Origin of the sequence: Mycolicibacterium phocaicum (genome assembly GCF_010731115.1) — a bacterium.
GTDB classification, from domain to species: domain Bacteria; phylum Actinomycetota; class Actinomycetes; order Mycobacteriales; family Mycobacteriaceae; genus Mycobacterium; species Mycobacterium phocaicum.
The window spans coordinates 56419-171761 of the sequence record NZ_AP022616.1; the positions used below are offsets into that span (position 1 = coordinate 56419).

Here is a 115343-nt window from a genome sequence, read left to right on the forward strand (position 1 = left end):
GAGTTCGGTCAGGGTCTGGCTCAACTCGGTGGAGAGCACCTTCAGCATCGACGACGCTGCGCCCGGATGTCCGCCGCCGGCCAGCGCGGCCAGCACGCGGTATTCGAGAATCTCGAGCACTTCGGTGCGGATTCGCGCATCGGCGAGCTTGCGCGAGAACGCGGCATCGTCGAGCAGCACGCCGCCCTCGGGGCCCGGCGCGTGCGCCGCCGCCGTGGCGATCTCGTCGGCCAGCACCTGCAGGCCCGGGGCGGCCGCACCGCCGCCGCGTTCGAATTCGAGCAGGTACTTCGCGACGGTCCAGCCGTCGTCGATCTGCCCGATGACGTTGCTCTTGGGCACCCGGACCTCGTCGAAGAAGACCTGGTTCTGGACCTCTTCGCCCGACGTCATGACCAGTGGCCGGATTTCGATACCGGGTGTGCTCATGTCGATCAGGACGAAGGTGATGCCCTGCTGCTTCTTGGCGGTGCGGGTGGTGCGCACCAGTGCGAACATCCAGTTCGCCTCGGTGGCGTGGGTGGTCCAGATCTTGCTGCCGGTGCACACCAGGTCGTCGCCGTCGGAAGCGGCGGCCATGGTCAGGGCGGCCAGGTCGGACCCGGCCTCGGGTTCGGAGTAGCCCTGGCAGAAGAAGACCTCGCCGGTCAGGATGCGGGGCAGGAAGTAGTCCTTCTGTTCGGCAGTGCCGAACCGGATGATCGCGTGTGCCACCATCCGGATGCCCATCGGGGACAGCGACGGCGCCCCGGCCAGGATCGACTCCCGGCTGAAGATGTAGTGCTGGGTCAAGCTCCAATCGCAGCCGCCGTACTCCACCGGCCAGGCCGGCGCCGCCCAGCCGCGCTCGTGCAGGATGCGCTGCCAGTCCAGGCTCGCGTCGTGATCGCTGTACACGCTGGTCATCAGGCGACCGGCTTCTTGGATGTCCGGTGTCAGATTTTCCTGCAGAAACGTGCGTACTTCATCGCGGAATGCCAGATCACTGGCCGACCAATTGAGGTCCATGCAGACTCCTCTGTCGCTTGGGCTGATGGCAGCCTAGCAACAAAGAAGTGAACTTAGTTAGCGATGTGGGTTTCAGGTGGTGGTCTGCTCCACGGTGTTCGTCTGTCGCGTGGATGCGGCCGCCATGAAGGCAAGATGGCGGTCGAGCGAGTCCGCGGTCACGATCGCCGGCATCAGAACGCGCCACTGCCTGGCGAACCGCTCCCGGAGATCGTTGCCGTCGGACGCGGCGCTTGACATCAACTCCGCGCCGAGGATCCAGGCCACCAGCGTGTTGGCGACGTCGGCGGGGTCCGCGCCCGGGCGCAGGTCGCCGTCTGTTTCGGCGCGCTTGATGTCCGAGGTGAACTGGTCGACGAAGTTCACGTAACTGTGTCGCGCCGTCGGGTTGAAGCCGGCGAACGTGCGCAGCAGTTTGGTCCCCGCTTGGGCGGTCCGGTTGGTCGCCAACAGGTCGCTGGTGGTGAAGGTGCCGACGATCAGTGATTCCATGGCGCTGTGCTCGGAGTCCCGTGCGGACTGGAACACGTTGTGCAGCAGAACCATTGCCTCTTCGATGATGACAGTGGCCAGTGCTTCTTTGGAGTCGAAGTGATAGTAGAGCGCGCCCTTGGTCAGCTCGGCGCGTTCGATGATGTCAGCCAATCCCGCGGCGGGATAACCGATCTCGTTGATCAAATCGACAGCAGAGTCAATGATCTTGCGTCGGGTCACTTCGGATCGCGGCTGGCGCCCCATTCGTCGATCACCTTCCGTCAGCGCGCGTTCTGTGGCTAGCCCCCCGGAATCATCCTAAGGGTGCCATAACGTAGGCCGTTGTTGGTGTCGTTCATTCCGAGAGTATGTAAAGTAGCCGCACGGCGAAATCGATCCCTGGCTGTCGGATTGTTGCAATTCGCTGCCGCTTAACTCAGGGATTTCAGGTTGGATTGGGACGCAGAAGTTGACGTGCTGTGCGTCGGCGCCGGTATCGGTGGCCTGGCGACAGCCATTGCCGCGGTCGACGCCGCCGCAGATGTGATGGTTGCCGGAGCGCTGCACGCCGATGACGGGCGCTGGCTGCGCGGCGATGATGTGCATTGCGTCACTCTGGGCGCCACGCTCGACGCAAGGATCGACGAGTTCGGCGTACCGCGAGGGATTCCCGACGACGAGCCCGCCCCGGAAGCCGGCGGACCCGGCGAAGTCGAAGCGGCCGAGCCCGACCTCGGCGAGCAGCTCGACGCCACCGCCGTCTATTTCGCTGCGGTGACCGCCGAAGTCGATGACGCGGCCGAACCGCCGTCGGACGGCGCTTCGGTGCCGGCCCGTGTCGTGCGCGAGCTGACGGAGTCCGAGACGCACACGCGCACCATCGAGACGTTCTTCGGCGCGGGACTGCTCGACTGGGCCCGGGTGTGCCTGGATTCGGCCACCGGCGCGCTCTACAGCACGGTTCGCGGCTGGTCCTCGGAGACCCTGCGCGACTCGGCGGGCACGACGCTCCAGCTGTCTTCGCTCGGCGCCATCGAATGGAGCACGGGCGACGGACCGGGCCAATTGTTCGACTGGCTGGCGGCGGCGGCCGCCGAACGCGATATCGCGGTGAGCGCGGCCAGCACGCTGCAGGCGCTGCTGTTCGAAGACCGCCGGATCATCGGAGCCGAACTGAACACACCCGACGGGCCGTACTTCGTACGTGCGCGCCACGGCGTCGTGATCTCGCCCGATTTCACCGGCAAGGGCGCATCCGTCGAGACTGCCGCGGCGCCGGCCGGCGCCCTCGAGGTCTGTATCGTGGGCCTGCCCGCCAGCAGATTCGCCCGCGTGGAACTGGTTGCGCGCTAGCGCGGTTCGGATCACATCTCGCTGGTGAACCGGACCGGTACCCGTCCCTTGCGGTACAGCGTCGCCATCTGGTCGCTCGGCAGCGGCCGCGACAACAGGAAGCCCTGCGCACGGTGACAGCCGAGGCGCAGCAGTGTGGTTGCGGCAGCTGTGGTTTCGACACCCTCGGCGACGATCTGGAGACCGAACGAGTCGGCCAGTGCGATGATCGCCCGGACGATCGCGAGGTCGCCGGGGTTGGAACCCAGATCGGTGACGAAGCTGCGGTCGATCTTGAGGATGTCGACCGGTAGCGACTTGAGATGGGACAGCACGCTGTAGCCGGTGCCGAAGTCGTCGATCGCCAGCCGGACCCCGGTTCTGCGGAGGTCCGCCAGGGTGGCGCGGGAGGACTCGCTGTCCTGGACGACGACGTTCTCGGTGATCTCCAGGCACACCGATCCGCGGTCGAGACCGAATTCGTCGAGGATGTCGGCCACCGACTCGGCGAAGCCGTCGGTCACCAGCTGGACCGGGGAGACGTTGACGCGTAGTTCGAAATCGTCGCGGTCATCGGCATCATCGCTGCCGGATTTCGAAGCCAGGAAGTCCTCGCGCCACCGGGCGAATTCGCGACACGCCGTCCGTAGCACCCAACGGCCCAATTCGCCTGCCAGGTTGATCGATTCGGCGATGCCGATGAATGCGGCCGGCGGGAGCAGCCCGCGCGTGGGATGGTCCCAGCGTACGAGCGCTTCGGTCGCGAGCAGCTTCCCGGTGCGCATGTCGATTTCCGGTAGGTAATTGAGCAGCAGTGCGCCATTCTCGATGACGTCCTGCAGATGTAGCTCGATATCGTTGCGGTAGGCCGTTTCCAGGGACATCGCGGTGGTGAACACCGCGACGCGGTCCCCGCCCGCCGACTTCGCGCTCAATACGGCCTGGTCGGCCCGGCGCAACAGGTCGGAGGAGGTGTCGGAGCCCGGAATACCCGAAGCGACGCCGACACTCACTGCCCGCGTGAGCCGTTCACCGTCGATCCAGACGCGGCGCCGCAGTGAGTCCTGAAGCTGGTAGGCGAGGGCTTCGGCCTTGCTCGCGGATATCGGCTCGGCCGGGACGACGACGAACTCGTCACCGCCGAGCCGGGCGATCACGGTCTTGCTGTCGACCCCTTCGGTGAGGCGCTGGGCGAAGACGCGGATGAACGAATCTCCCGCGCTGTGCCCCAGGTAGTCATTGATGGCCTTGAGCCGATCGAGGTCGAAGAAGAGCGCGGTCACCGGGCCGGGTTGTCCCGGCTGCAACCGGGCATCGAGGTGGGCGATGAGGGCGCGCCGGTTGTTCAGACCGGTCAGATCGTCGTGTTCGGCCAGGTACCGGAGCTGCTCTTCGGCGAGTACCCGAGATTGGGCCTGGGTCAACAGCGAAGCGATGGCCTGCAGCGCGTTGATCTCCTCGGTGACCCACTCCCGGTTGCCGTACTTGACGAAGCCCAGCGCGCCGGTGGTTCGTTCGCCGGACACCAAAGGTGTTGCTGCCAGTGATATCTGGGGGACGTTGCGGTCCGCCTCGATGCGGCGCTGGTAGTCGTCCGGTTCCGGGTCGGGGCGCACGATCAGCGGCGTCTTGCGGTGCTCGGTCTCTGCGAAGACCGGGTCGGCGTCGGCGAAGTACACCACGCGCAGGGGGTCGGGGTCCGGAATCTCCGGCCGCAGTGGCCATTCCGCGACGAGGATCGAAGCACCGATCTCATGGTCGTTGCGACGCAGGAAGCTGACGTCGACCTCGAAGTAGTTGACGAGGATTTCCAGAACGTCTGTGTACACCTTGGTGGAGTTGCCGGAATCGGCGGCCATCAACCGCGTCGCAACCTCTGTGACCACGCGATCCAGTGAAGGGGGAGACTCGTCGATGGACATGAGACGCTCAGCTTAACCTGCGCTGACCTCAAAGGCGGTGCTCCTGCGGCTGGGTACCGAAGCTGGTGGCGCATCGGATATTCGGAGCGCGAGGACCACCGTCTCGTCCGGCCCTTTGCTGGTCAACGCGTGGAATGTGTCCTGTAGTCGGCGGAGTTCGTCGGCGTACTTGCCGGACAGTTCGCCGAGCTCGGTTCCGGTGTGGGCGTAGAGAAACGGCGGCGACATCGGCTGCACGGTCAGGCCCGCGTCCTGCGCCGCCATCCACACGGCGACCACGGCGGCACCGCCACGGGCGAAGTCGCTCAGCGCCGCGCCTCGGACCAGAACGGTGACGATCGCACTGCTGGAACGCATGCGATCTCTTGTGTCGTCCCCGAGGACGGAGCCGGCATCCCAGTCGTCGAGTGCGGCGACGACGTCGGCCCGGCGCAGCAGGGGCAGTACGGCCAGATCGCCGGAAGCGAGCCCCAGGGAACGGACGTCGATGCCGAAGTCCGAGTCGTCGTCGCCGGGCCAGCGCAGTTCCGAGATCATCTCGCGGTGCAGGGTGGGGGTGAGGTAGCGGATCCGGTCGGCGTCGGCGAAGACCGTTGCTGCGCGTGCGATCTCGTCATGGTCGACCATGGCGTGCACACGTGCGTCGTGTTGCTGTGCCACCCGTGACAATGTCTCGGTCACCTCGGGTGGCAACGGTGCTCCCGTACCGCGGTGGCGGTTGGTCTCACGCACGAAGATCCCTGGGTACCACGCTGCGAGCTCAGGGTCGGCGCCAGGCCGCAGCCGGAGGGCGATCTGCAGCGGGGCTTCGCCGTCGGGTTCGGTGTATGCCACGTCGGCGGCAAAACCGTTGGCGGCGGCAGCAACTCGGGCGTTGAATGCCGCGGCTCCGATGGCGACCGCGCTGCCCCGGAAGCCGACGTCCATGGTCGACGTGCGCGCGGGATCGATGCCTATGACGACGCTGTCGGCGGTCGCCGCAATGTGCCAGGGCTGGGAATTGCCGCCTGACGGGGCGCGGATCGCGGCGGCGACCGCGGCGTCGACGACCTGGCCGAGACCGGTGGCGACCGCAGGGGACGGCGGCAGGGCGCCGTCGGCAGGTGGGTCCGCGCGGGTGGGTTCGGCCAATTCGCCGAGCAGACCGCCGATGTCGACCTGGGTGCGCCCCGACGCCAGCGGTTCGTCCAGCCCGATCCGGCGGATGGCTTCCAAAACTGTTGCCGCTCCGACGGTTACGTCGCCGACGAGCTGTGGCCAGGCCGACAGCGTGCGGCCCACCTCGAGTAGGGACGCACCCATTCGCGGCGAAACTCTGGCCGGGTCGAAGACCTGCATGAGGTACGGCAACTTCTGGGCGATCGGCAGGCCCGCCATCGCGTCGGGGTCGATGTCGCCGAGCAGTCCGTGGAAGACCGGGCGGGTGGGATCGATGTCGAAGCGTTCGACGTCGATCAGCCCGCGGTCGCTGGTGGCCATCAGCACCGGGATCCCGCGGGCGCGGGCGCCGTGCCGGAGGTGCAGTTTCATCTCCAACGAGTCACATTGCTCGACCAGTACGTCGAGCCCGTCGAGGAACGGCGCGAGGGCGTCGGCACTCAGTCCGGCGGACGAATGCCGGACGAGGAGGTAGGGATCGAGTTCGGCGATCCGGCGCATGGCGGCGGTCGCCTTGTTGAGGCCGATGTCGAAAACCGTTGCGGGAATGCGGTTGAGATTGGACACGCCCAGCGTGTCGAAATCGGTGAGCCGCAGCTCGCCGCAGAACCCCGCTACGGCGAGCGAGTGAGCGATGAGGTGGCCCGAGCTGAGTCCGACGATGCCGATGCGGAGGCGGCCCAGCCGGTCCTGTTCGCCGCTGGTGGCCAGATGCCGGTTGCGGTCCAGACGCAGTCGGCGATACGACCGCGGTCCCAGCAGCTTCAGCACCGTCGCGCGCCACGGGTAGTAGACCCAGCGGGCGGGCTCGTCGAGGAGATCGGACGTCGGTGCCGGCCGGAGTTCGGCCAGCGCGGCGAACTGGTCGGCCCAGGTGTCCACGGTGTTCACCGTCGGGTCGCGCAGCAGCGCTTCGAGGGATTCCGCGTCGGCGGGGTTCTGCGGGTCGAGGATCGAGATGTGGTTAGCGTCCACAGCTGGCATCAACCGGCGACCAGCCTGGTTGATATCGCGTCGATCTCGTGCAGCGCCTTCGTAATCTGCTCCGGCTGAGAATGATTGACCATGGTCCGTCGATCCCACCACATCATCTTGGTGCGGTAGCGCTCGTCCGGGTACGGCGTGGCCGGAATGGGCGCCACCACGCCGCCACCGGATTTCCACAATTCCAGGACGTGCTGGGCTGCCGTGGCCATCACGAACTGCACGCCCATGACGCTGGTGGCGTGATAGGCGGTGCGGGCCAGGAGATTCGTGATGGCGTGCTGGCTGGTCCGGTTGTCGGAGACCCACGCCGTTTTCATCTCCATGACGCCAAAGGGCACCCGGTCGTTGATCATCTTGCGCACCATGGCCAGTCCGGGCCGGCCGGCCCACTCGACCACGGCATGAGAATCATCGGCGCCGCCGAGCGGGGCTTTGGCACGCAAGCCGCCGACCATGTTGCCGCCGCGGTCCAGGACCGTCCAGAATAGCGCGGTGTCGGCACCGCCGCGGATCGCGGCAGCGTCGACGACCGCTTCGACGCCGTGCCGGCGATAGCTTTGCTCCGCCGCATCCACGTAGCGGTTCCAGAGTTCCGGGTCGGTGTGGGGTTGCGACAGCACCACGCTGCAATCGGTATCGGTGTCGAGCCAGGCGATGTTTTCGGGAAAGCGAATATCGACGTTGGATTCGTATTCGACATACTCCACCGACATCGTTGCCCCATTCGTTTCGAGCAGTCACTGCAACGTCAGTTGGCAGTCGGTTGCGGTAAACGCATCTCGCGCGGACTGCATTCCCTAATTCAGTATCGGGGTTGTTGGGGGGCCTTGCCCCCATGTAGTGGACACGGGATTTGTGGTTACGCGGCTACTGGCAGCGTAGCCGGTGTTAGGGTCCTAATCGTTTAGTAGGGATGGATTACCGGTCCTGATGACCGGGGTTTGTTCCTGACGGGGTCTGTTGCCAGGTGATGCCTGATGTGTCCCGTCGTTCGACGACTTACGAAAGAACGGCGCGCCTGGCAGCAGACCCTGTTCGGTGGTGGTGGGATTCCGTTGCCCGAGCCTGCCGCAGGGTTGACTTCCCGATGATGGTTCCCGAGCTTTGAGCTCTTCGATAGAACGAAGTCCTGCGGTGCGCTGGAGTCACGGACGGCTAGTGAGATGACGGACCTTTGAGTCCCACGATTAGGGCGCCGCGTGAGTCCACCGGTAACGGCACGACCACAGATCGAAGGAGTGAGACAACATTGGGTTTGTATTGCGGAATCGATTGGGCCACAGCCCATCACGATGTCGCGGTGATCAACGATGAGGGCAAGGTGGTGGCCCGCGGCCGGGTCAACAACGACGCCGCCGGGTTCACCGCCCTGCTGGCCCTGCTGGCCGAGGTCGGTGACAGCGCTGAGCATCCGATCCCGGTCGGTATCGAAACCGACCGCGGCCTGTTCGTGGCAGCGCTGCGGGAAACCGGCCGGGTGATCTACCCGATCAACCCGCTGGCCGCGTCCCGCTACCGGGCCCGGTACTCGGTGTCGGGCGCCAAATCCGATGCCACCGACGCGGTGCTGCTGGCCAACATCATCCGCACCGATCCCACCGCGCATCGCGCGTTGCCGGCCGATACCGAACTGGCCCAAGCGATCCGGGTCCTGGCCCGCGCCCAGCAGGACGCGGTGTGGGCCCGCGGGCAGGTCGGCAACCAGATCCGTGATCTGCTCAAAGAGTTCTACCCCGCCGCGCTGGTGGCGTTCGACGGCCTCGACGGCGGGCTGGCCCGCCCCGATGCCCGGGCCATCCTGACCGCGGCGCCGACCCCGGCCCAGGCCGCCAAGCTGACCCCCGCCAGGTTGCGCCGGCTGCTGATCAAAGCTGGCCGCCAGCGCTACCTCGACCGCGACGTGACACGCCTGCGTGAGGTGTTCGGCGACACCTACCTGCACCAGCCGGCGGTGGTGGAAAACGCGATGGGCATTCACCTGACGGCGCTGCTGGGCCAGTTCGACGCGGCCTGCGCCGCGACCGATGCGTTGACCGAGGCGGCGACCGCCCATTTTGATCAGCACCCGGACGCCGCGATCATCACCAGCTTCCCCGGGCTGGGGATGCTCGCCGGTGCCCGGGTGCTCGCCGAGATCGGTGATGACCGCACCCGGTTCCCCGACGCCCGCGGCTTGAAAGCGTTCGCCGGATCGGCGCCGATCACACGAGCCAGCGGCAAGAAAACCGTTGTCCTGCACCGTCATATCAAAAACCGGCGACTCAACGCCGTCGGGCCGATCTGGGCCCTGGCCTCGCTGCGCGCCTCCCCAGGAGCCCGCCGGCACTTCGACGCCCGCCGCGCCGCCGGAGACTGGAACCACCAAGCCCAACGGCACCTGTTCAACAAATTCCTCGGCCAACTGCATCACTGCCTGCACACCGGCCAGCTCTACAACGAACATCAAGCGTTTCCACCTCCACTCCCGGCCGCGGCTTGACTTTTAACTTCGTGAGATGTCTTTCGTAGGTCGCAGTGCTGGAATAGCGGCACCGGGAGTGCCGTCGTTTGGTGTTGTAGCGAGCCAGCCAGCGGAACACTTCGCGGCGGCAGGTAGCAGCGTCGGGCCAGTGGCTGCGGTCCTGCAGGATCTCGCGTTTGAGGGCGGCGTTGAACGATTCGGCCAGCGCGTTATCGGCACTTGACCCGACGCCACCCATAGACTGGGTGACCTCCAAGTCACGGCAGAGGTTCGCGAAATCCCTTGAGGTGTACTGACTTCCGTGATCTGTGTGGAACACTGCACCGGTCAGGGAGCCGCGCAGCGCCGCAGCGGCTTTGAGGGCATCTTCGACCAGTTCGGTGCGCATGTGCTCGGCGATCGCCCACCCCGCCACCCGTCCGGAGAAGCAGTCGATCACGGTCGCCAGATACAGATTCGAACCGCTTGCCAATGGCAGGTAGGTGATGTCGCCGACGTACTTGACGTTGGGTGCCGCGGCGGTGAAGTCCCGGTTGAGCAGGTCCGGGACTTTCTGTTTGGCCGGATCCGGCGTGGTGGTCTTCACCCGTCGCCGGCGGCGGTAGCCGGCGATCCCGGCACTGCGCATGACCCGGGCCACCCGCTTGTGGTTGACCCGCTCACCGTCGGGTGCACCGTCGTTGAGTTCAGCGGTGATCCGCGGCGCCCCGTAGGTGTTGTCCTCATCGTGCACGGTGCGGATACGCGCGGCCAGCGCCTTGTCAGCGGCCTGGCGGGCGGCGCGTCCGTCGGCAGCGGCCAACCAGGCGTAGAACGATGAACGCGCAACCTCGACGACTGCGCACAGCCACTTCACCTCGAAGGTGTGCAGGTGGTCGGCGACGAACTGGAAGCGGCTCACCAGTTCGTCTCCCCGGCGAAATACTTGGCCGCCGACCGCAGAATGTCACGCTCGGTAGACAACCGAGCCTCCGTGGCGCGTAACGCCTTGTTCTCGGCCCGTAGCCGGGCCAGCTCCTGCTCTGGGGTCTCAACGCCGGGGCTCGGCTGTGCTGCTGCGGTGGGGTTGCGGTGCCTGATCGGCACCCCGGCGGCTTTGCACCACGCTGAGAGCGTCACACCGGAGATGCCGAGTTCGTCGGCGATCTGCGTGATCGTGGCGCCCTCGGTGTCTCGGTACAGCGCTACCGCGTCCCGTTTGAACTCGTCAGGGTAATTTTTCCTTGCCATCGTGGTGGATCATCTCGCTTCCCCCGCCAACCTTGCGGGATTCAGCGTGTCCAACACACGGGGTCAAGTCCCGGGGTCCTGCAGCCAGCTAGTGGTGAAACGTTGTCTGTCGACCTTCGGCGTGCCGAAGAATTGACCGAAACGAGTGTGCTGGCGTGAAGGACGTCGGCAATCCCGGAGATAGCTATTTCTGCAGGTTAGCCTAGACGATGCTCGAGGATGGCGAACTTTGAGTGGCTAAGTACGTGACATCGGCCCAAAATCTGAGCATTGTGCCGCCCTGACGGACGGGTTAGAAGTATTAGCGGTGCGGGCCGGGAAGCGGCCGCGCCCGAGAGGAGTGAGCGTGAAGGTCTTCGCCAATCTGTCCGAGTTCGTCGCAGCAGCAGGTAGTCAGCTTGGGCCGACGGAGTGGATGGAAATCACCCAGGACCGGGTGAATCTCTTCGCCGACGCCACCGACGATCACCAGTGGATTCACGTCGATCCGGAGCGCGCCGCCGCGGGCCCGTTCGGCGGCACAATTGCTCACGGTTTGCTGACGCTTTCACTGCTACCGCATTTCATGCACCAGCTCTATCGCGTCGACAACGTCGCATTGGCCGTCAATTACGGTTATAACAAGGTGCGATTCATCACACCGGTCAAGGTCGGAGCAAACGTTCGGGCGGGTGCGGTCATTTCGAAAGTCGACGAGCTGGACGGTGCCGTTCAGGCGACCGTGACAGTAACCGTCGAAATCGAGGGATCGGATAAGCCGGCGGCCGTGGTCGAGTCGATCGTGCGAATCATCGGATGATTGCTGGAGGCGGCCAGGTGAGAGCGCGGACCGCCAGGTCGCGCGGTCGCGTCAGCGGCCCGCAGCCGAGCGCTGTGCCGCCTTCACCAGGCCGCCACCGATGATCAAACGCTGAATCTCGCTGGTGCCCTCGTACAGCCGCAGCAGACGCACGTCGCGGTAGATCCGTTCGACGGGCACGTCGCGCATGTACCCGCTACCGCCGTGCACCTGCACGGCCAGGTCGGCGACCTTGCCGACCATCTCGGTGCAGAAGAGCTTCGCGGCGGACGGCGCGATGCGTCGGTCCGTGCCGCTGACCCACATTTGCGCGGCATCACGGACCAGGGCGCGACCGGCCATGACGCCGGTCTGCATGTCCGCCAACATCGCCTGGACCAGCTGGAATTCGCCGATTGCGGTGCCGCCCTGGGTGGCGGTCGCGGCGTATGCGACCGACTCGTCGAGCGCGCGTTGCGCCGCGCCCACCGCCACTGCGGCGATGTGCACCCGTCCCCGGGCCAGTGACGTCAGCGCGGCGCGGTAGCCGATGTCCTCATTGCCGCCGATGAGGGCATCCGGACCGACCCGCACATCGTCGAACGTGACGTCGGAGGTCCAGGCCCCTTCCTGGCCCATCTTCGCGTCTTTCGGTCCGACCACGACGCCGGGAGCGTCGGCGGGGACCAGGAACACCGCGATGCCGGGTCCGTCGGCGTCGGCCGGCCGGGTCCGGGCGAACACCACGAACAGATTCGCGGTGGGCGCGTTGGTGATGAATCGCTTGTGGCCGGTGATGATCCAGTCGTCCCCGTCGGCCACGGCCTTGGTGCGCAGGCCCGCCGGGTTGGAACCGGCGCCGGACTCGGTCAACGCGAACGATGCCACGCAGTCGCCACTGGCGATCGGTTCCAGCCAGCGCTGCTTCTGGGTGTCGGTGCCGAAGCCGACCAGCACCTGACCGGCGATGCCGTTGTTGGTGCCGAACATCGAGCGGACGGCCAGCGTGGTGTAGCCCAACTCCATCGCCATCTCGACGTCCTGGACGAGATCGAGCCCGAGGCCGCCCCATTCCTGGGGGATGGCATAGCCGAACAGGCCCATGTTCTTGGCCTGATCCCGGATGTCGTCGGGCACCCGGTTCTCGGTCATGATCTCCAGCTCCCGCGGCACCACCGCGGTACGGACGAACTGGCGGGTCGCGTCGAGAATGTCGCGGAAATCCTGATCGCTGACTTCTGCGACGGGGGAACCGGTGGGTCCGGCCATGTGGGGTCTCCTTGCGCAACACGACGGTGCTTCTGGTTTGATGCAAGAAATATCATATTTTATGTATGAAGCTGGTCGTCGGGTGCTGCGATGACCGGTTCAGTCGATCAGGAGGAGTGCACGACCATGCCGCTGCTGGACGGACGTATCGCGGTGATCACCGGCGGAGCCCAGGGGATCGGATACGCGATCGCGGAACGCTTCATCGCCGAAGGCGCCCGCGTCGTGATCGGCGACCTGAATCTCGAGGCGACCGAGGCGGCTGTCGCCAAGCTCGGCGGCACCGACGTGGCCAAGGCCGTCCGGTGCGACGTGACAGCTGCCGCCGACGTGCAGGCGCTGATCGACGCCGCCGTCGCATGGGGTGGCCTCGACATCATGGTCAACAACGCCGGCATCACCCGCGACGCCACCATGCGCAAGATGACCGAGGAGCAATTCGACCAGGTCATCGCCGTCCATCTGAAAGGCTGCTGGAACGGCACTCGGTTGGCGGCCAACGTGATGCGGGAGGCGAAAAGCGGTGCCATCATCAACATCTCGTCGATCTCGGGCAAGGTCGGCCTGATCGGCCAGACCAATTACTCCGCCGCGAAAGCCGGCATCGTCGGCCTGACCAAGGCGGCCGCCAAGGAAGTCGCCCACCTCGGGGTGCGGATCAACGCCGTGCAGCCGGGTTTGATCCGGTCCGCGATGACCGAGGCGATGCCGCAACGGATCTGGGACCAGAAGCTGGCAGAGATCCCCATGGGCCGGGCCGCCGAACCCAGTGAAGTGGCGTCGGTGGTCACATTCCTGGCATCGGACATGTCCTCGTACATGACCGGCTGCGTCCTGGAAATCACCGGGGGACGGCACATCTAGATGAAGCCCACCACCCCAGTCATCTGCGAACCGGTACGTACCCCGATCGGCCGCTACGGCGGCATGTTCAAGTCACTGACCGCGGTCGAGCTGGGCGTTGCGGCGCTGCGGGGCCTGTTGCAGCGCACCGGGATTCCGGCCGAGGCGGTGCAGGACGTCATTCTCGGGCACTGTTACCCGTCGAGTGAGGCGCCGGCCATCGGCCGCGTGGTGGCGCTCGACGCCGGGTTGCCGGTCACGGTTCCCGGCATGCAGGTCGACCGGCGCTGCGGGTCGGGACTGCAGGCCGTCATCCAGGCGTGCATGCAGGTCGCCAGTGGCGCAAACGATCTCGTGATCGCCGGTGGCGCCGAGTCGATGAGCAATGTCGCCTTTCACTCCACCGATATGCGCTGGGGCGGCTCGCGCGGCGGCATCACCGTCCATGACGGATTGGCGCGTGGCCGGACCACCGCCGGTGGCAAGAACTACCCGGTGCCCGGCGGGATGCTGGAGACCGCGGAGAATCTGCGCCGGCAGTGTGCGATCTCCCGCGTCGAACAGGACGCGCTGGCGGTGCGGTCGCATCAGAAAGCCGTTGCGGCACAGCGCAGTGGCGTGCTGACCGACGAGATCGTCCCCGTGATGGTGGCATCCCGCACGGGCGACCAGAAGATCGACACCGACGAGCATCCCCGCGCCGACACCACGGTCGAAGCGCTGGGCAAGCTCAAACCCGTTCTGGGCAAGAATGATCCGGATGCCACCGTGACGGCCGGAAACTCCAGTGGGCAGAACGACGCGGCGTCGATGTGCGTCGTGACCACTCCCGAGCGCGCGGCCGAACTGGGGCTGGCGCCGCTGGTGCGGCTGGTGTCGTGGGGTGTGGCCGGGGTGCCGCCGAACGTCATGGGCATCGGACCGGTGCCGGCCACCGAGGTCGCACTGGCCAAAGCCGGCCTGGCTCTTGCCGATATCGATCTGATCGAACTCAACGAGGCCTTCGCCGCGCAGGCGCTGGCGTGCACCCGGGAATGGAAGTTCACCGACGGGGACTGGGAACGCACGAACGTGCGCGGCTCGGGTATCTCGCTCGGCCATCCCGTCGGCGCGACGGGCGGCCGGATGCTCGCGACCCTGGCCCGCGAACTGCACCTGCGGGATGCCCGCTACGGCCTGGAAACCATGTGCATCGGAGGCGGCCAGGGGCTGGCCGCTGTCTTCGAAAGGGTGGCATCGTGACTCGTCTCGCCCAGACCGCCGGCCTCACCGAGGTGCAGCGCGAAATCGTCGCCACCGTGCGGCAATTCGTCGACCGGGAGATCATTCCCGCGGCCCAGGAGCTCGAGCACTCGGACTCCTACCCGCAGGCCATCGTCGATCAGATGAAAGACATGGGCCTGTTCGGCCTGATGATCCCGCAGGAGTACGGCGGGCTCGGTGAGTCGCTGCTTACGTACGCGCTGTGCGTCGAGGAACTGGCCCGCGGCTGGATGAGCATCTCGGGCGTCATCAACACCCACTTCATCGTCGCGTACATGATCCGCCAGCACGGCACCGACGAGCAGAAGCAGCGTTACCTGCCCCGCATGGCGACCGGCGAGGTGCGCGGCGCCTTCTCGATGTCCGAGCCGGAGCTGGGTTCCGATGTCGCGGCGATCCGCACCAGGGGTGTCCGGGATGCCGACGGTGGCTACACCATCACCGGGCAGAAGATGTGGCTGACCAACGGTGGCAGCTCGACTCTGGTTGCGGCGCTGGTGAAAACCGATGAGGGCGCGGACAAGCCGCACCGCAACCTGACCGCGTTCCTGGTCGAGAAGCCGACCGGCTTCGGCGAGGTCAAACCCGGCCTGACCATCCCGGGCAAGATCGACAAGCTGGGCTACAAGGGCATCGACACCACCGAGCTCATCTTCGACGGCTACCGCGCCGGCGCGGACGACGTACTCGGCGGCAAGCCGGGTGCGGGCTTCTTCCAGATGATGGACGGTATCGAGGTCGGCCGGGTCAACGTGTCGGCGCGGGCCTGTGGTGTCGGTATCCGCGCCTTCGAATTGGCGGTGCGGTACGCCCAGCAGCGGGAGACGTTCGGCAAGCCGATCGCCGACCACCAGGCCATCGCCTTCCAGCTCGCCGAGATGGCCACGAAAGTCGAGGCGGCGCATCTGATGATGGTCAATGCGGCGCGGCTCAAAGACTCGGGGGAGCGCAACGACGTCGCGGCAGGCATGGCGAAATACCTTGCCAGCGAGTTCTGTTCGGAGGTCACCCAGCAGAGCTTCCGGATCCATGGTGGCTACGGCTACTCGAAGGAGTACGAGATCGAACGGCTGATGCGGGACGCGCCGTTCCTGCTGATCGGCGAGGGCACCAGCGAAATCCAGAAGACCATCATCAGCAAGAGCCTGCTCAATGAATACCGCATCTGAACCCGAATTCGCCGCGCCCGCACAGCTTTCGCACGACGTGGCGCGTTACGTCCGCCGCCGGATCTTCAACGGCACCTTCCCGGCGGGGGAGTATCTGCGGCTCGACCAGCTGGCCACCGAGCTGGGTGTCAGCGTCACCCCGGTCCGGGAGGCGCTGCTGAACCTGCGGGCCGAGGGGCTGTTGGTGCAGCACCCGCGACGCGGCTTCATGGTCCTGGAGGTCACCGCCCGCGATGTCTCCGATGTGGCCATGGTGCAGGCGTTCGTCGGCGGGGAACTCGCGGCCCGCGCCGCCGAGAACATCACCGCGGCCCAGGTTTCGGAACTCACCCGGATTCAAGACGCGCTTGAGCAGGCCTACCAGCACACCGATGTCGACCGCATGGTGCAGCTCAACCACGAGTTCCATCGGCTGATCAACGTCGTCGCCGACTCACCCAAGCTGACCCAATTCATGTCCGGCATAACCCGTTACGCGCCTGAAGCCGTGTTCCCGACACTGGAGGGCTGGCCGGATCTGTCGATCCGGGACCACCGCCGGGTGATCGCCGCACTGCAGGCCGGCGACGGTGAAGCGGCCCGAACGGCGATGGCCGAACACTTCGAGGTCGGGGTGGCCCCGCTGACCGAGCACCTCTGCGCACGCGGGGTCATCCGCGAGGGCTGAAGTCCGGTGAGCCGGTGTCGCGCGGGGGTACGGTCTGTGTGAATCTGTGAATCGTGCAAGGAAAACGGCGCTGTGGCCAGATCCCGTTCCTTGGCGTCGGTTCGCCGCAATGATGTGCCCACACCCGTTCGTTGCCGACCGTTGGAGAGCAGCATGACCGCACTGACCGAGGACACGCCGACGCCGTCGGGCCGCGCCGCGACCCGGCGCGCCATCTGGAACACCATCCGGGGATCGTCGGGCAACCTCGTCGAGTGGTACGACGTCTACGTCTACACCGTCTTCGCCACGTACTTCGAAAACCAGTTCTTCGACAAGGCCGACCAGAATTCGACGATCTACGTGTACGCGATCTTCGCGGTCACGTTCGTCACCCGGCCCATCGGATCGTGGTTCTTCGGCCGCTTCGCCGACCGCCGGGGCCGCCGCGCCGCACTGATGGTCAGCGTTTCGCTGATGGCCGCCTGCTCGATGGTGATCGCCCTGGTTCCCTCGCGGGCGAGCATCGGCGTCGCCGCACCGATCATCCTGATCATCTGCCGGCTGGTGCAGGGGTTCGCCACCGGCGGTGAGTACGGCACGTCGGCGACCTACATGTCGGAGGCGGCGACCAGGGAACGCCGTGGGTTCTTCTCCTCGTTCCAGTACGTCACCCTGGTCGGTGGGCACGTGCTGGCCCAATTCACCTTGCTCATCATCCTCACGGCGCTGAGCACCGCGCAGGTGAGCGAATTCGGTTGGCGCATAGGCTTTGCGGTCGGCGGTGTCGCGGCGGTGGTGGTGTTCTGGCTGCGCCGCAGCATGGACGAGTCGCTGTCCAAGGAGACCCTCGAGGCGATTCAGGAGGGCAAGGAGCCCCATGCCGGTTCGATATGGGTGCTGTTCTCGCGCTATTGGAAGCCGTTGCTGCTGTGCTTCCTGATCACGCTCGGTGGCACCGTCGCGTTCTACACGTACAGTGTCAACGCGCCGGCGATGGTCAAGGCGACCTACAAGAACCAACCCATGACCGCGACCTGGATCAACCTGCTCGGACTGATCTTCCTGATGCTGATCCAGCCGATCGGCGGAATGATCAGCGACCGGATAGGCCGCAAGCCCCTACTGCTGTGGTTCGGCTTCGGCGGGCTGGTCTACACGTACGTCCTCATCACCTATCTGCCGCAGACGCACTCGCCGATCATGTCGTTCCTGCTGGTTGCCGTCGCATACGTCATCCTCACGGGATACACCTCGATCAATGCGCTGGTGAAGTCCGAACTGTTCCCGGCCCACGTGCGGGCCCTCGGCGTCGGCGTCGGCTACGCGCTGGCCAATTCGATTTTCGGCGGTACCGCACCGCTGATCTACCAGGCCCTCAAGGCCCGGGGCGACGTGCCGCTGTTCATCGCCTACGTCACCGTCTGTATCGCGGCGTCGCTGCTGGTGTACCTGTTCTTCTTGAAGAACAAGTCCGACACCTACCTCGACCGCGAGCAGGGCAGCGCCTACCGCTGAGAGTTCGACGGCTTGCGTGATCTCCGGATCAGCCCAGCGGATCGAACCGGAAGACCGCGAGTCTGCCTGCCAGCGAATCGAATTCATCGGGCGTGCCCTCGGTGACCATGCTGCGGGCTAGTCCTGGAGCGCCTGCTCCTTGGCCCAGCGGTAGTCGGCCTTGCCCGCGGGGCTGCGGACGATGGTCGGCCGGAAGACGACCGCCTTGGGCAGCTTGTAGCGGGCGATGGACTCCGAGGCGTGCTTGATGAGTTCGGCGGCGTCGGCCTCGGCGCCGTCGGCCAGCGCCACGACGGCGACGACCTCGTTGCCCCAGCGCTCGCTCGGGCGTCCGGCGACGACGACGTCGACCACGGAAGGGTGCGAGGCGATGGCGGATTCGACCTCTTCGGCGAAGATCTTCTCGCCGCCGGAGTTGATGGTCACCGAGTCGCGGCCGAGCAGCTCGACGGTGCCACCCTCCAGCAGCCGGGCCCGGTCGCCCGGCACCGCGTAGCGGATGCCGTCGATCACCGGGAACGTCTTGGCCGTCTTGGCCGCGTCGCCCTTGTATCCGAGCGGCACGTAACCCTCCTGGGCCAGCCAGCCGTTGCCCTCGTGGCCCGGAGCCAGCAGCGCGGAGAAGTCCTCCGAGACGATCCGGGTGGCCGGGCCGGCGGTGAAGGTGCCGCTGGACACGTTGGCCTTGGTCGACACGTGCGACATCTGCGCGCCGGTCTCCGACGAACCCACGCCGTCGATCACCATCGCGTTGGGCAGAGCGGCGACGAGCCGGCCCTTCACGGCCGGGGTGAACAGCGCGCCACCGTTGGCGACGATGACCAGCGAGGTCGGGTCGTGGCTGCCGTCGGCGATCGCCTCTTCGATCGCGGTGACCAGCGGCCGGGCCATGGCGTCACCGACGACCGTCGCGATGGCGATCTTCTCGCGCGCGATGGTCTCGACGATCTCCTTGGCGTTGAAGCCCTCGACATCCTTGGCGAACACGATGGTCTGGCCGTTGTTGATGCCGGTCATCACGCCCCACTGCGCGGCGCCGTGCATCAGCGGCGGCAGGATCATCATCCGCATCTCGCCGGCGGCCGAGGCCCGGTCGACGATCTCCTGGGCCGACTGCGCCGGCTCGCCCGTCATCGCGTTGCGGCCGCCGAACGAGGCCATGAAGATGTCGTGCTGGCGCCACAGCACGCCCTTGGGCATACCGGTGGTGCCCCCGGTGTACAGCACGTAGAGGTCGTCGGGCGACGGCGTCACCGGCGGCGGCGGGACATCGGTGGTCACGATGGTCTCGTAGTCGACGGCACCCGGCAGCAGCTCGTTGCCCGAGCTGTCGGCGATCTGGATCAGTACCTTGAGGTTCGGCAGCTCTGGCAGCACCTCGGCCAGCGTCGGAGCGAACGCGGCGTGGTAGATCAGGGCGGAGGCACCCGCGTCGTTCAGCAGGTACTGCAGCTCGGCCTTGACGTAGCGGTAGTTGACGTTGAACGGTGCCACCCGGGCCCGGAAGGCGCCGAGCAGCGATTCGACGAACTCGGGGCCGTTGTAGGCGTAGATGCCGACCAGGTCCTGCCCGACTTCGTGGCCGGCCAGCTGATCGCGCTCGGTGTGCACGCCCAGGCCCTGTGCGTGCAGGTAGGCGGCGAGCCGGTTGGCGCGGGTGACGACCTCGGCGTAGGTGAAGCGGCGATCGCCCTGAATGATCAGGGTCCGGTCCGGGATGGCTGCAGCGACGGCGTCGGTGACGTCGGAAACCGTGAACAGCACGTTTCTCCTAAAGCTGGTCGGGCAACAACTGGACATCTGTCCATACAGGAATTTAGTACCACGGAGTGAGGGGCGTCTCTTTTGGTACCACCCTGTGCGGTGCCGACAGCGGTGTGCGTCCACTGTGCGGACGGTTGTGTAGACGGTCGTTGCCCGCCGGCCCGACGGTCAGCTGTTCACCTGGCGTGCCCGCTCAGCAGCAGCGGCCCTGCGGGTTGCGATCCGCGGCGCGGTGCCGCGCCTTCCAGTACTCGCGCTCGGTCAGCGCCGGCTCGCCGGTGTGGCTGCGACGGTGGTGGTCCAGATACCGGGCGTAGTGGTTGTCGCCCATCAGTGATGACCAGTACCAACTGATCTGGCGTGCGAGTCGGGCAGCGCGTCCCATTGCTTCTGCACCTCCTTCTCGATGTCGGTGGCGAAGAGGCCGCGCGGGGCGAACCGCCGCGACGGCACCGCCTCGTCGTCGGTGAGGGGCCGGCCGCCGCCGCGGATGGCCTGGATGGCGACGACGATGCCGACGACCACGACGATCACCACCAGCAGCGCGAACACGATGGACAGCGTGCCCTGAATGAAGGTGTTCCGGATGACGGCGTCGATCTGGTCGGGGTTCTTCGCGGAGCCGAAGCTCGTCTTGCCGGCCGCCTCGGCCGCCACATACTGCGAATGCTGTTGCCAGTAACCGATTTTGGGGTCGTGGGAGAAGATCTTCTGCCACGACGCGGTGAGGGTGACCAGGGCGTCCCAGAACAGTGGCAGCCCGGGAATCCAGGCCCATTTCAGCAGGCCCTTCTTGATCACCACGACGGTGACGACCGTCAGTGCGATGGCGGCGAGCAGCTGGTTGGCGATACCGAACAACGGGAACAGCGTGTTGATGCCGCCGAGGGGATCGGTGACGCCCATCAGCAGGATGCTGCCCCAGCCCGCGACGACCAGGAGGCTGCAGCTCCACGCGCCGATCCGCCAGCTGGGATCGCGCAGCTTCCGCAGGGGCCCCCCGAGATTGCCCAGGGCATCGGACAGCATGAAGCGTGCGACGCGGGTGCCGGCATCGACGGTGGTCAGGATGAACAGGGCCTCGAACATGATCGCGAAGTGGTACCAGAAGGCCTTCATGCTCGACCCGCCGAACACCTGGTGCAGTACTTCCGACATGCCCAGCGCCAGCGTCGGTGCGCCGCCGGTACGCGAAACCACCGAGTGCTCACCGACATCGGTGGCGGCAGTGGTGATCTCTTGTGCGGTGATCGGGGCTCCCGAGAGGCCCAACCCGTTGGCGTAGGTCGCGGCGGTTGCCGCGGTGGGGCCGGTCGCCGCCCCGGGGGAGTTGATGACGAAGTACAGGTGCTGGTTGATGATCGCCGCGGTGATCAGCGCCATGATCGCGACGAACGACTCGGTCAGCATGCCGCCGTAGCCGATGAGCCGCGTCTGCCCTTCCTTCTCCAGCAGCTTCGGCGTCGTGCCCGAGGAGATCAGGGAGTGGAAGCCGGACAGCGCGCCGCACGCGATGGTGATGAACAGGAACGGGAACAGCGCGCCGGCGAACACCGGACCGTCGGCCCGGGTGGCGAACTGCGACACCGCGGGAGCCGACATGACCGGGTGGGCGATCAGGATGCCGACGGCCAGCAGCGAGATGGTGCCGACCTTCATGAACGTCGACAGGTAGTCGCGCGGCGCGAGCAGCAGCCACACCGGCAGCACCGACGCGGCCAGGCCGTAGACGATGATGCACCACGACAACGTCACCTTGGACAGCGTGAACCAGTCTGCACCCCAGGAGGTTTCGGCGACCCAACCGCCCGAGACCACCGCGAGCAGCAGCAGCGCGACGCCGATGAGTGTCACCTCGGACACCCGGCCGGGCCGCAGGTACCGCAGGTACAGCCCCATGAAGATCGCGATCGGAATGGTCATCGCGATGGAGAACACGCCCCACGGGCTTTCCGCGAGCGCGTTGACCACGACGAGAGCCAGCACAGCCAGCAGGATCACCATGATCACCAGCACCGCGACGATCGCGGCGATACCGCCGATGGGCCCGAGCTCGTCGCGCGCCATCTGGCCGAGCGAGCGGCCGCGCCGCCGCGTCGAGATGACCAGCACCAGGTAGTCCTGCACGCAACCGGCGACGACCGCGCCGATGATGATCCAGATGGTGCCCGGCAGGTAGCCCATCTGCATGGCCAGCACAGGGCCGACCAGGGGGCCGGCGCCGGCGATGGCCGCGAAATGGTGACCGAACAGCACCCGGCGGTCGGTCGGCATGTAGTCGGTGTCGTTCTCGAGGAGCTCGGCCGGGGTCGCGTGATCGTCGCGGGGTTTGACGATCTTCATCTCGATCAGCCGCGCGTAGAACCGGTATCCGATGACATACGTACAGATCGCGGCGATGACGAACCACACCGCGTTGACCGTCTCGCCACGCGCGAGGGCGATTACGGCCCACGCCACGGCGGCGACCACGGCGATGACGCCGAAGATCACCCGATGTCGGGTGGTGATGGGCGAGCGGTCGATGATCGCGACCGGTGGCAGGTCCGGGTCGGTACGCACATAGGTGACGTCCCCGACGGATTCGCCGGGGTGCGCGGTGGCTTGCGACATGCCCCACATCCTGTCATCGGTTGGCCCCGGATCGCGGGGTAACACTCAGCGTTCGTACAGCGACCGGACGGAGTCGATGGTGTCGGCTTCTTCCGGCCGCTTGTCGTCGCGGTAGCGCAGCACCCGGGCGAACCGCAGCGCCATCTTGCCGGGATAGCGGCTGGACCCCTGCACGCCGTCGAACGCGATCTCGACGACCTGCTCCGGGCGCAGCCGCACGACGTAACCGTCCATCGGGCCGTCGGCCAGTTCGGTGAATCGCGCGGTCTGCCAGTCCAGCATCGCGTCGGTCATTCCCTTGAAGGTCTTGCCCAGCATGACGTAACCACCGGTGGCCGGATCACGCGCTCCCAGATGGATGTTCGACAGCTTGCCCGTACGCCGTCCGGAACCCCACTCGACCGCGAGCACCACCAGATCGAGCGTGTGCACCGGCTTGGCCTTCAGCCAACCGGCCCCGCGCCGCCCCGCCTCGTAAGGCGATGCCGGGTGCTTGGCCATCACGCCTTCGTGGCCCGCGGCCAGCGTGTCGTCCAGGAACCGCTGGGCGACAGCCGAATCGGAGGTGACGCAGCGCCGGACCCGCAGCGGTTCGGGAACGACCTCGTCGAGCACGTGGCGGCGGCGCTCGGCCGGCTGGTCCAGCAGGTCCGTGCCGTCGCGGTGCAGGATGTCGAAGAAGTACACCGAAAGGGGTTGCGCCCCATCATCGGCGCGTTTGCCGATGCGGGAGGACGTGACCTGGAACCGGTGCGGGCGGCCGTCGGGGCGCATGGCCAGGGCCTCGGCATCGGCGATCAGGTCCGTCACGGGCAGGGCCAGTACCGCGGTCACCACATCGGGTACGCGCGCGGTGATGTCGTCGAGGCTGCGGGTGTAGACCGACACGTCGGTGCCGGACCGATGTATCTGCAGCCGGACGCCGTCGAGCTTCGTCTCGAATATCGCCGTGCCACCGAGCTTTTCGAGGGCATCGCCGACATCGGTGGCGGTCTGGGCCAGCATCGGGCTCACCGGGCGGCCCACGGTGAGGGTGAAGCGCTGCAGGCCCGCGGCGCCGTCGGACAGCACGGCGGCGGCGACCGTGGCCAGGTCGCCGCCGAGCATCGCGGCACGGCGCACTTCCGCGGCGGCGATGCCGGCGGCCTTCGCCACGGCGTCGGCCATGACCCCGGCCAGCGCGCCCTGACGCAGCCCGCCACTGAGCAGCCCACGCAGGAAGGTCTGCTCGACCTCGGTGGCCGCCCCGAACAAGCCACCGAGCAGCGCGGTGCGCGCGGCCCCCGAACCCGGGCCGGCGACCGCCTTGATGGCCGTCAGCGTGGCGTCGACCTCGATGACCGTCAGCGTCGAATCGCCTGCGGCCGGCGGCGGCAGCGCGCGCAGCGCCGCCCAGCCGACCCCGATCTGCCGCTGCGGCAGCTCACCGGACAGCCAATGCACCACCATGGCGACGGTGGCCGGATCATCGGCCGTGGTCCCGAGGAGAGCTGCGATGCGGGCGATCTTCGCGGACCGGGCAGACACCGCACCGACTTCGGCCGAGGCCGTGGCGACGTCGGAGAGCAGCATGACCCCAGCTTGGCATGGGGCACCGACAAAGTTCAGTCGCTGCCGAGTAGCGCACGCAGGACGGCGGCCTCCGCCTCGACCTGCGCGGCCCGGTCGTCGCGGCCGGCCGACCGTAGCTGTCCGGCCGCAGCTCGACGCTCGTCTGCCTCGGTGCCGATCAGTTCCCGGATCTGGTCCTCGGTGAGTCGTCGGCGGGCGACCTCGGCGGCGCCGAGACCGTGGGCGCTGTCGGCGATGGCGCCGGCCCGCGGCAGGGGTACGTCCGGGGTCTCGGCGTTGTCGATGGCGCTGAGTGCGCTGCGGAGCGCCGCGACCGCAACGTCGTCCTTGGCCTTGCGCGCCGCGATGAGCCGGGACCGGAGGCCGGCGCGCCACTGTTGGGCGGGTTCGGTCATCCGGTCACTGTAGTGAAGCGGATCCGGCTCGCCAACTGAACATTTCGGATGCCGGTCAGGCGACGGTGAAGGACACCGAGTGCCAACCCGTCGCGCCATCGGGAACGACGTCGGCGACGTCCGAGGTCTGCAACGCGCCGGTGCCATCGGTGGCGCGGACGGTGATGGTGTGCCGTCCGGGCCGGTCGGCCTGCCAGGTGTAACTCCACAGCCGCCAGGTGTCGTTCGAGTACGCGGCGCCCAGTGTGGCCGGCCGCCACGGGCCGTCGTCGATCCGGACCTCCACCGCACGGACCCCGCGGCCCTGCGCCCACGCGACGCCGCCGAACGTCGCCGTACCCATCGGCACGCCGGACCCGGCGCGGGGCACGTCAATGCGCGACTCGGTCTTGATGGGCCCGCGCGCGGACCAGCCCAACTTCGTCCAATAGGCCTCGGCCCGATCGAATCTGGTGAGTTCGAGGTCGACGAGCCACTTGGTCGCCGAGACGTAGCCGTACAGACCCGGCACCACCAGCCGCGCCGGGTAGCCGTGTTCGGTCGGCAGCGGTTCGCCGTTCATGGCGACGGCGAGCAACGCGTCGCGGTTGTCGGTCAGTGCCTCGACGGGGGTGCCCGCGGTGAACCCGTCGATGGACTTGGACAGCACCATGTCGGCATCGGGGTGCACACCGGCCCGGGCCAGCAGGTCGCGCACGCGGTAGCCGGTCCAGGTGGCGTTCGATATCAGGTTGCCGCCCACCGGGTTCGACACGCAGGTGAGCGTGACGACCTTGTCGACCGCCTCGAACTGGGCCAGCTCATCGAAATGAAAGCTGACTTCGCGATCGACCATCCCGTGGATCCGCAGCCGCCAGTCCTGGCGCTGCACCTGCGGGACGGACAGCGCGGTGTCGATGCGGTAGAAATCGGCCGTCGGAGTGATGAACGGTGCTAGGTCCACGCCCGCGGGCTGCACCTCGGGCGGTATCGGCGGGCCGGGCACCTTGGGCGCCGGCGGGGTGTAGGCGCTGCGGTCACCCGCGGCCGACGACGCGGCGCGGCCCAGCACCGTCCCGATGACGCCGGCGAGGGTACCGGCGGCGAGGAAGCCCAGCGCCGCCAGCGATCGGCGCCGGCCGGGATCGGTATCTGCTCCCGTTTCCGGGGCTGGGCGACTCACGCGATCGGCGACCAGCAGCCGCAGAACCGCGATGCCCGCCGCAGCACCCACGAGCGACGGGATGACGTCGACCGGGCGAGCGCCGCTGCGCGACAGCACCGCGGCGCCGCCCAGTACCCCGGCCAGCCCCAAGGCGATACTGCCGAGCTTCCGGTCCTCGAATTGTGCTGTCACCATGGCAATCACCGCGATGACCACGAGCACCGACACGGTCAGGAACAGCTTGTCGTTGGTGCCGAAGGTCTGGATCGCCCACTCCTTGACCGGCCCGGGCGTCAGGTCGATGACCACCGATCCGACCGCGGTGCGGGAATCGGCATGTGGCCCAAGCGGAATCGCCAGCAGCGCCGCCGCCCCGAGCGCAACGGCTGCGGCCGCGAGGCCGGCCAGCGAGCGGTGCGGATCCAGTCGATGTGCCACACCGCCACAGTACGGCGCGCCCCGGTGACGAGCCCCGAATGAAAACGGATCGTAAGAATTGGCTGCCTGTTCGGCTGATCGCGGGCCAGAATCACTGCATCATGCAGCCGACTCTGACCGACCGTGACCGAGACATCGTCCAGAACTGGATCCGCGCCGAGGGGCTGGGTGAGCACGTCACCTCCGTCGAGCCACTGACCGGCGGCACCCAGAACATCGTGGTGCGGTTGCACATCGACGGCCGCCCGGTGGTGCTGCGCCGACCACCCCTGCATCCCCGGCCGACCAGTGACAAGACCATGCAGCGCGAGATCGCGGTACTGCGGACCCTGGCCGGCACCTCGGTGCCGCATCCCGCCTTCATCGCCGGCTGCGAGGACCCGTCGGTGCTCGGCGTCGTCTTCTATCTGATGGCCGAGGTCGACGGCTTCAACCCTGGCGAGGAACTCTCGCCGGCCTACGCCGCCGACGCCGGGCTACGGCATGACGTCGGGCTGTCCTATGCGGCGAGCCTGGCGCAGCTGGGCAACGTCACCTGGGAAGGCAGCCCGTTGGCCGCCATCCGCAAGCCGGGATCGTTTGTGGCACGACAGGTTCCGCAGTTCGTCGGGCTGCTCCAGAGTTACCGGCATGAGCACTACGACCCCGAATCGCTCGACGGTGTCGCGCAGTTGGCGACCTGGCTGACCGACAACCGGCCGCCCGATGGCGAACCCGGCATCATGCACGGCGACTGCCACCTCAACAACGTCATGCTGCGCCACGACCGGCCGGAGCTGGCGGCGTTCGTCGACTGGGAGATGTGCACCATCGGCGACCCGCTGCTGGATGTGGGCTGGATGCTGGTGTGCTGGCCGACCGCGCCCAACGCGATCGTCGTCGGCGCCGCGCTGGCGGAGGCCGGTGGCCTGGCCGGGCGGGATGAACTGCTGGACGCCTACCTCGCCGCGGGCGGCCGCCGCACCGAGCATCTGGACTGGTACATCGCGATGGCCTGCTTCAAATTGGGCATCGTGATTGAGGGCACCTGGTCGCGGTTCCTGGCGGGGCTGGCCGACCGCGAGGCGGGGGAGAAGCTGCACGCGTCGGCCACCGAGCTGATCCACCTGGGTGTGCGAGTGGCCAAGGGCGACAACCCGTTCCCCTACCGGTAGGCGTCGTAGCCCAGCTTGACCGCCAGCGCCAGGCCGGCGACCGCGATGGCCAGTCGCAGTGGTGTCGCGGGAGCGTGGCGGACCACGATCGGGCCGAGCCGGGCACCGATCAGGCAACCCAGGCCGAGTGGCCAGACGGCAATCCAGTGCACCGGCGCCAGCGCGATGAAGCCGATGGCGGCAACAAAATTGGCGGCGCCGAGCACGACGTTCTTGGCGGCGTTGGCATGGGCGAGCGATTCACTGCCGCCGTGCAGGAACAGTGCCAGCAGCATCACGCCCGCCGCGGCGCCGAAATACCCGCCGTACAGACAGATCGCGAAGATGGCGACGGAGATCAGCACCGAACGCAGGCGGCCGGGCTCGTCGTCCGCGCCGCGTCGCTGCGGTATCGCGATGGTGAGACTCGACAGTGCCAGCAGGATCGGCACCACCTGCTCGAAACCCTCGGCGGGCAGCGACAGCAGCAGTGCGGCGCCGGCCGCGCCGCCGAGGATGGCCATCGGCATGACCCGACGCAGCCAATGGCCCATGCCCTCGAGTTCGGGGAGCGAACCCCACACCGATCCGATGGTGTTGAACGTCAGCGCGACGGTGTTGGTCACGTTGGCCGCCACCGGCGGCAGCCCTGCCATCAGCAGGGCCGGGTACGTCGCGACGGAGGCCAGCCCGGCGATACTCCCGGTCAGACCGCCCGCGACACCGGCGGCGAGCAGAAGTAACGCGTGCTGCCAGCTCATCGCGGCACACCCTACAACCTCGCGATTTGTGCACGACAATCCGCGCTGACCGCGGAAAACCGTGCACGAAACGCGGAGGTAACTGTCGTCCGATAGAAACATCTGCATGTCCTCCGCTGATTTCGGCGTCGACGCCGCCCTCGCTGCGATCCGCGCGGCAGACGGCGAGGACGCGCTGCGGTCGGGAATCGAACAGGCCCTGCAGGCGGTGCGGGCGGCGGCGCGCGCGTCGGCCCCGGCCGGTGAGGTCGCGGCTGCGTGGTCGCGGGCGCTCCGATCCGGTGTCGCCGCGGCCGTGCGGTTGACGCCCGGCCCGTCCTGGTCGTGGTTCGTGTCCGGCAGCGTCGCGCGGGGCGAGGCCGTGGCGGGCTCCGACGTCGAGACGCTGGTGGTGCTGGCGGACGACGCCGCGCGCGACGAAGCGCTGGCGGCAGCGGCGCAGGTGCATGCCGTCCTGGAACGGTGTGGCGTGCGTGCGGACGCCAACGGCGTGCTGGCCAGCCGGCCGCGGTTCTGCCGATCGGCGAGCGCCTGGTCCGACGGCATCGCGCACTGGACGTCCGACCCGCGGGTGGACCGCGGCGTCGTGATGACCGGTGTGCTGGCCGATTCCCGCGCCGTCCAGCTGGCCGACGACGATGTGGCCGAGGACCTCCTCCGGGCACAGGTGGTGCGTGCGGCCGTCGCCAACTACCCGGCCCGGCAGTACCTGCTACAGGATGCCACCACGTTGCGGGCGACATTCCCCTCCCGGCTGCGCATGCTGGCCAACCAGTCCGACGCCGTCGACCTCAAGCCGGCGGCGATCGATCCGCTGGTGAAGATCGCCCGGTGGGCGGGGGTGTCGGCAGGTGCCACCGCGCTGTCGACGCCAGGTCGGCTCGACGCCGGTGGCGCGGCGAATGTCCTTGACGCCGATGATGTTTCGACGCTGCGGGACTGTTTCGCCGCGTTGGCCAGATTCCGGTGGACGTCTCGTGTCGGCGCCGATCAGGTGGTGCTGTCGGAGTTGCCGCCACAGGAGCGGGCCATGCTGCGCAGTGTGGCCCGCGAGGTGGCCGGTGTCAGCCGCAAGCTGGCCTATCTCGCGTCGACGTCGGCGTTCCGCTGATGGTATCGGAGTCCACCGTGACCGCTCGCGCGGCACAGCACGCAGTGCACCAGACCCTGGCCGCCCAGCGCATCGAAGGTTGGGAGCCCCAGCCCGCTCACATCGTCGAGCTGGGTGCACTGGCGTCCGGCGCGCTGGCATTCGACGATTACCTGGCACGGTGCCGTGCGCAGTATCCGCCGACGCCGGTCCGGCGCCGGTTGCTCCGCCGCCGGGCGCCGTATCTGATTCCGGGAACATCGGTGCTGCGCAACAACTTCGGTATCGAGCACGGACCGGACCTGGCGGCCGTGGAGTTTCAGGTGACGGCGGGGCGAATGGTGTTGTGGCACTGTCGGCAATCCCCGGCGGAGGCGGAGATCGACATCCGGTCCCTGCACCGGGAGCTGTTCGGTGACGTCTACGAGTGGGCGGGGGAGTTGCGTACCGTCGACATCCGCCGCGGTGACTCGGCGTTCACCTGGCAGGTCGACGTCGCCGCCGGATTGGCGGAAATCCAGCTTGCCGCAACGGCATTGGCGGATACCGGTACCGCGCACGACGATCCGAGGCTGGCCTGGGAACTGGCCCGGCTGTACGCCCGCTACAACCAGATTCACCCGTTCCGGGAAGGCAACGGACGCACCGGGATGCTGTTGCTGCACGCGCTCGCCGGCCGGTGCGGGCGGGAACTGGACTTCACCGGTGTCAGCCGGGCCGCCTGGTATTCCGCATCGCGGGACAGCATGCCGCTGCACCGGGACGGGCGCCTCAGCCACCGGCCGTTCCTGTGGCTGCTCAATCCGGCGGTGAAATCGCCTTGACCCGGGGCGCGGTCGCGGACTAACCTCGGCGACCATGCTTCACATGCTCGTAGTAGCCAGTACCCACAGCGGGGTCTGATCCTGACCGACCCCTCGCTGTGGGTCGGACGCTACTACCAGTCGGTCACTCCTTTCGAGCAGAAAAGACCGACGCATGTTCACCTCCACCGCCATTTCCACCACGCGTTTCGCGGATCTGTTCGACCGTCCCGTGCCGCGTGACCTGCGCGAACACGCCGAAACGATGTGTCACGACACGTTCGTCGACCACTACGGCCACCAGGGTGGTCCGATCCGGCTGGGCAGCTGGGGCGCCGCCGGCGACGACGACCGTCGTCGCGGCATCACCGCTGCGCGCCGGTACCGCGCCAGCATCGCCGTCGGCGATCGCATCGCGACCTCGACGGCCGCCGCGACCGGCCCCGTCGCGGCCCTGACCGCGATGCTGCACGAGCGCGGCGTGGCCGTCGAGATGATCAAGTTCCATCAACTGCCCGCCGTCGGCGGCGGTATCGCGACCTTCATCCACGGCAGCGACGGCGTGCGCGCGGAGTGGGCCATGGGCTGGGCCCGCGACCCGGTCCAGTCGGCGCTGCGGGCCATGATCGCCTGCGCGAACCGGCTACACGCCTAGTCCCGGCGTGGAATCAGCGGCGGGAGATCAGCGAATGGGCCGCAACACTATCGGCATGCCGTCGACCGGAACGGCCATGCCGCCGTAGTCGTACCAGGGCTCGTAGCCGGGGTGCGGCAGCTCCAGGCGGTACCGGCGCAGCAACCGGTGCATCACGGTCTTGATCTCCAACTGCCCGAAGACCATGCCGATGCACTTGTGTGCACCACCGCCGAACGGGGCGAAGGCGTAGCGATGCGACTTGTGTTCGCTGCGCGGCTCGGCGAACCGTTCGGGGTCGAACCGCATGGGATCGGTCCACAGTTCCGAGAGCCGGTGGTTCATGCCGGGCCAGGTCACGACGTCGGTCCCGGCCGGGATGTAGTAGCCCAGCAGTTCGGTATCCCGAACGGCGCGGCGGAAATTGAAGCCCAACGGGGTCTGCAACCGCAGCGACTCGTTCATCACCAGGTCATAGGTTTCCAGCTTCTCCAGCGCCTCGATGTCGAGTGGGCCGTCACCGATGCGCTCGGATTCCTCGCGGAGTCTGTCCTGCCACTGCGGGTTGGCCGCCAGGTGGTAGGCCATGGTCGTCAGGGTCGACGTCGTGGTGTCGTGGGCGGCCATCATGAGGAAGATCATGTGCGCGACGATCTGGTCGTCGGTGAAGGTCTGCCCGTCTTCGTCCTGCGCATGACAGAGCACACTGAACATGTCGGTGCTCTCGGAGCGACGCTTCTCCGCGATCGAGCTCGAGAAGTAGTCCTCCAGCGTCTTGCGGGCCTGGACCCCGCGCCACCACGCGAAGGGACGCACCGGCTTACGGATGATCGCGTTGCCCGCCCGCGTCGTGGTGGTGAAGGCCTGGTTGATGGTGGTGACGAGCTTGCGGTCGGTGCCGGCGGGATGCCCCATGAACACCTCGGACGCGATGTCGAGCGTCAGCTCCTTGACCGCCGGGTGGAACAGGAAGCGGGGGTCGTTGGCCACCCAATCATTGGCGAGCACCTTGGTCGCCACGGAATCGATGTGGGACACATAGCCCGTGAGCCGCGAGCGGGTGAAGGCCTCCTGCATGATGCGGCGGTGGAACATGTGCTCGTCGAAGTCGAGCAGCATGAGACCACCCTCGAAGAACGGCCCGATGACGGGATCCCAGGCGCGCTGCGAGAAGTCCTTGTTGCGGTTGGAGAACACGGCCTGGGTCGCATCCGGACCGAGCGCCATGATCTGCGACAGTGCCGGCGTCTGCGCGAAGTACAGCGGACCGTGCTTGCGGTAGAGCTCCAGGACGTAATCAGGCCCGCCGCGGAACACCTCGATCAGGTGGCCGATGATCGGCAGTCCGGAGTCGCCCATGATCGGCTTGAGGCCGCTGCCCGGCGGCGGCTCGGCGAGGACGAACTGGTCCCACTCAGTGGCCCGCAGACGCTGCTCGATGATGCCCATGCCCGGCACCGTGACCGGCGTCGGCTTGAGTCGCCGCATGGCCTGATCGAGGAGGTAGTTCGGGGTGCTGATGGTCGCCATCCAGGGATTCCTGTCTGCTCTTGATGCTCTTTTGTGGTGAAAGTCACCACCTGTTGTCATCTTGGCTGCCATACTTGACGCGTGTCAAGTTTTGATTTGGCGTGTCGGCGATGACATCGTGAGCGCCATGAGTGCTGAAGTCGAGACGGCCGACAAGGGCCGTAGCCGCGGCGACAAGCAACGCGACGCCATCATCGAGGCGGTTCGCGAACTGCTGGAGGAGCGGCCGTTCGCCGACCTGTCCGTCAGCACCATCAGTGCGCGCGCCGGCGTCGCGCGGTCGGGCTTCTACTTCTACTTCGACTCGAAGTACTCCGTCCTGGCCCGGATCGTGTCCGAGGCCATGGAGGAACTCGACGAGCTGACCCACAACTTCGCGCCGCGCGAGCCCGACGAGTCGCCGGCGTCCTTCGCCAAGCGCATGGTCGGTAGTGCGGCCGCGGTGTTCGCGAGCAACGACCCGATCATGGCGGCGTGCACCATCGCGCAGAACACCGATGCCGAGATTCGCGACCTGATGGCCGATTTCGAGGACGGTGTGATCGCCAAGATCGTCGGCTTGATCGAGCAGGACGCCGGTAGGCGCCCGATTTCCGATGACCTGCCCGCATTGGTCCGCACTCTGGTGTCGACGACCGCTATGACGCTGTCGCGCGACAGCGCATTCATCGGACGCGGCGGGGACGCGCAACGCGCCGTGGAGATCGTCGAGCGGTTGTGGCTCAGCGCCTTATGGGGTGGGGCAGACCTGCCTGTGTAGGGTCGGGCCATGACGCGGTGGAGCGGCTACGCAGGCAAGCGGTGTTTCGTGACGGGGGCGGCCAGCGGCATCGGCCGCGCGACGGTGCTCAAGCTGGCGCAACAGGGCGCGGTGCTCTATCTGACCGATCGTGACGCCATCGGGTTGGAACAGACCGTCGCCGACGCCCGGGCGCTCGGCGGCGAGGTGGCCGAACACCGCGCGCTCGACATCTCCGACTACGACGCCGTCGCGGCCTTCGCCGCCGACATCCACAGCCGGCACGAGGCCATGGACGTCGTGCTCAACATCGCCGGAATCTCGGCCTGGGGCACCGTGAGCACCCTGACCCATCAGCACTGGCGCTCGATGGTCGACGTCAACCTCATGGGGCCCATCCACGTCATCGAGACCATGGTCCCGCCCATGGTGGCCGCGGGCCGCGGCGGTCGTCTGGCCAATGTCTCGTCGGCCGCGGGCATCGTCGCGCTGCCGTGGCACGCCGCCTACAGTGCCAGCAAGTACGGCCTGCGCGGGGTCAGCGAGGTGCTGCGCTTCGACCTGGCACGGCATCGCATCGGGGTGTCGGTCGTGGTGCCCGGCGCGGTGAAAACGCCTCTGATGCAGACGGTTCAGATCGCGGGCGTGGATCGCGACGATCCGCAGGTGCAGCGCTGGGTGGCCAGGTTCGCCGGGCACGCGGTGTCGCCCGAGCAGGCCGCGGACAAGCTGTTGTCCGGGGTGGCCAAGAACCGGTTCATGATCTACACGTCGCCCGACATCCGGGCCCTGTACCTGTTCAAGCGGCTGGCGTGGTGGCCCTACAGCGTGTCGATGCGTCAGGTGAACGTGTTGTTCACGCGCGCCTTGCGGCCCAAGCGTGCCTGAACCCCAAAGCTGCTGAGCTTCAGCGCTTTCCCCAGTCCCACGGCGGCGCGGTGAGCATGGTCTGGCCGTCGATCTGGGTTTCGCCCCACTGCTTGACCAGTTCGACTTCGCTCGCGTCGCACGCGGCCAGCCGCTCGCGCAGCCGTGCCGAGTGGGTGACGACGACCACCTGCGTCTTGCGTGCGGCAGCGGCGATCATGTCGGCGAGCGGGCCCACCAGGTCGGGATGCAGGGACGTCTCCGGCTCGTTGAGCACCATGAGCGCAGGCGGCTGCGGCGTCAGCAGGGCGGCGCCCCAGAGCAGGAATCGCAGTGTGCCGTCGGATAATTCGGCCGAGCGCAGCGGACGGAGCATGCCGCGTTGGTGCAGTTGCAGTTCGAACAATCCGCTGTCGGAGCTCACCGAAATCTCGGCGCCGTCGAATGCATCGGCGACAGCACGCGGCAGATCGTCGAACCCGGCTTCAAGGATGGTCTGCACGGCGGCGGCCAGGTCGTTGCCGTCGTTGCTCAGCACCGGAGTGCGGGTGCCCACCTGGCGGCGGCGGGCCGGCGCGTCCCGGTCGACGCGGAAGCCGTCGTAGAAACGCCAGTCGCGCAATCGGTCCCGGACCGCGGCCAGCTCGGGCAGCGCCTCGGGGTTCGCGTACTCCGCGAGGACGCTGCGGTAGCTGGGCAGGGCGCGGGTCAGTTCGTCGAAACCGCGGCCCGAGTCGGATGCCACCTCGGCGTAGGTCCGGGTGCGACGGACCAGAGCGCTGCTGGGCCGGGGAGAAGGCCCGGCGAACACGGTCTCGCGCTTGATCTCGGGGTCCTGACCGAACATCGAGTTGTGGCCGGGGTCCTGCGGCAGGCCGAGGTCGATGAAATAGCCGAAATCGGTTGCCGCGAAGCCGAGTTCGAGCGACACCGGCCGGGTCCGGCTGGTGCCTTCGGTAGTACCCGTCCGGCGCGCGCCACTGGTGTTCTCCGGCCCGGCCCACAGCACCGACTGCAACCCGCCCTCGCGGGCCAGTGACCCGATGACCTCGCCGCGTCCGCAGTCGGCCAGCAGCCCCAGCGCCCGGTACACCGACGACTTGCCGGTGCCGTTGGCCCCGGTCACCACGGTCAGCTCCGACAGTGGCAGGACGATCTCGCGCAGCGACCGGTAGCCCCGGATGGCGATGGTGGTGAGCACTACTTCGGCATCTCCAGTTCCAGCCGGACCCCGAGCAGCCGCACCGGCCGGTCCATTTCGAAGTCGTGCAGCAGGTCGATCGCGGTCCGGGTGATGGTCTCCAGATCCGTACCGGCCACCGGCAACTTGCGAATCTTGGTGCGGGTGAAGAACGTCTTGGTTCGTACGGTCACGGCTACTCGGGTGACGATACGGCCCTGCTCGACGATCTCATCCAGGGTCCGCCGGGCCAGCTCGCCGACCGCGGCGTCCATCTCGGCGATATCGGTGAGGTCCGCAGGGAACGTCACCACATGGCTGCGGGACCGTGGCACCCACGGTTCGGCCGTCACGTTGCTGTCGCCGCCGCCCTTGGCGAGCAACAGGATCCACAACCCGGTGGTCGGGCCGAACGTCGACGTGAGCAGCTCGGCGTCGGTGCGGGCCAGCTCGGCGACGGTCGTGATGTCGAGCTCGGCAAGCTTTTTCGCGGTCTTGGGTCCCACGCCCCAGAGCGCGTCGACCGGCCGGTCGCCCATGACCGTCATCCAGTTCTCGGCGGTGAGTGCGAAAACCCCGGCCGGCTTGCCGAATCCGGTGGCGACCTTGGCGCGCTGCTTGTTGTCGCTGATGCCGACGCTGCACGACAGGCCGGTCTCGGCAGCGATCACGGCGCGAATCTTCTCGGCCAGTTCGAACGGATCGTCTACGGCCGCACCGACGTACGCCTCGTCCCAGCCCCATACCTCGACCGGATGGCCGAGGTCGCGCAGGAGGCCCATCACCTGTTCGGAGGCTTCGTCGTAGGCCGGCGCGTCCGAGGGCAGGAAGACGGCCTCCGGGCATTTGCGGGCGGCGGTGCGCAGCGGCATCCCGGCGTGGACGCCGAATTCCCTTGCCTCATAGGAAGCGCACGTGACCACCTTGCGGGGCTCGGTGGGGTCACCGCTGCCGCCGACGATGACGGGTTGCCCGACCAGCTCAGGGTGACGGCGCAATTCGACGGACGCCAGGAACTGATCGAGGTCGACGTGCAGTACCCACGTCATCTCAGGTCCCGCAAAGCTTGCGCGCCACGCTTTCCCACGCGTCGCCCTGTGCCTGCAGGCTGTGACCCAGATCGTCGCGCTGGTGGCTGACGTAGTCGGCGTCGAGAAGGGCCAGTAGGGCATCGGTCTGGGCGTCGAGGTCTCCCGTGGTGCCGGCGGTGTGCAGCAGCATCCGGACGTGGGTGCGGTGGACGGCTGCCGCGGCTCCGAAGCGGCTCTGCGGATCACGCCCGGCGTCGGACAGCAGGGCGCGGTGCTGCCAGACGAACTGGAGGCGGTCGCGGCCGTAGGCGAGTAGTCGTTCCAGTGGCGGTGCGCCGGGCCCAAGGGGAGGTGGGCCGAACATCATGGCGTTCTGCTCGACCTGCTCGTCCTCGTCGAGGAGCACGAGCATGAGGCCGGAACGGCTGCCGAACCGGCGGAACAGGGTGCCTTTGCCGACACCGGCCTCGGCCGCGATGTCGTCCATGGTGACGCCGTCGGAGCCGCGCGCGGCGATGAGTCGGCGGGCCGCGTCGAGAAGCAGGAGCCGGTTGCGCGCCGCATCGCCGCGCTCGACCGGCGCAGCCGGACTCATCGGCAGACCTGCCATCGGCAGGTTCGCGGGCCGCAGTTGCGCCACCCCGTCGCTCATGAAAAAACTTTAACTCAGGCGGAATGAATCGGACCGCAGTCCGGTTGACTCATGCGAGGATCGGTTCGCCGGAACGGTCCACAGAGACAAGCTAGGGGAGAGAAAATGGCAGATACCAAGGTCCTGGTCCTGGTCGGCAGCCTGCGCGCGGCCTCGTTGAACCGACAGCTCGCCGAGGTGGCGGTCGAATCGGCGCCTGAGGGCGTGACGGTACGGGTGGCGGACGGACTGGCCGACCTGCCGTTCTACAACGAAGACATCGACAACGACTCGGCTCCCGAGGCGGTCGTCGCGCTGCGCCAGATCGCGGGTGACGCGGACGCGATCCTGGCTGTGACCCCGGAGTACAACGGCACCATTCCCGCCGTCTTGAAGAACGCGATCGACTGGCTGTCGCGCCCGTACGGTTCCGGCGCCGTCGCCGGCAAGCCGCTGGCGGTCATCGGTACCGCGCTCGGCCAGTACGGCGGGGTGTGGGCACATGACGAGAGCCGCAAGTCGTTCGGCATCGCCGGTGCGGATGTCGTCGACGTCAAGCTGTCCCTGCCGGCGTCGGCGTTCGACGGCAAGCATCCGCGTGAGGCGGCCGAGGTCGTCGAGGGCGTGCGTGGCGTGGTCGCCAAGCTGGCCGCCGAGGTCGGCTGAATCCACCTCAGCTGAGCGTCAGGGCCGCCGGTATCCGCGAACGGATATCGGCGGCCCTTCGCTGTGTGCCTGCTGAGCGGCACCGCGGCGAAATATCCGGTAGCTGTCATCCTTCGGGGACAAACGGGCCGACGACGAACTACGGTTTGGGGGTGGCCGGGAAAACAGGCAGTTAACGTGGCCGGTGGCGCAGACCGCACCGGCGCGGGTGACGCGTTGACGCAGGCGGTGGCCGGAATCGGCATGCGATTGGACGCTCGGCTCGCCGACATCACACGCTCTGTCTCGGAACTGCTGGTGGCGGATATCCGCGAGCTGCGCGACGAAGAGCAACTCCAGCAGGTCCTGGCCGATTCGGTCGCGGCGAACATCGATGCGTTCTTCGCCGCGGCCCGGCACGGAATCTCGATCGACCTGTTGCATGCCCCCGCGGCCGCGCTCGAGCATGCACGCCGGTTGGCGCAACGCGACATCTCGGCAAACGTCCTGGTGCGGTCGTACCGGCTCGGCCACCAGGCGGTACTGAAAGAGGTGCTCGAGGAGATCCGGGCCGCGAAACTCGATCCGGGATTGGGCCTGGACATTTTCGACGTGATGTCGACGATCTCGTTCAACTACATCGACAGGATCTCGCAAGAGGTCGTCGAGGTGTACCAGCAGGCGCGGGAGAGCTGGCTGGAGAACCGAAACAGTGTGCGCGTCACAGAGATTCGTGAGCTGCTGGCCGGTGGCGATGTCGATATCGATGCCGCGACGGTGGCCATCCGCTATCCGTTGCAGCGCACCCACCTCGCGGTGCTGCTGTGGTGCGACGACTCCGAGGACCGGCTGGCCGAGATGGAGCGGCTGATCCAGCAGTTCGCCGCGTCGATCGGTGCGGCCGACTCACCGCTGTTCGTCTCGGTCGATCGGGCCACGGCGTGGGCCTGGGTCGCGGTGCCCGCGGCGGTCATCGCGGAGGCGGTGACATGGCTGGGGAGTCTGGTGCCGGCCGATGGGCCGTATGTCGCCGCCGGGACTCCGCAGTCCGGCGTCGCCGGCTTTCGGCTGTCGCACCGGCAGGCCGAAGACGCCCGCGCCGTCGCGGTGGCGTCGGGCCCGCAGCGGCGCCGGTTCACCGCGTTCGGCCACCGTGGCATCGCGCTCGCGGCCCTGCTGGGGACGAACGTCGATGCGCTGTCGGCGTGGGCCACGGAAGTGCTTGGCCCGCTGGCCTGTTCGACAGACGGTGACCAGCGCCTGCGCGAGACGCTGCAGGCCTTCCTCAAGGCGGGCGGCAGCAACAAGGCCGCGGCCGAGGAGCTGCACCTGCATACGAACTCGGTGAAGTACCGGGTGCAGCGGGCGATCGAACGCCGGGGCCGGCCCATCGAGGACGACCGGCTCGACGTCGAGGTGGCGCTGCTGCTGTGCAGTCTTTTCGGCGACCGGCTGCTCGATCCGGTCGACGACGGCGGGTGAGAGCGGCTGATGATGTCGCTCGTGGCGGCCCGATGTAACCCCGGAGGCTATCTACATGGCGAAGTGGTCCCGCGGCGTGCCGGGCCGCACCGATGAGACGGGGCCAATGTGTCTGCGCAGCGTGACCCTGTGCACCGAACCCCACTGCGCGTGGTCTCGTCGGATTCCCGGTATCCCGACTGGGAGTCCGTCTACCAGGACAACGCGACGTGGGTGTACCGCACGATCTACGCGCGGGTCGGCAATCAGGCCGACGCCGAGGATCTCACCGCCGAGGTGTTTCTCGCCGCCCTGCGGCCGTTGCGGCTGACGGCAAGTGCTGCCGAGGTGCGGTCCTATCTGCGGAGTACCGCGCGCACGGTGCTCGCCGCGCACTGGCGCGAGACGATGGGGCGGGAGATCACCTGCATCGACCTCGATATCGAAGCGCCGCCGGAAGCCGAAGAGTCCATCAGCACCGCACCGGACCGTGTCGCCGCGGTGTTGGACGCCCTGCCGGACAACTATCGACGCATACTGGAGCTGCGATTTCTCCAGACCAAGTCGATCAAGGAGTCCGCAGCGGAGCTCGGTGTCAGCGTCGCCAACGCAAAGGTGTTGCAACACCGGGCATTACGACTGGCGGCACAGATCAACGAGAAGGGCGAGCCATGAACGCGCGGGGGTTGCGCCGGTACCTCGACGATCTGTTGCGCGGCCGCAAGCCGTCGCGGTTCACGCCCGACGACTTCGACGCGGCGCAGATGCGGACGGCGATCGACCTGCAGGCGGCCCGGCCCGGCGCCGACGAGCCGCGGCCGGAGTTCCTCGCCGATCTGCACGGCAGACTCGCCGCACAGTTCGACGGCGAGGAAGCGGCGGCGTCGAAGCCGGGTTGGCTGCGCGCCAACCGGCGTCAGGTGATCGTCGGGACATCGGCGGCCGCCGGTGCCGCGGTGGCCGCGGTCGCCGTCGACCGGGCTCTGGTGGGCCGCAGTGGGCCGGGCAACCAGGACACCGCGAACCCTGAGCTGGTCCCGTCCGCCGGCAGCTGGCAGAAGGTCGCCGACAGCGCCGACGTGTCGGAGGGGGCGGTGCATCCGTTCGACCTGGGCACGGTCGTGGGGTTCGTGCGCAGGGTCGACGGGAACGTGCAGGGCATCTCGGGCGTCTGCACGCATCAGGGCTGCCGACTCTGGTTCGACGGGCCGGACGACCGGCTGCGCTGCCCCTGCCATTCCACGTCGTTCGCCACCGACGGGCACGTCCTGACACATCAGCTGCCGATAGCGCCAAAACCCTTGCCGAAGTTCGATGTTCGTGAGGTGGGCGGCGTGATCGAGGTTTTCGCGCCGACGCCGCCGAGTCAGCCGGCCTGAGACGGTGTAACCCGCCGCCGTATCTGTTGGTGAGGGTGCGTGGACGCGCCCGAACCCGACGACTACGGAGGTTCCCGTCGTGTCGCGACGATCCCTGGTGGCGCTCTCCGGCGCAGTCCTGCTCCTGGCTGCATGCACCTCGACCGTTCCACAAAGCTCAACTGCAACCGCGGTTTTCAGTTCCGGCGTCACGCCTGGCATGTCGGGCTCCGGGTCCGGACCCGCGATGGGCTCGATGACGATGGCCCCGCCCGAACCGGGCCACCAGGCGCCGATGCCGGCCGGCCCGAACGCCGTCAACATCGACAACTTCGCGCTCGCGCCCGACACGCTGACGGTGCCGGCCGGAACGACCGTGACGTGGACCAACCACGACGAAGACCCACACAACGTCGTCGCCGAAGGCGGTCAGTTCCGCTCTCCGACAATGGGTTCCGGCGCCACCTTCAGCTACGTGTTCGCAGCGCCCGGCACCTACACGTACGTCTGCGGCATTCACCCCTTCATGCACGGGACGGTGGTCGTCAAATGAGTGACTCGCAAGGCGACCCGCAGCAGATGAACCGCCGCCAACTGCTCCGGCACACGGCGTGGTTCGGCGCCGCCGTGGGGCTGTCGGTGGTCGGCGGGGAAGTGCTGTCGCACGTCGCGGGCAGCTCGTCGGCCCCGGCGCAGCCGACGCTGCGCTTCGCGCAGGTCAGTGACAGCCACATCGGTTTCACCGGGGCTGCCAACACCGACGTCGCCGGCTCGTTCACCCATGCCATCGACACCATCAACAACCTCGGCTACACGCCGGATTTCGTCATCCACACGGGCGATCTGACGCATCTGGCCACGCCGGAACAATTCGACCAGGTCCGGCAGATGATGACCGGACTGCGCACCCCGCACGTGTTCACCGTTCCGGGAGAACATGATTCGGCCGACGACGCCGGCGCCAAGTACCGCCAGGCTTTCGGCGCGGGCACCCGCGGCGACGGCTGGTACAGCTTCGATATCGCCGGCGTACATGTCATCGCATTGGTGAACACACTGAACCTGAAGAAACTCGGCCACCTCGGCGTCGATCAACTCGAGTTCGTGGAGAAGGACGTCGCCGCGCTGTCGAGCGATACCCCGATCGTCGTGTTCAGCCACATCCCGTTGTTCGCGATGTATCCCGACTGGGGCTGGGGGACCGACGACTCCGCGCAGGCCTTGAGTTACCTGAAGCGGTTCGCCTCGGTCACCTGCCTCAACGGCCATGTGCACCAGGTATTTTCGAAGACCGAGGGCAACATCACGTTCCACAGCGGCACCACGACCGCCTACCCGCTGCCGCATCCCGGCGATGGTCCGGCACCGAAACCGCTGACGTTGCCGGCCGGCAAGCTGCACGACGCGCTCGGTATCCGTGAGGTCAGCTACCAGACCGGTCAGCACACGCTCGCGCTCAAGGAACGGACCCTGCTGTGACTCTTGTCTACCGTCTGGTGCTCGCGGCGGCCATGGTTGTCAGCGGCGGTGTGCACGCCTACCTCTATGTGCACGGGTACCGACACATCCCGACGATCGGCACCGGCTTCCTGGTGCAGGCAGCGGTGTTCTGTGCCGTCGGCGCGCTGCTGGCGGTGGGTGCGCCGCGGTGGTTCGGATGGGCCTCGGGAGTGCTGTCGGCGGGGGCATTGGCGGCGTTCGCGCTGTCGCGAACCGTCGGCCTGTTCGGATTCGTGGAGACGGGCTCCGAGCCGGTACCGTATGCAGTCCTCAGCGTGGTCGCCGAAGCGGTGGCCGTACTGGCGGCGGGGGTGTGGGCGGTACGCGCCACGCGGGGGTGATGGTCGCATCTGTCACGTCCGTCACGCGTGTACCACAGCAGTGGCGCCCGTCGCGCGGAAATCGGCGTAGCTGGCGACTTCCGTCGGGTCGAGCCCGGCGCGTCGCGAGCGGCGCGTCGCCGCAACTTGATGCTCCTATTTCTGTTAATAGTCAAGCGGCGTGGTTGAGCTGGGTGTTTAACCATTGGCGGTAGGTAGCGGCGAGGGTGTCGTCGCGTTTGAGGCCGCGTTCGAGGCGGGAGATGTCGTTGGGCCATACGCCGAAGTGGTCGGCGACGGCGGTGAGAGTGATGTTTGTGGCTCGACGAGCCGGGCGGAGGTCGCTGTAGTCGTCGATCGGGCTGGGTGCGGTGAGGTGTTTGAACATCTCGCGGGCGATAGCGCGTTTGAGCATCCGCAGGATCTCTTTTTTGGACCGGCCGGCGGCGGTCTGGCGGGTGACGTAGTCGCGGGTGCGTTGGTCGTGGGCCATGCGGACCAGGGCGATGCGGTACAGGGCGTTGTTGGCGGCGCGGTCGCCGCCGCGGGAGAGTCGGTGGCGGCTGGTTTTCCCGGACGAGGCCGGGATGGGAGCGACACCGGTGAGCATCGCAAAGGAGGCTTCGCTGCGGAGCCGTTGGGGTTGGTGCCGGCGGTGATGATCAGTTGAGCGGCGGTGTCCGGGCCGACGCCGTAGGCGGCCCGGAGTGCAGGATTGAATGCAGCAGTGAGGGTGTCGAGCTCAGCAGTGATTTCGTCGGCCTGATCTTGCAGGAAGGTGACGCGGCGGGCCAGTGTTTTGCAGGCCGTCAGTACTGAGACCGTGACGGGATCGTTGTGTGTAGCGGGTCGGCATCTGGACAGCGCGGCCACGAGCGTCAGCGTGGTGGTGTAGCCGCGGTAGCGCTCGCGTATCTCGGCGGGAGCGGTGACGAGGAGGTCCTTGATCTGCTGGATGGCTGCGGTGCGGGCTTTGACGGCGCCGCGACGGGCGGTCAGCAGGGCTTTGAGTGCATTGGTGTGGGGTCTTTGGGGACGGCTGGGCTGTTGCTGGCCAGCGCGGCGCGGGCGGCACTGTAGGCATCGAGCGGGTCGGATTTTCCTTGCCTGCGCCTGGCTGCCCGGTCGGGTCGGTTGACTTCAACGACGTGAATAGCGTTGGCCTGCAATGCTTGTGTGAGTCCGGCGCCGTAGCTGCTGGTGCCCTCGACTCCTGCGGTCACGATGTCACCAAAGCTGCGGGCCCAGCAGATCGCGGCCCAGTAGCCGGTGGGGTTGGTGCGGAATTCGGCGTCGCCGAGCGGTTGGCCGGTGTCGGTGATGGCGGCGACGTGGATGGTGTCCAGATGGGTGTCGGCGCCGATGACGACTCGGCGTGGGGATGTCACGATGGTGGTGTCCTCTCCGTAGTAATGAACCGTGCGGGTGGGTGACAACCCTGCGGGGCGGGCAGACAAGACATTGATGAGGAACGGCCAGGCTCCTGATTAGGTCATGTCCGCCCCGCTGGGCTCTCGGGGCAACGCTTGCTCGCGCGTCGCTGGTGAGACAGATCAAGTCGAAGACAACCCAGCAGGGCGTCAGTCGGTGGGAGGGTCATCACCAGCGGCGAACGAGCAAGGTCATCCTCGCCCGAACGGGTTGAACACAATCAATGTCGGTGGCTGGTGATAAACCGGTAGTTGGAGCGCGACACGCCCCCGGGTGTGATGTGCGACACGCCGAGAGAGTGTCTCGGATTCGGCCTTACGACCTGGGAATTTCACGAATGTTGTTCAGAACATCTTGTATCTGTTCGGTTTGTCGCCCACTAGGTGTAGTGTTTGACGGACCGACAGGCCCCCACAATTTGAGGGTCGGCCGGGGCCGGAAAGTCGGTCGGACGGGGATTCCCGGACGTTCTGACCGGAGTGGCTCGGGACGACCGGAGATGCGGGAATTTCAGGGGTTGCCGGGCCGCTGATCCGGATGGGGATATCAGCGGAAAGCGCTACCCCGTCAGTTGCCAGCCATGTTCAGTTCAGCTTCCAGGCCTTTCGAAGAGGAGTCGTACCGAGATGACCGTCACCGTGTACACCAAGCCGGCATGTGTGCAGTGCAACGCCACCTACAAGGCGCTGGACAAGGCGGGCATCGCTTACGAGAAGGTCGACATCAGCATCGATGACGAAGCCCGCGAGTACGTGCTGGCGCTCGGTTACCTGCAGGCCCCGGTCGTCGTGACCGACAGCGAGCACTGGTCGGGCTTCCGTCCCGACCGGATCAAGGCGCTCAGCACCGTGGCGGTCACCGCCTAGAAATCAACCAGCCGGGGGAGGAGAAGGAACAGTGAGCAATCTCGTCTACTTCTCCAGCGTGTCCGAGAACACCCACCGCTTCGTCCAGAAGCTGGGTATCCCGGCCATTCGCATCCCGATTCATGGACGTATCGAGGACGGGGTCATCGACGAGCCCTACGTCCTGGTGCTCCCGACCTACGGCGGCGGGCGTGCCACCCCGGACATCAACGACGGTGGCTACGTCCCGAAGCAGGTCATCGCCTTTCTCAACAATGAACACAACCGGTCGTTGATCCGCGGCGTCATTGCCGCGGGCAACAACAACTTTGGTGCTGAATTCGCTTACGCGGGCAATGTGGTCTCCCGTAAGTGTGGAGTTCCGTACCTCTACCGCCTCGAACTCATGGGGACCCCGGACGACGTCATCGCCGTCCGTGAGGGTCTGGAAGATTTCTGGAAGGAACTCTCGTGCCACCAACCGTCACAGCTGCAGAACCGGTAGCCGCCACCACGCACGCGCTGCCCGGTGAGAGCGACTACCACGCTCTCAACGCGATGCTCAACCTGTACGACGCGGACGGCAAGATCCAGTTCGACAAGGATGTGCTCGCGGCGCGGGAGTACTTCCTGCAGCACGTGAACCAGAACACGGTGTTCTTTCACAGCCAGGACGAGAAGCTCGATTACCTGATTGAGAAGGAGTACTACGAGCGCGAGGTGCTCGACCAGTACAGCCGCAACTTCGTCAAGCAGCTGCTGGACCGGGCCTTCGCCAAGAAGTTCCGTTTCCCGACGTTCTTGGGCGCGTTCAAGTACTACACCAGCTACACCCTGAAGACTTTCGACGGCAAGCGCTACCTGGAGCGGTTCGAGGACCGCGTCGTCATGGTCGCCCTCACCCTGGCCGCTGGTGACACCGAGCTGGCCGAGAAGCTCGTCGACGAGATCATCGACGGCCGGTTCCAGCCAGCCACCCCGACGTTCCTCAACTCGGGCAAGAAGCAGCGCGGCGAGCCCGTGTCGTGCTTCCTGCTGCGCATCGAGGACAACATGGAGTCCATCGGCCGCTCCATCAACTCGGCGCTGCAGCTGTCCAAGCGCGGCGGCGGAGTTGCGTTGCTGCTCAGCAACATTCGTGAGCACGGCGCGCCGATCAAGAACATCGAGAACCAGTCTTCGGGCGTCATCCCGATCATGAAGCTGCTGGAGGACTCGTTCTCCTACGCCAACCAGCTCGGTGCCCGCCAGGGCGCGGGTGCGGTGTACCTGCACGCGCACCACCCCGACATCTACCGCTTCCTCGACACCAAGCGCGAGAACGCCGACGAGAAGATCCGGATCAAGACGCTGTCGCTGGGTGTCGTGATCCCGGACATCACGTTCGAGCTGGCGAAGAAGAACGAGGACATGTACCTCTTCTCGCCGTACGACGTGGAGCGCGTCTACGGGGTGCCGTTCGCCGACGTCAACGTCACCGAGAAGTACTACGAGATGGTCGACAACGGCGCCATCCGCAAGACCAAGATCAAGGCGCGCGAGTTCTTCCAGACCCTCGCCGAGCTCCAGTTCGAGTCGGGCTACCCGTACATCATGTTCGAGGACACGGTGAACCGGGCCAACCCGATCGACGGCAAGATCACGCACTCCAACCTGTGCTCGGAAATCCTGCAGGTGTCGACGCCGTCGCTGTTCAACGAGGATCTGTCCTACGCCAAGGTCGGCAAGGACATCTCGTGCAACCTGGGCTCGCTGAACATCGCCAAGGCCATGGACTCGCCGGACTTCGCGCAGACCATCGAGGTGTCGATCCGCGCGCTGACCGCGGTGTCGGACCAGACGCACATCTGGTCGGTGCCGTCGATCGAGCAGGGCAACAACGACTCCCACGCCATCGGCCTGGGGCAGATGAACCTGCACGGCTACCTGGCCCGTGAGCAGATTTACTACGGCTCCGAAGAGGGCATCGACTTCACCAACATCTACTTCTACACCGTGCTGTTCCACGCGCTGCGCGCGTCGAACCGCATTGCGATCGAACGCGGTACGAAGTTCGGTGGGTTCGAGAAGTCGAAGTACGCCTCGGGTGAGTTCTTCGACAAGTACACCGATCAGGAGTGGGCGCCGAAGACCGACAAGGTGCGCCAGATCTTCGCCGACGCCGGCATTCACATTCCGACGCAAGATGATTGGCGCTCGCTGAAGGAATCGGTGCAGGCGCACGGCATCTACAACCAGAACCTGCAGGCGGTTCCGCCTACGGGCTCGATCTCGTACATCAACCACTCGACCAGCTCGATCCACCCGGTCGCGTCGAAGATCGAGATCCGCAAGGAAGGCAAGATCGGTCGCGTTTACTACCCAGCGCCCTATCTCACGAACGACAACCTGGAGTACTACCAGGACGCGTACGAGATCGGCTACGAGAAGATCATCGACACGTACGCCGCGGCCACACAGCATGTGGACCAAGGTCTTTCGTTGACGCTGTTCTTCAAGGACACCGCCACGACGCGCGACGTCAACAAGGCGCAGATCTACGCCTGGCGCAAGGGCATCAAGACGTTGTACTACATCCGCCTGCGGCAGATGGCGCTGGAAGGCACGGCCGTGGAGAACTGCGTCAGTTGCATGTTGTGATGATTGGTCGCTGACAGCGGATTTCATGACTGGTAGAACTCCGACCGGAGGCCTGATCTATGGGGTCAGGCTCCGGTCGGAGTCTGTTTATCGCTATGTCGGCCTCACGACGAAAACCGCGGAAGTGCGCCTGCGGCAGCATCTGAAAGTCGCTTGGGACGGGAGAAAAACGCCGTTCTATGACTGGTTGCGAAAGCAGCAGCGCGAAGATCTGATCGTGGACCCGCTGGACTGGACGGATGGACTCGACGAGCTAGGTGAGGCCGAGATTGCGTGGATAGCGCTTCTTCGCCAGGAGGGGCATCCATTGCTGAACCTCGCGGCCGGTGGGCTCGGACCGACGGGTGTTGTGTGGACCGCGGAGATGCGGGAGGCGGCGAGGCTCCGATCCACTGGACGTAAGGTTCCCAGCCGATTCGGTGAGGAGAATCCGTTCTATCGGAGAGAGCACTCCGCCGAGCAACGAGCGAAGTGGTCGGCCGCACGTAAAGGCACGAACGTCGGTGCTGACAATCCGAATTACGGGAAGTTTGGTGTTGATCACCCCAGTTTCGGTCATGTGATGTCGGAAGAGGCCAAGGCCAAACTTTCAGAGCAGCGGAAAGGCGCTGGAAACCCCAATTTTGGCCGAAGTGCCAGTGCGGAGACACGTGCCAAAATGTCTGCGGTCCGAAAAGGCCGGCCGAAGCCGTCGAGTAAGCGCAGTGCTCATACGCGCCACCACACAAATCGGGGAATCAAGAAAGACACCTGCCAATACTGCATTGAAGACTCGAATTGAGTCGACTGCGCCTAATTGACCGCAGCGGCCAACGCTATCCCGCTGACCAACCCCGCTGGCGCGGTGACGACGGCGGCCCGCTGGTCTTCGAACAGCTGCCGGGCATCGGCCGCGAAGAGATCGACGCCGCGATCAACTCGCAGTGGCGCTATCGCGCTGCGCTGCCAAATCCCTTGGCGCACATCGAGCCGGTGACCCTTGGTGAGGGGCGGACACCGCTGCTCACCCGAACCTTCGACGGCATCGACGTCGGCCTGAAGGTCGAGTCGATGAATCCGACCGGCAGTTTCAAGGATCGCGGCGTCGCGGTGATGGTGACTGCCTTGCGTCACCAGGGAATCGATCGAGTTCTCGAGGATTCCAGCGGCAACGGCGGCTCCTCGGTCGCGGCCTACTGCGCGGCAGCGCGAATCGAAGCCCACATCCTCGTGCCGGCTGCGACGTCGCCGAACAAGATCGTGCAGAGCCGATGGCACGGCGCCCACATCGAATTGGTGTCCGGAAGCCGGCAGGACGTGGCCGACGCGGCCGTGGGCCGCGCCGACACCACTTTCTACGCAAGCCACAACTGGCACCCATATTTCCTGCAGGGCATTAAACTGATCGCCTACGAGATTTGGGAGGACCTCGGATTCCGAGCTCCCGCAGCGGTTCTCGTTCCTGCCGGCGCCGGCAGTCTGGTGCTCGGCTGTGCCGCCGGATTCGGCGAACTGCGTCGAGCCGGCGCGATCGACCGCGTGCCACGAATCCTCGTCAGCCAGCCGCAGAACTGCTGCCCGGTCGTCACGGCCATCGCACAGGGGCGCGATGAGGTCACCGACAGCCAATGGTCGACGACCGTTGCCGAAGGCACGGCCATCGCGAAGCCGGTGCGGGATCGCGAAGTGCTGCAGGCGATCCGGGACACGGGTGGGACGGCCGTCGCCGTCCCGGAGGATGAGTTGCTTCCTGCCGTGAGCGAGCTCGCCAGGTCCGGGCTGTTCATCGAACCCACCAGCGCGCAGGTCGTGCCCGCACTGCGTCAGCTCCGGGCCGCCGGAGAGATCAGTGCCGCGGACACTGTCGTCGCCGTGCTGACCGGTTCGGGGCTGAAGGCCGGCCACCTGCTCACCGCAATATGACGGCACCAAACCGAACGGGGCGGGTCGCCCAGACCATCATCTGACCATGATTCATGTCACATTTCGATTGCGGCGTGGCTCGCTGAGGTAATTTCCGGCCATGGCTCAGCGCGAATTCGACATCGTCCTCTACGGCGCCACCGGTTTCGTCGGCAGGCTCACCGCTGAATACCTGGCCAAGGCAGGCGGATCCGCCCGGATCGCCCTGGCCGGGCGGTCGGTGGACAAGGTGCGCGCGGTGCGTGACTCACTGGGGGCGGCGGCCCAGAATTGGTCGATCATCGAGGCCGACGCCGGGTCACCGGCGTCACTGGTGACGATGGCCGCGCGTACCCAGGTCGTCGTCACGACCGTGGGGCCGTACACCCGCTACGGGCTGCCACTGGTGGCGGCTTGTGTGGAAGCCGGCACCGATTACGCCGACCTCACCGGAGAGACCCCGTTCATCCGTGCCAGCGTCGACCAATTCCACACGCGGGCTGCCCATGCCGGCATCCGGATCGTCCACTCCTGTGGATTCGATTCGGTCCCTTCCGATCTCACCGCCTATGCCCTGTATGACCGTGCGCGTGCCGATGGCGAAGGTGCGCTCACCGACACGGACATGGTGGTGCGAAAGTTCGTCGGCGGCGCCTCGGGCGGCACGCTCGCCTCGATCCTGGAAGCTCGGCGCACCATGTCGGCAGACCCGGCCGTCCGCACCGCGATACGCGATCCGTACACGTTGAGCGCCGATCGAGAGGCCGAACCCGACCTGGGGCGGCAATCCGATGCGCCCTTACGTCGCGGCGCACAGATCGCCCCGGAACTGGAGGGCAGCTGGACCGGCGCCTTCATCATGGCGGCGGAGAACTCGCGAATCGTGCGGCGTAGCAACGCACTTCTGGATTGGTCGTACGGGCGCACGTTCCGCTACGCCGAACAGGTCAGCGCCGGATCGTCCGTCCTCGCCCCGGTGCGTGCGGCAGTCTCGACGGCGGCCCTCGCCGGCATGTCTGCGTTGGGCAGCCGCTACGCCAACTCGGCGCCTGCGCGGTTGTTCGAACGCCTCCTGCCCAAGCCGGGGAGCGGGCCGAGTGAAAGTGCCTTGAGCAAAGGGCAATACCGCATCGAGACTTATACAACCACCACGACCGGTGCTCGGTACCGCGCCGTCATCGCACAGCAGGGCGACCCCAGTTATCTGGCGACGGCGGTACTGCTCGGGGAGAGCGGTCTGGCGCTCGCGCTGGACGGCGACAAGCTTTCCGCTCTGCGTGGGGTCCTGACGCCGGCCACGGCGATGGGTGACGCGCTGCTGACCCGCCTGCCGGCCGCTGGTGTCACGTTCGAGACCGTCCGCCTGAACTGAGTGCGGGCTGAGGGCCAATCACGCTCTCATGCAAGGGCATAACGCTGGCGCGGACGGCCGGTGGAGCCGTACTGCAGGCCCATCGTGAGGGTGCCGGCGCGCACCAGATCCGCGAGGTAGCGCCGCGCGGTCGCCGGGGCAATGCCCACCAGTTGCGCGATCTCGTCTGCCAACAGTGGTTTCCCCGCCTCGCGGAGCGCGTCCACGATCAGGCGCTCTGTCAGCGGGGCACCATCGTCCTTCTTGGTGCTCGGCCGCTCGGACCGCAGCGCCGAGACCGCGGAGTCCACCTGTTCCTGAGTCAGGTGTGGTCCGTCGAGGATCCGCCGGTACGCCGTGTACGCCGCCAGGCGCCGCGCCAACTCCGTGTTGGGAAACGGCTTGATGAGATAGTGCAGGGCGCCGGCGGCCAACCCGGCCCGGATGTTCGCCGCATCATCCGCGGCACCGAGAATGAATGCGTCGCAGTGCAGGCGGCGTACCAGGTCGATGCCGGAGCCGTCAGGTAGGTACACGTCGACGAGTGCCAGATCCACCGGTGCCTGCGCGGCGTCGGCGTCGGCCACTATCGTCCCGGCTTCCGCGATGGTTCGCGCCGAGCCCACCGTGACCAATCCGACCATCGAGTCCACCACCGAGGCGTGCAGTGCGGCGACCCGAAAGTCGTCGTCCACCACCAGGATTCGCAACTCACGCGTCATCGCCCAGCACACCTCCCGGAATCGTGGCCAGCACTGTGGTCGGCTCGCCGTCCGTGCCGCCGCGGGCCGCGATGGTGACATCCCCACCGTGTCCGCGCGCGACCTGCCGTGCGATGGCCAGGCCCATACCGCGCCCGCCCGGCACCGTCGGGTCGGATCGGGTGGTGACCCCTTCGAGGAAGGGGTCGTCGACAGCGAATCCGGGCCCGGTGTCGGTCACCACGATCACCAGATCATGTCCGTCGCGCAAGAGATCCAGCTCTACCGCCGGGACGTGCGCGTCCGGCGCTGCGTTCTCGGCCGCCGCGTCGATCGCGTTGTCGAGCAGATTCCCGACCACCGTGGTGGTGTCCACCGGGTGCGCGAGTGTGCCGACCAGCGCCGTCTCCTCGCCTACCCGCAGCACGACGCCGCGCTCGTGCGCACGAGCGGCCTTGGCGCCGACGAACGCCCGCAGATGTGGTTCGTCCAACCGTTCCAGACCCGGCACGGGGGCCACGCCGGCTCGGCCGGTGATCTCGTCGAGGTAGCTGAGCGCCTCGGCGGTCCGGTGGTCGCGGAGCAGGCCTGCCACCACGTGCAGGCGGTTCGCAGACTCGTGTCGCTGGGCCCGCAGTGCCGAGCTCATGGCCTGCACCGAGTCCAGTTCCCGGGTGAGCGCCTCGATGTCGGTGCGGTCCACGGCGGTCAGCACCGTGCCCAGATCGGTACCGTCGCGGTGCACCCGCCGGGACGACACCAACACCACGCGTTCGTTGACGGCCGCGGCCACCGGCACCGTCGTCGGCTCCGCTGCGACGGCAGCCACGCGGGGCGTCAGGCCCAGATCGCGCAGCGGCGTCCCCGGTGCGGCGGTGACACCGAGCAACTCCCGAGCCCGCTCGTTGATCACCCGGGAGATGCCTTTCGCATCGATCGCGATGACTCCCTCAGCGCCCGAATGCAATACCGCGTCCTGCTCGCGGATCAGCTCGGCCATCTCCTCGGGCTCCAGGCTCAGGGTCAGGCGGCGCCACCGCCTGGTCAACAGTGCCGAGCCGATCGCGCCCACCGTCAGTGCAATCGCCACCAACGTCACCATGAGCACCAGGGTGCGGTGGGTGGCCTGATTGACGGTATCCATCGCCACGCCGACACTGACCAAGCCGACGACCGTGCCGTCCGGACCGCGGATCGGTGCCTTGGCGCGGACCGAATCGCCGAGAGTGCCCTGCTGCACGGTCAGTTCGGACTCGCCACCGAGGACGGCGGACGGATCGGTGCTCAGGGGCCGATCCAGCTGTGTCGGGTCTGGATGTGCGATGCGGTAGCCGGCGTCATCGGCGATCACCACGAACAGCACCCCGGTCCGGGCGGTGATGGCCGCGGCCTGCCGTTGCAGCGGGGCGGCGGCCAGCTCGGCGGCCGTAGCCGGGTGCCCGGCCCGACGTGCCGCGGATTGGGCGGCGGCACCGGCCTGGACCTCCTGATCCGAGGCCACCGTCTCGGCGATGGCCTGGGCGCGGCGCGCAAATTCGGTCCGGGTCTGCGTGTCGGTGCGGTGGATGATGATGCCGAAACCGGCGGCCAGGCTGGCGGTCACGATCACCATCTGCAGGATGAGGATCTGGGTGCGTAATCGGATCCTCGGCATGAGGGTCGAGGCTATCGCTGTCGACGACGGATCGGCCGCGGATCGGCGCGTCAGAGCGGTATCTGGCCGAGAGCGACGCCCACCACCAGCATTACCAGCGAGACCACCGCCGCACGCCACAACACCTTCTTGTGATGGTCGGCGAGCCCGACGCCGGCCAGCGCGACCAGCAGCAGGATCGCCGGCACCAGTGGGCTCTGCATGTGGAACGGCTGGCCGGTGATCGAGGCCCGCGCCATCTCGGCCGCGCTGATCCCGTAGTGGCTCGCGGTCTCCGAGAGCACCGGCAGGACGCCGAAGTAAAAGGCGTCGTTGGACATCAGGAACGTGAACGGGATCGACAGCACGCCGGTGATCACGCCGAGGTGCGGGCCCATCGACTCGGGGATGATGCCGGTGACCCAGGTGGCCACCGCTTCCACCATGCCGGTGCCCTTGAATACTCCGGTCAGCACAGCTGCGGCGAGCACCATGCCCACCACCGACACGATCGACGACGCATGCCGAGTGATCGCGGCCTGTTGTTCGGACACCTGCGGGAAGTTCGCCATGAGGGCCACCGCGGCGGCGATCATGAAAAGCACCGGGATGGGCAGGATGTCCATGGTGAGCACGGCGAGCAGTGCGACGGTGACGATCGCGTTGAACCACAACAGTTTTGGTCGAGCGAATTCACCGGAGATCGCGCCCGAGTCGTCGGCGGCGCCCTCGAATGCGTCACCGCCGCCGAGGCCCGTCGGTTCCGACCCACCTCCGACACCGGCCAGGACCCGCTCGCGAACCACGATCGAGCCGATCCGCTTGCGCTCCAGCACCCCCAGGTGCCATGCGAACGCCAGCACGATGAACATTCCGGCGATCAGCGACGGGATCATCGGGACGAACACCTCGGACGGGGAGATCTTCAGTGCGGCCGCCGCGCGCGCGGTCGGGCCGCCCCACGGCAGGATGTTCATGGTGCCGTTCGCCAAGCCGGCGACCACGGTGAGCACCACCGGGCTGACCCCAAGCTTCAAGTAGAGGGGAAGTAGCGCGGAGACCGTGACGATGTACGTTGTCGAACCGTCGCCGTCGAGCGAGACGACCGCCGCGAGCACCGCGGTGCCGACCACCAGTCGGGCGGGATCGTGATCCACCAAGCGGATCACGGTGCGGATCACCGGATCGAACAGCCCGACATCGATCATGATCCCGAAGAACACGATCGCGAAGAAGAGCATCGCGGCGGTGGGCGCCAGGTCCTTGATGCCGTCGGTGATCATCTTCCCGATTCCGCTGCCCGCCCCGGCCAGCAGGCCGAAGGTCACGGGGACGGCGATCAACGCCACGATGGGCGTGGCGCGCTTGGTCATGATGACGACCATGAAAGCGGCGACCATGGTCAGGCCGAGGGCAACCAACATCAGCTATCTCCTGAGGGTGTGACTGGTGCAATCTCAGAAGGGTCGCTGTAATCGGCATCACAATGCGAGCTTGTACGTATTAGTCGCGCTTTTGCGTGTTTCGCTCGGTGTTGTGTTGCCGGGTGACTAGCGCAGGGCGTGTCGGATCGCGGCGGCGACGCGGCTCACCGCATCGCGGGCTGCTGGGCTGATCTGGGTCATGGAGATGTACCCGTGCACCAGGCCGCTTTCTCGTAGCAGGCGGGTCGGGACGCCGAAGTCCTTGAGCCGCTGGGCGTATGCGATGCCCTCGTCCCGCAAGGTGTCGAAACCGGCGACGGTGACGAGCGTCGGCGGCACCCCGGAGAGGTCCTCCGCCAGAATCGGTGAGACCCGTGGGTCGGAGCCGTCATCGGCATCGGGGACGTACAGCTCGGACAGCCACGCGATCTGCTTGGCGGTCAGCGCGGGGTTGTCGGCGAACTCCGCACGCGAACGGTAGCTGCCCACGGCATCGACGACCGGATACATCAGCACCTGCATCCGGGGCAGCAATGCGTCGCCCTGGAGTTGGTTCGACAGCACCGCACAGAGATTCGCGCCGGCGCTGTCACCAAGCAGGACGATCCGCGCCGGATCGATGCCCCAGTCGGTGCAGCGGGCGACGGCGAAATGCCATGCGTCCCAGGCATCGTCGACAGCCGCCGGAAACGGCGCCTCCGGAGCGAGCCGATACTCGACCGACAGGACATTGACGCCGGCGCCGGCCGCGATGAGGCGGGCGGGGGAGTCGTAATCCTGGCGACTGCCGAGGACGAAACCGCCGCCGTGCAGGAACAGCACGAGCCCGTTGGAGCGCACCTTCGGGCGATACAGGCTGGCCCGAATACCGCTGGGGAGAACGATATCGGGGTCCACGTCCACCGTCACGTTCTCGGATTTGTCCGCGAAGACCCGGCAGTCGTTCGCCATGATGGCGCGCGCCTCGGCCACGGTGCCGTCACTGAAATCAGGCTCCTCGGCGGCGAAGCGCATCAGCAGTGCGATCTCCGGCGCCATCACGTCGCCGTCGGCGTTGACGGTCGGCGGGACGAGCCGGCGGAGGACGGCCTGCGGAACCCGGCCCAGAGCCGTGAACAGGCTCCGCTGCATCAGCTCGGCCGCGGTCAGTCGGCGGTCCGGCGTCGTGGGTCCGGCAAGGGTCGCCGTCATGACGCGACTCGTCCGGACGCTGCCCGGTTGATCTCGGCCCGGCGATCCTCGTTTTGCGTGCCGCCGACGGCGAGTTCACGTTCTAGCCGCGAGCTGAAGCGCAGATTGTCGTCGATGATCGATCCCCGGTACATCTTCCGGTCTTCCAGGAACACGTTCCGCATCTGCCAGGGCATCCCGTCGCCCTGACGCGGTAGCGCCCGATTGGCGCGTTGCATGTATCCGGCGTCCAGGTCGAGGATCGACCGCGTGCCGACGCCCTCGGCCGCATACGGCGCGACGGTGTCGTACCCATGGGTGTCCATGTACCGGAGCAGTTCGATGAGGCTCTTGCCGAGGAGCGAAATCTTCAGTGTCCAGGACGATTTGGTGTAGCCGATCGCCATCATCCAGTTCGGGATACCGGACAGCAGGGCGCCGCGGTACACCACGGCGTCGGACAGCTCGACCGGTCGGCCGTCGACTGTCAGGTCGATGCCGCCGAACAGCCGCAGGTTCAGCCCGGTCGCCGTGACGATGAGGTCGGCCGGCAGGTGCTCACCGGACTCGAGTTCGATTCCGGTCTTGGTGAAGCGGCGGATCCGATCGGTCACCACCGACGCGCCGCCGTCGCGGATCGAGGCGAAGAAGTCGCCGTCGGGGGCGAGGCACAGGCGCTGGTCCCACGGGTCATACGGCGGGTTGAAGTGCCGGTCAACGTCGAATCCCGCCGGCAGTTGCTTCTTGTTCAGGTGCCGGATGACGCGCCGTGCGGTCTTCGGGAACCTCGTCATCAGTTCGACGACCACCCAGTCGATCAACACGTTCTTCCACCGGGTCGCGAGGTAGCCGCGTCGTTCTCCGAGGAGGCGAGTGAGTTTGAGGCTCAGCGTGTCGACGCGTGGCAGCGACATGATGTAGGTCGGCGTGCGCTGCAGCATGGTGACGTGGTCGGCGGCGCCGTCGCCCTTCAGCAGCGACGGGATGAGCGTGATTGCGGTTGCGCCGCTGCCGATTACGACGACCTTCTTGCCGGAGTGGTCGTAGTCCGCAGGCCAGAACTGCGGGTGGATGATGTCGCCCTCGAAGTCGTCCCGGCCCTCGAACTCCGGGGTGTACCCCTCGTCGTACCGGTAGTAGCCCGTGCCGGCGTAGACCCACCCCGCTTTGATCACCTCGTTGCGCACCGCACCGGTGGCATCGGTCACCTCGACAGTCAGCACCCATTCCGCGTCGTCGCTCGACCACGCGGCGGCCACGACGTGGTGGCGGTACCTGATGATCGTGTCGAGGCCGTACTCCTCGACGGTCTCCTTGAGGTAGTCCAGGATCAGCGGTGCGTCCGCGATCGCCTTCTCATCGCGCCAGCTCTTGAACTCGTATGCGAAGGTGTGCAAATCCGAGTCGGACCGAATGCCGGGGTACCGGAACAGATCCCACGTCCCGCCGATCGCGGCGCGCCCCTCGAGCAGTGCGATCTTCTTCGCCGGGAACTCTTTGGTGAGATATGCCGCCGCGCCGATTCCCGAGATGCCGCCGCCGATGATCACGACGTCGTAGTACTCCGGGTTGGGTGCTGGGATGCTCATCTGTCGTTTCCTTCCTGCGCCGGCACTGGCGCCTTGCGATGTGCCTCAGACTGCCGGGGTCGACGTGGTGCGCACCACATCGAAATGCAACAACCTGTATCCGGTAGCGGTGTGATTCGCACCGCGCAGGGATCAGGTGCGTCCTCGGCTGAACCGGCTGCGGTGCCGACATCGGCCAACCGACCCCGGGTTGGTGGGACGGGCCGTACCATCGCATGCGCGTCCGGACAGACAGAGGTGCACCGCCATGACCACGTACCGCAGGATCGCTGCACTCGGCAGCTCCTATGCCGCCGGCCCAGGCATCCAACCGGTCGTCAACCGCGCTGCGATGCGTTCGGGCAACAACTACGCGCACGTATTGGCGCGTGCCCTCGGCGCCGAGCTCACCGATCTGACGGTTTCGGGCGCGACGACGTCAACCGTCCTGGATACGCCGCAGCGCGTCGGACTCGTGAAGTTCGCGCCGCAGATTCTCGCGCTGCCCGTTGACGCCGACCTGGTACTGATAACGGCCGCCGGCAACGATCTCGAGTACCTGGGTTCTGCGGTCAAGCTGGGCGTCCATTTCACGCTGAATCGCTACACGCGCGGACTCCTGCAGCGGTGGATTCCCGCCGACGTTCCCACGGCGACGGTGGAGCAGCAGAACAAGGCCGCCGCGGGACTGGCCCGCATCGTGATCGAAGCACGTTCGCGCGCACCGGAAGCACGTGTCATTCTCGTCGACTATCTCCCGATGGTCGGTGACATGACCGTGCCTTTCATGGATGTTCCGTTCGATAACGCTGTCGTCGACGCTCTCGCGGCAATTCACGATCAGCTGTCGCGCGTATTCACCGACGTCGCAGAACAAACCGGAACCGATCTCGCGCAGGCATCCCGGTTCGGCCGCGGGCACGAGCTCGGTAGCCCTTCCCCGTGGATCCAGCCCTTGCAGCCTGTTCATCGCATCGCGAGTTCGTTTCACCCGACCGCAGACGGGATGAAAGCCGTTGCCACCGAACTACTGCGCATAATTGGTGAGCCTTCGAGATGACGCCGCGCGGCCGTCCCAAGGCCGATTGGCATCGGCACCCCTCGGGGGGCGAGTAGGGCCGACGGTGCTTGGCCCGTCTGCTCGTACCCCGAGGGGCGCCCGACGGTTATGCCGAGACTTCTGCGGGGCGGCCCAGTCGCTGGGCGATCTGCTCGGCGGTGTGCAGACCGGTCAGGATGGCGCCGTTCATGGTCCCGGCCCACTCGCCCGCGGTTTCCGTGCCCGCCCAGTGGATGCGCCCGTGCGGCGTGGTGAGGGCCTCGCCGTAGTTCACCGATGCAAAAGGCGGCGCGGCCGGATGCGGGCCACCCGGGGCGAAAGGTTCTGTGCCCCAACAGTGATCGATGTAGTCGATGGGGCTGCCGGCCTGCTCGCCGTACAGCTCGACCAACTGGTCGAGGACCAGTTTCCGCCGAACGTCCGGACCGAAGCCGTCGTACACCCGCGCGGTGCAGAAGACCATCAGGATGCCCGGCCCGTCATCGCCGGGGGACACGTCGAAGGTGATGAACACCGGCGCGGTATCGGTCAACGCCTCACCCGAAAGCCCCTCGGACCGCCAGAAGGGCTTGTCGTAGGCGACGAACGCCTTGCTCAGGGCACCCATCGGGAAGCTCGTCGTGAGCCCCTCGGTCTTGGCGGGCAGGGCGGGGCGGTACTCGATGTACGCCCGATGCTCAGGGGCCGCGGTGACGATGGCGTACTTGGCGTTGATCACTCCCGAGTCGGTGGAGACCGTGACGCCGTTGTCGTCTTGGGAGATCTCGCGGACCTGGGTGTTCAGCACAATTCGGTCGCCGATCTGCGCAGCGAGCCGCTTGGCGATCTCTTGCGTGGTTTCGGTGACGCGGAACTCCTGCTGTCCGCCTTCGACGGCCAGCATGTGATCGAGCCCGCCCACCGCCTGGATATAGCGCAACACATGCAGCAGTGACACGTCGAGCGGGCTGCAGCCCCACTGCACCCTGGTGACGATGAACATCAGGGCACGTGTGCTGGTCGCGGCCTGCTGCCGGTCCAGCCATTCGCCGAACGAGATCGCGTCGAGCTGACCGGCGTCGGGGGATTTCCAGGCGGCGTTGACGTCGATGGTGTCCAGCAATGTGGTCAGCTCCATCAGGATGCGGCCCAGGTCCTCGGCGTCCACCGGTCCGGTCGTCGGCAGGGTGCCGGTGTAGGTCTGGCGTTCCCCGGCCATCCAGAGAACGTTGAGCCCTTCATCGAACTGAGGAATCAGCGAACATCCCAAGCGCTCCATAAGGTCACGGATTGCGTTGTGGCGCTGGGCAACCCAGGTTGCACCCAGGTCGACCTTGACACCGGCCACTTCCCCTGAGTACGAACGGCCACCGACCCGGTCACGGCCTTCTACAACGAGAACTGATACACCCTGACTGGAGAGCCGATCCGCGGCGCTCAGGCCGGCGAAGCCCGCACCGACAATCACGACGTCGACCGATGCGACTTCGGCGTCGCCCTCAGGTGATTTCGACAAGGTCTGCTCTTTCACGGTTTCCTCCATCGCACTCGCGGTTGAATGACGCGAGATGCAGCGGGCGGCAGTGTCGGTCAGCACCTGCGCAATGATGAACTGCCGCCCGCAGCGGATTACCCTGGCAATCTCCGCATCTCGCTACTGACAGGTTCAGTGTCGCCAGCGATGATTCGACGCGGCCACGACAACGGCCACCGACTTCCGTCGTGTAGGGGTGCACGGTGCACCCCTGATCATCGGCGAGAGGGCGATGTGACGGCTCTGTTGGGGTCCGTCGGTGGAGGTGGTGAGGTGAACGGCGGAGCCTCCGGCGGTAATAGGCCTTTCTCTGTGGGTTGGACGGGGAAGGTGCTCGTGGGCGCCGTCGAGCTGGGCGCCTGTTGGTCTTCTTTGCCGCAGTCCGCGGTGAACAAGCCGATGAGGAGAAGAACTGCCGCGGTCCGGATCGAGACCGAGTTGAACACGGTGGCCATCGCTATTGCGCGGGCTGCTCAGTGGGCGCGGGCTGGGCGGGCGGCTCCAGTTGCGGGTAGCTCGGCGGGGCCGCATTCGTCGCCTCGCCGGTGGGCACCCCCGTCTTCGGTGGTGTCCCGGTGGGGCTTTCCAACAGCGGCTGCGGCCACGGCCCCGCACTGGAGACCATGCCCGGTAGCGTGCCGGTGTCGGATTGCAGGAGGGCCGAGGTGCTGTCGGGTGGCACGATGCCACCCTGCACTCCGTAGCGCATGTTGGTGTAGTTCAGGATGAACGACTGATTGGGCGCTGACGGACCGGGCTTGCTGTTGGGCAGGCCCACGCTGGTCTGCGTCGGATCCGCGGTGGGCCCGCCGGTTCGCACGCCGCGGGTGTCGGTCATGTGCGGGGGATAGGTGTATGCGCCCGTGCCGAATTCGTAGGTGTACGCCCCGGGATAGGGGGCGGTAGGCGTTCCCGGGAGAAACGGCAGAATCGGGTCCGCGCTCGCGACAGCGCTGCAGACTGAACCCATCGTGAAAATCATCGCACTGCCCGCGACGAATCGACCGACTCGGAGTTGTGACACAGAGCTCTCCTTTCTCGTGGGACGTCAGATCTTGATCGGGTCGCCGTAGATGGCGTACGAGAAGTGGCTGGCCGCAGTCGAAATGCGCAAGTATGCGTACGAGCGGATGTTGACGTCGCCGCCACAGGCATCGGCTTTGATGTGCAGATTGTCAACGCCCAGAGACGCGGTGTTGCCCGGGCTCAGCGCCATGTTGGTCATCGGCAGATCGACGATGACGCCAGGCTGGACAATGGTTTCCAGGAAGCCCGCAGCGCCGATGGTGCCGCCGACGCCGGACGGTACGCCCGCTGAACCGGCAACGCCGCCGGTGCCGCCCATGACCAAACCTGCCGAAACGTCCGATTGGCAACCCAATTGATAGCCGAGGATGAAGAGGCTGTCCTGGATCGGATTTCCACCACCGGTCGCCGTTGCGGTCGCGGTGGCAGTGACGAATGCTTCACGCGAGTTGGCCGCCGCCGCGAGATTGGGAACGGAGTTCACGACCTCGTTCTTGATCTGCAGATTCAGATGCCAGCCGTCCGGGGACACCTTGTCGTAGACCTGCGGAGCCATATCGACCGGCGCGGCATGTACTGCCGGTGCCATGCACAGGCTCGCCACCGACGCAGCCACTGCCGCAGCGGCAAGGACGGGAGAGGGTGCAACCTTCAATCTCATTGTGTTCCTTTCATTTTGGTGTGTCGTCTTCATCCGAGGCTGTGCCGGAGGTCTTTTCGATAACTCGAGGTTGTCCCCGCGTCCGCGGCGATGTTGTGGGCATACAGCGCGCGGTAGGCGCGAAGGTAGATGACCCCCTGAGCGCCCCACGTCGCCAGCGCAGCGGTGTAGAAGAACGTGCGGTTGTGGTCGTCGAAGGGGAGGGGGCAGAAGTCATAGGTGATCGCGATGGCCGTCGCGGCCGCAGTGACCAAACCTGTTGCGATCGCGAGCTTTCGGGCGCCGGCGTCCCAGACCTTCTTGGCGAAGAATGCCAGGAATGCAGTCGTCAGCACATTGACGATCAGGTAGAACGTCGCCGGCCCGACGTGGAGAGTCTCGTCGTGGAACTTCTTCAGGAACATCGCGGCGACGGCGGCCAGTCCGAAGACACCGACCTCGACAGCGACCGTCGGCGTGTACCGATGGGTGACCGCCATCAGGCCCATGACGAGGATCAGCGTGAAACCGACCGACCGGGAGAACGCGTCGAGGAAGAAGGAGACGTCGAAGGCGATCCCGCCCTCCGCGGCGCCGAGCAGCGACCCGACGAGGAAGTTGGTGGCAGAAATTCCAACGATCAAGGATTCCAGGCCGAGAAGGTAGTTGCCGTAGTCGCGGATGAACTTCCATCCGATGTAGTAGCCGACGGCCGCCAGCCATACCGCGGCTGCCAGGAACACGAGGTCCTTCATGGTGGTGATTCCTCTCGAAGTGTGGTTGATGGCGGGACGCCGCCAAGTGGCGGGAGAGGTTTCCCGCCGTTGCTCGTCAGGTGGTGCACTACTGTCGCGGTCTGGTGAGCTGGGTCACAACGACGGTGCTCACCCCTTTTGGTGCGGGAGCGGTGCATGGTGCACATATCTGAATGCCCGCTGTGTGGCCCACTCTGGTTAGTGGCCGCACAAGAGCTCAGGGGGCAGTTTCGTGGCGCTGTAGCCGGTCGAACCAGCGAAGTGCCGGCATCGCGATGAGGGTCGCCGCGGCCAGAGTGAGGAAAGCGGTCGCGGGATGCGTGACGAGCAATCCGACGGCAGTGGCGATGACGACGCCGCCCAGATTGCCGGCCATCCAGATGAGTCCTGCCGCGGTGCTCTCGGCATCGGGCGCGTGGCGCTCACTGAGCGCCAGCACGATGGGTAGCGCCGGCAGCAATACGAAACCCACCCCGATCAGCGTCAGGAAGGCCATCGTCGTGCTGGGTGCCAGTGCCAGGTGCAGGCACGCCACCGCGGTGAAACCGATTCCGACGCCCATGATCTGGACTTCCCGGCGGTGTCGATCGGCCCACACCGGTACGACGGCGCAGCCGACGACGCCGGCGATCATGGTGACGGCCAAGACAAGGCCGGCGGTCGATTCCGAGACGCCCGAAGGCTCGAGCAGTGGCTGTACGAAGGTCGCGAGCGCGATGAACGTGCCCATCGGGATGGCGACGACCGCGCACAAGCGCCGGAGATAGCGGTTGCCGAATGCGGTGCGGAAGGCCCGGATTCCTCCGGTTGTGCGAATGGACTCTGGACCGCCCAGTGGCTGGGCGAAGCGAAGCGCCGCCAGGAGACACAGCCCGGCATCGAGGGCGAGCAGCGCAGTGATGACCGTCAAGGTGTGGACGTGGTTTTCGCCCGGGAGGCACGCGCCGAGCAGATATCCCACGACCATCCCGCCGAATGTGGCGGAGGACGCGACGGCGATGCCGGTCGCGCGGTCTTTGACGGCGAGGTAGCCGACGGCGAGGCCGGGGATCGCGTTGAGGACGAAGGGCTGGCCCACCGCCGCGACCACCTGCCCGATCAGCGTCCAGGTGAAGTCACCGGCGACCAGCCGCAGGAACGCGCCGGCCGCGGTGAGCACCGCGCCCGCGATGAGGGCCGGGCGGAAGAACCGATCGAGTGCCAGACCTGCGGGAATGGCGAGCAGCACGTAGATCAGCGGGAAAACCTGTGACAGCCAACCGATTGCGGCGATCGACACGCCGAAATGCCGGGCCGCGTCGCCGGTCACGGGCGCGTAGTTCACCACGAGTGCCTGGGTGGCGGCGGCCAGGATTCCGTACGCGGCGAAGACCGACCACCGGCTCTTCGCGTGCGCCTCGATACGGGAGCTTTCGAGCGTCTCCTGGACGCCGTCGAGATTCGCCCGTTCCTGCGTGACATTCGTCGGCCATGCGGTATGTGCATGAAACATATTGCGCTGTTTGGTATTACGTCGAAGCACGACCCACGCGACGGCACCTGCGGCGGCAGCGCGCGTGGCCGCCAACTCGGGCAGACTCATCTGCTGTCCTTTTGTTGAGATTGCGCCCGACTACGCCGGCGGACTGCGGGAAGTGTGACTGAACGAATATTCGTTCGTATGAGTGACGTAGGTTACTGCCGCACGAAAGTCGTGTCAACGGTTGGTTTGATCCGGTGATTCGGCGGCTCTCGGTGAGGTCCACGAATAACGCTCGCGCCCTTGCGATTCGGGGGTGCGGTGATGATTCGCCTCGATGGGATCGGGGCGGGTGACCCGCATTTTGGATGGCAAAGTGGGCGGGGAATCGCCTCGGATGGCAGGCGAGGTCGGCGGGGCGGTAAACCCGGGGAGCGCTGGTTAGGAGTGGTCCGGCCCGAGCCCGACGAGCATGGCTCGCACCAGCTGCCAATGCAGATCGGCCAGTTCTTCGGGGTCGCGCGCACCGTCTGCCGGGAACCAGTTCGCGACCCGATCGCACATCGCGATGATCGCCATCGAGGCAACGGTGACCTTGGTTTCCGACACGCCGGGCGCGAAGGCGGTCACGCGATCGCGCACCAGATTCAGGTGGGCCTGCTGCAGGGACAGCAATCTGTCGTAGTCCTCGGTCGACAAGAACTGGCCGGCGGAGGCGGTGTAGAGAACGAGATCCGCCACGCGGGCAATGTGCATGTTGTGCATTTGGTACAGCACGTGTTGTCGTACCGTCTCGCGCAGGTCTGCTTCGGGATCTACACCGTCGACATGCGTTGAGTTGTCCAGGAAGTCGCCCAGCACCCGGGAGACCGCCTCGGTGAGGATCGCCTCCTTCGACGGAAAGTGGCTGTAGAGTCCGGGCGCTTTGATGCCGGCGACGGCCGCGACTTCCCGGACTGTGAACGCACCGAATCCGTGATCGGCGACGTTGGTGATTGCCGCGGCCAAAATGCGTTCGCGCATGACACTCAGATCGAAGACCCGGCCGAGGTTCGCGATGTCGGCTGAGCGGTCGAGCTCCGAAGGACTCGAGGCGGGCCGAGTCGCGGATCCTCGTGCGGCGGTCATCTGTCCTCCTGTTGGCAGCTGCGTCCAAGGTTACGGCGCTCGAGTGTGTACCCGGCTCAACGGTGTGCCCGGTGTCGCCGGTCTGTGTGCCGAGCGGATGTTCGCCTGCAGCTGCGGTTGTCGGGGTGTCGTGGCCGGGCTGTCGGCAATTGACTTGGCGCCACCTATTGACGGAAGCCACGGCCAACGCTAGCTTAACGAATGTTCGTTCGTGCAGGTCCTGACTGGTGAACCTGCGATATTGGAAGAGGTTCGACATGGTGTCAGTGGGTATTGCCGGACTGGGGCAGATGGGGAGCGCCGCCCTGCGGATTCTGCTCGAACAACTCCCGGATGCGCAGTTCCTGGCGATGGATCGGGCGCCCGAAGCTGTGCGGCGCGCCGAGTCGCTGGATCCCGCACGCGTTCGCGGGCGCGTCGTCGACGTCACCGCGGAGTCGGTGGACCTCGACGGTGTCGACGTGGTGCTCAACCTTTCCGGACCGTTCTTCGCAGGATCCGACGGCCTGGCGCAGGCCGCGCTGCGGTCAGGCACGACCTATATCGATATCGGTGACGACCTCGAGGCGACCGAAACCGTCCTGGCCCTGGATGCCGACGCGCAGAGTGCCGGTGTCGCTCTCATCAGCGGTGCCGGCTGGTCGCCCGGCGTGTCCAACTGGTGCGCTGCCCGCCTGCTCGACGAATTTCCCGACAGCGACGGCGTCCAGGTGGTGTGGGCAACACACGAGCGTGACCCCGGCGGACTGGCTCCGCTGCGCCACATGCTCCACATGGCGGTGACGCCGTGCCCGGTGTGGCGCGACGGCCAGTGGGTGCAGTCGCCCGGCTTTGTGCCGGAAACCGCGGGTACATTCACCTTTCCCGAGCCACTCGGTGTCATCGACGCCTTCGACACCGCGCACCCCGAGCCGCGCACGCTGAGCAGATTCTTCCCGCAGTTGCGCAACGCGAGTTGTAAGGGGTCGCTGCGGCCCGACTGGGCCAACGCGGCATTTTCGACGTTGGGTCGCATCGGCTTCGGTCACAATGACGTCCTGGTGGACATTGCCGGTCACGATGTCGAGCCGGCCGAGTTCCTCTGGAAGCTGATGTGGGCCCGCCACCAGGCTTCCGCCGCTCCCAAGGGCGGTAAAGCGTTGACTGCGTTGCTGATTCAAGTTCTCGACGGCACTCGCGTGCAGGGTGCGCTCGCACTCATCGACGACGCGCCGATGTCCCGTGGGACCGGCCTCGGCGCCGCCGTTGCCGCACTCGCCGCGCTGCGCGAATGCCCGCCGCCGGGGGCGTGGGGACCGGAGGTCCTCCCGTGGCAGTTCGCGCTCAGCGAGTTCGAGCGCATCGGACAGTCGCTGGGCGGGTTCGGGCCGGGTATCCAGACCCTGACCGAAGTACGCAGATGATCCGCGCACCGCAGACCGGACACACCAGCCTGTCGGGCGCCGTTGCGCACTGGGCTGACACGCGGCCGAATGCCATCGCACTACGTTGCGGGGAAACGACTCTGACGTGGTCGGAACTCGACGACGCGATGACGCGCTTCGGCGTCCTACTCCTCGATCGCGGTGTGCGCAGGGGTGATCGCGTGGTGCTGCTCGGCGAAAACAGCCTGGAATGGGTTGTCGCGTTCCTCGGGTGTCAGCGCGCCCACGTGATCGTTGTCCCGATGAATACCCGTCTCGCACAGAGTCAGGTCGTCGCGCAGGTCGTGAAGGTCGATGCCCAGTTGGTGCTTCACGATGCCGGCCTCGGGGGAACCGATCTCGCCGCCCTGACCGGTGCGCAGTGCCTGGAGCTGTCGGCGCTTCTGCGCGAGATGAGCAGCAGCAGTGCCGAATCGGTTGCCGCAAGCGATCATTCAGAGGAGGCCGAGGTCCCGGCCCTCATCAGCTTCACCTCAGGTACCACCGGAACTCCCAAGGGTGCGGTCATCAGCAGTGCCGCGATGGCCGAGCTGGCCTACGCGTTCTCGGATTACTTCGAAACGGGGCCGGACGACAGCACCCTGATCGTCGTACCCATTTTTCACAACACGGGCTTCGCGGATCAATTGGCGCACATGGTCGCCTCCGGAGGGACGACCAGTCTCCTGCGGCGCTACCGGACCGGCGACGCGGCAGCAGAACTGATGGCGCACCCGGCCACGTTCCTCGCGGCAGTGCCGAGCATGCTGAGAATGCTGATGCTGCACGACGAGGCTGACGCGATTTTCAGCGGCGTCCGCGCAATCATGTACGGCGGCAGCGCAATGCCCGAGGCCTGGGTGCAGGAGCTGCAGCAGCGGTGGCCGCATCTCAAGCTGGTGCACGCGTACGGACTGAGTGAGTTCACGTCGGTGTGCACGTTCCTGCCCAGCGACCTGGCGGCGACGAAAGCCGAGTCCGTGGGACTGCCGTTGCCCGGCGTCCAGCTACGCATCGTCGACGAGTCGGGTGATGACGTGGCGCCCGGCGGATTGGGCGAAGTGTGGCTGAGTGGGCCGACGCGCATGCTCGGTTACTGGGACGAGCCGCGGCTGACGGCGGAGAAGATGACCGGGCAGTGGCTGCGCACCGGCGATGTCGGCCGGATCGACGGCGACGGCCTGCTGTGGCTGCACGGCCGGGCAGACGACGTCATCAACCGCGGCGGCGAGAAGATCATGCCGACATTCGTCGAGTCCCACATCGCTCGCCACGAAACCGTCGCGGCCGCATGCGCTTTCGGGTACGCGGACGACATTCTCCAGCAGCGTGTCGCGGTCGCCATCGAGACGCGCGCCGGCACGGCGTTCGATGAGCAGGAACTCGTCGGGTTTCTGCGCACTTGCCTGCCCGACTATGCGATTCCCGACCGTTGGGTCGTGTACGACGCGCTTCCCCTCAACGCATCCGGCAAGTTCGATCGCAAGGCCCTGCGTGCGGACTTCGAAGCAGCGTTGCGACCGAAATCGATTGATCACAAACAGGAGCGAGCGAAATGACCATGCCTTTGTACTTCGTGACCGACCCGTCGACCGGGGAAGTCGTACGGGAATACCCCACTGCCACTGATGAAGTGGTGGATGCGACGCTCGAAGCGGCTGCCGGCGCCTACCGCAACTGGTCGCGGCAAACCACCGTCGCGCAGCGCGCGGATCTGTTGAGAAAGGTGGCTGCACTTCACAACTCGCGCAGTGCTGAACTTGCTGAGATCATCCGCCGCGAGATGGGCAAGTCCCTCGACCAGGCCATCGGTGAGGTCGAGTTCAGCGCAGCCATCTACGAGTACTACGCGGACAACGCCGCCACGTTTCTGGCGGACGAGCCGATCGAGCTCATCGAGGGGGAGGGAACGGCATTCGTCCGGCGCCAGCCGATCGGCGTGTTGTTGGGCATCATGCCGTGGAACTATCCGTACTACCAGGTCGCCCGATTCGCCGCACCCAATCTCGCTCTGGGCAACACCATCGTGCTCAAGCACGCGCCGCAGTGTCCGGAGTCAGCGGCCGCCCTGCAGCGGATCTTCGTCGACGCAGGCTTTCCCGAAGGCTGCTACGTCAACACCTATGCCACCAATGAACAGGTCGCCGGCGCCATCGCCGACCCCAGAGTTCAGGGTGTCTCCTTCACCGGTTCCGAGCGCGCCGGCGCGGCAGTCGCGGAAACGGCGGGTCGCAACCTGAAGAAGGTGGTGCTCGAGTTGGGGGGCTCGGACCCGTTCATCGTCCTGTCATCCGATGACCTCGATGCCACCGTCCAGGCCGCGATCGATGCCCGATTCGAAAACACCGGTCAGGCATGCAATGCCGCGAAACGCATCATCATCGCCGATGAGCTCTACGACGAGTTCGTCGACAAGTTCACGAAACAGGTTATGGCCCAATCCGAGTCGCTGGCTCCGCTGTCCTCGGGCGCCGCCGCCGAGCGCCTGGAACAGCAGGTCCAGCGCGCTGTCGGCGACGGGGCGACACTCGTCTGCGAAGGCAGCCGCCAGGGGGCGTACTTCCCGCCCGCTGTTCTGACCGGCGTAGCGCCGACGTCGCCGTCGTCCAACGAGGAGCTGTTCGGTCCGGTGGCGACCGTGTATCGAGCGGCGTCCGAAGACGAGGCCATCGAGTTGGCGAACAACACGCCCTACGGATTGGGCTCGTACGTCTTCACCACGGACCCTGAGCAGGCGCTGCGGGTCGCCGACCAGATCGAGGCAGGCATGGTGTTCGTCAACGGCGTCGGCCTCGACAGCATGGAACTGCCGTTCGGCGGCGTCAAGCGATCCGGCTTCGGACGCGAACTCGGCCGGGCGGGGATCGAAGAGTTCGCCAACAAGAAGCTCATCCGCACCGTTCGTTAGACCCCGCCCGCCACATCCGATTCGCCACATCCAGCACCTCTAAGGACATCTGCCATGACCATCGAATTCGACGCCGCCGTTTTCAGGACGCCGAACGCGCCGCTGACCATCGAAACCGTTTCGCTCCCATCGACCCCGCCGCCCGGCGACGTACTCGTGCGACTCAAGGCAAGTGGAGTGTGCCACAGTGATTTTCACGTTCTTGCCGGTGAATGGGACGTCCCCACCCCGATGATTCTCGGCCACGAAGGGGCAGGTGTCATCGAGAGCGTGGGCGAAGGGGTGACGACCCTGAAAACGGGCGATCACGTCGTGCTGTCCTGGACGCCCTCCTGTCGCCGGTGCCGGTACTGCATCAGTGGCCGGCCCGTCCTGTGCGACATGGTCGCTCAACATTCGGCCAACCACCTGTCGTTCGACGGCCGGTCCCGGATCACCACGGCTGACGGCGCCGACGTCCTCAGCTTCGCCGGCGTCGGCACCTTCGGCCAGTACGCCATGGTGCCCGAATCTGGGGCGATCGCGATCCGCGAGGACGCCCCCTTCGAACAGTCGGCGCTGATCGGCTGCGCCGTCACCACCGGTGTCGGCGCAGCGGTCAACACCGCCAAGGTGCGCCCAAGTGACACAGTGTTGGTCATCGGGTGCGGCGGCGTCGGGCTGAACGCGATTCAGGGCGCGCGCCTGGTCGGTGCACGGCAGATCATCGCCGCCGACATCTCCGACGAAAAGCTCAAGCAGGCACGGGTTTTCGGAGCCACCGACATCATCAACAGCGCCCAGGAGAATCTGGCGGACCGGATCGCGGAGCTCACCGACGGGCGTGGCGTCGAAGTGGCCATCGAGGCCATCGGCCTGCCGCAGACCATCGAAGCCGCCTACGCGGTCCTGGCCCGAGGTGGCACCGCTGTCGTCGCGGGGCAGGTGGCCGACGGCATGAAGGTCACAATCGATCCGTTCGTCATGTCGGATCAAGAGCTTTCCCTCATCGGCTCGAACTACGGCTCGAGCAAGCCCGCCACCGACTTCCCGCTGCTCGTCGAGCATTACATGCGGGGCCGCATTGATCTCGACTCACTGGTGACCCGGGTGATCGACCTGGCAGAGATCAATGACGCCTTCGACGAGATGAAGCGCGGCGTCGGCATCCGCTCGGTGATCAGGTTCTGATGATGGACATCACCACCAGCGCGAACACCGCTGAGCCCGGTACTACGCCCCGGCTGAGCGGCAAGCTCGGCGTCGGCTCGATCTCCCTCATGATCATCGCCGGGGCCGCCCCGCTCTGCGTGGTCGGCGGGCCGATGGTGCTGGGCCTGGCCTTGGGCAACGGCGCAGGCCTGCCCATCGGCTACGTGGCGACCCTCGTCGTCCTGCTGCTCTTCGTCATCGGCTTCACGACGATGACACCGTTCGTTCGCTCGGCGGGGGCGTTCTACTCTTACGTGCACGCGGGCCTGGGCCGAGCTGCCGGAATCGGCACCGGCTATCTGGCAATGCTGTCGTATACGTGCATCTTCATCGGGCTGTTCATTCTGTTCGGGACCGGTGTCGACGCGCTGGTGAAGTCCTACGGCGGACCCGCGTCGCCATGGTGGCTGTGGGCCGGGGTGGGACTGGCGCTGACGTTGTTCCTGGGCTACCGGGACGTCGAGCTGTCCGGCAAGGTCCTGGGTGTCCTCCTGGTCGCCGAGGTGAGCATCGTTCTCGCACTGGACTTTTGGATCGTTGCGCGCGGCGGTGGACCGGAAGGCCTGTCCGGTGGGATCTTCTCTCTGAAGACGATATTCACCGGTGCACCCGGGGTGGGCCTCATCTTCGCCGTGCTGAGCTTCATCGGCATCGAGGCGGCGGCGGTGTTCCGGGACGAGGCACGCGATCCCGCCCGGACGGTACGCCGAGCCACGGTCATTTCGGTGGTCGTGGTGGGACTCTTCTACACCTTCACCTCGTGGGCGGTGATCAGCGGAGTCGGCGACAGTCGAGTTGTCCAGGCCGCGGCAGCCGACCCCGAGGGCCTGTTCTCCGCTGTGGCGCTGCAGTACCTCGGACGCGTCGGTGCCGACCTGACCGTGGCGATGTTCGTCACCAGCACCTTCGCGGCCGCCTTGACGTGGCACAACATCCTCGCCCGTTACACCTTCTCCCTGGCGTCCCGGGGTCTGTTGCCGACCCCGCTGTCGGCGAGCCACCCGAAGCACGGCTCGCCGCACCGCGGAGCGGTGGCCGTCGCGGTCGTCACCGGCGCCGTGCTGGCCGGCGGCATCGTGATCGGGCTGGACCCGATGAGCGAAATCTACACGTGGACATCGGGTCTGGGGTCGATCGGATACGTCGTGCTGCTCATCCTCACCTGCTCGTCGGTGCTGGCGTTCTTCCGTCGCGAGCCGCACGGGGCGCCGGTGACTCGGACACTGATCGCGCCACTGCTCGGCATGGTGGGGCTGGTCGCCATCCTGGCGATCATGCTGCTCAATCTCGATCTGCTCGCCGGGAACAGTCGCGTGGTCTCGGTCGTCATCATTGTTTCCCTGATCGCCGCCTTCGCGCTCGGACCCGTTGTGGGGAAGCTCTGAAACGCCCTGGGTCCGCCGGAGGCTCGGGCTATTGGATTTCGACCAGGGTTTGGCCGCTCCGTTGGGCATCGTAGAACGCGGCTTCGTACTCTGCCGGAGGTAGGTCGCCGAGGTAGCCGTGCAGGCGGCTGGTGTTGTGCCAGTGCACCCAGCCCAGGGTGGCCAGCTCGACATCCTCGACGGTCTTCCACGGCCCGGTGTGAGCTGGCCCGTAGATCAATTCGGCCTTGTAGTAGCCGTTCACCGTCTCGGCCAAGGCGTTATCGAAACTGTCCCCGACGGTGCCGATTGACGGGACTGCGCCGATCTCGGCGAGCCGTTCGCCGTACCGGATGGAGGTGAACTGAGATCCGGCATCGGAGTGACATACCAAGTGCGGCAACAGCTTTCCGCGTGACCAGCGGGCCATCTCGATCGCATCGAGCACCATCGTGGTGCGCATGTGCGAAGCCACCCGCCACCCGACGATCATCCGGCTGAACGCATCGATAAGGAAGCAGACGTAGGCCACCCCGGCCCAGGTCGGCACGAACGTCAGATCGGTCACCCACAACTGATTTGGTGCGCTTGCGGTGAACTGGCGTTTGACCAGATCTGGGTGCCGGGCCGCGCCAGGATCCGGTTTGGTGGTGCGCACTTGTTTACCGCGCCGGGCCCCGCAGATCCCGTTGGCCCGCATCAGCCGGGCCACCTGGTCGCGACCCACGTCATGGCCGGCCCTACGGGCGGCCTTGTAGAGCTTGCGGGCCCCATAGACCCGGTAGTTGTTCTCCCACAGCGTCACCAGGGCCGGACCCAGCACCGCGTCGCGGCAGGCCCGCGGCGACGGTGGGCGAGTTTTGGCGTCGTAGTAGGTGCTCGGGGCCACCGACACCCCTGCGGTGCGCAGGACGGTGCAGATGGGCTCGACCCCGAACTCGGCGCGATTCGCGTCGATGAACGCGATTACCTGCGGTGTTGGCGGTCGAGCTCCGCCCCGAAGAAACTCGCCGCTCGTTTCAGAATCTCGTTGGCCCGCTTGAGTTCTCGATTCTCCTGCTCAAGATCTCTAATCCGTTGCGACTCACCCGAACTCACCCCGGGCGCGTGACCGTCATCGATATCGGCCTGACGCACCCACGAGCGGACCGACTCAATCCCGTAGCCGAGCTGGCGCGCCACCCGCGACACCGTGCCCTGCTCGGTACCCAACTCCTGCCGCAGCGTCCGCACCATACGCACCGCGGCGGCCTTCTCCTCCGGGCTGTAGCGACGTGCCGTGGGCTTGCCTGGCGACTGTTCTTTCGGCATTCCTGCATCCTCGTTTCCAAGGTCAGGAGCCTCCGGGATTTCCAGGGCGTTTCACTCCTGCCGGCCTCGGGCCGGCAGGAATAGCGAAACTGCCGAACCACGAATCCCACTGAAAGACAGCGAAAAATGACACAACGAATCGCGATGGTGGGCCTCGGCGCCACGGGCCGCGCCATGGCGCAATCCCTGCTGCAGCGCACCGACGTCGAGATCGTCGGTGCGGCCGACCGCAATCCCGAGGTGATCGGCACCGACCTCGGCACGCTGGTCGCTAGCGCGGCGACCGGCGTGACCGTCGTCGATGATCCCGCGAGTCTGCCCCCGGCCGACCTGGCGATCGTCGCGACGACGTCGGATCTGAACCACGTGGCCGCCACCCTCGTGCCGCTACTTGAGCGTGGGTACAACGTGATGAGTATCTGCGAGGAACTGGCGTACCCGTGGTCGAGTCACCCCGAGATCTCGCGTCGTCTCGATGACACCGCCAAAGCGCACGGCGTGACCGTGCTGGGCACCGGCGCCAATCCCGGTGTCCTCATGGACACCCTGCCGCTGCTGCTGACCGCTCTCACTCAGCGCGTCGATCGCGTGATCATCCGCCGTCGCACCAACATGTCGCGGTACGGGGCGATCCTGTCGAAGTTCGGCATGGGACTGACGCCCGCGCAGTTCGCCGCCGCACAGGAATCCGGAGAGGTGGTCGGCCACTACGGTTTCGAACAATCGATCAGCGCGCTGGCGAGCGGCCTTGGCTGGACCCTGGACGCGATCGAGGTTGGCCGGGTGTCGCCCGCGGTGGTCAGCGAGATCACTCGCGTCGGCGAACACGTCACCGTCGAACGTGGCCAGATCGCGGCCGTCACCCACGCCGCCCGCGGATTGTGCGGCGGCCGTGCGGTGATCGACCTGGAGATCATGTTCGGCTTCTTCGACCCGAGTGACGCGCTCACCGCGGGTGACGATTGCCGCATCGAAGGCGCTGACCAGGTGATCGAACTGACATCGCTGACCGGCTTCGAGTCCTTCGTCAGCACCATCGCGGCGGCGGTCAATGCCGTGACGGCGGTGATCGACGCGCCCAGCGGATTCCTGTCCATGGGAGACCTGCCCGCCCGCACGCTGGCATCGAAAGGTGCGCGGCTGCGTGAAGCATCTGGACTCTCGCCGATGGTGCAACATGCACCGCCCGCCCGCTCGATTGGTTGAGAGGTGCCATGGCACATGACCGGGCCCAGCGGCAATAGTGAGATGAACGCCACACCAGCAGCTCGGCGTCTCCCCAAAGTTCAATTCGCAGAAAGAGATAACGCGATGACCACCGCTGTTTCGAACCTCAGGAAGCTTCCTCACACCGCGGATGTCGCGGAGATCCGCGCCGTCGTCGCCGAGGACGGTGGGGTGATCATCGAGGGCCTGCTGACCCCTGAGCAGGTCACCCGATTCAACGCCGAGATCGAGGGCCCCCTCACCGCGCTGACTCCCGGCGGCAAGCACGAGCTCGAGATCGTCAACGAGTTCCACGGCGCCAACACCAAGCGCCTGACGAACCTGGTCACCCACAGCCCGGTCTTCCGCAACGAGATCATCAACCACGACCTGGTGCACGCCCTGTGTGATGCGACCTTCCTCGAGGAATCGGGCACGTACTGGATGACCACCGCCCAGGTGATCGAGATCGGCCCCGGCAACCGCCCGCAGTTCCTGCACCGCGACCTCGAGAACTGGTACCCCTTCGTCGGCATGGGCCCCGCCGGCCCGGAGATCACCCTCAACTTCCTTATCGCCCTCACCGACTTCACCGAGGAGAACGGCGCCACCCGCGTCATCCCCGGCAGCCACAAGTGGCCCGATTTCCAGGACCGCGGGACGCCCGAGCAGACGGTCCCCGCGATCATGAACGCCGGCGATGCCCTCTTCTTCAGCGGCAAGACCGCACACGGCGGTGGCGCCAACGTCACCTCCGATGAGTACCGCCGCGCGGTGTCTTTCGCGTTCAACCCGGGCTTCCTGGTCGGGGAGGAGGCCTACCCGTTCCTGGTCGACCGGGAGGTGGTGAAGACCCTGCCGGAGCGCGTCCAGCGCATCCTAGGCTTCCGCTCGCAGTACCCCACGGGCTCGCCCGGCCTGTGGATGGTCGACTACCGCGAACTCGCCGATCACCTCGGTCTGTAAGCGGCAGACTGTTGCCATGACACCGGATCAGCTGTGGCCCGATGCATCCGATCCGGTCCGCCGGCTGATCCGGGAACTCGCTGAGTCGATGCTGACGAGGTCCGGCGAAGTGGTCGCCGATCTGACCGCGGCGTCCCTTCGCGACTCGCGGTACCGGGCGATCGCCGACGACCCGGTACTCGCGGAGGCCGACGCGAGCCTGACGGTCGCCAACCTCAAGCATTGGCTGACATCCAACATCGCCGAACCGGGTCGCCGGGTCGCTCCCGCGACGGGAAGCGCCATGCGCACCTACGCACGTGATGTGGTCCTGCGTGGCCTGACGACCGACGATGTCGCATCGTGGCGATCTGCTCAACGTGTCGGGTGGAAATGGTGGCTGGCCGCTTGCTTCAAGGCGACCGACGATGCGGAACAACTCCGTGAACTCATCGAGATCACGGGCAATTCACTTGCCACATTCGTCGACGATTCCATCGAGGAACTGGCGGCACACGTGGGCCGCGTCCGCGAGGAGTTCGCCGGTGGCTCACAGCTGCAGCGCTACGCCACTGTCGAATTGCTGCTCCAGGGCGCGGACATCGCACCGTCGCGTGCCGAAGCGCAGCTGGGCTACGCGCTGACCGGTTCTCACATCGGCGTCGTGGTCTGGGTGGATTCGGAGCAGGACGTCGGCTTGCTCGAGCGCGCCAGTGAACAGGTGATGCGGGCGTGCGACGCGGACCGGCGACTGACGGTGGTCGCCGGTACTGCCGCGTTGTGGCTGTGGATCCCGGCGAAGGCAACGCCAACAGCTGCTGATCTCGCCGAGCGCCTGGGACGACGGCCTGGTGTGCGCGTGGCTCTGGGCCGCCCGGCCGCGGGCATGAGCGGCTTTCGGCGCACACATATGGATGCCGCTGCAGCGCAACGGCTTCTGGCCCGCCTGGACTCCGGGCTGTCCATCGTGCGCTACGAGGACGTCCACCTGGTGGACCTGCTGTCGACGGATCTGGCGTCCGCCGACCAGTTCGTCGCGGACGTGCTCGGTGAATTGAAAGATGCCAGCCCGGTGCTGCACCAGACGGTGCTGACATACGTGGACGAGGGACTCAACCGCACGAGCACCGCCGAACGGCTGTACACCCATCGGAACACCATCGACCGGCGTCTCGCCCGCATCGACGAATTGCTGCCGAAACCCTTCGCGCGCAACCCGATCGAGGTGACTGCGGCCCTCACATTGCTCAGTGTGCGCGGGGGCCACTGACTCCGACGAACTGCCCGCGACGCGGGATCGTGGACACCAGGCGACGACCCACCCGCGTCGCGACGCGCCCCACCCGGATCAGCAGCGTAGGGAGCGGGGTGCGCAGAGTGGCGTGCTTGCGGACGTAGTCCGGGACGTGCCATCGGTAGGTGGTACCGGCGGCAAAAACCGCGGAATCGCCCGCCCGGAGCCAGGTTCCGGTCTCTGGGTCGCCGATGCGGACCTCGCCGGCGACGATGTGCACCGTCTCCTCTACGACGAAGGTCCAGTCGAAGGTGCCGGCCGAGCAGTCCCAGATATAGAACTCGACTGCCGAGTCGCCACTGGTGTGCCAGCGCCGCGACCGTGCCCGTGGCTTGCCGTCGACGACCCATGACGGATCGATCGGGCTATCTGCCAGGTCGTGATCCTGTGCGAATGCTGACTGCATGCTGGGAAATCGTAGCGGTGTGCAGGATTGGCCGGGGTCAGTTTTGGGCTACGTGGCCGCGGGGTCCATCCAGAAGATCTGCCAGGAGTGGCCGTCGAGATCGTGGTAGCTGCGGCCGTACATGAAGTCCTCGTCGTCGGTATCGCCCGGCGTGGCGCCCGCAGCGATGGCGCCGTCCACGAGGGTGTCCACGCACTCGCGGCGGTCGACACCCAAGCAGACGACGCACTCCTTCGTTTTCGACGCGTCCGCGGTCTCTGCCGTGTGCAGGGAATCGAAGACATCGCGCTGCGTCAGCATCGCGAACTGGTTCTCGCCCAACACCAGAGTCACTGCGTTGTCACTGCTGAACGTCTCGTTGACCGCATAGCCGAGGCCGGAGAAGAACTTCCGCGAGCGCGCGACGTCGGCGACGGGCAGGTGAACGAAGATCATGGCGTGCATCGGGCTGCTCCTGTGGTCCGCGGCGCCCGGAAGCGGGCGCCGTCACCGGGATAGACAGCCGGCTCACGCACAACTCATCGCGCGGCGGTTCCGGGGAAGGCGTATCGCACGACGACAGGCGCGTGGTCGGACAGCCGCGCGTCGGGAGCGGCTTCCTTGTCGACCGTCACCGACATAGCGGTCCGCGCGAGCCGCGGCGTGGCCAGGTGGTGATCGATGCGCCAGCCCACGTCCTTGCTGAACGACTCGCCGGCCCAACTCCACCAGGACAGCGGCCCGGGCCGGTCACCATGCAGCGTCCGCACCACGTCGACGAGTGTGCGCGGCCCGATCTGTGCGTCCAGCCAGGCGCGTTCCTCGGGGAGAAAGCCCTCCATCTTCTGTGCGGGCCGCCAATTCGTCACGTCGTGCGGAAGGTGCGCGAGGTTCAGATCGCCGAGCAGCAGGAACTCGCGGCCCGCCGCGAGCGCCGCCCGCCGGTTCCGGCTCAGCTCGCGCGCGAACGCCCCGAGGAAGCGCATCTTCCTGTCGTACTTGGCGCCGCCGTCGGGCAGATCGCGCATGTTGCCGGGCCGCTGCAGGTGCGCCGGCAGGCCGCCTTTCGGCAGATAGAGGCACGCCAGAGTGAGGGGAGCGTGCGCGAGGTCGACCTCGAGGTACCGCCCCTCGTTCGCGAATGTCCCGAGCCCCCGGGTGCGCGGGGGATGCGAGACCCAGGTCCGCACGTCCGTCGGCGCCTCGCGCGTCAGGATGGCGACGCCGTTGCGGCCCGGTATCGAGCCGGAGTCGATCGCCGCGTGATAGCCGTCGAATTCGCCGACCTGCTCGGGCGGGCAGCGCAATTCCTGCAGGGCCACCACGTCGAGTCCGCGCCCGGCGAGCCAGGCGTCGAAGCCGCGACGGCGTGCCGCACGGATGCCGTTGACGTTGAACGTGGCGATGCTCAGTGGAGAGTCCGGTGTAGCCATCGGCTCTACCAAAGCAGATCGGCACGGCGGCCGTTCGGCGGACTCGGCATGTCCGCCGATCGGGGGGAGAACGGTTCCACCGGTGAATCCGCTGTTCGGGGGAATCCGGAAAGCCGCCGTTCGCGGAATAGTCGTCGGTGTCAGGGGATCATCCCAAAACGTCTCTCGGTCAACAACATTCACTTACAGGAGGCTCCATGAACATCACGACGGCTCGTATCGCCGCAGCGGGAACGGGAATCGCCGCCGCGCTGTCCTTCGCCGCGGTTGCCCACGCGGGAACCATGCCTGTCACTCATCCCGGCGAGCCGACCATCGCCATGACGATCACCAACCACACCGACAAGGTTCAGTTCCTGCTCGATGACGGGACGAGCCCCAACGGCAAATGGGTCGACGGTCCTCAGCGCCTACTGGCACCCGGAGCCACCGAAACCGTGACAGCCGTTGCGCCACAGGGCGACTCGCTCGACATGCACGTCGCCTACCGGGTTGGTGTCGGCGGCCCGACCGCCACCTACGAGGTCAACGACTCGAAGACCAACACGAATGTCGCGAACACCGGTGTCACCGGTTTTCTCGCCAAGAACTACTGGATCAATCACAGCTTCAGCAGCCATTACCCCAACGCCAACGTGGGCTTCGATCTCTGGTGAGTGCTGCTGTGACGACCGGTGGCAGGTGGCGACCGGTCGTCAGGCTTCGCGCGCCTGATCCGCGTGCAGTGCCTTGATCCGCCGCTGCTCGCGCAGTACCTGCTGGTAGCTCTCGCGTTCGATGATCAGCCAGTCCGGCTTCTCCTCGAGCAGGGCGTCGATCTGCTCGGTGGTCAGCGCCTTCTCGACGCCGCCGCGTGCGAGGCCGGCGATCGAGATACCCAGCTTGGCGGCCACCAGGTTCTTGGGGTGCGGCCCGTTCTTGCGAAGGTCCTTGAGCCACTGTGGCGGATCGGCCTGCAGCGCCGCCAGGTCGGCGCGGGTGATCGCGTTCTCCTGGAACTCGGCAGGTGTCGCGGGCAAGTACACGTCCAGCTTCTTCGCCGCGGTGGCGGGTTTCATGGACTGCGCGTTGGGCCTGCTCATGGGCATCAGCCTATCGGTAGGTCGCTGCGATGACCCCGTACGATCCGCGACGTGGAGTTTTCGACTCTGGATCTCGCGACCCGCAAGTTCTGGCGGGCCACCGGCAGAGGCGTCGACCTCGACGGCGTCGATGCCTGGCTGCAGGCGCCACTCGGGTCCCGGGGCGGCGGGAACAACTGGCTGCGTGATGAAGCGGCCCGCCGCGGTGGCGCCCTGCGCGACGACGACCCCGACGCCGGTTTGCAGCCCGATCTCGAGGGACTGTCCGGGCCCGGATTCGATGCCGCAGCCGTCCACCCGATGATTCACGACTTCTACACCCACACGGCGCGCTGGCGGATGGAGGTGTGGAGCAGCTGGTCACCGTTGTTCTGGCCGGGCGGCGAATTGATATCGCGCATGTTCGGTAAGCGGGTACAGCAACTGGCGCTACCGATGCGTCCCCTCGACGTGGCACGCGGCATCGATGGTCGGGTCTCGGTGATCACCGACGGCACCGGCGCGCAGGTCGCGGCCGGCTGGATCCGGACCTTGCGCGGCAACGGCGACACCGTGTTCAGCGGATGCTATTCGCGCAGAACACTTCCCGGTGCCGACCGGGCCAGCGTGCACGTGACGTTCCCGTTGGAAGAGGGCAACGTCCAGGTCTTCCTGCGGCCGCAGCACCTGCCGGACGGCGGTCTGCGGTTGTCTTCCCCGGCCGGCCCGTGGGGCGCTGACGGGGCGTACGTCCTGGTGCGTGATCGCGGGCGCTACTTCGCGCGGCGGGTACCCGTGCATGAGACGTTCGACCTCTACGTCGACCGTGAGCAGGTGCTCCGCACCGACCATGTGCTGCGGATGTGGAACCTGCCGGCCGTCCGCCTGCACTACAAGCTGGAACGCCACGGCACGTAACCGGTACGCCCGTCCCAGTAGCCGTGTTCGGACAGCGGCCGGAACCGGTAGGTCGCGAACTCGCGGTGGAAGTCGCGGCGCCGGCGCTCGGCCATCGCATCGGCATGTCGAGCCGGGTCGGCGACCTCGGTCACACCACCCCGGCCGTGCACCATCCCCGTCATCGCCCGCACCGAGGTCCAGATCGAGAAGGTCGAGATCGAACGGGGCGGACGCATCGCGGCCAACGCCAGGGTGGCGTCCGGATGGTCGCGCACCAATCGCTCGACCGGCTTGCCCCACGTGAGGAAGCGCGGGACCTCGGGCAGTCGCATCCGGGCCAGGGTGACGGCGACGACGGGCTCGTCATCGTCGGAGGCCTCGGCCTCCTGCGGTAGATCGGGGAGTGCCACGAGCGTGGACCAGCGCCGCAGAAACGTCATCCGGACATGCCAGCCCGTGGCGAACCGCGCGCCCGGACCGGCCAGGAATGCGTCGATCGCGGCCTCGTCCTCCCACCGGGCGAACATCGCCAGCCGCCGCAACTGCAGCCGGTCGGGGGAGATGGTCGGGGCGCCGAGCCGCATCAGGGACAGGCACTCGGCGTAGCGCAGCCCGGCCACCCGGTCGGGCTGCGGTGGTCGCCGCAGCAGCGGCACCGTCGCCGTGACAGGCAGCTCGACGAGATGGAACGTGAAGACGCCGAGCTCGGTCATGCCTCAATTATCGGCGCTGACCACCAACCGCCCGACGCGCGTTTGGGTAGCGTGATCGCCGTGACACCGTCCTCGTCGGCCTCATTGACTCTCGGGTACGTCCCCGGTGGGACGCCCGCGAAGTGGGCGCGGATCTGGGCCGAGCGTCATCCCGAGGCGGCGCTGATTCTGCATCCGGTCTCGGCGGCCGATGCGGCCGACACGCTGCGGGCCGGCGGCGTCGACGTGGCGCTGCTCCGGCTGCCGGCGAACACGACGGGGCTGGCCGTCATCTCGCTGTATGAGGAGACGACGGTGGCTGTCGTGTCGACCGATCATGTGCTCACCGCGGCCGACGAGATCACCGCCACGGACCTCGACGGCGAGCCGATCATCGTGCCGCTCGACGACGTCGTCGGCTGGGCGGATGCACCGGGAAACGCGGTCGAGTACCGGCCCGAAACCACCGAGGGTGCAATAGAACTCGTCGCGACGGGCATGGGTGCCCTCATCGTGCCGCAGTCGCTCGCGCGGCTGTATCACCGCAAGGATCTCACGTACCGGCCGATCACCGACGCGCCCACCTGCCCCGTCGCACTGGCCTTTCCGGAAGGGGAACAGTCGGAACTGGTCGAGGAGTTCATCGGCATCGTGCGGGGCCGAAAGGCCAGTTCGTCGCGGGGCCAGGCCGAGCCGGCGCCGAAACGCAGCGCGCGCGAGAAGACCCTTGCCAAGCAGGCGGCCCGGGCGGCTGCCGGGAAGGGCGCCGTGGGCAAATCGGCCCGAAAGTCAGGCCAGGCCAAGCGCGGTCGGCGCTGACGCCGTTGTAGCCCGTGGCGTTTGCTCAGCGCTACTACACTCCCAGGCCATGAGCAGACCGTCGGCGGGCGCAGGTAAACGCACCACCGCGCCACGATCCGCGACATCACGAGCTCCGCGCACTATCCGCGGACTCGACGCCGAGCAGCGTCGAGTCCACCGCCGGGAACAACTTCTGGCGTCCGCGTTCGAGTTGATCGCGCGCGACGGTTATGCCAACACCTCGATCGAGCAGATCTGCCAGAACGCGTTCGTGGGAAACAAGGCGTTCTACGAGACATTCGACAGCAAGGAAGACTGCTACATCGAGTTGCTCCGGCAGATCGCCGAGCGAATCGAACGCCAGGTTGTCGAGATCCTCGAGGACACCACCGCTGACAACGACGATATGGTCGAGCGGCTGCTGTCGGCGTTTGCCCACGCCCTGGTCGACGACCCCAGGATCGCGGTGGTGGCGTTCGGGGAGTGCGCAGGTATCTCGCCACGGGTCGAACGTCAGCGTCGCGAGAATCGGCGTTGGACCGCAGCGTTTGTCGAAGAGTTGTGGCGGCGTCGCGAGTTCCCCGAGATCGCGGCCGACACCACGCTCGACTTCCATGCGCTGGCGGTCCTGACCGTCGGCGGTCTGTTCGAGGCAGTTGCCGACTGGCTGCACGACTACGAGCCCGACGCTGAACAACGGCCGAGCATCGACACTCTCATCGGCAATCTGACCAGCTTCATGGCAGTGGTCCGGGCCGGCATCACCGCCTCATTGCGCTGATCGCAATCCGCGCCATACCCCGGTGCATCCGATCGCGGGCCGCTTTGGCAAGAGTTCTTGTTTTTAGAAAGAGGTCTTGTTCGAAACCGGCTGTTGCTATAGCGTCCTGCGGCTATGGGGGTCAACTCAACACAATTGCAATCGCCGCGATGGACGGCCACGGTCCTGGCGAGGGGTGTCGCGGTGGGTATCGCCGCGGCGACTGTGGTCGGCGTGTCGGCGCCTGGCGCTCCGATCGTGTCGCAGGCCGCGGTACAACTCGTCAACACCACCATCGGCGTCGGAGGATCGTTCGACCCGTTGGGGCTGAGCATCCCGCTGTTCTTCTACGGAACGACTGTCCCGCAAGGGGATTCATTCCACGTAGTGCCATACCCGGGGCAGATCAACGTCGAATGGCCGATCATCTCCGCACTGCCGGGGTTGTCCGGCGTCCCGTACTGGCCGCACTCGCTGAAGCAGTCCGAACGCATCGGTGCCGGATATCTCGAGCAGGACATCGCCAAACAGGCACCCGGTCAGAAGATCACCATCCTCGGCATGTCCCAGGGTGCACAGGTCGCCGAGATCGCGCGCGCCGACATGGCCAAGGACCCCGTGTACGTCGCCCACGCCGGCGACTACACGTTCACCCTCATCGGCGATCCGTACCAGCCGAACGGCGGCATCCTGTCGCGCTTCACATCGTGGAGTCGTATGCCGATCCTGGGTGATCTCTTTCCGCTCGGACGACCGGGGCCGTCCGACAGCCCATTCCAAACCACGGTCTACCAGAACCAGTACGACGGATTCGCTGATTTCCCGGCCTATTTCAACCCGCTGGCCGTTGTCAATGCCTTGCTGGGCATCATGTTCGAACATGTCCTTCCCGGCTATGCGTTGGAGCCCAAGACCAGTTCCAACACGGTGAGCACCACCGTCGGCAACACCACGTACGTGACCTTCCCGCAGCGCCTGCCGCTGCTGGCACCGCTGCGTCTGGCCGCGTCGCTGATCGGGGCGCAGCGGCTCGTCGACGCCATGGACCCAGTCCTGCGCGTCATCATCGAAAGCGCCTATGACCGCACCGCGGATCCCAGCCAGGTCAAGCAATTCAGCTGGACCACGCCGCAGGCCAAGATCTCTGCCGCCCTCAAAGAGCTGCCCGGAGCGTTCGCACAGTCAATGCAGATTCTCCGTACCGGCCGCTACACGCCGACGCTGCCGCAACCGGTCGTGGATGCCACCGAACCGGCGACACCCACAACCGAGCATCCTGCGAAGTCTGTAGATAACTCACCGCTGGCCAGGGCGATTCGGCAGTCGGTGGTCAATCTGACTGCGGCGCTGACGAATATCACTCGTCCGGTGGCCAAGGTGTTGCAGGTGGTCGGCGGCCAGAAGCCGACGTCGGCGACGCCGCCGAGTGCCGCACTCGCGTCCGTCGTCGCGGTGCCTACACTCCAGTCGCCGTCGACCGGAAGCCGCCTCTCGGTGACAGCACCGCGGACAGCGCAGGCGACGTCGGGGGAGCCGGACTCGAACGCGGCCTCCGGTGCTGCCGCGGCCTCGTCATCACCGGCCGCCTCGAAGGACAAACCGGCCAAGCGCGCACGCTCGGTGCGGCCGACGCCAGACGCCGTCGCGCCGGTGCGGCCGACCCGCGATCATGCAGATACCGGGGCCGCGCCGAACTCGCCTACCGCGGCGACGGCCAAGGCGGGCGACCGTCGAAGCGAATCCGCCGGGACCGCAACGAAATCCGGCGCACCGGCCGGCGCGAAGGCCGATCACGCGAAGGCCGATCACGCACAGTCCGAAAAGAGCGCCCGGCCCGCAGCCTAGTCAGGTGTGCGCCGGACCCTCGGCTTTCTTGTACAGCGACTTGAGCAGCACATCGCGGAAGACGCGGCTGTCGACCGCGCGGCGGCCGGCGTCGGCCACCCACGGGATGCCGGCCAGCCGGTGAAAGAACCGGCCGCGCCGGTACTCGCGGCCCCATGCGGCCTCGATCCGCTGCTGGTAATTGGTGAAGTCGCCGGGACCACCATTCGCCAGGGCGGCGGCGGCGCATTCGCCCGCGGCCAAACCGGATTCGAGTGCTTTGGAGATCCCGGCACCGGAGGCGGGCTTGCCGGCGCCCAGCGCATCGCCGGCGAACAGGATGCCGGGTCGCCACGGTGGCCACGCGGTGAAACCCATGGGCAGCCGCCAGGCCCGCACACTTCTGTTCTTCTTCAACTCGTCGATCGAGGGCAGCGCCCAGTCGCGGGGCAGCGTGTGCAGGAAGTCGCCGAGGAATCGGGTTGCGTTGATGGCCTGCCAATTCCGGTAGCTGTTGACGTAACCCAGCCCGATGTTGAAGTTGCCGTTGCCCATGGGGAACACCCAGCCGTAGCCGGGCAATTGGTGACCGTCGAACAGCAGCTTGAGATAGATCTCCAGGGCATCGGAGTCGGCGCGCTCGGCCGGCATCTCGGCGCGAATGGCGATGGCCGAATAGCCGTGTAAGTCGGAGTCGAGGTGCAGCGCGCGCTTGAGCGGGGAGTAGGCGCCGTCGGCGGCGATCACGGCGTCTGCGTGCACCGCCTCGCCGTCCTTGAGGACCACGCCGGTGATCCTGCCGTCGTCGTCACGCACAGGGCCGGCCACCTCGGCGCCCTGGCGCACTTCCACGCCCGCGGCGGCGGCGTGCCCGAGCAACAGCGCATCCAAGTGGGTACGGCTGACGGTGCAGCCGTGGTCGGGCATACCGGGGCGGCGCGGGAACGACAGCTCCCATTGGTGCGGGCTGAATACCGTGACCCGATTGATCCGGTGGAACTCTGCCACCTCTTTCGCGAGGCCCATCTTCTGCAGGTAGCTGACACCGCGGGCGGTCAGGCCGTCGCCGCACGGCTTGTCGCGTGGGAAGGCGGCCTTGTCGAGGACGAGCACGCTTGCGCCGGCCTGCGCCGCTTGCCACGCAGCAGCCGACCCGGCCGGCCCTCCGCCGGCGACGATGACGTCGTACCGCTGCGCCATGTGATCAAGTTCCCCTGTCAGGCCGGTACTTTCGGGCGGTGCGTGAGGCCGATGCTACGCGCGAAGTCTGTCGGCCGGCTGGTCCGACCGCGCGCCCGAAGGTGTGACATGCGCCGCGCCGGGCAGTCTGAGCAGGTCAGATTTGGCCCGCCCGGTACAGTGGCGGGGTGCGCAGGCCATCTCTTCCACGCACCGGCATCCAGGCCGGGGTGAAAGTTCCTGGTGTGCCAGGCGTGAACGTTCCGTCCGTCAGCGTGCAGGTGAAGGTCACTCCGCCGAAGGGCGCCCCCGAGAAGGTGGACGCCCGCAGTGAGCGTTGGCGCGAACACCGGCTCAAGGTCCGCGAGGAGATCGTCGACGCCGCGTTCCGCGCGATCGACCGGCTGGGGCCGAACGTCAGCGTCCGGGAGATCGCCGAAGAGGCCGGTACCGCCAAGCCCAAGATCTACCGGCACTTCGCCGACAAGTCCGACATGTTCTCGCAGATCGGCGAGCGGATGCGCGACATGTTGTGGGCGGCCGTCATTCCGTCCATCGACATCGAGCACGATTCGACCGGGCAGATCATCGGCCGCGCCGTCGAGCACTACGTGGACCTGGTGGACCAGCACCCCAACGTGGTGCGCTTCCTGCTGCAGGGCAGGTTCGCCGACCAGTCCGCCGCCGCGATGACGACCGTCAACCGGGGCCGCGACATCACGCTGGCGATCGCGGCAATGATCAGCGGCGAACTCAAGGACATGGACCTCGACTCGGCCATCTTCGAGCTGGCGGCGTTCACGCTGTTCGGCGCGGCCGCCTCGGCGACCGACTGGTGGCTCGGCGGCAGTGACGACACTCCGCGCCGGCTGCCCCGCGACCAGTTCGTCGCACACATGACGACCATCATGATCGGCGCCATCAACGGCACCGCGCGGCTGCTCGGCATCCGGTTCGACCTGGACCTGCCGGTGCACGACGCGGTCCGCCGCGAAGAATCCGTCGGCTGACAGGCCGTCGCCAGCCAGGTGCGTTGACACCTGGGCGGCCTGACCGGACACTGTGAAGTATCCGGTACCGCCGTTCCCAGGAAAGAGCAGGTTCATGACGGTTTCCGAACAGTCCGCCGACGTCGAGGTCGCCGCCGAGCCGATCGTGACGCGGGCGGTGATCATCGGGTCCGGTTTCTCCGGGCTGGGTATGGGGATCGCGCTGCGCAAACAGGGCTTCGGTGCGCGTGACTTCCTGATCCTGGAGAAAGCCGACGAGGTCGGCGGCACCTGGCGCGACAACACCTACCCCGGCTGCGCGTGTGACATCCCGTCGCACATGTACTCGTTCTCCTTCGAACCGAAGGCCGACTGGACGCACATGTGGTCGTTCCAGCCCGAGATCTTCGACTACCTCAAGGGCGTCACCGACAAGCACAACCTCCGCCGCAACATCCGGTTCAACACCCACGTCGACCGCGCGCACTGGGACGAAGACGAGCGGCGCTGGCACATCTACGACGGCAGTGGCCAGGAGTACATCGCCCAGTTCCTGATCTCCGGCGCGGGCGGCCTGCACATCCCGTCGGTTCCCGAGATCGAGGGCAGCGACGAATTCGTCGGTGTCGCTTTCCATTCCGCGCAATGGGACCACAGCGTCGACATCACGGGTAAACGTGTCGCGGTCATCGGGACCGGCGCCAGCGCCATCCAGATCGTGCCCGCGATCGTCGACCAGGTGGCCGAGCTGCACCTGTACCAACGCACCCCGGCGTGGGTCATGCCCCGGCCCAACAACGCTTTCCCGGAGTGGATGAAGAACACCTTCCGCCGGGTACCGGGTACCCGTGCGCTGATGCGGGACGCCATCTACTGGATTCACGAAGGTGTCGGCTTCGCGATGACCAAGCAGCCGCGACTGCTCAAAATCGGTGAGCTGCTGGGCAAATGGAACATCAACCGCAGCATCAAAGACCCCGAGCTGCGTCGTAAGCTGACGCCGAACTACGTCGCGGGCTGCAAGCGAATCCTGAACTCCGACACCTACTATCGCGGCATCGCCAATCCGAAGACACAGGTCTTCACCGAGGGGATCGAGCGAATGACCGCGGGTGGCATCGTCACCCGCGATGGCGTCGAGCATCCCGTCGACGTGGTGGTGTGGTGCACCGGTTTCCACGTCACCGACTCGTACACCTATGTCGACATCAAGGGCCTCGGGGGTGAGGACCTGGTCGACCGGTGGAACCGCGAGGGCATGGCGGCGCACCGCGGCATCACGGTGGCGAACATGCCGAACCTGTTCTTCCTGCTGGGCCCGAACACCGCCTTGGGCCACAACTCGGTGGTGTTCATGATCGAGTCGCAGATCCGCTACGCCGCGCAGGCCATCGCGGCGGCCGACAAGGCGGGCGCCGCCGCGCTGATGCCGAGCCGCCGCGCCCAGGACGAGTACAACGCCGAATTACAGCAGAACCTGGCCGGCACGGTGTGGAGCACCGGTGGTTGCCACAGCTGGTACATGGACGAGCACGGCGTGAACCGCACGCTGTGGAGCGGCATGACCTGGCAGTACTGGCTCGAGACCAGGAAGTTCAAGTCGACGGAGTACGAGTTCATCCGCTGAATCGGTGTCGCCGGCGCGACACGAAAACACAACTTTTAGCGGTGTTCGTCGATGGGAAACACCAGGGGTAGTGTCTGTGGTGCCGATCCGGCAAACACAGTTCCAGCTGAAATGGGGTCACGGTGTCTGAAGGTATGAAGCTGATCGACCGGGCCTCCGCGATCAACTGGAACCGCGTGCAGGACGAGAAGGACGCAGAGGTCTGGGACCGTCTCACGGGCAACTTCTGGTTGCCGGAGAAGGTGCCGGTGTCCAACGACATCCCGTCCTGGGGCACCCTGACCGACAGTGAAAAGCAGCTCACCATGCGGGTTTTCACAGGCCTGACGCTGCTGGACACCATCCAGGGCACCGTCGGCGCCGTCAGCTTGATCCCGGATGCACTGACGCCGCACGAGCAGGCCGTCTACACCAACATCGCGTTCATGGAGTCGGTGCACGCCAAGAGCTACAGCAACATCTTCTCGACGCTGTGTTCCACCGTCGAGATCGACGAGGCGTTCCGCTGGTCGGAGGAGAACCCGAACCTGCAGCGCAAGGCCGAGATCGTCATGAAGTACTACAAGGGTGACGAGCCGCTCAAGCGCAAGGTGGCCTCGACGCTGCTCGAGAGCTTCCTGTTCTACTCCGGCTTCTACCTGCCGATGTACTGGTCCTCGCGCGCCAAGCTCACCAACACCGCCGACATGATCCGGCTGATCATCCGCGACGAGGCAGTGCACGGCTACTACATCGGCTACAAGTACCAGCGCGGTCTGACCATGGTCGACGAGGCCAAGCGCACCGAGCTCAAGGACTACACGTACGAGCTGCTGTTCGAGCTGTACGACAACGAGGTGGAATACACCCAGGACCTGTACGACGGCGTCGGCCTCACCGAGGACGTCAAGAAGTTCCTGCGCTACAACGCCAACAAGGCGCTGATGAACCTCGGCTACGAAGCGCTGTTCCCGCGCGACGAGACCGACGTGAACCCGGCGATCCTGTCGGCGCTGTCCCCGAACGCCGACGAGAACCACGACTTCTTCTCGGGCTCGGGTAGCTCGTACGTGATCGGCAAGGCCGTCAACACCGAAGACTCGGACTGGGACTTCTAGGAGTCTGCTGAAAAATCCGCGTGGCGGAAGGCGGGTTGGTCGGTGGTATCTGGGATCCTTGGTGGGTGCAGGGTCGCTCTGATGATCAGCGTGAGTTGTTGGATGCCGAATCGGTGGCCGGGCATCTTCTGAAGCCCGACAGTGTGTTTGCGTTCCTGGCGGCCCATCGCCACGAGTTGTTTCCCGAGGAGATGTTCGCGGATCTGTTTCCGTCGCGGCGGGGCCGGCCCAGTGTGCCGGCCGAGGTGATGGCCTCGGTGATCGTGTTGCAGGCGTTGCATGGGCTCTCGGACAACGAGACCGTGGATGCGGTCACCTTCGATCTGCGGTGGAAAGCCGCGTGCGGGCTGCCGGTCACCGCACCGGCATTTCACTCCACCACCTTGACCTATTGGCGGCGCCGGCTGGCGGCCTCGGATCGACCGAACCGGATTTTCGAGGCCGTGCGCACCGTGGTCGCGCAGACCGCGGTGTTGGCAGGCAAGACCCGGCGGGCGCTCGATTCCACGGTCCTCGACGACGCGGTGGCCACCCAGGACACCGTGACCCAGCTGATCGCCGCGATCCGGCGAGTCCGGCGTGAGGTCCCCGGCGCCGCCGAGGTCATCGAAACCCAGTGCACGGCACACAATTACGATGATCCGGGTAAACCAGCGATCGCCTGGAACGACAAGGCTGCCCGTGATCAGCTCATCGATGCCCTGGTCGGCGACGCCCACCGGGTTCTGGGGCATCTGCCCGAACAGGAACTGGGGCCACGCGCCGCCGAAGCGGTGGCGCTGTTGGCGTTGATCGCCGGCCAGGATGTCGAACCGGCTGAGGGTTCTGATGGCACCGACGGGCACTGGCGCATCGCCCACAAGGTCGCCCCGGACCGGGTCGTCTCGACGGTGGATCCTGAGGCCCGGCACGCTCATAAGACGGTGCATCGGCGCCAGGACGGTTTCAAGGCCCACATCGCGATCGAACCCGATACCGGGATCATCACCGACTGCGCGCTGACCAAAGCCAGCGGCCCCGATAACCACGAAGCGGTCGTCGGGCTGGGATTGCTTGCCGATGAGGATGCCCCGGTGCGGGTGCTCGGTGATTCGGCCTACGGCACCGGCGCAGCCCGGGCAGAGTTGGCCGAGCGCAAGCATGTTGCGGTGATCAAACCGCTGCCGTTGCGTGCCGCGGTGCCCGGTGGGTTCACCATCGATGACTTCGCCGTCGACTTCACCGCGCGGACGGTGACCTGCCCCGCCGGCCATACTGTCGGTATCGCGCCTCGTGGTGGTGTGAAGTTCGGAAAATACTGTGGCGCTTGCCCTTTGATGACCAAGTGCACGACGGCCAAACGGGGACGACAGCTGACCGTCTCTGAGCACGAACCGCTGATGCGTGCCGCCCGCCGCCAAGCCCACGACCCCGATTGGCAGGACGAGTACCGCCGGCACCGGCCCATGGTGGAACGCTCCATCGCCTGGCTGGCCCGCGGCAACCGCAAAGTCCGCTACCGCGGAACCCTCAAAAACGACCACTGGCTGCACCACCGCGCCGCCGCATTGAATCTTCGACGGCTGATCGCCCTGGGCCTTGGCCACAACGGCACCACCTGGGCCATCGCCTAACAGCAGGTGACCAACCTCTTGCCACCCCAGGCAACCGATGCCACAGTCGATGGTGGCGGGGTGATCTCGCATCTGTCGACCTCCGGGCCTGACTTCACCCACGCGCCACCGAGCGCTTGAGACGCCCCGCCCCAAACCCCACTAATTCAGCAGACTCCTAGTGTCCTGCGCCGTAAATTAGTTGATTAATTGTAGAATTGGCGGGTGGGAACCAGGGGTAGGCCGGTAGTCGAGTTGGTGTTGACCGACGACGAACGTGAGACGTTGCAGCGGTGGGCCCGTCGATCGAAGTCCTCGCAGGCGTTGGCCCAACGTTGTCGGATCGTGTTGGGTTGCGCGGCAGGGAAATCCAACAAGGAAGTCGCCGCTGATGAAGGTGTGTGGCCGCAAACGGTCGGCAAATGGCGTGGACGGTTCCTGGAGGCGCGACTGGAGGGTCTGGCCGATGAGCCGCGTCCTGGTGCGCCGCGCAAGATCACCGACGAGGCGGTCGAGCAGCTGATCGTGGCCACGTTGGAGCGTCAACCCAAAGGCGCCACGCACTGGTCGCGGTCTTCGATGGCGGCTGAGACCGGGTTGTCGAAGTCAACGGTCGGACGGATCTGGAAGTCGTTCGGCCTCAAGCCGCATCAGGTGGACACCTTCAAGATCAGCAACGACCCGCAGTTCGTCGACAAGGTCCGTGACGTCGTGGGGTTGTATCTGGACCCGCCGGAGAAGGCACTGGTGCTCTGCGTCGATGAAAAATCGCAGATCCAGGCCTTGGATCGCAGCGCGCCGGTGCTGCCGATGATGCCCGGCATGCCCGAGCGCCGCACCCATGACTACGTGCGGCACGGAATCACCACCTTGTTCGCCGCCCTGGATGTGGCCACCGGCGAGGTCTACGGCTCGATTCACCGCCGGCACCGCGCGATCGAGTTCAAGAAGTTCTTGACCAAGTTGGACAACACCGTGCCCGCTGACCTGGACGTCCATCTGATCTGCGACAACTACTCGACGCACAAATCGCCGACAGTAACCAAATGGCTTGCCGCCCATCCCCGATTCCACATGCACTTCACCCCGACCTACTCGTCGTGGCTCAACCAGGTCGAGCGGTGGTTCGGGTTACTCACCGACCAGAAACTGCGCCGCGGCGTTCACCGCTCAATTCAGGCCCTCGAGAAGGACATTCGCGAGTGGATCGCAGACTGGAACGACAACCCCCGCCCGTTCAACTGGACGAAGACCGCCGACGAGATCTTCGAACGACTCGGTTCATATCTTCAACGAATTCCCGGCGCAGGACACTAGAGGAGCAGTTCAGTGCTGTGAATGCGGGGCGTGCCGGGCAACCGGCTGCGCCCCGTATCTCATTGGCTCGGCTTGTGCGGAGCCAGTCAGGCCAGCGGCGGTACCGGGTTGATGGTAAACCCGAATTTGGTCAGCGGCTCAAGGGATTTGCGGGCCTCGGGGCTCGCGACCGCGAAGGTGATGATCGCGGACTGATCGCTGACGGCCGACGCGAACAGCGCCATGAAGTTGCGCTGCAGCGCTGAGGTCATGTCGCTGTTGGCGGTCCACTGCGTGATCCACAGGCCGTTGGTCAGACCGGGATTCACGGCGCTCGCGCAGGTGCCCGCCCGGACCGCGCCCGGCCAGTCGCGCGCGGCGATCGCGGGATCGTCCTGGTTGAAACTGCCTGGCGCACATACCGATTTCTGCCAGTCGTTGAGCACGCCGGTGACACCGGCGGAGACGGGAGCCGGAGCCGGCGGCGGTTCCGGATCGGCGTGCGCGACGCCCACCGGCAGCATGGTGATGGCCACGCCGGCAAGGGCCAGCTGGGACAGCGGAGCACGGCGGCGAGCGGACGTCATGATCAAAGTATTAATGCGTGACGGTAAATTCCGTCAACCGGACCAGTCAGTCGGCGTTGGACTCCCGGTCGCCGACGAAGGCGTGCAGCGCCGCGTCGCCGGAGCGGATCACGTCGACGCGCTCACCGCCGTCGCACTGGAACAGCCCGATGGTCAGTTCGTGCCCGCGGCCGATGATCCGCCAGACACCGCCTGCCAGCTCCCAGCGCTGCAGGATGTCTACGGGATCGTCGGGCACAAGGGAGATTGTGGCCGGTACCCCGAGGAGCAGGCGCGAAAACCCCCGATCCCATGAGAAGCGGTTTCCGCCCCGGTCGGCGCGTCCAGTGGTGGGTTGACCGGGCAGCGGCGAGACTTACCGGGTGTCGACGAAGTCGCTACTGCTTTCGGTGCTGAACTGGCTGCGTGCCGGTTACCCGGAAGGGGTCCCGGGCCCCGACCGGGTGCCTCTGCTGGCATTGCTGCGGGCCACGCCGCTGACCGAGGACCAGGTGGCCGAAGTGGTGCGCAATATCGCCGAGGCCTCAGCGCCCGCCGACCTCGACAATCCCATCGAGCGCGACGACATCGCCGAGTTCATCGCCGACGTCACCCACCATGACGCCGGCCCGGAGAACGTCGCGCGGGTGGCGGCCAAACTGGCCGCGGCCGGCTGGCCGTTGGCCGGTATGGACCTGTTGCCTGACGCCCGCCCCGGCGCAGACGGCCGATGACGCGTTACGCCGAGGATTGCAGTCACTATTTGACTGCAATCCCCGGCGTTGACGAGAAACCCGCGGCTAGATGGTCGCGGTGTCGATCACGAAGCGGTACCGCACATCACTGGCGATGACGCGCTCGTAGGCCTCGTTGACGTACGACGCCTCGATGACCTCGATCTCCGGGGTGACGTCGTGCTCGGCGCAGAAGTCCAGCATCTCCTGGGTCTCCGGGATGCCACCGATCAACGAACCGGCAAGCGTGCGGCGCATGCCGATCAGCGGGAACACCGGCACCTCGAGCGGCTTCTCCGGGGCGCCGAGTTCGACGAGCGTGCCGTCAGACTTCAGCAGGTTCAGGTAGAGGCCCATGTTGAGGTTGGCCGACACCGTGTTGATGATCAGGTCGAAGCTGCCGGCCAGCTTCTTGAAGGTGTCCGGGTCATTGGTGGCGTAGTAGTGGTGTGCGCCCAGACGCAGGCCGTCCTCCATCTTCTTGAGCGACTGGCTCAGCACGGTGACCTCGGCGCCCATCGCGACGGCGAGCTTCACGCCGACGTGGCCCAGACCGCCGAGACCGACGATGGCCACCTTCTTGCCCGGCCCGGCATTCCAGTGCCGCAGTGGCGAGTACAGGGTGATGCCGGCGCACAGCAGCGGAGCGGCCTTGTCCAGCGGGATGCTGTCCGGGATGCGCAGCACGTAGTTCTCGTCGACGACGATCGCGGTGCTGTAGCCGCCGTAGGTGGGGGTGCCGTCGCGGCCGGTGGCGTTGTACGTGCCGATGTTGCCGCCCTTGCCGGTGCAGTACTGCTGCAGGCCGGCCAGGCAGTTCTCGCACTCGCGGCACGAGTCGACGAAGCAGCCCACACCGACGTGGTCGCCGACCTTGTACTTGGTCACCTCGGAGCCGACGGCGGTGACGACACCGGCGATCTCGTGGCCGGGTACGACGGGGTAGTTGGCCGGGCCCCATTCGGACTTGACGGTGTGGATGTCCGAGTGACAGATGCCCGCGAACTTGATGTCGAATGCCACGTCGTGCGGGCCGATGTCACGGCGCTCGATGGTGGTCTTGGTCAGCGGGCTGGTCGCTGAGGTCGCGGCGTAGGCGGAAACGGTCGTGGTCATGCGTGTTCAGTCCTCTTCATTCTCGGCTTGCCTAGCGGCGGTTACCCACTACAAAGATTAGCGAAGGTAACGAAATGAGGGGCAATGCGTCAGGCCCTGACCACACTCAACGGCGACCGGCGCCGAACTAATCCCGGATCCGGCTGTGAATTTTGCGGCTACAGCCCGGCGGCGCGGAAACCTGCGTTGAAACTCACACGCTCGTACGTGGCGACACCGGCATGCACATACGGATCGCTGGCAGTGAGGGCGTCGGCTTCTTCGGCCGTCATGTCCGAGGCGATCAGCACGGCGCCGCCCTGCGACTCCAGCCGGCCGGCGAGAAGGATGCGGCGCTCCTCGACCAGCTTGCCGAGCCAGTCCAGATGCGCGGGGCGCGCCTGGTCCACGACGTCCAACGGTTGCGTGTAGGTGATGTTCAGTACGTGAAACACGCTATGAGGTTATCGGGGGCCCTGGTGGAGTTCGATGACCTGCCCGGTCCTTCTGCGCAGTGCCGGTGTCGCGGCGTCGGGGATGCCCAGCACGCGCACGCCGGCATCGGCGACCTGCATGGGCAGGTCGGATCGCTCGGGGCCGTGCGGTACCGACCACATGTTGACCAGCGATTCGACCAGCCGGAACGGTAGGTCGGCCGCCGCCGGATGGACGCCGGTCTCGTGCAGTACTTCCCGGCTCAGGGTCAGGTAGTGCTGTCGCAGGCGTTCGCGGTCGGACCAGAATGGCTCCAGCCGATCGGCGCGCAGTTCGGGAAGCAGGTAGAGCGCTCCCAGATTCCAAGTGCCACCAAGTAATTGGTCACCATCGAACGCGGCCAGAGCGTGCAGGTGCTCGGTTGCCGACAGCGGTGGCGTGGCGTTGAGCAGGCTCGGGATGAACGCCAGTGTCGGGGCGACGGTCTGGCTCAGCACGGCGCACAGGATGTCGTCTTTGGTCTTGAAGTAGTGGTACAGCGACGCCTGCCTGATGCCGACCGAATCGGCGATGCTTCGCGTCGACGTACCCGCGTAGCCCAGGGTGGTGAACAATTCGCTTGCGGCATCGAGGATTTCGTCTCGTCCGGTGATCCCCGGACGACGCTGGGGCCGCAGTCGAGGCCGTCCTGTGTGGGTGGTCGACATCTGTCCATCGTGGTCCAAGCCGGCGGGCATCGATACCGGCGGTCAGTATCTGTCACGCGACAGAAACTTGCGATATCGGCCGGTTACCTGAGGGCCCCGGTTGCTTACATCGTGCTTACTTGGGCGACACCATCCGCGATGGTCCAGGGGAGAAAACTGTCAACTGACAGGCCAGCGGTCACGGACGTCCCACGGCATGGCGATCAGAACGCAGGAGAGCACACATGGGCACTGCTGTATCGGTGGCGGACGCCACGCCCGTCGCCACCGTGTCGTCGAACCCGGACGCGGTGGCGACCGCGGCGGGCCTGCATGTCACGTTCCAGCGCAACGGCCGTGCGGTGCACGCGCTGCGCGGCGTCTCGCTGACTGTTCAACGCGGCGAAATCCTCGGCCTGGTGGGCGAATCAGGTTCGGGGAAGAGCGTATTGGGATTCGGCATGCTCGGGCTGCTGCCGGCGTCCGCCCGGATCGAGGGCACCATCTCCGTGGCCGGCTCGGACATGGTGCACGGTGACGCGAAGGCGCTGCGCAGGGTGCGCCGTCTCGATCTGGGCGCGGTATTCCAGGACCCGATGACGTCCCTGAACCCGACCATGCGCATCGGGAAGCAGGTCGCCGAGGCGGCCGGCAGCGCCGACGAAGCGCTGCGGCTGCTGACGGCGGTCGGCATACCTGACCCGGCCCGGCGGATGCGTGCGTATCCGCACGAACTCTCCGGCGGCCTGCGGCAGCGCGTGATGATCGCCATCGCGATCGCGGGCTCGCCCGAACTCATCATCGCCGACGAACCGACCACCGCCCTGGACGTCACCGTGCAGGCTCAGGTGCTCAGGCTGCTGCAACGGCTCCGCGACGAAATCGGTTGCAGCATCGTCTTCATCACCCACGACCTCGGGGTGGCGGCGCAGATCTCCGACCGCATCGCGGTGCTCTACGCCGGCCGGATCGCCGAAGTCGGCCCGGCCGGTGAGGTTTTGGGCGCACCGGCGCATCCCTATACGCGCGGGCTGCTGCGGTCACGGCTGACGCTGGACACCGTCCGTGGCCGTCGGCTGGCGGCGATGCCGGGTTCGGTGCCGAGCCCGCTGTCACCGCTACCCGGATGCGCTTTCAGCCCGCGCTGTGACCAAGCCACCGACGACTGTGAGAAGTCTTCTCCCGAGCCGGCTTCCGTCGGACCCGGACGGGTCAGCGCCTGTCTGCTCACCCCCGGGCAGCTGGTGCACGACCCGGCAGCGGAGCTCGATGCCGCGCCGGAACCTGTTGCCGCACAATCGGTCGGCCCGGCCGCCGCGGACCAACCCGCTGCCGTCACCGTGACCGACGTGACCAAGACCTTCACCGTGGCGCCGCGCGGCAGACTCCAGGCGCTGCGCGGCGTGACGCTGCGGGTGGGGCACGGCGAGTCGGTGGCCTTGGTAGGGGAGAGCGGTTCGGGAAAATCCACGCTGCTGCGGGTGATCGCCGGCCTGGAGAAGGCGACGACGGGCACGGTCGAGGTGGTCGGGGAGCAGCGCCCGCAGATGGTGTTTCAGGACGCCGGCGCGTCACTCACGCCGTGGCTGTCGGTCGGCGAGCTGATCGCAGAACGACTGCGCGGCAGGAAACTCTCGCGGACCGCGCGCCGCGACGCTGTCATCGAGGTGCTCGACCGGGTGGGTTTGCCTGCGGAAGTGGCGAAGTCACGCGCCGGTCAGCTGTCGGGCGGTCAGCGCCAGCGGGTTTCGCTGGCCCGCGCCACCGTCGTCCCGCCCGCGGTGCTGTTGTGCGACGAACCCACGAGTGCCCTGGACGTGTCCCTGGCCGCCTCGGTGCTCAACCTGATCGGCGACCTGCGCCGCGGTCTGGACATGTCCGTGGTGTTCGTGACGCACGACCTGTCGGTGGCCCGTGTGGTCGCCGATCGCATCGCCGTGATGTACCTGGGCCGCATCGTGGAGATCGGGCCGGCCGAAGACGTCATCGGAAATCCGACGCACCCGTACACCCGCGCGCTGGTCGACGCGATCCCCGACCTCGGCCGCGAATCACGGGTATTGCCAGGCGAACCGGCGAGCCCGCTGTCCCCGCCGCCCGGGTGTGCGTTCCATCCGAGATGCCCGGTCGCGGTCGACGCCTGCAGCGGTGACGAACTCGATGTCCGGCTCGTGGGCAAATCCGGTGGCGCACACCAGGTTGCCTGTATCGAAGAGAAGGTGCGCTGATGGCCATCGCGATCCCCGCCCCGAGTCTCACCCGCGGTCGCGGTCGGCTGCGCCTGGCGCTGCCGCAATCCCGGTCGCTGATCATCAACCGGCTGGGATTCGCGCTCGTGATCCTGCTGACGATGGCCGTCGTCGCGGTGCCGCTGCTGGCTCCGCACGACCCGCTGATCCCGGTAGGGATGCCGCTGCAGGCACCGGGCGAGCACGGGTTCCTGCTCGGCACCGACAGTGTCGGGCGCGACATCCTGTCCCGGGTGCTCTATGGGGCCCGGTCGAGTTGGTTGGCCGCGCTGGCGGTGGTGGCGCTGGGCCTGCTGATCGGCGGGCTCGTGGGACTGGTCGCCGGGGCGGCCGGCGGCTGGATCGATTCGGCGCTGATGCGCATCACCGACGGCTTCCTGTCCCTGCCTGCTCCGGTGCTGGCGATCGCCGTGGTCGCGGCGCTGGGACCGAGCTTCCTGCACACCCTGATCGCGGTGTCCATCGTGTGGTGGCCGTTCTACGCCCGGCTGGTGCGCGGGGAGGTGGCGCGACTGGCCGCGCGCCCGCACATGGAGGCCGCAAAGCTGGCCGGCGTCAGCCGATTTCGGCTCGCAGGCCGGCACCTGCTCCCCGGCGCGGTGCCCAACGCGCTGGTCGCCGCGAGCCTGGACATCGGCACGCTGATCCTGACCCTGGCCGGCCTGTCCTTCCTCGGCCTCGGTCAGGCCGCGCCGGCGCCGGAGCTCGGCGCCGACTCCGCGCGCAACCTGAGTTACTTCCTGCAGCAGTGGTGGATACCGGTCATGCCGGGACTGGGGGTGTTGGTGCTGGCCCTGGTCGCCAACATCTCCGGCGACTGCCTGCGCAACTTGATGAAGACGACGTAGGTGGGTGAAACATGAAGACCTTCGTGGCCTCGCGGTTGGGGTCGATGGTGGCCATTTTGGTGGCCCTCACGGCGGTGATGTTCGTCCTGCAGAACATCTCGCCACTGGATCCGGTGAAGGCCCAACTGGGCGCACAGGCCTCGGCCGATGCCGTGGCGGCACGGCGCGCGGCGCTGGGACTGAATGACCCTGTGCTGGTGCAGTTCTGGCACTACCTGTCCGGTGCCGCGACCGGGGATCTGGGCACGTCGTACCGGACTCGGCACGCGGTGATGTCCGACCTCGGCTCGTTCGTCCCGGCAACCTTGGAACTGGCACTCGCCGGCATGCTGATCGCCGTCGTCCTCGCGGTGCTGCTGGCGTTCAGCACGACCCTGAAATGGCGCGGCGCCAATGTGCTTCGGGCAGTGCTGTTCACGGGTTCCGCGGCGCCCATGTTCCTACTCGGCATCCTCGGCCTCATCGTCTTCTATCAAGACCTGGGCTGGGTACCGGCGGGCGGCCGCAGTGCCGTGCCGAGTCCGCCGACGGGGCCGACGGGCATGCTCACCGTCGACGGTCTGCTGAACGGTCGGCTCGATGTCGTGGCCGACGCCGCGCACCACCTGATCCTGCCGGCGTTCGTCATCGCGATCGGCCCAGCCGTCGCGATCGGCCGCGTCCTGCGCAGCAGCCTGCTGGCCGACATCGACAGCGACTACGCGCGGACGGCCCGCGCCAAGGGACTGTCCGAGACCCGCATCTTGGCCAGGCATGTGCTGCGCAACTCGGTCGGCGCTGCCCTGTCGATGACGGGACTTCAAGTGGGCCTGATGTTCTCGGGTGTGTTGGTGGTCGAGCAGGTGTTCGGCTGGCCCGGCATCGGGCAGTACGTCGCGCAGAGCATTCCCGTGGCGGATTTCCCGGCGATCGCCGGGGTCACGCTGATGCTCGGCGCGCTCTACGTCGTCATCAACACAGTGGTGGACCTGCTGCAGGCCGCCGCTGATCCGCGTATCGCAGTCACAGGAGGTTAAGTGCCGAAACAGCCGCTCATCGTAGGTAATCCCGTCCTGGTCGTCGTCGACATGCAGGAGTCCGGCGACATGCCGGCCGAGGTGGTCGGCATCGAGCACATGGCCGGTTACGACGGCCGGATCGCCCGGGCTCAGCGCCTGATCGCCGCCGCCCGCGCCGCGCGGATCCCGATCGTGTTCTTCCAGGAAGTGCACCGCCCCAACGGCATCGACTTCGGCCGCGAGCTCGACGGCGCCGAGGGAGAGCACTGTGTGGACGGCCGGCCGGGCACACCGCTGCATCCGGCGCTGCTGCCCGAACTCGACGGCCCCAACAACGAATTCCACATCGTCAAACGCCGCTATTCCGGTTTCATCGGAACGGATTTCGAGATCGTCCTGTCGGGCCTGCGGGCGTCGACGCTCATCCTCATCGGCGGGCTCACCGACGTCTGCGTGCACTACACCTTCGCCGATGCGCACCAGCGGGACTTCTACGTCCGCGTCGTGACTGATTGTGTCGGCGGCTCGTCGACGTATCGCCACGACGCCGCCCTGGATGCCATGGAGTACCTGCAGGCCGGTGCCATGCGCACGACCGACGAGATCATCGCCGCCTTTTCCGATCTGTGTCCGCCCGAACTGTCCAACCCCGCCCTCGAAGGAGCTGCCCGATGATGAAGAGCCACAAGGTCCCCGGTCGTGCCCGTAGCGGCTGGCGGATCGCCGCGGCCAGTGCCGCCGTGATGCTGACGCTGAGCGGTTGCGGCGGTTCGAATTCCGGCGGCGGCACCCCCAATGCCGCGCCCACCGACAAGGTTCTGCACCTGTCGTTCCTGCAGGACCCGGGGCAGCCGCCGGACCCTGACATCTACTACGCGGGCCAAGGTCTGTTGCTGACGACCAACACCTACGAAGGTCTGCTGCAGTACAAGGCCGGTGTCGACAAGGCCGTCCTGGAACCGCTACTGGCCACGAGCTGGACGGCATCGCCGGACAACAAGGTGTTCACGTTCAAGCTCCGTGAGGGCGTCAAGTTCCATGACGGCACACCGTTCACGTCGCCGGCGGTCAAGGCGTCGTTCGATCGCCGGGTGGCCGTCAACCAGGGCCCGGCCTACATGGTCAAGGACGTGGAATCGGTCACGACGCAAGGGGATTACGGCGTCACCATCACGCTGAAGGCACCCAACTCGGCGTTCCTCGATTACCTCGCATGTCCGTACGGTCCCCGCATGCTCAGCCCCGAAGGCCTGAAGAAGAACGCCGGCGCCGACAACGCGCAGGGTTACCTGACCACTCACGATCTGGGCACCGGTCCATTCGTGCTGACCGACGCCCAGGTGGGCTCGCACTACGCGCTGGCCGCCTTCCCCGAGTACTGGGGCACCAAGCCGTATTTCGAGAAGGTTGAGCTTCCGGTCATCACCGACGTATCGGCGCAGCAGCTGCAGTTCAACAACGGCCAAGTGGCCGCGATCCTGCACGACCTGCCGTCCTCGGCGGTCCAGTCCTATCTGAACAACAAGTCGTTCACCAACTACTCACTGCCGACCATGATGTCGAACTACGCGTACATCAACCCGCGCAAGGGCATGATGACCGACGCCAAGAACCGGACCGCGGTGATGCAGGCGATCGACATCGACGAACTGGTGAAGCAGACGTACTTCGGGCGCGGCAAGAAGGCCGAGCAGATTTACCCGCCGAACATGATGGCCGCCGAATACGGCAAGCAATCGGTCCCGCATGATGCGTCGGCGCTGTCCGCCATCGCCGGCAAGCTGCCCGCCGATCAGAAGACCGTGACCATCGGCTATGACTCGAGCAACCCCGATAACCAGTTGATCGGCAACCTGATTCAGACTCAGCTGGCCGCGGCGGGCCTGACCGCCAAGGTGCAGGCGTACCCCACGTCGGAGATCTACGGCTGGGTCGGCACCGACGGGCAGGCCGCGCCGGAGATCATGACGTATCTCGGCTGGCCCGATGCGCCGTCGCCGTACACCTGGGGCCACATCTCCTGGGATGCAGACGGCGGACTCAACTTCTTCGGGTGCTCGGCGCCGCCGGTCACAGCGGCACTGGCCGCGGGACTGCCGACCGATTCGGAGGCCGATTTCTCCACGGCCGGTGTGGAAGCGGTCAAGACCGGATGCTGGCTCAACATCGCCGACGTGAACGACTTCATGGTGGCCCAGCCGTGGCTCAAGGGCGTCGAACAGGCACACGTGGTCACCAACCCAAATTCGCTGCGCCTGAACGCCCTTTCGGTCGGCTGATGGCCACTCTGGTCGGCGAGCCCGGGGTCCGGCGGATCATTCTGCTGACCCTGGGCTGGGAGGAGCTGCCGAAGTCGGTGTCGGTGTACGGCGCACCGCCCGAGGAGCGCATGCGGGAACCGGTGCCGGGCGTGCTGCTGCAGACCGACGGTGGTTGGGTGTTGCTCGACACCGGATTCAACACCGCGCTCGTGCGCGACCCGGCGCTCTACCGGCGGTTCTTCCCGACCGTCGAGTACCGCCCGGTGCTGCCCGGACCGGGCGAGCCGATCGAGCAGCGACTGGCGGAGGTCGGGGTGGATTTCGATGAGATCCACACCGTCGCCGTCAGTCATCTGCATCACGACCATGCCGGCGGGCTCAAGCTGTTCGCCGGCAAGGTCCCGGTGCACGCGCAGCGTCGTGAACTCGAGTACGGACTGTCGAATCACCCTGAACCCGAACGCAATGCGATCAATCGTATCGACTTCGACGATCCGAACATCGAATGGCAGCTGGCCGACGGGGAAGCCGAGATCGCCCCGGGTATCACCGCGGTGCCGACCTACGGGCACACGCCGGGGCACCAGAGCTTCGTCGTCGAACTCGACCAGTCCGTGGGCGGTGACGGCTTCGTGTTCGCGTTCGACGCTGCCGACCTCACGGAGAACATCGAGCACGAGCTCGCCATCGGCGGGTTCATCGACGTCGACCCGCAGGACACCATCGAGCCGATCCGCCGACTCAAGAAATTGGCTGTCGACAGGGGGTTTCAGCTGATTCCCGGCCATGACCCGCATGTGTGGCCCGAGCTCACCCAGCATTTTCACCACAGGTTCGGTGCGCCGTGATGGAGTGCGTACTGCGCGCCGACCGGGTGCTCGTCGACGGTCACCAGGTCCCGGCCGCCGTCGGGATCGACGGTGGCCGCATCGCATTCGTCGGCGAGGTCGACGCCGATTGCGCTGCGGTGGAAGACCTCCGGTTGCCCGAATCGGTGGTACTGCTGCCGGGTTTCGTCGACACGCATGTCCACATCAACGACCCGGGTACCGACTGGGAGGGGTTCGAGACCGCCACCGCGGCGGCGGTCGCGGCGGGCATCACCACGGTGGTGGACATGCCACTGGACTGCGACCCGGTGACCACGAGCGTCGCGGCGCTCGACACCAAAAAGGCCGCGGCAGAGGGTAATTGCCACGTCGACGTCGGCTACTGGGCCGGGGTGGTGCCCGATAACCTGGACCGCCTGGCCGATCTGGCGCGGGCCGGGGTGCGCGGCTTCAAGTGTTTTCTCGCGGACTCGGGCAACCCGAATTTTCCGCACCTGAGCCCGCCGCAATTCCGGGACGCCATGGCGTGCGTCGCCGAACTGGGGTCGGTGCTGCTGGTCCATGCCGAAAGTAACCGGGTGATCGATGCCGGGCCACTGCCGTCCGGCCGGGAATACCGGTCGTTCCTGGCGTCGCGACCCGACGCCGCCGAAGACGACGCCGCGGCCTTGGTGATCGACGCCGCGGCGGCGACCGGGGCCCGGGCACACATCGTGCACGTCTCCAGCGCCACGGTGCTGGTCAGGTTGGCCGAGGCCAAGCGCGCCGGGATTCCGGTGACGGCCGAAACCTGCCCGCATTACCTGACATTCGCCGCCGAGGCGGTGCCGGACGGCGGCACCGAATTCGCCTGCTGCCCACCCGTGCGGGACGGTGCCAACCGCGAACTGCTGTGGTCCGCGCTGCACGACGGCACCCTGGACCTGGTGGTGTCCGACCATTCGCCATGCGCGCCGCAGCTCAAGGGCGACGGGGATTTCGGGCGGGCATTCGGCGGGATCAGCTCCTTGCAGCTCAGCCCGCGCGCGGTGTGGACGCAGGCCGCCGTACGTGGCTTCGGGCTGGCCGATCTCAGCCGGTGGATGTCGGAACGCCCCGCCGCACTGGCCGGTTACCCCGATCGAGGGCGGATCGCGGTGGGGCTGCGGGCCGACCTATGTGCCTTCGATCCTGGTGCCCTCGACACCGTCCGGGCGACGACGCTGCGGCACCGGCATCCGGTCAGCCCGTATGAGGGTGTCGCGCTGCGCGGTTCGGTACTGCAGACCTGGGTCGCCGGCGTGCCGGCGTTGGTGGGGGAGCCGGCATGAGAATCCTGGTGCTCAACCCGAACACCTCGGCCGCGATGACCGCCGAGATTGCGGCCGCCGCGCGCTCTGTGGCGCATGCGGACACCGAGATCGTCTGCACGTCGCCGTATTTCGGGGCGGCAGCCATCGACTCGTCCGCCGAGAGCTACCTGTCCGCGGTCGGGGTGATGGACGTCGTGGCCCGGCTGACCCGGGCCGGTGACTTCGACTTCGATGCCGTCGTGCTCGCCGGATTCGGTGAACACGGCCGCGATGCCCTCGCCGAGATGCTGACGGTGCCGGTGTTCGACATCGCCGAATGCGCCGCGCACGTCGCGCATCTGATCGGCCGGCGGTTCTCGGTGATCACCACCCTCGCCCGGTCGATCCCGCCGATCGAGGACCGGCTGCTGCTGGCCGGCCTGAACGCGCACTGCGCCTCGGTCCGCGCCTGCGGCCTGAGCACGGCGGACGTGGACGCCGACCCCGCCGGCGCCGTACAGGCGATCGTCGACGAAGCGGCGCGCGCCGTCAGCGCGGACGGCGCCGACGTGATCTGCCTGGGGTGCGCCGGGATGGCGGGAGTGACGGCGGCGATCTCGGCCAAACTCGGGGTGCCCGCGGTCGACGGGGTGTCCGCCGCCGTGGCCCTCGCGCAGGCTGTCGTCGGGCTGGGGCTGTCCACCAGCAAGGCCGGCGTGTTCGCGCCGGGCCCGGACAATCCACGCAGCCACTGGCCGCTGTCGGAAGCGCTGGGCCTATGACCGACATCGATCTCGCCTCACGCCGCGTCGGCGGCAGTGTGGTGGCGGCCAGTGACGAATCGTTCGGATTCAAGGAGCGGCTCGTCGACCCGGCCGAACCCGCTTTCGTACCCGGCACTTTCGACCTGCGCGGCGAAGTGGTCGACGGCTGGGAGACCCGCCGCCACGCCGGCCGCGCCGGCGACTGGGCGATCATCCGGCTGGGGACACCCGGCCGGCTGCACGCCGTCGACGTGGACACCCGGTTCTTCTCGGGTAATCACCCGAGCGCCTGCGCGGTGGACGCCTGCAGTCTGGAGCGCGCCGACGATCCGACCGACCCGGCCGTCACGTGGACAGAGATCGTGGAATCGACTGTGCTCAAGGCTGATTCGCATAATCTGTTGGCCGTCCGGGATCGCCGGCGGTGGACGCATCTGCGGTTGCGGCTGCGGTCCGACGGCGGCGTCGCCCGGCTGCGGGCGTACGGCGAGGTGGTGCCGCACCCCGCGTCTTGGAGCGATATCACCGTCGAGGTGTCCGGCCTGGAGAACGGCGGCCGCGTCGAATGGTGCAGCGACAGCTTCTATTCCAGTGCCACGTCGCTGATCCTGCCGAACCGGCCGCACAACATGGGCGACGGGTGGGAGGCGCGCCGGCGCCGTGACGTCGGACCGGACACCCATGACGCGGTGATCATCTCGTTCGCCGTTCCCGCCGACCTGCGCCGGATCGAGGTCGACACCTCGTACTTCGTGTTCAATGCCAGCCTCGAGGTTTCGGTGCTGGGCAGTCGCGGCCGTCCCGATCGCGAACATGGTTGGGGGATGGTCGCTTTCGATATCCCCGTGTTGCCCCGAACGCGACTGCTCGCCGATGCGCGCCAGGTGTTCCCGGTCGACGTGCCCGATGTGGCGGCCCTGCGCGTGCAGGCCTACCCGGACGGCGGGCTTGCCCGGGTGCGGGCCGTGGGGGTGCCCACCACCGACGGGCTACGGACGCTGCAGTGCCGATGGGAGGAATCGTCATGACACCACTACTGACCGAGTGCGCGGGCCTCTGGCGCCGCACCCTGTTGATAGACACCGACGGCACCCGCGACACCGCACCGGGTGTGCTGTGGCTGCAGGGGCCGACGGCCTATGTGGACTCCCGCGGTTTCGCGGGCACCCTGCACCAGGTGGCCGACGTCTTCGAGTGGCATCGCGAGTTCGACGCCACGACGCCGGGTCCACATCCTGATGCCGGCGTAATGCACTGGGAGGGCGACATTCTCGTCGAGACGGGCGTGCACGAACACTACATCGAGCACTGGGTCCGCGACACCGCCGAGGCAGGTCCGACGGGCGCGCTGCGGCTGTGCGGGCCCGCCTCGGCATCGGCGCTACTGGTCCGGGTCGGCGCGATGTTCGGCTGGGCCGACCACACCGGGGTGCTGCTCGGCGCCGTGGGTGGCGCCGAGCACCGTGCTCTCGGCATCGACATGACCGGCAGCGTCTCTGTCGGCGACCAAATCCAGGCCAACGGCGTGCGCTGGACGGTGGACAACTCGGAAGGGAAAGTGAATTCATGAGTGGCGTAACGTCATTCACGTCGGTGCCGATCATCGACATCAGCGGATTGTCGTCACCCGAACGCGCCGAGCGGGACCGCGTGGCCACCGAGATCGGCCGGGCGGCGGCCGATGTCGGTTTCTTCTACATCAGCGGCACCGGCATCGACGAGTCGTTGTTCGACGCGATGCTGGCAGCGGTGAAGGAGTACTTCGCGCTGCCGGTCGAGGAAAAGATGCGGGACTACATCGGGCTGTCCCGCTGTCACCGCGGGTATGTGCCGGTCGGCGAGGAGGGTCTGGAGGGCACCGTCCCGGACCTGAAGGAGGCGTTCGACACCGCGCTGGATCTGCCGGCCGACGATCCGGACCATCTGGCCGGCAATCCCATGCTGGGCCCCAACACCTGGCCGGACCTACCCGGGTTCGCCAGTGCGGTGACCGCCTACTACCAGGCGGTGCTGGCCGTGGGGCAGCGGCTGCTGTGGGCGTTCGCCGTCGCCCTCGGCGAGGACCCCGAAGTGTTCTCCCGGCACGCCACCAAGACGCCGAGCCAGCTGCGGCTCATCCACTATCCGTACAACCCCGACGCGCACGACAGCGTCGGGATCGGCGCGCACACCGACTACGAATGCTTCACGCTGCTCAAGCCGACGGCCCCCGGCCTCGAGGTGCTCAACGGGGCGGGCGAGTGGATCGACGTGCCACCGGTCGACGGGACGTTCGTCGTCAACGTGGGGGACCTGCTGGAGCTGTGGACCAACGGCGCTTTCGTCGCCACGAGCCACCGGGTCCGCAAGGTCGCCGAGGAGCGGTATTCGTTCCCGCTGTTCTTCAACGTCGACTACCACACCGAGGTGAAACCGCTCCCACAGTTCGCGTCACCAGATGCCAAGCTGCGCCCGGTCCTCCGGGCGGGCGAGCACCTGTTCGCGCAGACCGCACAGACCTTTGCCTATCTGCGGCAGCGCATCGAGTCGGGTGAGCTGGTGCTGCCCGACGGCTCGTTGGAGCTGGGACAGTTCGGCCAGCAGGCGTTGCAAGGTGTCGAGTGATCAGTTGATGGGCGCGTTGAGCCAGTGCAGGTCGTCGAGCATGCCCCGCGCGGCCACGATGCCCTGGCCGGTCTGCCACACCTCGTTGTTCACCACGAACACCCGGTTGTCGCGGGTGGCGGCGAGCTTCTTCCAGGCCGGGCTGTCGAGCAACCCGGCGGCCTTGGCCTTGGCCGCCGGTGACTCGAACGACAGGTAGACGATGTCGCCGTCGGCAGTCGAGAAATCGGTGCCGGGTGTCAGCTTCGAGATGTCGATCTCGCGGTACGGCTTGTCGGTGAACCGTTGCGGCGCAGGGCGATCCGCGCCGATCCGGGCCAGCACGCTGCCGGGGAAGTTATTGGCGCCGAAGATTCGCATGGTGCCCTCGGTCAGCTGCACGACCGACACCTGGAAGTGCGAGGCGTCGTTCTGCCCGCCGACCCTGGTGGCGTCGGCGTTGAACCCGTCCACCAGTGCGCCCGCGGCGGCGCCCCGCCCGGTAGCCGCACCGACCATCCGCAGATCGTCCTCCCAGGCCGCGCCGGACGGACCGGTGAGGACCGTCGGTGCGATGGCCGACAGCGCGCCGTAGGTGTCCGACGTGGACGACACCTGCGAGCCGATGATCAGGTCGGGGTTGGCGGCCTTGACCGCCGCCATGTCGGGTGCGCTGCGGGTGCCGGCCGCCGGCACGTTGTGGATGACGGTGCCCAGGTATGACGTCTGGCCCGACGCATCCGTCGGGGTCGCCGCGGCGACGACACGGGACTGCAGGCCCAGCGCGCACAGTGCGTCGAGCGCCGTGCCCGACAGCACGACGATGCGCTGGGGGTCGGCCTTGACGTCGGTGTCGCCGGCGGCGTGGTGCACCGAACGGGTGGGCGGGCCCTCCTCGAGTGCCGCCGGGTTTGGCGCGCAGGAGTCGTCGGGCCGGCGCTGGTTGCCCAGCACGCCCGCGGTCGCGATACGGGTGGTGCTGGTGATGGGCGCGTTGTTCGCCGTGGGCGGGTCGCTGGTGTGTCCCGAACAGCCCGTCAGGACGGTCGCGGCCGTCGCACACAGCGCGGTGAGAACCGCCGCGCTTGCGCTGGACAGCCGGGTACGGGGAGTCGGAAACTGCACGTGGCCGACGGTAACACCCGCGCGGTCCGGCCCAGATGAGGCGCGGTCGCGGGCGCGGACGCCACGCCGGTGCCGACGGCTGGTCCAGCCAATTACGACAGTTTGTAGGACCCTCGCCGCAAGGCTGTGCGATGGGGGATAAGATCACCGGCAGACAACATGGGATGCCCCGTGTGCTCGAACTATTCGCCCGGAACATTTGGAGGATCTGTTGGTAGCCGAAGCGCCCCCAATCGGAGAACTCGAGGCTCGTCGCCCGTTCCCGGAGCGTATGGGCCCCAAGGGCAACCTGATCTACAAGCTGGTGACCACCACCGATCACAAGCTGATCGGCATCATGTACTGCGTCGTCTGCTTCGTGTTCTTCTTCATCGGTGGCCTGATGGCGCTGTTCATGCGCACCGAGCTGGCCATGCCGGGACTGCAGTTCCTGAGCAACGAGCAGTTCAACCAGCTGTTCACCATGCACGGCACCGTGATGCTGCTGTTCTACGCCACCCCGATCGTGTTCGGCTTCGCGAACCTGGTGCTGCCGCTGCAGATCGGCGCTCCGGACGTCGCGTTCCCGCGGCTGAACGCCTTCTCGTTCTGGCTGTTCCTGTTCGGCGCCATGATCGCCATCGCCGGCTTCATCACCCCCGGTGGTGCCGCTGACTTCGGCTGGACCGCCTACTCGCCGCTGACCGACGCGATCCACTCGCCCGGCGCCGGTGGCGACCTGTGGATCGTCGGCCTGGCCGTCGGTGGTCTGGGCACCATCCTGGGTGCCGTCAACATGGTCACCACCGTGGTCTGCATGCGCTGCCCGGGTATGACGATGTTCCGCATGCCGATCTTCACCTGGAACATCCTGGTGACCTCGATCCTGGTGCTGCTGGCCTTCCCGCTGCTGACCGCCGCGCTGTTCGGCCTGGCCGCCGACCGCCACCTGGGCGCCCACATCTACGACCCCGCCAACGGTGGCGTCCTGCTGTGGCAGCACCTGTTCTGGTTCTTCGGCCACCCCGAGGTGTACATCATCGCGCTGCCGTTCTTCGGCATCGTCTCGGAGATCTTCCCGGTGTTCAGCCGCAAGCCGATCTTCGGTTACACCACCCTGATCTACGCGACGCTCGGTATCGCCGCGCTGTCGGTCGCGGTGTGGGCGCACCACATGTACGCCACCGGCGCTGTCCTGCTGCCGTTCTTCTCGTTCATGACGTTCCTGATCGCGGTCCCGACCGGTATCAAGTTCTTCAACTGGATCGGCACCATGTGGAAGGGGCAGTTGACCTTCGAGACGCCCATGCTGTTCTCGGTGGGCTTCCTGATCACCTTCCTCCTCGGTGGCCTGTCGGGCGTGCTGCTGGCCAGCCCGCCGCTGGACTTCCACGTGACGGACAGCTACTTCGTCATCGCGCACTTCCACTACGTGCTCTTCGGCACCATCGTGTTCGCCACCTACGCGGGCATCTACTTCTGGTTCCCGAAGATGACGGGCCGGCTGCTCGACGAGCGCCTGGGCAAGCTGCACTTCTGGCTGACCTTCATCGGCTTCCACACCACCTTCCTGGTCCAGCACTGGGTCGGTGACGAGGGCATGCCGCGTCGTTACGCCGACTACTTGCCCACCGACGGCTTCACCACGCTGAACGTGATCTCGACCATCGGTGCCTTCATCCTGGGCCTGTCCACGCTGCCGTTCGTGTGGAACGTGTTCAAGAGCTGGCGTTACGGCGAGCCCGTCGTGGTCGACGACCCGTGGGGTTACGGCAACTCGCTGGAGTGGGCCACCAGCTGCCCACCGCCGCGGCACAACTTCACCGAGCTGCCCCGGATCCGTTCGGAGCGCCCGGCGTTCGAGCTGCACTACCCGCACATGGTCGAGCGGATGCGCGCCGAAGCGCACATCGGTCGATCGCACCACTAGGAATCAGCCGACCCGCCCGCGCCTAAGGCGCGGGCGGTTCTGCGTTAGGGGACTTGACAGATGACGCAGGCAGGAATGCCAAACGGATCAGTGCTCATCACCGTCACCGGTCTCGACCAGCCGGGCGTGACGTCGACGCTGTTCGGCGTGCTGTCGCGGCACAACGTCGAGCTGCTGAACGTCGAGCAGGTGGTCATCCGTGGCCGCCTGACACTCGGCGTGCTGGTTGCGGTACCGGCGGAGGTGGCCGGCGAGGTGCTGCGGGCCGACGTGCAACAGGCCATCGGCGAGCTGGGACTCGATGTCGCGATCGACAGCAGTGACGATCAGCCCGTCCTGACCGAACCGTCGACCCACACCATCGTCGTGCTGGGCCGGCCCATCACCGCCGAGGCGTTCACGGTCGTCGCCCGCGAGGTTGCCGCGCTGGGGGTCAACATCGACTTCATCCGCGGCGTCTCCGACTATCCGGTGACGGGGCTGGAGCTGCGGGTGTCGGTGCCGCCGGTGGGCGGGGCGTACACCCAGCTGCAGACCGCGCTGGCTCGCGTCGCCGTCGACGAGGGCGTCGACATCGCGCTCGAGGACTACAGCCTGGCTCGGCGGGCCAAGCGGCTCATCGTGTTCGACGTCGACTCGACGCTGATCCAGGGCGAGGTCATCGAGATGCTGGCGGCGCGCGCCGGCGCCGAGGCCAAGGTCGCGGCCATCACCGAAGCCGCCATGCGCGGCGAACTGGACTTCGAGGAGTCGCTGCGCGAACGCGTGGCCACGCTCGCCGGCCTGCCGGCCGAGGTGGTCGACGAGGTCGCCGACCAGATCGAGCTGACCCCGGGGGCCCGGACCACGCTGCGCACGCTGCGCCGGCTGGGCTACCACTGCGGTGTGGTGTCCGGCGGGTTCCGTCAGGTGATCGAGCCGCTGGCCGAGGAACTGATGCTCGACTTCGTCGCGGCCAACCACCTCGAGATCGTCGACGGCAAGCTGACCGGCCGGGTGACCGGCCCGATCGTCGACCGACCGGGCAAGGCCAAGGCGCTGCGCGATTTCGCCAACCAGGCGGGTGTGCCCATGGAGCAGACCGTCGCGGTGGGCGATGGCGCCAACGACATCGACATGTTGTCGGCGGCCGGCCTCGGCGTCGCGTTCAACGCCAAGCCGGCGCTGCGGGCCGTTGCCGACGCGTCGCTGAACCACCCGTATCTGGACACCGTGCTGTTCATCCTGGGCATCACGCGTGGCGAGATCGAGGCCGCCGACGCCGTCGACGGTGTGGTGCGGCGGGTCGATATTCCGTAGGGATTTCTGGCGAGGGCACACCGGGGCCGCTGTCGCGTTACAGTGGTGACTATTGATATTGATTTGCTGCGTAGGCGTGTGGGAGATGGTGACATGAAGCGTGCGGTTCTGGTTGGTGTGAGTGCTGTCGCGTTGGTCGCCGGCCCCTTGTCGGTCGTCTCGGTGACGGCCGCCGCGCCGGCCTACGCGTGCCCCTGGGGGACCGTGCCCAGCCACTTCGAAGGCGTGTGCGTCAAGGGCACGGCGAATGGCAGTGGCCCGCAGGCGGTGCCGCCGCAGACGTCCAACAGTGGGACGGGCGCACAGATCACCCAGTCTGTCGGCGGCCTGCAGACGGTCAACGGCATTCCCTGCACGCCCGAGCACATCGGCACCTGCATCGGCCTGATCCAGAGCCAGCAGTAAGTTTCGCCGCAGAACCCCGCAGAACCCCTCAGACGACGAGGGCGTGCGCGTCCGGCGTACCGGCGCCGGTGACGCTGCGCCAGGCCTGAGCCAACACCGCTACCGACTGGTGCAGGCGCTCCTCGGGCTGGGTGAACGGCACCCGGATGAAGCGCTCCAACGTGCCATCCACCCCGAATCGCGGACCCGCGGGGATGACGAGCCCCATCCGGGACGCCGCCGCGGACAGCGCTGAACTCATGGGTGCGGGCAGCCGCATCCACATCGACATACCGCCGTGGCACGGGCTGGCCGTCCAGTCCGGAAGTTGTTCCTGCAGAAGCGAACTCACCAGCTCGCGCCGGGCGCGCAGCATGTCGCGACGGGCCGGCAGGACGGTGTCGGCCTGCCGGAGCAGGTCGGCCGAGGCGAGTTGTTCGACGATCGCGGTGCCCAGGTCGATGGTCGGCCGCACCGCGGCGATGGCGGCCAGGGTGGACCGTTCGGCGCGAATCCAGCCGACCCGCAGGCCACCCCAGAACGACTTCGACATCGAGCCGACGGTGATCATGAGGTCGCGACGGCTCTCCAGATAGGAGGCCAGCGGCGGCAGTGGCTCGTCCAGCCAGATGTCGCAGATGGTCTCGTCGATGATGGTCCGGGTCCGGGTCTCGGAGATGATCCGCGCGAGGCGCTCGCGTCCCGCGGCCGGCAGGCTCAGCCCGGTCGGGTTGTGGTTGTCGACGATCAGATAGGCCAGGGTGGGGGCCAGTTGCCGCATGGCGGCCTGCACGGCATCCAGTTCCCAGCCGTCTTCTGCCATGCTGACGGGCACCGGGCGGGCGCCGGACGCCGCGATGAGCGAGATGGCGCCGTGGTACGTCGGCTGCTCGATCAGTACGCGGTCGCCCGGGCGGGCGTAGGTGGCCAGCACGAGGTTGATCGCGTGCAGGGCCCCGGTGGTCACCATGATCTCGTCAGGATCGGTGGGAAGCCCTCTGGCGCAATATCTTTCGGCGATGGCCTGGCGCAGCTCGGCGACGCCGGTGAGTTCGATGCCGAGGTCGTGCAGATGCGGCGCGACGCGCTGCGCCGCGCGCGCGAACGCCTCGAGGGTGGCGGCTGCCGGCGCCGAGGGTGCGGCGTCGGCCAGGCTCAGCGTGCCGGTTCTGACGATGGGCGCCGGACTGGCCGTGAGCGCGGTGGGCGGCAGGGCCGTGGTGCTGCGTGCGCCGCGGCGGGCGTTGAGGTAGCCGTCCTCGCGCAGTTGCGCATAGGCCGCCGTGACCGTCGTGCGGGAGACGCGCAGGGCATCGGCCAGCGCGCGCTCGCTGGGATACCGGGCGCCGACGGGAAGCCGGCCGTCGACGATGAGCAGGCGGATGGCGTCGGCCAGGCCCAGGTAGGCGGGGCCGCTGAGGCTGGAGGTGCGCCAGTTGCCCAATTCGCGTGCCAGAAGGACTTCGTCAAGTGATCTGGCTGACATCTCGATCGACATTGAAGCCAGTATCGACCAACTGGCTATTGAATGGCAAGCCAGTTGGCCGGAAAACTGGTGCCATGCGTACGAACTGGCTATCAAAACTGGCTGAGAAGCGCGTCCGGTCGCGGCGCGACAACAGGGCCGATGTCCGTGATCTCGACGCGGCTCGGGTGCGCCACGAACTGGATGCCATCCGTGCCCGCTTCCAGGACCACCGGTGAGGGCTGGCGTCGGCGTGAAGACCACGGCCGTCCGCACGGCGCTGCTGTTGGCGGGTCTGTGCGGCTACGGCCTGTCGATGGCGCTGTTCGTGCGGGCCGGCCTGGGCCTGGACCCGTGGGACGTCTTCCACCAGGGGCTGGCCAAGCACACCGGCCTGACCATCGGCGGCGCCACGGCGCTCGTCGGCGTCGTCGTGCTGCTCGGGTGGATTCCGCTGCGCACCCGCCCGGGCGTCGGCACCGTCGCGAACGTCATCGTCATCTCCGTCACCGTCGATGCGGCCCTGCTGGTGCTGCCGCAGCCGGCGACGCTGCCGGTGCGCACCGCGATGATGGTCGGCGCCGTCGTGCTCAACGCCGTCAGCACGGTGATGTACATCGGTGCCGGGATGGGGCCGGGGCCACGCGACGGACTGATGACCGGGCTGGTGGCCCGGACCGGCTGGTCGGTGCGGCTGGTCCGCACCGGCATCGAGGTGACGGTGCTGGCCACCGGCTGGCTGCTGGGCGGCACCGTCGGCGTCGGAACCGTCGTGTACGCCTTGGGGATTGGGCCGCTGGTGCAACTGGTGCTGCGGTGCACCCCGACCCGGTGGCTGGCGGCCAGCGGATGGGCGCACGTGGTGGGGGACCGGGCAGCTGAACCGGCCGTGGCTACGATGAGCGAGTGCCCGGCGCCCTCAACGACCACCTCGGGAAGCCAGATGCCCAGCCCGACTCCGACCATTTGATCGACTCCGCCGATGGCGACCTGCTGATCGAATTCTCCGGCGTCACGCTGCGCCGCGGCGGTGCCACCCTGGTCGGCCCCATCGATTGGGCGGTGGAACTCGATGAGCGTTGGGTCGTCCTCGGCCCCAACGGCGCGGGCAAGACGTCGCTGCTGCGGATGGCGGCCGCCGTCGAGCATCCGTCGTCGGGCACGGCGTTCGTCCTCGGCGAGCGGCTGGGCCGGACCGACATGTCCGAGCTGCGGTCGCGCATAGGGCTCAGCAGTTCGGCGCTGTCGCAGCGGATACCGGACGACGAAGTCGTGCGGGACCTGGTGGTCTCGGCCGGTTACGCGGTGCTGGGCCGGTGGCGCGAGCAGTACGACGACGTCGACTACAACCGCGCGCTGGACACCCTGGAGAGCATCGGCGCCGAACACCTCGCCGACCGCCGCTACGGCACGCTGTCCGAGGGTGAGCGCAAGCGGGTGCTGATCGCCCGGTCGCTCATGACCGATCCGGAACTCTTGCTGCTCGACGAGCCGGCGGCCGGACTGGACCTCGGCGGGCGCGAAGAACTCGTGGCCCGGCTGGCTGATCTGGCCGCCGACGCCGACGCGCCGGCCACGGTGCTGGTCACCCACCACGTCGAGGAAATCCCGGAGGGCTTCACGCACTGCCTGCTGCTCTCCGAGGGGCAGACAGTCGCCGCCGGGCTGTTGCCCGATGTGCTGACGTCCGAGAATCTCTCCCAGGCCTTCGGTCAGTCGATCGCCCTGGAGTACATCGACGGGCGGTACTTCGCCCGTCGTACCCGCAGTCGCGCGGCGCACAGGAGGCGTATATGACCGAACTCGACCCCTTGCATCCCAGGCCGGCCGCGACCGTGATGCTGGTGCGCGACGGCGCGCCGGGCATCGAGGTCTTCCTGATGCGCCGCACCATGTCGATGGCCTTCGCCGGCGGCATGACGGTGTTCCCCGGTGGCGGTGTGGACGAGCGCGACTATGACCTGTTTGTCGCCTCCGGCGACGGTGACGCAGATATCGCCTGGACCGGACCCGACCGCACCTGGTGGGCCGAGAAGTTCCGCGTGGACCCGGTGCTGGCCGGCGCGCTGGTGTGCGCCGCCGCCCGCGAGACGTTCGAGGAGTCCGGTGTGCTGTTCGCCGGGCCGGCCGACGATCCCGACGGCATCGTGTCCGACGCGACCGTCTACCACGAGTCCCGGACCGCGCTGGAAAGCCGGGAGCTGTCGTTCGGCGAATTCCTGGCCCGCGAGAAGCTCGTGCTGCGTGCGGACCTGCTGTGGCCGTGGGCCAACTGGATCACGCCCAAAGAGGAACGCACCCGCCGCTACGACACCTTCTTCTTCGTCGGCGCGCTGCCGGCCGGCCAACGGGCCGACGGCAACAACACCGAGAGCGACCACGTCGCCTGGCGGACGCCCACGGCAGCGCTGGAGGAGTTCGCGCAGGGGCATTCGTTCCTGCTGCCGCCCACGTGGACGCAACTGAGCTCGCTGGACGGTCGTACGGTCCCGGAATTGATGAAGGACGAGCGCACCATCGAACCGATCGAGCCGGTCCTCACCATGGGTGAGGGCACCTGGGACATCGAGTTCTTCGACGCCGAGCGGTACAAGGCGGCACGCGGCGGCAGGGCGCAGTGATGGACATCGGCGAATACGTCCAGATCCACGTCACCGACGGTGTCGGCACCCTGCTGCTGGCCAGGCCACC

110 protein-coding genes, 2 pseudogenes and 1 other annotated feature (2 of these 113 only partly in view) are annotated in these 115343 nt (G+C 66.9%); of the genes and pseudogenes, 66 read left to right on the top strand and 46 right to left on the bottom strand.

The features are described 5' to 3' along the window. Together G6N46_RS00305 and G6N46_RS00310 are read right to left on the bottom strand one after the other, a co-directional pair. Positions 1-1008 carry the 5' portion of an acyl-CoA dehydrogenase family protein gene (locus G6N46_RS00305; protein ID WP_064860413.1) on the bottom strand. It extends 225 nt beyond the left edge of the window, so 1008 of the gene's 1233 nt are visible here — the first part of the coding sequence; its start codon is at positions 1006-1008; its stop codon lies off the left edge, out of view. A 72-nt stretch (positions 1009-1080) separates the two neighbouring features. Further along, the gene (locus G6N46_RS00310) at positions 1081-1746 is read right to left on the bottom strand and encodes a ScbR family autoregulator-binding transcription factor (protein ID WP_061009914.1); all 666 of its coding nucleotides are present in this window, start codon (positions 1744-1746) and stop codon (positions 1081-1083) included. Between the two features lie 186 nt (positions 1747-1932). Between G6N46_RS00310 and G6N46_RS00315 the strand changes: the two genes are divergently transcribed. Then, complete coding sequence (locus G6N46_RS00315; RefSeq protein ID WP_131808831.1) at positions 1933-2835, top strand: hypothetical protein; 903 nt, start codon at positions 1933-1935, stop codon at positions 2833-2835. An 11-nt stretch (positions 2836-2846) separates the two neighbouring features. Here G6N46_RS00315 and G6N46_RS00320 read toward each other — a convergent pair whose 3' ends face one another. The 3 genes from G6N46_RS00320 to G6N46_RS00330 are packed head-to-tail and all read right to left on the bottom strand — an operon-like array spanning position 2847 to position 7594. Then, entirely contained in the window at positions 2847-4736 is a 1890-nt protein-coding gene (locus tag G6N46_RS00320; protein ID WP_138249890.1) for a putative bifunctional diguanylate cyclase/phosphodiesterase, read from the bottom strand. 12 nt (positions 4737-4748) lie between these two features. Further along, the gene (locus tag G6N46_RS00325) at positions 4749-6878 is read right to left on the bottom strand and encodes an Rv1355c family protein (RefSeq protein ID WP_138249889.1); all 2130 of its coding nucleotides are present in this window, start codon (positions 6876-6878) and stop codon (positions 4749-4751) included. Next, positions 6878-7594 carry a hypothetical protein gene (locus tag G6N46_RS00330; protein ID WP_138249888.1) on the bottom strand — a complete coding sequence of 239 codons (717 nt, stop codon included), beginning with the start codon at positions 7592-7594 and terminating at the stop codon, positions 6878-6880. The genes G6N46_RS00325 and G6N46_RS00330 overlap by 1 nt, the downstream gene beginning before the upstream one ends. A gap of 542 nt (positions 7595-8136) precedes the next feature. On the opposite strand from G6N46_RS00330, the gene G6N46_RS00335 reads away from it, so the two are divergent. Beyond that, positions 8137-9360: an IS110 family RNA-guided transposase gene (locus G6N46_RS00335; protein WP_174814100.1), complete on the top strand. Its 1224-nt coding sequence runs from the start codon at positions 8137-8139 to the stop codon at positions 9358-9360. A 22-nt stretch (positions 9361-9382) separates the two neighbouring features. Here the strand turns inward: G6N46_RS00335 and G6N46_RS00340 are convergent. Beyond that, positions 9383-10572: pseudogene (locus G6N46_RS00340) on the bottom strand (IS3 family transposase); the annotation flags it as partial. A gap of 346 nt (positions 10573-10918) precedes the next feature. Here G6N46_RS00340 and G6N46_RS00345 point away from each other — a divergent pair. Further along, positions 10919-11371 carry a MaoC family dehydratase gene (locus G6N46_RS00345; RefSeq protein ID WP_135357327.1) on the top strand — a complete coding sequence of 151 codons (453 nt, stop codon included), beginning with the start codon at positions 10919-10921 and terminating at the stop codon, positions 11369-11371. A 51-nt stretch (positions 11372-11422) separates the two neighbouring features. Here the strand turns inward: G6N46_RS00345 and G6N46_RS00350 are convergent, their stop codons facing one another. Beyond that, the gene (locus G6N46_RS00350) at positions 11423-12619 is read right to left on the bottom strand and encodes an acyl-CoA dehydrogenase family protein (protein WP_061005215.1); all 1197 of its coding nucleotides are present in this window, start codon (positions 12617-12619) and stop codon (positions 11423-11425) included. Between the two features lie 126 nt (positions 12620-12745). On the opposite strand from G6N46_RS00350, the gene fabG reads away from it, so the two are divergent. From fabG to G6N46_RS00375, 5 genes are all read left to right on the top strand, one after another. Continuing rightward, a complete protein-coding gene (gene fabG / locus G6N46_RS00355) occupies positions 12746-13483 on the top strand; it encodes a 3-oxoacyl-ACP reductase FabG (RefSeq protein WP_138249887.1) in 738 nt (245 codons plus the stop codon). Then, complete coding sequence (locus tag G6N46_RS00360) at positions 13484-14704, top strand: acetyl-CoA C-acetyltransferase (RefSeq protein WP_138249885.1); 1221 nt, start codon at positions 13484-13486, stop codon at positions 14702-14704. After that, complete coding sequence (locus G6N46_RS00365) at positions 14701-15894, top strand: acyl-CoA dehydrogenase family protein (RefSeq protein WP_061005218.1); 1194 nt, start codon at positions 14701-14703, stop codon at positions 15892-15894. Before G6N46_RS00360 ends, G6N46_RS00365 begins: the two co-directional genes overlap by 4 nt. After that, positions 15878-16561 (top strand): GntR family transcriptional regulator, encoded by a 684-nt coding sequence (locus G6N46_RS00370; protein WP_061005220.1) that lies wholly within the window; start codon positions 15878-15880, stop codon positions 16559-16561. The genes G6N46_RS00365 and G6N46_RS00370 overlap by 17 nt, the downstream gene beginning before the upstream one ends. A 153-nt stretch (positions 16562-16714) precedes the next feature. Further along, on the top strand, positions 16715-18058 hold the full coding sequence (locus tag G6N46_RS00375; RefSeq protein WP_064860725.1) for an MFS transporter: 1344 nt from the start codon (positions 16715-16717) through the stop codon (positions 18056-18058). A 28-nt stretch (positions 18059-18086) separates the two neighbouring features. On the opposite strand, the pseudogene G6N46_RS28400 reads toward G6N46_RS00375, so the two are convergent. The 7 genes and pseudogenes from G6N46_RS28400 to G6N46_RS00405 all read right to left on the bottom strand — a co-directional run. Then, positions 18087-18167 (bottom strand): annotated as a pseudogene (locus G6N46_RS28400) (deazaflavin-dependent nitroreductase); the annotation flags it as partial. Between the two features lie 8 nt (positions 18168-18175). Then, on the bottom strand, positions 18176-19858 hold the full coding sequence (locus G6N46_RS00380) for a medium-chain acyl-CoA ligase Mig (protein ID WP_407665069.1): 1683 nt from the start codon (positions 19856-19858) through the stop codon (positions 18176-18178). Positions 19859-20015: 157 nt separating this feature from the next. Then, the gene (locus tag G6N46_RS00385; RefSeq protein ID WP_322790394.1) at positions 20016-20153 is read right to left on the bottom strand and encodes a CstA-like transporter-associated (seleno)protein; all 138 of its coding nucleotides are present in this window, start codon (positions 20151-20153) and stop codon (positions 20016-20018) included. Continuing rightward, positions 20153-22435: a carbon starvation CstA family protein gene (locus G6N46_RS00390; RefSeq protein WP_174814005.1), complete on the bottom strand. Its 2283-nt coding sequence runs from the start codon at positions 22433-22435 to the stop codon at positions 20153-20155. Before G6N46_RS00390 ends, G6N46_RS00385 begins: the two co-directional genes overlap by 1 nt. Before the next feature lie 45 nt (positions 22436-22480). Beyond that, the gene (locus tag G6N46_RS00395) at positions 22481-24007 is read right to left on the bottom strand and encodes an ATP-dependent DNA ligase (protein WP_138249882.1); all 1527 of its coding nucleotides are present in this window, start codon (positions 24005-24007) and stop codon (positions 22481-22483) included. A gap of 32 nt (positions 24008-24039) precedes the next feature. Next, positions 24040-24402, bottom strand: coding sequence for a GatB/YqeY domain-containing protein (locus G6N46_RS00400; protein ID WP_138249881.1), 363 nt, complete (start codon positions 24400-24402; stop codon positions 24040-24042). A 55-nt stretch (positions 24403-24457) separates the two neighbouring features. Beyond that, positions 24458-25984 (bottom strand): molybdopterin-dependent oxidoreductase, encoded by a 1527-nt coding sequence (locus tag G6N46_RS00405; RefSeq protein ID WP_138249880.1) that lies wholly within the window; start codon positions 25982-25984, stop codon positions 24458-24460. 101 nt (positions 25985-26085) lie between these two features. Between G6N46_RS00405 and G6N46_RS00410 the strand changes: the two genes are divergently transcribed. After that, on the top strand, positions 26086-27138 hold the full coding sequence (locus G6N46_RS00410) for a phosphotransferase family protein (RefSeq protein WP_163692518.1): 1053 nt from the start codon (positions 26086-26088) through the stop codon (positions 27136-27138). Here the strand turns inward: G6N46_RS00410 and G6N46_RS00415 are convergent. Further along, complete coding sequence (locus tag G6N46_RS00415) at positions 27129-27878, bottom strand: sulfite exporter TauE/SafE family protein (protein ID WP_138249878.1); 750 nt, start codon at positions 27876-27878, stop codon at positions 27129-27131. The two genes, G6N46_RS00410 and G6N46_RS00415, sit on opposite strands and share 10 nt — an antisense overlap. A gap of 106 nt (positions 27879-27984) precedes the next feature. On the opposite strand from G6N46_RS00415, the gene G6N46_RS00420 reads away from it, so the two are divergent. From G6N46_RS00420 to G6N46_RS00430, 3 genes are all read left to right on the top strand, one after another. Then, positions 27985-28989, top strand: a complete 1005-nt coding sequence (locus G6N46_RS00420) for a DUF294 nucleotidyltransferase-like domain-containing protein (protein WP_138249877.1) — start codon at positions 27985-27987, stop codon at positions 28987-28989. A gap of 17 nt (positions 28990-29006) precedes the next feature. Continuing rightward, entirely contained in the window at positions 29007-29792 is a 786-nt protein-coding gene (locus G6N46_RS00425; RefSeq protein ID WP_234880712.1) for a Fic family protein, read from the top strand. A 154-nt stretch (positions 29793-29946) separates the two neighbouring features. Further along, positions 29947-30426: a 2-isopropylmalate synthase gene (locus G6N46_RS00430; protein WP_138249875.1), complete on the top strand. Its 480-nt coding sequence runs from the start codon at positions 29947-29949 to the stop codon at positions 30424-30426. A gap of 27 nt (positions 30427-30453) precedes the next feature. On the opposite strand, the gene G6N46_RS00435 is transcribed toward G6N46_RS00430, so the two are convergent. Further along, positions 30454-31935, bottom strand: a complete 1482-nt coding sequence (locus G6N46_RS00435; protein ID WP_138249874.1) for a cytochrome P450 — start codon at positions 31933-31935, stop codon at positions 30454-30456. A 127-nt stretch (positions 31936-32062) separates the two neighbouring features. On the opposite strand from G6N46_RS00435, the gene G6N46_RS00440 reads away from it, so the two are divergent. Together G6N46_RS00440 and G6N46_RS00445 are read left to right on the top strand one after the other, a co-directional pair. Then, positions 32063-32695 carry a TetR/AcrR family transcriptional regulator gene (locus G6N46_RS00440; protein WP_138249873.1) on the top strand — a complete coding sequence of 211 codons (633 nt, stop codon included), beginning with the start codon at positions 32063-32065 and terminating at the stop codon, positions 32693-32695. A gap of 9 nt (positions 32696-32704) precedes the next feature. After that, the gene (locus G6N46_RS00445; protein ID WP_138249872.1) at positions 32705-33562 is read left to right on the top strand and encodes an SDR family oxidoreductase; all 858 of its coding nucleotides are present in this window, start codon (positions 32705-32707) and stop codon (positions 33560-33562) included. A 19-nt stretch (positions 33563-33581) separates the two neighbouring features. On the opposite strand, the gene G6N46_RS00450 is transcribed toward G6N46_RS00445, so the two are convergent. From G6N46_RS00450 to G6N46_RS00460, 3 genes are read right to left on the bottom strand one after another with little or no spacing between them, the layout of a single operon-like run. Then, positions 33582-34742, bottom strand: a complete 1161-nt coding sequence (locus G6N46_RS00450; protein WP_138249871.1) for an AAA family ATPase — start codon at positions 34740-34742, stop codon at positions 33582-33584. Continuing rightward, positions 34742-35770: a DNA polymerase IV gene (locus G6N46_RS00455; RefSeq protein ID WP_138249870.1), complete on the bottom strand. Its 1029-nt coding sequence runs from the start codon at positions 35768-35770 to the stop codon at positions 34742-34744. Before G6N46_RS00455 ends, G6N46_RS00450 begins: the two co-directional genes overlap by 1 nt. A gap of 1 nt (position 35771) precedes the next feature. Next, entirely contained in the window at positions 35772-36362 is a 591-nt protein-coding gene (locus tag G6N46_RS00460) for a TetR/AcrR family transcriptional regulator (protein WP_061001679.1), read from the bottom strand. 147 nt (positions 36363-36509) lie between these two features. On the opposite strand from G6N46_RS00460, the gene G6N46_RS00465 reads away from it, so the two are divergent. From G6N46_RS00465 to G6N46_RS00495, 7 genes are all read left to right on the top strand, one after another. Next, positions 36510-37049: an NADPH-dependent FMN reductase gene (locus tag G6N46_RS00465; RefSeq protein WP_138249869.1), complete on the top strand. Its 540-nt coding sequence runs from the start codon at positions 36510-36512 to the stop codon at positions 37047-37049. 177 nt (positions 37050-37226) lie between these two features. Then, entirely contained in the window at positions 37227-38510 is a 1284-nt protein-coding gene (locus tag G6N46_RS00470; protein ID WP_138249868.1) for a PucR family transcriptional regulator, read from the top strand. Positions 38511-38618: 108 nt separating this feature from the next. Then, a complete protein-coding gene (locus tag G6N46_RS00475; protein WP_029105818.1) occupies positions 38619-39164 on the top strand; it encodes an RNA polymerase sigma factor in 546 nt (181 codons plus the stop codon). Further along, entirely contained in the window at positions 39161-39868 is a 708-nt protein-coding gene (locus G6N46_RS00480) for a Rieske (2Fe-2S) protein (RefSeq protein WP_138249867.1), read from the top strand. The genes G6N46_RS00475 and G6N46_RS00480 overlap by 4 nt, the downstream gene beginning before the upstream one ends. A gap of 199 nt (positions 39869-40067) precedes the next feature. Then, entirely contained in the window at positions 40068-40400 is a 333-nt protein-coding gene (locus tag G6N46_RS00485; protein WP_407665180.1) for a cupredoxin domain-containing protein, read from the top strand. Then, positions 40397-41326, top strand: coding sequence for a metallophosphoesterase family protein (locus G6N46_RS00490; RefSeq protein ID WP_138249866.1), 930 nt, complete (start codon positions 40397-40399; stop codon positions 41324-41326). Before G6N46_RS00485 ends, G6N46_RS00490 begins: the two co-directional genes overlap by 4 nt. Beyond that, positions 41323-41688, top strand: a complete 366-nt coding sequence (locus G6N46_RS00495; protein WP_138249865.1) for a hypothetical protein — start codon at positions 41323-41325, stop codon at positions 41686-41688. Before G6N46_RS00490 ends, G6N46_RS00495 begins: the two co-directional genes overlap by 4 nt. Positions 41689-41839: 151 nt before the next feature. On the opposite strand, the gene G6N46_RS28490 is transcribed toward G6N46_RS00495, so the two are convergent. Next, entirely contained in the window at positions 41840-42277 is a 438-nt protein-coding gene (locus G6N46_RS28490; RefSeq protein WP_235688616.1) for a transposase, read from the bottom strand. Between the two features lie 385 nt (positions 42278-42662). Then, positions 42663-43055, bottom strand: coding sequence for an IS110 family transposase (locus G6N46_RS28495; protein ID WP_235688617.1), 393 nt, complete (start codon positions 43053-43055; stop codon positions 42663-42665). Positions 43056-43724: 669 nt separating this feature from the next. On the opposite strand from G6N46_RS28495, the gene nrdH reads away from it, so the two are divergent. From nrdH to G6N46_RS00530, 6 genes are all read left to right on the top strand, one after another. Further along, positions 43725-43964 (top strand): glutaredoxin-like protein NrdH, encoded by a 240-nt coding sequence (gene nrdH, locus G6N46_RS00505; RefSeq protein ID WP_020104016.1) that lies wholly within the window; start codon positions 43725-43727, stop codon positions 43962-43964. Positions 43965-43995: 31 nt separating this feature from the next. Continuing rightward, positions 43996-44448 carry a class Ib ribonucleoside-diphosphate reductase assembly flavoprotein NrdI gene (gene nrdI, locus G6N46_RS00510; RefSeq protein ID WP_138249859.1) on the top strand — a complete coding sequence of 151 codons (453 nt, stop codon included), beginning with the start codon at positions 43996-43998 and terminating at the stop codon, positions 44446-44448. Continuing rightward, positions 44415-46583: a class 1b ribonucleoside-diphosphate reductase subunit alpha gene (nrdE, locus tag G6N46_RS00515; RefSeq protein ID WP_138249858.1), complete on the top strand. Its 2169-nt coding sequence runs from the start codon at positions 44415-44417 to the stop codon at positions 46581-46583. Before nrdI ends, nrdE begins: the two co-directional genes overlap by 34 nt. 25 nt (positions 46584-46608) lie before the next feature. Then, positions 46609-47364 (top strand): NUMOD3 domain-containing DNA-binding protein, encoded by a 756-nt coding sequence (locus G6N46_RS00520; RefSeq protein ID WP_138249857.1) that lies wholly within the window; start codon positions 46609-46611, stop codon positions 47362-47364. Next, the gene (locus G6N46_RS00525) at positions 47361-48485 is read left to right on the top strand and encodes a threonine synthase (protein WP_138249856.1); all 1125 of its coding nucleotides are present in this window, start codon (positions 47361-47363) and stop codon (positions 48483-48485) included. Before G6N46_RS00520 ends, G6N46_RS00525 begins: the two co-directional genes overlap by 4 nt. Positions 48486-48585: 100 nt before the next feature. Then, positions 48586-49836 carry a saccharopine dehydrogenase family protein gene (locus G6N46_RS00530; protein WP_138249855.1) on the top strand — a complete coding sequence of 417 codons (1251 nt, stop codon included), beginning with the start codon at positions 48586-48588 and terminating at the stop codon, positions 49834-49836. A 26-nt stretch (positions 49837-49862) separates the two neighbouring features. Here the strand turns inward: G6N46_RS00530 and G6N46_RS00535 are convergent, their stop codons facing one another. From G6N46_RS00535 to G6N46_RS00555, 5 genes are all read right to left on the bottom strand, one after another. Then, positions 49863-50537, bottom strand: a complete 675-nt coding sequence (locus G6N46_RS00535; protein WP_138249854.1) for a response regulator — start codon at positions 50535-50537, stop codon at positions 49863-49865. Beyond that, entirely contained in the window at positions 50527-52170 is a 1644-nt protein-coding gene (locus tag G6N46_RS00540) for a sensor histidine kinase (RefSeq protein WP_138249853.1), read from the bottom strand. The genes G6N46_RS00535 and G6N46_RS00540 overlap by 11 nt, the downstream gene beginning before the upstream one ends. Positions 52171-52220: 50 nt before the next feature. Next, positions 52221-53573 (bottom strand): CitMHS family transporter, encoded by a 1353-nt coding sequence (locus G6N46_RS00545; RefSeq protein WP_138249852.1) that lies wholly within the window; start codon positions 53571-53573, stop codon positions 52221-52223. A 126-nt stretch (positions 53574-53699) separates the two neighbouring features. Next, complete coding sequence (locus G6N46_RS00550; RefSeq protein WP_138249851.1) at positions 53700-54764, bottom strand: alpha/beta hydrolase; 1065 nt, start codon at positions 54762-54764, stop codon at positions 53700-53702. After that, positions 54761-56332 (bottom strand): flavin-containing monooxygenase, encoded by a 1572-nt coding sequence (locus tag G6N46_RS00555; protein ID WP_138249850.1) that lies wholly within the window; start codon positions 56330-56332, stop codon positions 54761-54763. Before G6N46_RS00555 ends, G6N46_RS00550 begins: the two co-directional genes overlap by 4 nt. A gap of 247 nt (positions 56333-56579) precedes the next feature. Here G6N46_RS00555 and G6N46_RS00560 point away from each other — a divergent pair, with 247 nt between their 5' ends. Next, positions 56580-57371, top strand: a complete 792-nt coding sequence (locus G6N46_RS00560) for an SGNH/GDSL hydrolase family protein (protein WP_138249849.1) — start codon at positions 56580-56582, stop codon at positions 57369-57371. Positions 57372-57477: 106 nt separating this feature from the next. Here the strand turns inward: G6N46_RS00560 and G6N46_RS00565 are convergent, their stop codons facing one another. From G6N46_RS00565 to G6N46_RS00590, 6 genes are all read right to left on the bottom strand, one after another. Further along, entirely contained in the window at positions 57478-58866 is a 1389-nt protein-coding gene (locus tag G6N46_RS00565) for a flavin monoamine oxidase family protein (protein ID WP_138249864.1), read from the bottom strand. A 475-nt stretch (positions 58867-59341) separates the two neighbouring features. After that, a complete protein-coding gene (locus G6N46_RS00570) occupies positions 59342-59854 on the bottom strand; it encodes a hypothetical protein (protein ID WP_138249848.1) in 513 nt (170 codons plus the stop codon). A gap of 78 nt (positions 59855-59932) precedes the next feature. Next, positions 59933-60499, bottom strand: a complete 567-nt coding sequence (locus tag G6N46_RS00575) for an MspA family porin (protein ID WP_234880711.1) — start codon at positions 60497-60499, stop codon at positions 59933-59935. Between the two features lie 101 nt (positions 60500-60600). Continuing rightward, positions 60601-61305 (bottom strand): transporter, encoded by a 705-nt coding sequence (locus G6N46_RS00580; RefSeq protein WP_138249847.1) that lies wholly within the window; start codon positions 61303-61305, stop codon positions 60601-60603. 217 nt (positions 61306-61522) lie between these two features. Beyond that, positions 61523-62797, bottom strand: a complete 1275-nt coding sequence (locus G6N46_RS00585; RefSeq protein ID WP_138249846.1) for an MFS transporter — start codon at positions 62795-62797, stop codon at positions 61523-61525. A gap of 408 nt (positions 62798-63205) precedes the next feature. Then, complete coding sequence (locus tag G6N46_RS00590; RefSeq protein WP_138249845.1) at positions 63206-63892, bottom strand: TetR/AcrR family transcriptional regulator; 687 nt, start codon at positions 63890-63892, stop codon at positions 63206-63208. Positions 63893-64149: 257 nt separating this feature from the next. Here G6N46_RS00590 and G6N46_RS00595 point away from each other — a divergent pair, with 257 nt between their 5' ends. From G6N46_RS00595 to G6N46_RS00615, 5 genes are read left to right on the top strand one after another with little or no spacing between them, the layout of a single operon-like run. Next, complete coding sequence (locus G6N46_RS00595; protein ID WP_138249844.1) at positions 64150-65295, top strand: saccharopine dehydrogenase family protein; 1146 nt, start codon at positions 64150-64152, stop codon at positions 65293-65295. After that, positions 65292-66854, top strand: a complete 1563-nt coding sequence (locus G6N46_RS00600) for a class I adenylate-forming enzyme family protein (protein ID WP_163692523.1) — start codon at positions 65292-65294, stop codon at positions 66852-66854. Before G6N46_RS00595 ends, G6N46_RS00600 begins: the two co-directional genes overlap by 4 nt. Before the next feature lie 2 nt (positions 66855-66856). Next, the gene (locus tag G6N46_RS00605; RefSeq protein ID WP_138249862.1) at positions 66857-68203 is read left to right on the top strand and encodes an NAD-dependent succinate-semialdehyde dehydrogenase; all 1347 of its coding nucleotides are present in this window, start codon (positions 66857-66859) and stop codon (positions 68201-68203) included. Between the two features lie 54 nt (positions 68204-68257). Beyond that, positions 68258-69373 carry a Zn-dependent alcohol dehydrogenase gene (locus G6N46_RS00610; RefSeq protein ID WP_138249842.1) on the top strand — a complete coding sequence of 372 codons (1116 nt, stop codon included), beginning with the start codon at positions 68258-68260 and terminating at the stop codon, positions 69371-69373. A 2-nt stretch (positions 69374-69375) separates the two neighbouring features. After that, a complete protein-coding gene (locus G6N46_RS00615) occupies positions 69376-70779 on the top strand; it encodes an APC family permease (RefSeq protein ID WP_138249841.1) in 1404 nt (467 codons plus the stop codon). A 28-nt stretch (positions 70780-70807) separates the two neighbouring features. Here G6N46_RS00615 and G6N46_RS00620 read toward each other — a convergent pair. Then, a protein-coding gene (locus tag G6N46_RS00620; RefSeq protein WP_138249840.1) for an IS3 family transposase occupies positions 70808-72069 on the bottom strand; the annotation gives its coding sequence in 2 pieces (ribosomal slippage) (positions 70808-71766 and positions 71766-72069; 1263 coding nt in all). Then, positions 71639-71770 (bottom strand) — a sequence feature (AL1L pseudoknot). Its footprint overlaps the gene before it by 132 nt. Before the next feature lie 126 nt (positions 72070-72195). Between G6N46_RS00620 and G6N46_RS00625 the strand changes: the two genes are divergently transcribed. From G6N46_RS00625 to G6N46_RS00635, 3 genes are all read left to right on the top strand, one after another. Further along, positions 72196-73275: a Gfo/Idh/MocA family oxidoreductase gene (locus tag G6N46_RS00625; RefSeq protein ID WP_138249839.1), complete on the top strand. Its 1080-nt coding sequence runs from the start codon at positions 72196-72198 to the stop codon at positions 73273-73275. Positions 73276-73380: 105 nt separating this feature from the next. Then, a complete protein-coding gene (locus G6N46_RS00630; RefSeq protein ID WP_138249838.1) occupies positions 73381-74241 on the top strand; it encodes a phytanoyl-CoA dioxygenase family protein in 861 nt (286 codons plus the stop codon). A 16-nt stretch (positions 74242-74257) separates the two neighbouring features. Beyond that, on the top strand, positions 74258-75490 hold the full coding sequence (locus tag G6N46_RS00635; protein WP_138249837.1) for a PucR family transcriptional regulator: 1233 nt from the start codon (positions 74258-74260) through the stop codon (positions 75488-75490). Here G6N46_RS00635 and G6N46_RS00640 read toward each other — a convergent pair. The 3 genes from G6N46_RS00640 to G6N46_RS00650 form a co-directional block, all read right to left on the bottom strand. Further along, complete coding sequence (locus G6N46_RS00640) at positions 75468-75920, bottom strand: cupin domain-containing protein (RefSeq protein ID WP_138249836.1); 453 nt, start codon at positions 75918-75920, stop codon at positions 75468-75470. The two genes, G6N46_RS00635 and G6N46_RS00640, sit on opposite strands and share 23 nt — an antisense overlap. A gap of 48 nt (positions 75921-75968) precedes the next feature. Then, positions 75969-76364 (bottom strand): VOC family protein, encoded by a 396-nt coding sequence (locus tag G6N46_RS00645; protein WP_138249835.1) that lies wholly within the window; start codon positions 76362-76364, stop codon positions 75969-75971. 74 nt (positions 76365-76438) lie between these two features. Further along, a complete protein-coding gene (locus G6N46_RS00650) occupies positions 76439-77332 on the bottom strand; it encodes an exodeoxyribonuclease III (RefSeq protein ID WP_138249834.1) in 894 nt (297 codons plus the stop codon). A 197-nt stretch (positions 77333-77529) separates the two neighbouring features. On the opposite strand from G6N46_RS00650, the gene G6N46_RS00655 reads away from it, so the two are divergent. Then, complete coding sequence (locus G6N46_RS00655; RefSeq protein ID WP_138249833.1) at positions 77530-77988, top strand: hypothetical protein; 459 nt, start codon at positions 77530-77532, stop codon at positions 77986-77988. A 39-nt stretch (positions 77989-78027) separates the two neighbouring features. On the opposite strand, the gene G6N46_RS00660 is transcribed toward G6N46_RS00655, so the two are convergent. Further along, complete coding sequence (locus tag G6N46_RS00660; protein WP_138249832.1) at positions 78028-78414, bottom strand: DUF5997 family protein; 387 nt, start codon at positions 78412-78414, stop codon at positions 78028-78030. 51 nt (positions 78415-78465) lie between these two features. Here G6N46_RS00660 and G6N46_RS00665 point away from each other — a divergent pair, with 51 nt between their 5' ends. Continuing rightward, a complete protein-coding gene (locus tag G6N46_RS00665; protein ID WP_138249831.1) occupies positions 78466-79311 on the top strand; it encodes a hypothetical protein in 846 nt (281 codons plus the stop codon). Here G6N46_RS00665 and G6N46_RS00670 read toward each other — a convergent pair. After that, on the bottom strand, positions 79284-80006 hold the full coding sequence (locus G6N46_RS00670; protein WP_138249830.1) for a hypothetical protein: 723 nt from the start codon (positions 80004-80006) through the stop codon (positions 79284-79286). The genes G6N46_RS00665 and G6N46_RS00670 overlap by 28 nt on opposite strands. Before the next feature lie 51 nt (positions 80007-80057). On the opposite strand from G6N46_RS00670, the gene G6N46_RS00675 reads away from it, so the two are divergent. From G6N46_RS00675 to G6N46_RS00685, 3 genes are all read left to right on the top strand, one after another. Beyond that, a complete protein-coding gene (locus G6N46_RS00675) occupies positions 80058-80804 on the top strand; it encodes a LysR family substrate-binding domain-containing protein (RefSeq protein WP_234880709.1) in 747 nt (248 codons plus the stop codon). 49 nt (positions 80805-80853) lie between these two features. Further along, positions 80854-81567, top strand: coding sequence for a TetR/AcrR family transcriptional regulator (locus tag G6N46_RS00680; RefSeq protein ID WP_138249828.1), 714 nt, complete (start codon positions 80854-80856; stop codon positions 81565-81567). Positions 81568-81750: 183 nt separating this feature from the next. Next, positions 81751-83391 carry a PE-PPE domain-containing protein gene (locus tag G6N46_RS00685; RefSeq protein ID WP_234880708.1) on the top strand — a complete coding sequence of 547 codons (1641 nt, stop codon included), beginning with the start codon at positions 81751-81753 and terminating at the stop codon, positions 83389-83391. Here the strand turns inward: G6N46_RS00685 and G6N46_RS00690 are convergent, their stop codons facing one another. Further along, positions 83392-84570 carry a geranylgeranyl reductase family protein gene (locus G6N46_RS00690; protein WP_138249826.1) on the bottom strand — a complete coding sequence of 393 codons (1179 nt, stop codon included), beginning with the start codon at positions 84568-84570 and terminating at the stop codon, positions 83392-83394. Positions 84571-84803: 233 nt separating this feature from the next. Between G6N46_RS00690 and G6N46_RS00695 the strand changes: the two genes are divergently transcribed. The 5 genes from G6N46_RS00695 to G6N46_RS00715 all read left to right on the top strand — a co-directional run bounded on the left by G6N46_RS00695 (position 84804) and on the right by G6N46_RS00715 (position 91171). Continuing rightward, entirely contained in the window at positions 84804-85559 is a 756-nt protein-coding gene (locus G6N46_RS00695; protein WP_234880707.1) for a TetR/AcrR family transcriptional regulator, read from the top strand. Positions 85560-85653: 94 nt separating this feature from the next. Continuing rightward, entirely contained in the window at positions 85654-87165 is a 1512-nt protein-coding gene (locus tag G6N46_RS00700) for a flavin-containing monooxygenase (protein WP_138249825.1), read from the top strand. Between the two features lie 134 nt (positions 87166-87299). Beyond that, positions 87300-88262 carry a class 1b ribonucleoside-diphosphate reductase subunit beta gene (gene nrdF, locus G6N46_RS00705; RefSeq protein WP_138249861.1) on the top strand — a complete coding sequence of 321 codons (963 nt, stop codon included), beginning with the start codon at positions 87300-87302 and terminating at the stop codon, positions 88260-88262. Between the two features lie 65 nt (positions 88263-88327). Continuing rightward, complete coding sequence (locus tag G6N46_RS00710; RefSeq protein ID WP_138251208.1) at positions 88328-89875, top strand: IS1182 family transposase; 1548 nt, start codon at positions 88328-88330, stop codon at positions 89873-89875. Positions 89876-90079: 204 nt separating this feature from the next. Beyond that, on the top strand, positions 90080-91171 hold the full coding sequence (locus tag G6N46_RS00715; RefSeq protein WP_036429724.1) for an IS630 family transposase: 1092 nt from the start codon (positions 90080-90082) through the stop codon (positions 91169-91171). An 86-nt stretch (positions 91172-91257) separates the two neighbouring features. Here the strand turns inward: G6N46_RS00715 and G6N46_RS00720 are convergent, their stop codons facing one another. Together G6N46_RS00720 and G6N46_RS00725 are read right to left on the bottom strand one after the other, a co-directional pair. Beyond that, positions 91258-91737, bottom strand: a complete 480-nt coding sequence (locus G6N46_RS00720; protein WP_138249818.1) for a hypothetical protein — start codon at positions 91735-91737, stop codon at positions 91258-91260. A gap of 46 nt (positions 91738-91783) precedes the next feature. Beyond that, positions 91784-91975, bottom strand: coding sequence for a hypothetical protein (locus tag G6N46_RS00725; RefSeq protein WP_138249817.1), 192 nt, complete (start codon positions 91973-91975; stop codon positions 91784-91786). 124 nt (positions 91976-92099) lie between these two features. Here G6N46_RS00725 and G6N46_RS00730 point away from each other — a divergent pair, with 124 nt between their 5' ends. Next, positions 92100-92450, top strand: a complete 351-nt coding sequence (locus G6N46_RS00730; RefSeq protein ID WP_138249816.1) for a DUF3349 domain-containing protein — start codon at positions 92100-92102, stop codon at positions 92448-92450. 66 nt (positions 92451-92516) lie between these two features. Here the strand turns inward: G6N46_RS00730 and G6N46_RS00735 are convergent, their stop codons facing one another. From G6N46_RS00735 to G6N46_RS00745, 3 genes are all read right to left on the bottom strand, one after another. Then, positions 92517-93566, bottom strand: a complete 1050-nt coding sequence (locus G6N46_RS00735; protein WP_064859062.1) for an NAD(P)-dependent alcohol dehydrogenase — start codon at positions 93564-93566, stop codon at positions 92517-92519. A gap of 158 nt (positions 93567-93724) precedes the next feature. Beyond that, positions 93725-94000, bottom strand: a complete 276-nt coding sequence (locus tag G6N46_RS00740) for a YciI family protein (RefSeq protein WP_138249815.1) — start codon at positions 93998-94000, stop codon at positions 93725-93727. A gap of 9 nt (positions 94001-94009) precedes the next feature. Continuing rightward, entirely contained in the window at positions 94010-94687 is a 678-nt protein-coding gene (locus G6N46_RS00745) for a TetR/AcrR family transcriptional regulator (protein ID WP_138249814.1), read from the bottom strand. Positions 94688-94911: 224 nt separating this feature from the next. Here G6N46_RS00745 and G6N46_RS00750 point away from each other — a divergent pair, with 224 nt between their 5' ends. From G6N46_RS00750 to G6N46_RS00800, 11 genes are read left to right on the top strand one after another with little or no spacing between them, the layout of a single operon-like run. After that, positions 94912-96894, top strand: coding sequence for a dipeptide ABC transporter ATP-binding protein (locus G6N46_RS00750; RefSeq protein ID WP_138249813.1), 1983 nt, complete (start codon positions 94912-94914; stop codon positions 96892-96894). Then, positions 96894-97763, top strand: a complete 870-nt coding sequence (locus tag G6N46_RS00755) for an ABC transporter permease (protein WP_138249812.1) — start codon at positions 96894-96896, stop codon at positions 97761-97763. The genes G6N46_RS00750 and G6N46_RS00755 overlap by 1 nt, the downstream gene beginning before the upstream one ends. 11 nt (positions 97764-97774) lie before the next feature. Continuing rightward, the gene (locus G6N46_RS00760; protein WP_138249811.1) at positions 97775-98779 is read left to right on the top strand and encodes an ABC transporter permease; all 1005 of its coding nucleotides are present in this window, start codon (positions 97775-97777) and stop codon (positions 98777-98779) included. Continuing rightward, positions 98780-99436 carry a cysteine hydrolase family protein gene (locus tag G6N46_RS00765; RefSeq protein WP_138249810.1) on the top strand — a complete coding sequence of 219 codons (657 nt, stop codon included), beginning with the start codon at positions 98780-98782 and terminating at the stop codon, positions 99434-99436. It abuts the gene before it with no gap. Next, entirely contained in the window at positions 99436-101040 is a 1605-nt protein-coding gene (locus G6N46_RS00770; RefSeq protein ID WP_138249824.1) for an ABC transporter substrate-binding protein, read from the top strand. Before G6N46_RS00765 ends, G6N46_RS00770 begins: the two co-directional genes overlap by 1 nt. After that, positions 101040-101870 carry an N-acyl homoserine lactonase family protein gene (locus tag G6N46_RS00775; protein WP_138249809.1) on the top strand — a complete coding sequence of 277 codons (831 nt, stop codon included), beginning with the start codon at positions 101040-101042 and terminating at the stop codon, positions 101868-101870. Before G6N46_RS00770 ends, G6N46_RS00775 begins: the two co-directional genes overlap by 1 nt. Then, complete coding sequence (allB, locus tag G6N46_RS00780) at positions 101870-103162, top strand: allantoinase AllB (protein WP_138249808.1); 1293 nt, start codon at positions 101870-101872, stop codon at positions 103160-103162. The genes G6N46_RS00775 and allB overlap by 1 nt, the downstream gene beginning before the upstream one ends. Continuing rightward, positions 103159-103905 carry an aspartate/glutamate racemase family protein gene (locus tag G6N46_RS00785; RefSeq protein ID WP_138249807.1) on the top strand — a complete coding sequence of 249 codons (747 nt, stop codon included), beginning with the start codon at positions 103159-103161 and terminating at the stop codon, positions 103903-103905. Before allB ends, G6N46_RS00785 begins: the two co-directional genes overlap by 4 nt. Further along, complete coding sequence (gene alc, locus G6N46_RS00790; protein ID WP_138249806.1) at positions 103902-104915, top strand: allantoicase; 1014 nt, start codon at positions 103902-103904, stop codon at positions 104913-104915. The genes G6N46_RS00785 and alc overlap by 4 nt, the downstream gene beginning before the upstream one ends. Further along, entirely contained in the window at positions 104912-105457 is a 546-nt protein-coding gene (locus G6N46_RS00795; protein ID WP_138249805.1) for a hypothetical protein, read from the top strand. The genes alc and G6N46_RS00795 overlap by 4 nt, the downstream gene beginning before the upstream one ends. Then, entirely contained in the window at positions 105454-106491 is a 1038-nt protein-coding gene (locus G6N46_RS00800; RefSeq protein ID WP_138249804.1) for an isopenicillin N synthase family dioxygenase, read from the top strand. The genes G6N46_RS00795 and G6N46_RS00800 overlap by 4 nt, the downstream gene beginning before the upstream one ends. On the opposite strand, the gene G6N46_RS00805 is transcribed toward G6N46_RS00800, so the two are convergent. Then, the gene (locus tag G6N46_RS00805; protein ID WP_138249803.1) at positions 106492-107595 is read right to left on the bottom strand and encodes an iron-siderophore ABC transporter substrate-binding protein; all 1104 of its coding nucleotides are present in this window, start codon (positions 107593-107595) and stop codon (positions 106492-106494) included. A gap of 211 nt (positions 107596-107806) precedes the next feature. On the opposite strand from G6N46_RS00805, the gene ctaD reads away from it, so the two are divergent. The 3 genes from ctaD to G6N46_RS00820 all read left to right on the top strand — a co-directional run bounded on the left by ctaD (position 107807) and on the right by G6N46_RS00820 (position 111208). Beyond that, positions 107807-109504 carry an aa3-type cytochrome oxidase subunit I gene (gene ctaD, locus G6N46_RS00810; protein WP_061004131.1) on the top strand — a complete coding sequence of 566 codons (1698 nt, stop codon included), beginning with the start codon at positions 107807-107809 and terminating at the stop codon, positions 109502-109504. Positions 109505-109579: 75 nt separating this feature from the next. Then, positions 109580-110803 (top strand): phosphoserine phosphatase SerB, encoded by a 1224-nt coding sequence (gene serB / locus G6N46_RS00815; protein WP_110767291.1) that lies wholly within the window; start codon positions 109580-109582, stop codon positions 110801-110803. Between the two features lie 93 nt (positions 110804-110896). Then, positions 110897-111208, top strand: coding sequence for a hypothetical protein (locus G6N46_RS00820; RefSeq protein ID WP_020103125.1), 312 nt, complete (start codon positions 110897-110899; stop codon positions 111206-111208). A gap of 28 nt (positions 111209-111236) precedes the next feature. Here the strand turns inward: G6N46_RS00820 and yczR are convergent, their stop codons facing one another. Continuing rightward, a complete protein-coding gene (gene yczR / locus G6N46_RS00825; protein ID WP_138249802.1) occupies positions 111237-112685 on the bottom strand; it encodes a MocR-like transcription factor YczR in 1449 nt (482 codons plus the stop codon). Here yczR and G6N46_RS00830 point away from each other — a divergent pair. From G6N46_RS00830 to G6N46_RS00850, 5 genes are all read left to right on the top strand, one after another. Further along, entirely contained in the window at positions 112658-112891 is a 234-nt protein-coding gene (locus G6N46_RS00830) for a hypothetical protein (protein ID WP_163692507.1), read from the top strand. The two genes, yczR and G6N46_RS00830, sit on opposite strands and share 28 nt — an antisense overlap. Before the next feature lie 77 nt (positions 112892-112968). Next, positions 112969-113622: a membrane protein YczE gene (yczE, locus tag G6N46_RS00835; RefSeq protein ID WP_407665181.1), complete on the top strand. Its 654-nt coding sequence runs from the start codon at positions 112969-112971 to the stop codon at positions 113620-113622. Continuing rightward, on the top strand, positions 113619-114449 hold the full coding sequence (locus G6N46_RS00840; protein ID WP_133427197.1) for an ABC transporter ATP-binding protein: 831 nt from the start codon (positions 113619-113621) through the stop codon (positions 114447-114449). The genes yczE and G6N46_RS00840 overlap by 4 nt, the downstream gene beginning before the upstream one ends. Further along, a complete protein-coding gene (locus G6N46_RS00845; protein WP_138249801.1) occupies positions 114446-115273 on the top strand; it encodes an NUDIX hydrolase in 828 nt (275 codons plus the stop codon). Before G6N46_RS00840 ends, G6N46_RS00845 begins: the two co-directional genes overlap by 4 nt. Beyond that, positions 115273-115343, top strand: partial view of an enoyl-CoA hydratase gene (locus G6N46_RS00850; protein ID WP_138249800.1) — the 5' portion only. Its footprint extends 580 nt past the window's final position; 71 of the gene's 651 nt are visible here — the first part of the coding sequence; the start codon lies at positions 115273-115275; its stop codon lies off the right edge, out of view. The genes G6N46_RS00845 and G6N46_RS00850 overlap by 1 nt, the downstream gene beginning before the upstream one ends.

Bases quoted from the DNA above. Each gene is read 5' to 3' on its own strand.
- G6N46_RS00310 (WP_061009914.1), bottom strand. From the start codon at position 1,746: ATGGGGCGCCAGCCGCGATCCGAAGTGACCCGACGCAAGATCATTGAC.
- G6N46_RS00320 (WP_138249890.1), bottom strand. From the start codon at position 4,736: ATGTCCATCGACGAGTCTCCCCCTTCACTGGATCGCGTGGTCACAGAG.
- G6N46_RS00325 (WP_138249889.1), bottom strand. From the start codon at position 6,878: ATGCCAGCTGTGGACGCTAACCACATCTCGATCCTCGACCCGCAGAAC.
- G6N46_RS00330 (WP_138249888.1), bottom strand. From the start codon at position 7,594: ATGTCGGTGGAGTATGTCGAATACGAATCCAACGTCGATATTCGCTTT.
- G6N46_RS00350 (WP_061005215.1), bottom strand. From the start codon at position 12,619: ATGGCCGGACCCACCGGTTCCCCCGTCGCAGAAGTCAGCGATCAGGAT.
- fabG (WP_138249887.1), top strand. From the start codon at position 12,746: ATGCCGCTGCTGGACGGACGTATCGCGGTGATCACCGGCGGAGCCCAG.
- G6N46_RS00360 (WP_138249885.1), top strand. From the start codon at position 13,484: ATGAAGCCCACCACCCCAGTCATCTGCGAACCGGTACGTACCCCGATC.
- G6N46_RS00370 (WP_061005220.1), top strand. From the start codon at position 15,878: ATGAATACCGCATCTGAACCCGAATTCGCCGCGCCCGCACAGCTTTCG.
- G6N46_RS00375 (WP_064860725.1), top strand. From the start codon at position 16,715: ATGACCGCACTGACCGAGGACACGCCGACGCCGTCGGGCCGCGCCGCG.
- G6N46_RS00380 (WP_407665069.1), bottom strand. From the start codon at position 19,858: ATGTCCAGTTGTTGCCCGACCAGCTTTAGGAGAAACGTGCTGTTCACG.
- G6N46_RS00385 (WP_322790394.1), bottom strand. From the start codon at position 20,153: ATGGGCGACAACCACTACGCCCGGTATCTGGACCACCACCGTCGCAGC.
- G6N46_RS00390 (WP_174814005.1), bottom strand. From the start codon at position 22,435: ATGTCGCAAGCCACCGCGCACCCCGGCGAATCCGTCGGGGACGTCACC.
- G6N46_RS00395 (WP_138249882.1), bottom strand. From the start codon at position 24,007: ATGCTGCTCTCCGACGTCGCCACGGCCTCGGCCGAAGTCGGTGCGGTG.
- G6N46_RS00400 (WP_138249881.1), bottom strand. From the start codon at position 24,402: ATGACCGAACCCGCCCAACAGTGGCGCGCCGGCCTCCGGTCCCGGCTC.
- G6N46_RS00410 (WP_163692518.1), top strand. From the start codon at position 26,086: ATGCAGCCGACTCTGACCGACCGTGACCGAGACATCGTCCAGAACTGG.
- G6N46_RS00415 (WP_138249878.1), bottom strand. From the start codon at position 27,878: ATGAGCTGGCAGCACGCGTTACTTCTGCTCGCCGCCGGTGTCGCGGGC.
- G6N46_RS00420 (WP_138249877.1), top strand. From the start codon at position 27,985: ATGTCCTCCGCTGATTTCGGCGTCGACGCCGCCCTCGCTGCGATCCGC.
- G6N46_RS00430 (WP_138249875.1), top strand. From the start codon at position 29,947: ATGTTCACCTCCACCGCCATTTCCACCACGCGTTTCGCGGATCTGTTC.
- G6N46_RS00435 (WP_138249874.1), bottom strand. From the start codon at position 31,935: ATGGCGACCATCAGCACCCCGAACTACCTCCTCGATCAGGCCATGCGG.
- G6N46_RS00440 (WP_138249873.1), top strand. From the start codon at position 32,063: ATGAGTGCTGAAGTCGAGACGGCCGACAAGGGCCGTAGCCGCGGCGAC.
- G6N46_RS00445 (WP_138249872.1), top strand. From the start codon at position 32,705: ATGACGCGGTGGAGCGGCTACGCAGGCAAGCGGTGTTTCGTGACGGGG.
- G6N46_RS00455 (WP_138249870.1), bottom strand. From the start codon at position 35,770: ATGACGTGGGTACTGCACGTCGACCTCGATCAGTTCCTGGCGTCCGTC.
- G6N46_RS00460 (WP_061001679.1), bottom strand. From the start codon at position 36,362: ATGGCAGGTCTGCCGATGAGTCCGGCTGCGCCGGTCGAGCGCGGCGAT.
- G6N46_RS00465 (WP_138249869.1), top strand. From the start codon at position 36,510: ATGGCAGATACCAAGGTCCTGGTCCTGGTCGGCAGCCTGCGCGCGGCC.
- G6N46_RS00480 (WP_138249867.1), top strand. From the start codon at position 39,161: ATGAACGCGCGGGGGTTGCGCCGGTACCTCGACGATCTGTTGCGCGGC.
- G6N46_RS00485 (WP_407665180.1), top strand. From the start codon at position 40,068: ATGTCGGGCTCCGGGTCCGGACCCGCGATGGGCTCGATGACGATGGCC.
- G6N46_RS00490 (WP_138249866.1), top strand. From the start codon at position 40,397: ATGAGTGACTCGCAAGGCGACCCGCAGCAGATGAACCGCCGCCAACTG.
- G6N46_RS28490 (WP_235688616.1), bottom strand. From the start codon at position 42,277: ATGCTCACCGGTGTCGCTCCCATCCCGGCCTCGTCCGGGAAAACCAGC.
- nrdH (WP_020104016.1), top strand. From the start codon at position 43,725: ATGACCGTCACCGTGTACACCAAGCCGGCATGTGTGCAGTGCAACGCC.
- G6N46_RS00520 (WP_138249857.1), top strand. From the start codon at position 46,609: ATGACTGGTAGAACTCCGACCGGAGGCCTGATCTATGGGGTCAGGCTC.
- G6N46_RS00530 (WP_138249855.1), top strand. From the start codon at position 48,586: ATGGCTCAGCGCGAATTCGACATCGTCCTCTACGGCGCCACCGGTTTC.
- G6N46_RS00535 (WP_138249854.1), bottom strand. From the start codon at position 50,537: ATGACGCGTGAGTTGCGAATCCTGGTGGTGGACGACGACTTTCGGGTC.
- G6N46_RS00540 (WP_138249853.1), bottom strand. From the start codon at position 52,170: ATGCCGAGGATCCGATTACGCACCCAGATCCTCATCCTGCAGATGGTG.
- G6N46_RS00545 (WP_138249852.1), bottom strand. From the start codon at position 53,573: ATGTTGGTTGCCCTCGGCCTGACCATGGTCGCCGCTTTCATGGTCGTC.
- G6N46_RS00550 (WP_138249851.1), bottom strand. From the start codon at position 54,764: ATGACGGCGACCCTTGCCGGACCCACGACGCCGGACCGCCGACTGACC.
- G6N46_RS00555 (WP_138249850.1), bottom strand. From the start codon at position 56,332: ATGAGCATCCCAGCACCCAACCCGGAGTACTACGACGTCGTGATCATC.
- G6N46_RS00560 (WP_138249849.1), top strand. From the start codon at position 56,580: ATGACCACGTACCGCAGGATCGCTGCACTCGGCAGCTCCTATGCCGCC.
- G6N46_RS00570 (WP_138249848.1), bottom strand. From the start codon at position 59,854: ATGGGTTCAGTCTGCAGCGCTGTCGCGAGCGCGGACCCGATTCTGCCG.
- G6N46_RS00575 (WP_234880711.1), bottom strand. From the start codon at position 60,499: ATGGCACCGGCAGTACATGCCGCGCCGGTCGATATGGCTCCGCAGGTC.
- G6N46_RS00580 (WP_138249847.1), bottom strand. From the start codon at position 61,305: ATGAAGGACCTCGTGTTCCTGGCAGCCGCGGTATGGCTGGCGGCCGTC.
- G6N46_RS00585 (WP_138249846.1), bottom strand. From the start codon at position 62,797: ATGTTTCATGCACATACCGCATGGCCGACGAATGTCACGCAGGAACGG.
- G6N46_RS00590 (WP_138249845.1), bottom strand. From the start codon at position 63,892: ATGACCGCCGCACGAGGATCCGCGACTCGGCCCGCCTCGAGTCCTTCG.
- G6N46_RS00595 (WP_138249844.1), top strand. From the start codon at position 64,150: ATGGTGTCAGTGGGTATTGCCGGACTGGGGCAGATGGGGAGCGCCGCC.
- G6N46_RS00600 (WP_163692523.1), top strand. From the start codon at position 65,292: ATGATCCGCGCACCGCAGACCGGACACACCAGCCTGTCGGGCGCCGTT.
- G6N46_RS00605 (WP_138249862.1), top strand. From the start codon at position 66,857: ATGCCTTTGTACTTCGTGACCGACCCGTCGACCGGGGAAGTCGTACGG.
- G6N46_RS00610 (WP_138249842.1), top strand. From the start codon at position 68,258: ATGACCATCGAATTCGACGCCGCCGTTTTCAGGACGCCGAACGCGCCG.
- G6N46_RS00615 (WP_138249841.1), top strand. From the start codon at position 69,376: ATGGACATCACCACCAGCGCGAACACCGCTGAGCCCGGTACTACGCCC.
- G6N46_RS00625 (WP_138249839.1), top strand. From the start codon at position 72,196: ATGACACAACGAATCGCGATGGTGGGCCTCGGCGCCACGGGCCGCGCC.
- G6N46_RS00630 (WP_138249838.1), top strand. From the start codon at position 73,381: ATGACCACCGCTGTTTCGAACCTCAGGAAGCTTCCTCACACCGCGGAT.
- G6N46_RS00635 (WP_138249837.1), top strand. From the start codon at position 74,258: ATGACACCGGATCAGCTGTGGCCCGATGCATCCGATCCGGTCCGCCGG.
- G6N46_RS00640 (WP_138249836.1), bottom strand. From the start codon at position 75,920: ATGCAGTCAGCATTCGCACAGGATCACGACCTGGCAGATAGCCCGATC.
- G6N46_RS00645 (WP_138249835.1), bottom strand. From the start codon at position 76,364: ATGCACGCCATGATCTTCGTTCACCTGCCCGTCGCCGACGTCGCGCGC.
- G6N46_RS00650 (WP_138249834.1), bottom strand. From the start codon at position 77,332: ATGGCTACACCGGACTCTCCACTGAGCATCGCCACGTTCAACGTCAAC.
- G6N46_RS00655 (WP_138249833.1), top strand. From the start codon at position 77,530: ATGAACATCACGACGGCTCGTATCGCCGCAGCGGGAACGGGAATCGCC.
- G6N46_RS00660 (WP_138249832.1), bottom strand. From the start codon at position 78,414: ATGAGCAGGCCCAACGCGCAGTCCATGAAACCCGCCACCGCGGCGAAG.
- G6N46_RS00670 (WP_138249830.1), bottom strand. From the start codon at position 80,006: ATGACCGAGCTCGGCGTCTTCACGTTCCATCTCGTCGAGCTGCCTGTC.
- G6N46_RS00680 (WP_138249828.1), top strand. From the start codon at position 80,854: ATGAGCAGACCGTCGGCGGGCGCAGGTAAACGCACCACCGCGCCACGA.
- G6N46_RS00690 (WP_138249826.1), bottom strand. From the start codon at position 84,570: ATGGCGCAGCGGTACGACGTCATCGTCGCCGGCGGAGGGCCGGCCGGG.
- G6N46_RS00700 (WP_138249825.1), top strand. From the start codon at position 85,654: ATGACGGTTTCCGAACAGTCCGCCGACGTCGAGGTCGCCGCCGAGCCG.
- nrdF (WP_138249861.1), top strand. From the start codon at position 87,300: ATGAAGCTGATCGACCGGGCCTCCGCGATCAACTGGAACCGCGTGCAG.
- G6N46_RS00720 (WP_138249818.1), bottom strand. From the start codon at position 91,737: ATGACGTCCGCTCGCCGCCGTGCTCCGCTGTCCCAGCTGGCCCTTGCC.
- G6N46_RS00735 (WP_064859062.1), bottom strand. From the start codon at position 93,566: ATGACCACGACCGTTTCCGCCTACGCCGCGACCTCAGCGACCAGCCCG.
- G6N46_RS00745 (WP_138249814.1), bottom strand. From the start codon at position 94,687: ATGTCGACCACCCACACAGGACGGCCTCGACTGCGGCCCCAGCGTCGT.
- G6N46_RS00750 (WP_138249813.1), top strand. From the start codon at position 94,912: ATGGGCACTGCTGTATCGGTGGCGGACGCCACGCCCGTCGCCACCGTG.
- G6N46_RS00755 (WP_138249812.1), top strand. From the start codon at position 96,894: ATGGCCATCGCGATCCCCGCCCCGAGTCTCACCCGCGGTCGCGGTCGG.
- G6N46_RS00760 (WP_138249811.1), top strand. From the start codon at position 97,775: ATGAAGACCTTCGTGGCCTCGCGGTTGGGGTCGATGGTGGCCATTTTG.
- G6N46_RS00770 (WP_138249824.1), top strand. From the start codon at position 99,436: ATGAAGAGCCACAAGGTCCCCGGTCGTGCCCGTAGCGGCTGGCGGATC.
- G6N46_RS00775 (WP_138249809.1), top strand. From the start codon at position 101,040: ATGGCCACTCTGGTCGGCGAGCCCGGGGTCCGGCGGATCATTCTGCTG.
- allB (WP_138249808.1), top strand. From the start codon at position 101,870: ATGGAGTGCGTACTGCGCGCCGACCGGGTGCTCGTCGACGGTCACCAG.
- G6N46_RS00785 (WP_138249807.1), top strand. From the start codon at position 103,159: ATGAGAATCCTGGTGCTCAACCCGAACACCTCGGCCGCGATGACCGCC.
- alc (WP_138249806.1), top strand. From the start codon at position 103,902: ATGACCGACATCGATCTCGCCTCACGCCGCGTCGGCGGCAGTGTGGTG.
- G6N46_RS00795 (WP_138249805.1), top strand. From the start codon at position 104,912: ATGACACCACTACTGACCGAGTGCGCGGGCCTCTGGCGCCGCACCCTG.
- G6N46_RS00800 (WP_138249804.1), top strand. From the start codon at position 105,454: ATGAGTGGCGTAACGTCATTCACGTCGGTGCCGATCATCGACATCAGC.
- serB (WP_110767291.1), top strand. From the start codon at position 109,580: ATGCCAAACGGATCAGTGCTCATCACCGTCACCGGTCTCGACCAGCCG.
- G6N46_RS00820 (WP_020103125.1), top strand. From the start codon at position 110,897: ATGAAGCGTGCGGTTCTGGTTGGTGTGAGTGCTGTCGCGTTGGTCGCC.
- yczR (WP_138249802.1), bottom strand. From the start codon at position 112,685: ATGTCGATCGAGATGTCAGCCAGATCACTTGACGAAGTCCTTCTGGCA.
- yczE (WP_407665181.1), top strand. From the start codon at position 112,969: ATGGCGCTGTTCGTGCGGGCCGGCCTGGGCCTGGACCCGTGGGACGTC.
- G6N46_RS00845 (WP_138249801.1), top strand. From the start codon at position 114,446: ATGACCGAACTCGACCCCTTGCATCCCAGGCCGGCCGCGACCGTGATG.